This is a genomic window from Selenomonas sp. FOBRC9 (assembly GCF_000287655.1).
Classification (GTDB): domain Bacteria; phylum Bacillota; class Negativicutes; order Selenomonadales; family Selenomonadaceae; genus Centipeda; species Centipeda artemidis.
The window spans coordinates 115,344-230,686 of sequence record NZ_ALJR01000003.1 but is presented as its reverse complement, the minus strand read 5'-3'; the positions used below and the strand labels follow the sequence as shown (position 1 = coordinate 230,686).

88 protein-coding genes and 3 riboswitches (1 of these 91 only partly in view) are annotated in these 115,343 nt (G+C 59.0%); of the genes, 70 read left to right on the top strand and 18 right to left on the bottom strand.

Annotated elements, in window-relative coordinates; translation table 11 throughout:
* Nucleotides 1-70 precede the first annotated feature (70 nt).
* The 9 genes from rpmJ to HMPREF1147_RS01460 all read left to right on the top strand — a co-directional run bounded on the left by rpmJ (nucleotide 71) and on the right by HMPREF1147_RS01460 (nucleotide 6,962).
* On the top strand, nucleotides 71-184 hold the full coding sequence (rpmJ, locus tag HMPREF1147_RS11515) for a 50S ribosomal protein L36 (protein ID WP_006307538.1): 114 nt from the start codon (nucleotides 71-73) through the stop codon (nucleotides 182-184).
* Between the two features lie 14 nt (nucleotides 185-198).
* The gene (rpsM, locus tag HMPREF1147_RS01495) at nucleotides 199-567 is read left to right on the top strand and encodes a 30S ribosomal protein S13 (RefSeq protein ID WP_009349637.1); all 369 of its coding nucleotides are present in this window, start codon (nucleotides 199-201) and stop codon (nucleotides 565-567) included.
* Between the two features lie 15 nt (nucleotides 568-582).
* Complete coding sequence (rpsK, locus tag HMPREF1147_RS01490; RefSeq protein ID WP_009349638.1) at nucleotides 583-975, top strand: 30S ribosomal protein S11; 393 nt, start codon at nucleotides 583-585, stop codon at nucleotides 973-975.
* Between the two features lie 19 nt (nucleotides 976-994).
* Nucleotides 995-1,588 carry a 30S ribosomal protein S4 gene (gene rpsD / locus HMPREF1147_RS01485; RefSeq protein ID WP_009349639.1) on the top strand — a complete coding sequence of 198 codons (594 nt, stop codon included), beginning with the start codon at nucleotides 995-997 and terminating at the stop codon, nucleotides 1,586-1,588.
* A gap of 50 nt (nucleotides 1,589-1,638) precedes the next feature.
* Nucleotides 1,639-2,598, top strand: coding sequence for a DNA-directed RNA polymerase subunit alpha (locus tag HMPREF1147_RS01480; protein WP_009349640.1), 960 nt, complete (start codon nucleotides 1,639-1,641; stop codon nucleotides 2,596-2,598).
* A 20-nt stretch (nucleotides 2,599-2,618) separates the two neighbouring features.
* The gene (gene rplQ, locus HMPREF1147_RS01475; RefSeq protein WP_009349641.1) at nucleotides 2,619-2,951 is read left to right on the top strand and encodes a 50S ribosomal protein L17; all 333 of its coding nucleotides are present in this window, start codon (nucleotides 2,619-2,621) and stop codon (nucleotides 2,949-2,951) included.
* A 278-nt stretch (nucleotides 2,952-3,229) separates the two neighbouring features.
* Complete coding sequence (locus HMPREF1147_RS01470) at nucleotides 3,230-4,552, top strand: MFS transporter (protein ID WP_009657381.1); 1,323 nt, start codon at nucleotides 3,230-3,232, stop codon at nucleotides 4,550-4,552.
* A 34-nt stretch (nucleotides 4,553-4,586) separates the two neighbouring features.
* Nucleotides 4,587-5,999 carry an NADP-dependent phosphogluconate dehydrogenase gene (gndA, locus tag HMPREF1147_RS01465; protein ID WP_009657348.1) on the top strand — a complete coding sequence of 471 codons (1,413 nt, stop codon included), beginning with the start codon at nucleotides 4,587-4,589 and terminating at the stop codon, nucleotides 5,997-5,999.
* Nucleotides 6,000-6,107: 108 nt separating this feature from the next.
* Complete coding sequence (locus HMPREF1147_RS01460) at nucleotides 6,108-6,962, top strand: MurR/RpiR family transcriptional regulator (protein ID WP_009657267.1); 855 nt, start codon at nucleotides 6,108-6,110, stop codon at nucleotides 6,960-6,962.
* Between the two features lie 5 nt (nucleotides 6,963-6,967).
* On the opposite strand, the gene HMPREF1147_RS01455 is transcribed toward HMPREF1147_RS01460, so the two are convergent.
* Entirely contained in the window at nucleotides 6,968-8,722 is a 1,755-nt protein-coding gene (locus tag HMPREF1147_RS01455) for an NFACT family protein (protein ID WP_009657343.1), read from the bottom strand.
* Nucleotides 8,723-8,860: 138 nt separating this feature from the next.
* Between HMPREF1147_RS01455 and dapF the strand changes: the two genes are divergently transcribed.
* From dapF to HMPREF1147_RS01410, 9 genes are all read left to right on the top strand, one after another.
* A complete protein-coding gene (gene dapF, locus HMPREF1147_RS01450; protein ID WP_009657296.1) occupies nucleotides 8,861-9,700 on the top strand; it encodes a diaminopimelate epimerase in 840 nt (279 codons plus the stop codon).
* Nucleotides 9,682-10,581, top strand: a complete 900-nt coding sequence (locus HMPREF1147_RS01445) for a YicC/YloC family endoribonuclease (protein ID WP_232208030.1) — start codon at nucleotides 9,682-9,684, stop codon at nucleotides 10,579-10,581. The genes dapF and HMPREF1147_RS01445 overlap by 19 nt, the downstream gene beginning before the upstream one ends.
* Before the next feature lie 4 nt (nucleotides 10,582-10,585).
* Nucleotides 10,586-10,840, top strand: a complete 255-nt coding sequence (locus HMPREF1147_RS01440) for a DUF370 domain-containing protein (RefSeq protein ID WP_009657248.1) — start codon at nucleotides 10,586-10,588, stop codon at nucleotides 10,838-10,840.
* Nucleotides 10,837-11,436 carry a guanylate kinase gene (gmk, locus tag HMPREF1147_RS01435; protein ID WP_009657361.1) on the top strand — a complete coding sequence of 200 codons (600 nt, stop codon included), beginning with the start codon at nucleotides 10,837-10,839 and terminating at the stop codon, nucleotides 11,434-11,436. The genes HMPREF1147_RS01440 and gmk overlap by 4 nt, the downstream gene beginning before the upstream one ends.
* Before the next feature lie 17 nt (nucleotides 11,437-11,453).
* Nucleotides 11,454-11,684, top strand: coding sequence for a DNA-directed RNA polymerase subunit omega (gene rpoZ, locus HMPREF1147_RS01430; RefSeq protein ID WP_009349650.1), 231 nt, complete (start codon nucleotides 11,454-11,456; stop codon nucleotides 11,682-11,684).
* A 2-nt stretch (nucleotides 11,685-11,686) separates the two neighbouring features.
* Nucleotides 11,687-12,901 carry a bifunctional phosphopantothenoylcysteine decarboxylase/phosphopantothenate--cysteine ligase CoaBC gene (gene coaBC, locus HMPREF1147_RS01425; protein ID WP_009657354.1) on the top strand — a complete coding sequence of 405 codons (1,215 nt, stop codon included), beginning with the start codon at nucleotides 11,687-11,689 and terminating at the stop codon, nucleotides 12,899-12,901.
* A 45-nt stretch (nucleotides 12,902-12,946) separates the two neighbouring features.
* Entirely contained in the window at nucleotides 12,947-13,585 is a 639-nt protein-coding gene (locus tag HMPREF1147_RS01420) for a hypothetical protein (RefSeq protein WP_232208029.1), read from the top strand.
* A 254-nt stretch (nucleotides 13,586-13,839) separates the two neighbouring features.
* Nucleotides 13,840-14,376, top strand: a complete 537-nt coding sequence (locus tag HMPREF1147_RS01415; protein ID WP_009657341.1) for a methylated-DNA--[protein]-cysteine S-methyltransferase — start codon at nucleotides 13,840-13,842, stop codon at nucleotides 14,374-14,376.
* Nucleotides 14,377-14,378: 2 nt separating this feature from the next.
* Entirely contained in the window at nucleotides 14,379-14,912 is a 534-nt protein-coding gene (locus HMPREF1147_RS01410) for a GNAT family N-acetyltransferase (protein ID WP_009657245.1), read from the top strand.
* Nucleotides 14,913-14,941: 29 nt separating this feature from the next.
* Here HMPREF1147_RS01410 and HMPREF1147_RS01405 read toward each other — a convergent pair whose 3' ends face one another.
* Both HMPREF1147_RS01405 and HMPREF1147_RS01400 read right to left on the bottom strand, forming a co-directional pair.
* Nucleotides 14,942-15,283 carry a type II toxin-antitoxin system RelE/ParE family toxin gene (locus HMPREF1147_RS01405; protein WP_009657371.1) on the bottom strand — a complete coding sequence of 114 codons (342 nt, stop codon included), beginning with the start codon at nucleotides 15,281-15,283 and terminating at the stop codon, nucleotides 14,942-14,944.
* Nucleotides 15,280-15,579, bottom strand: a complete 300-nt coding sequence (locus HMPREF1147_RS01400) for a type II toxin-antitoxin system RelB/DinJ family antitoxin (protein WP_009657264.1) — start codon at nucleotides 15,577-15,579, stop codon at nucleotides 15,280-15,282. The genes HMPREF1147_RS01405 and HMPREF1147_RS01400 overlap by 4 nt, the downstream gene beginning before the upstream one ends.
* A gap of 205 nt (nucleotides 15,580-15,784) precedes the next feature.
* On the opposite strand from HMPREF1147_RS01400, the gene HMPREF1147_RS01395 reads away from it, so the two are divergent.
* The 3 genes from HMPREF1147_RS01395 (at nucleotide 15,785) to HMPREF1147_RS01385 (ending at nucleotide 19,716) form a co-directional block, all read left to right on the top strand.
* Nucleotides 15,785-17,002: a hypothetical protein gene (locus tag HMPREF1147_RS01395; protein ID WP_156791289.1), complete on the top strand. Its 1,218-nt coding sequence runs from the start codon at nucleotides 15,785-15,787 to the stop codon at nucleotides 17,000-17,002.
* Between the two features lie 88 nt (nucleotides 17,003-17,090).
* A riboswitch (SAM riboswitch) is annotated at nucleotides 17,091-17,197 on the top strand.
* A gap of 97 nt (nucleotides 17,198-17,294) precedes the next feature.
* Nucleotides 17,295-18,479: a methionine adenosyltransferase gene (gene metK / locus HMPREF1147_RS01390; RefSeq protein WP_037350976.1), complete on the top strand. Its 1,185-nt coding sequence runs from the start codon at nucleotides 17,295-17,297 to the stop codon at nucleotides 18,477-18,479.
* 82 nt (nucleotides 18,480-18,561) lie between these two features.
* Complete coding sequence (locus HMPREF1147_RS01385; RefSeq protein ID WP_009657269.1) at nucleotides 18,562-19,716, top strand: amidohydrolase; 1,155 nt, start codon at nucleotides 18,562-18,564, stop codon at nucleotides 19,714-19,716.
* A gap of 305 nt (nucleotides 19,717-20,021) precedes the next feature.
* On the opposite strand, the gene HMPREF1147_RS01380 is transcribed toward HMPREF1147_RS01385, so the two are convergent.
* The 3 genes from HMPREF1147_RS01380 to HMPREF1147_RS01370 are packed head-to-tail and all read right to left on the bottom strand — an operon-like array spanning nucleotide 20,022 to nucleotide 22,247.
* The gene (locus HMPREF1147_RS01380) at nucleotides 20,022-21,158 is read right to left on the bottom strand and encodes an acyltransferase (protein WP_009657304.1); all 1,137 of its coding nucleotides are present in this window, start codon (nucleotides 21,156-21,158) and stop codon (nucleotides 20,022-20,024) included.
* The gene (locus HMPREF1147_RS01375; protein ID WP_009657350.1) at nucleotides 21,145-21,912 is read right to left on the bottom strand and encodes an SIMPL domain-containing protein; all 768 of its coding nucleotides are present in this window, start codon (nucleotides 21,910-21,912) and stop codon (nucleotides 21,145-21,147) included. Before HMPREF1147_RS01375 ends, HMPREF1147_RS01380 begins: the two co-directional genes overlap by 14 nt.
* A 38-nt stretch (nucleotides 21,913-21,950) precedes the next feature.
* Nucleotides 21,951-22,247, bottom strand: coding sequence for a hypothetical protein (locus tag HMPREF1147_RS01370; RefSeq protein ID WP_009657282.1), 297 nt, complete (start codon nucleotides 22,245-22,247; stop codon nucleotides 21,951-21,953).
* A 237-nt stretch (nucleotides 22,248-22,484) separates the two neighbouring features.
* On the opposite strand from HMPREF1147_RS01370, the gene htpG reads away from it, so the two are divergent.
* The 13 genes from htpG (at nucleotide 22,485) to eno (ending at nucleotide 35,554) form a co-directional block, all read left to right on the top strand.
* Nucleotides 22,485-24,434, top strand: a complete 1,950-nt coding sequence (htpG, locus tag HMPREF1147_RS01365; protein ID WP_009657251.1) for a molecular chaperone HtpG — start codon at nucleotides 22,485-22,487, stop codon at nucleotides 24,432-24,434.
* Nucleotides 24,435-24,444: 10 nt separating this feature from the next.
* Entirely contained in the window at nucleotides 24,445-25,110 is a 666-nt protein-coding gene (locus tag HMPREF1147_RS01360) for a TerC family protein (RefSeq protein WP_009349665.1), read from the top strand.
* Between the two features lies 1 nt (nucleotide 25,111).
* Entirely contained in the window at nucleotides 25,112-25,498 is a 387-nt protein-coding gene (gene dhaM, locus HMPREF1147_RS01355; RefSeq protein WP_009657283.1) for a dihydroxyacetone kinase phosphoryl donor subunit DhaM, read from the top strand.
* Nucleotides 25,499-25,533: 35 nt separating this feature from the next.
* A riboswitch (FMN riboswitch) is annotated at nucleotides 25,534-25,689 on the top strand.
* A 67-nt stretch (nucleotides 25,690-25,756) separates the two neighbouring features.
* A complete protein-coding gene (gene ribD, locus HMPREF1147_RS01350) occupies nucleotides 25,757-26,866 on the top strand; it encodes a bifunctional diaminohydroxyphosphoribosylaminopyrimidine deaminase/5-amino-6-(5-phosphoribosylamino)uracil reductase RibD (protein ID WP_037350973.1) in 1,110 nt (369 codons plus the stop codon).
* 4 nt (nucleotides 26,867-26,870) lie between these two features.
* Nucleotides 26,871-27,503, top strand: coding sequence for a riboflavin synthase (locus HMPREF1147_RS01345; protein ID WP_009657295.1), 633 nt, complete (start codon nucleotides 26,871-26,873; stop codon nucleotides 27,501-27,503).
* Nucleotides 27,504-27,514: 11 nt separating this feature from the next.
* Nucleotides 27,515-28,729: a bifunctional 3,4-dihydroxy-2-butanone-4-phosphate synthase/GTP cyclohydrolase II gene (locus HMPREF1147_RS01340; RefSeq protein ID WP_009657398.1), complete on the top strand. Its 1,215-nt coding sequence runs from the start codon at nucleotides 27,515-27,517 to the stop codon at nucleotides 28,727-28,729.
* 1 nt (nucleotide 28,730) lies between these two features.
* Nucleotides 28,731-29,195, top strand: a complete 465-nt coding sequence (gene ribE / locus HMPREF1147_RS01335; RefSeq protein ID WP_009657358.1) for a 6,7-dimethyl-8-ribityllumazine synthase — start codon at nucleotides 28,731-28,733, stop codon at nucleotides 29,193-29,195.
* A 70-nt stretch (nucleotides 29,196-29,265) separates the two neighbouring features.
* Nucleotides 29,266-30,171: an Hsp33 family molecular chaperone HslO gene (gene hslO / locus HMPREF1147_RS01330; RefSeq protein WP_009657403.1), complete on the top strand. Its 906-nt coding sequence runs from the start codon at nucleotides 29,266-29,268 to the stop codon at nucleotides 30,169-30,171.
* A complete protein-coding gene (locus HMPREF1147_RS01325) occupies nucleotides 30,168-30,908 on the top strand; it encodes a M48 family metallopeptidase (RefSeq protein ID WP_037350963.1) in 741 nt (246 codons plus the stop codon). Before hslO ends, HMPREF1147_RS01325 begins: the two co-directional genes overlap by 4 nt.
* 174 nt (nucleotides 30,909-31,082) lie before the next feature.
* Entirely contained in the window at nucleotides 31,083-31,673 is a 591-nt protein-coding gene (locus HMPREF1147_RS01320; protein WP_009657312.1) for a transcriptional initiation protein Tat, read from the top strand.
* A 10-nt stretch (nucleotides 31,674-31,683) separates the two neighbouring features.
* A complete protein-coding gene (locus HMPREF1147_RS01315; protein ID WP_009657427.1) occupies nucleotides 31,684-32,964 on the top strand; it encodes a type II secretion system protein GspD in 1,281 nt (426 codons plus the stop codon).
* 34 nt (nucleotides 32,965-32,998) lie between these two features.
* Nucleotides 32,999-33,670 carry a response regulator transcription factor gene (locus HMPREF1147_RS01310; RefSeq protein ID WP_009349676.1) on the top strand — a complete coding sequence of 224 codons (672 nt, stop codon included), beginning with the start codon at nucleotides 32,999-33,001 and terminating at the stop codon, nucleotides 33,668-33,670.
* 579 nt (nucleotides 33,671-34,249) lie between these two features.
* Complete coding sequence (gene eno, locus HMPREF1147_RS01305) at nucleotides 34,250-35,554, top strand: phosphopyruvate hydratase (RefSeq protein WP_009438286.1); 1,305 nt, start codon at nucleotides 34,250-34,252, stop codon at nucleotides 35,552-35,554.
* A 67-nt stretch (nucleotides 35,555-35,621) separates the two neighbouring features.
* On the opposite strand, the gene HMPREF1147_RS01300 is transcribed toward eno, so the two are convergent.
* Nucleotides 35,622-36,134: a nitroreductase family protein gene (locus HMPREF1147_RS01300; protein WP_009657404.1), complete on the bottom strand. Its 513-nt coding sequence runs from the start codon at nucleotides 36,132-36,134 to the stop codon at nucleotides 35,622-35,624.
* Between the two features lie 121 nt (nucleotides 36,135-36,255).
* Here HMPREF1147_RS01300 and HMPREF1147_RS01295 point away from each other — a divergent pair, with 121 nt between their 5' ends.
* From HMPREF1147_RS01295 to pepT, 3 genes are all read left to right on the top strand, one after another.
* The gene (locus HMPREF1147_RS01295; protein ID WP_009657331.1) at nucleotides 36,256-38,064 is read left to right on the top strand and encodes a M48 family metallopeptidase; all 1,809 of its coding nucleotides are present in this window, start codon (nucleotides 36,256-36,258) and stop codon (nucleotides 38,062-38,064) included.
* A 288-nt stretch (nucleotides 38,065-38,352) separates the two neighbouring features.
* A complete protein-coding gene (locus HMPREF1147_RS01290) occupies nucleotides 38,353-39,918 on the top strand; it encodes an AbgT family transporter (RefSeq protein ID WP_009657387.1) in 1,566 nt (521 codons plus the stop codon).
* Nucleotides 39,919-39,940: 22 nt separating this feature from the next.
* Nucleotides 39,941-41,206: a peptidase T gene (gene pepT, locus HMPREF1147_RS01285; RefSeq protein ID WP_009657325.1), complete on the top strand. Its 1,266-nt coding sequence runs from the start codon at nucleotides 39,941-39,943 to the stop codon at nucleotides 41,204-41,206.
* A gap of 85 nt (nucleotides 41,207-41,291) precedes the next feature.
* On the opposite strand, the gene HMPREF1147_RS01280 is transcribed toward pepT, so the two are convergent.
* Complete coding sequence (locus HMPREF1147_RS01280; RefSeq protein WP_009657378.1) at nucleotides 41,292-42,455, bottom strand: MFS transporter; 1,164 nt, start codon at nucleotides 42,453-42,455, stop codon at nucleotides 41,292-41,294.
* 267 nt (nucleotides 42,456-42,722) lie between these two features.
* Here HMPREF1147_RS01280 and HMPREF1147_RS01275 point away from each other — a divergent pair, with 267 nt between their 5' ends.
* From HMPREF1147_RS01275 to HMPREF1147_RS01265, 3 genes are all read left to right on the top strand, one after another.
* A complete protein-coding gene (locus HMPREF1147_RS01275; RefSeq protein ID WP_037350958.1) occupies nucleotides 42,723-44,357 on the top strand; it encodes a ShlB/FhaC/HecB family hemolysin secretion/activation protein in 1,635 nt (544 codons plus the stop codon).
* 128 nt (nucleotides 44,358-44,485) lie between these two features.
* Nucleotides 44,486-55,609: an MBG domain-containing protein gene (locus HMPREF1147_RS01270; protein WP_009657244.1), complete on the top strand. Its 11,124-nt coding sequence runs from the start codon at nucleotides 44,486-44,488 to the stop codon at nucleotides 55,607-55,609.
* Between the two features lie 242 nt (nucleotides 55,610-55,851).
* Nucleotides 55,852-56,997, top strand: a complete 1,146-nt coding sequence (locus HMPREF1147_RS01265) for an MFS transporter (protein WP_009657313.1) — start codon at nucleotides 55,852-55,854, stop codon at nucleotides 56,995-56,997.
* A gap of 138 nt (nucleotides 56,998-57,135) precedes the next feature.
* On the opposite strand, the gene rpsT is transcribed toward HMPREF1147_RS01265, so the two are convergent.
* Nucleotides 57,136-57,402 carry a 30S ribosomal protein S20 gene (gene rpsT / locus HMPREF1147_RS01260; protein ID WP_009657256.1) on the bottom strand — a complete coding sequence of 89 codons (267 nt, stop codon included), beginning with the start codon at nucleotides 57,400-57,402 and terminating at the stop codon, nucleotides 57,136-57,138.
* 423 nt (nucleotides 57,403-57,825) lie between these two features.
* On the opposite strand from rpsT, the gene HMPREF1147_RS01255 reads away from it, so the two are divergent.
* From HMPREF1147_RS01255 to HMPREF1147_RS01225, 7 genes are all read left to right on the top strand, one after another.
* A complete protein-coding gene (locus HMPREF1147_RS01255; protein ID WP_009657367.1) occupies nucleotides 57,826-58,980 on the top strand; it encodes a glucose-1-phosphate adenylyltransferase in 1,155 nt (384 codons plus the stop codon).
* Nucleotides 58,981-59,008: 28 nt separating this feature from the next.
* A complete protein-coding gene (gene glgD / locus HMPREF1147_RS01250; protein WP_009657311.1) occupies nucleotides 59,009-60,115 on the top strand; it encodes a glucose-1-phosphate adenylyltransferase subunit GlgD in 1,107 nt (368 codons plus the stop codon).
* A 90-nt stretch (nucleotides 60,116-60,205) separates the two neighbouring features.
* The gene (locus HMPREF1147_RS01245) at nucleotides 60,206-62,734 is read left to right on the top strand and encodes a glycogen/starch/alpha-glucan phosphorylase (protein ID WP_009657415.1); all 2,529 of its coding nucleotides are present in this window, start codon (nucleotides 60,206-60,208) and stop codon (nucleotides 62,732-62,734) included.
* Nucleotides 62,735-62,767: 33 nt separating this feature from the next.
* Nucleotides 62,768-65,131: a 1,4-alpha-glucan branching protein GlgB gene (gene glgB, locus HMPREF1147_RS01240; RefSeq protein ID WP_009657323.1), complete on the top strand. Its 2,364-nt coding sequence runs from the start codon at nucleotides 62,768-62,770 to the stop codon at nucleotides 65,129-65,131.
* Nucleotides 65,132-65,248: 117 nt separating this feature from the next.
* Nucleotides 65,249-66,694, top strand: a complete 1,446-nt coding sequence (gene glgA / locus HMPREF1147_RS01235; RefSeq protein WP_009657278.1) for a glycogen synthase GlgA — start codon at nucleotides 65,249-65,251, stop codon at nucleotides 66,692-66,694.
* A 153-nt stretch (nucleotides 66,695-66,847) separates the two neighbouring features.
* On the top strand, nucleotides 66,848-70,297 hold the full coding sequence (malQ, locus tag HMPREF1147_RS01230; protein ID WP_009657370.1) for a 4-alpha-glucanotransferase: 3,450 nt from the start codon (nucleotides 66,848-66,850) through the stop codon (nucleotides 70,295-70,297).
* 184 nt (nucleotides 70,298-70,481) lie between these two features.
* The gene (locus HMPREF1147_RS01225; RefSeq protein ID WP_009657368.1) at nucleotides 70,482-70,961 is read left to right on the top strand and encodes a hypothetical protein; all 480 of its coding nucleotides are present in this window, start codon (nucleotides 70,482-70,484) and stop codon (nucleotides 70,959-70,961) included.
* Between the two features lie 75 nt (nucleotides 70,962-71,036).
* On the opposite strand, the gene HMPREF1147_RS01220 is transcribed toward HMPREF1147_RS01225, so the two are convergent.
* The 6 genes from HMPREF1147_RS01220 to HMPREF1147_RS01195 form a co-directional block, all read right to left on the bottom strand.
* Nucleotides 71,037-71,753, bottom strand: coding sequence for a hypothetical protein (locus HMPREF1147_RS01220; RefSeq protein WP_009657336.1), 717 nt, complete (start codon nucleotides 71,751-71,753; stop codon nucleotides 71,037-71,039).
* A complete protein-coding gene (gene cydC / locus HMPREF1147_RS01215) occupies nucleotides 71,750-73,399 on the bottom strand; it encodes a thiol reductant ABC exporter subunit CydC (protein ID WP_009657389.1) in 1,650 nt (549 codons plus the stop codon). Before cydC ends, HMPREF1147_RS01220 begins: the two co-directional genes overlap by 4 nt.
* Nucleotides 73,396-75,033, bottom strand: coding sequence for a thiol reductant ABC exporter subunit CydD (gene cydD / locus HMPREF1147_RS01210; protein WP_009657413.1), 1,638 nt, complete (start codon nucleotides 75,031-75,033; stop codon nucleotides 73,396-73,398). The genes cydC and cydD overlap by 4 nt, the downstream gene beginning before the upstream one ends.
* A gap of 12 nt (nucleotides 75,034-75,045) precedes the next feature.
* Nucleotides 75,046-76,062 (bottom strand): cytochrome d ubiquinol oxidase subunit II, encoded by a 1,017-nt coding sequence (gene cydB / locus HMPREF1147_RS01205; protein ID WP_009657250.1) that lies wholly within the window; start codon nucleotides 76,060-76,062, stop codon nucleotides 75,046-75,048.
* On the bottom strand, nucleotides 76,062-77,435 hold the full coding sequence (locus HMPREF1147_RS01200; RefSeq protein WP_009657420.1) for a cytochrome ubiquinol oxidase subunit I: 1,374 nt from the start codon (nucleotides 77,433-77,435) through the stop codon (nucleotides 76,062-76,064). Before HMPREF1147_RS01200 ends, cydB begins: the two co-directional genes overlap by 1 nt.
* Before the next feature lie 176 nt (nucleotides 77,436-77,611).
* Nucleotides 77,612-78,964: an HAD-IC family P-type ATPase gene (locus HMPREF1147_RS01195; protein WP_009657396.1), complete on the bottom strand. Its 1,353-nt coding sequence runs from the start codon at nucleotides 78,962-78,964 to the stop codon at nucleotides 77,612-77,614.
* A 223-nt stretch (nucleotides 78,965-79,187) separates the two neighbouring features.
* Between HMPREF1147_RS01195 and HMPREF1147_RS01190 the strand changes: the two genes are divergently transcribed.
* Nucleotides 79,188-81,092 carry a fructose-bisphosphatase class III gene (locus HMPREF1147_RS01190; RefSeq protein ID WP_009657337.1) on the top strand — a complete coding sequence of 635 codons (1,905 nt, stop codon included), beginning with the start codon at nucleotides 79,188-79,190 and terminating at the stop codon, nucleotides 81,090-81,092.
* A 77-nt stretch (nucleotides 81,093-81,169) separates the two neighbouring features.
* On the opposite strand, the gene HMPREF1147_RS01185 is transcribed toward HMPREF1147_RS01190, so the two are convergent.
* Nucleotides 81,170-81,520: a hypothetical protein gene (locus HMPREF1147_RS01185; protein WP_232208028.1), complete on the bottom strand. Its 351-nt coding sequence runs from the start codon at nucleotides 81,518-81,520 to the stop codon at nucleotides 81,170-81,172.
* A 173-nt stretch (nucleotides 81,521-81,693) separates the two neighbouring features.
* Complete coding sequence (locus HMPREF1147_RS01180; protein ID WP_009657307.1) at nucleotides 81,694-82,056, bottom strand: PTS glucitol/sorbitol transporter subunit IIA; 363 nt, start codon at nucleotides 82,054-82,056, stop codon at nucleotides 81,694-81,696.
* Between the two features lie 192 nt (nucleotides 82,057-82,248).
* On the opposite strand from HMPREF1147_RS01180, the gene HMPREF1147_RS01175 reads away from it, so the two are divergent.
* Together HMPREF1147_RS01175 and HMPREF1147_RS01170 are read left to right on the top strand one after the other, a co-directional pair.
* Complete coding sequence (locus HMPREF1147_RS01175; RefSeq protein WP_009657379.1) at nucleotides 82,249-84,126, top strand: glucose PTS transporter subunit IIA; 1,878 nt, start codon at nucleotides 82,249-82,251, stop codon at nucleotides 84,124-84,126.
* 5 nt (nucleotides 84,127-84,131) lie between these two features.
* Nucleotides 84,132-85,589 (top strand): sucrose-6-phosphate hydrolase, encoded by a 1,458-nt coding sequence (locus tag HMPREF1147_RS01170; RefSeq protein WP_009657253.1) that lies wholly within the window; start codon nucleotides 84,132-84,134, stop codon nucleotides 85,587-85,589.
* Between the two features lie 230 nt (nucleotides 85,590-85,819).
* On the opposite strand, the gene HMPREF1147_RS01165 is transcribed toward HMPREF1147_RS01170, so the two are convergent.
* Nucleotides 85,820-86,593 (bottom strand): enoyl-CoA hydratase/isomerase family protein, encoded by a 774-nt coding sequence (locus HMPREF1147_RS01165; protein WP_009657289.1) that lies wholly within the window; start codon nucleotides 86,591-86,593, stop codon nucleotides 85,820-85,822.
* Between the two features lie 224 nt (nucleotides 86,594-86,817).
* Here HMPREF1147_RS01165 and HMPREF1147_RS01160 point away from each other — a divergent pair, with 224 nt between their 5' ends.
* From HMPREF1147_RS01160 to HMPREF1147_RS01060, 20 genes are all read left to right on the top strand, one after another.
* A complete protein-coding gene (locus HMPREF1147_RS01160; protein WP_198002965.1) occupies nucleotides 86,818-88,368 on the top strand; it encodes a TolC family protein in 1,551 nt (516 codons plus the stop codon).
* 34 nt (nucleotides 88,369-88,402) lie between these two features.
* On the top strand, nucleotides 88,403-92,740 hold the full coding sequence (locus HMPREF1147_RS01155) for a translocation/assembly module TamB domain-containing protein (protein ID WP_009657293.1): 4,338 nt from the start codon (nucleotides 88,403-88,405) through the stop codon (nucleotides 92,738-92,740).
* Nucleotides 92,741-92,768: 28 nt separating this feature from the next.
* Nucleotides 92,769-93,395, top strand: a complete 627-nt coding sequence (locus tag HMPREF1147_RS01150; RefSeq protein ID WP_009657382.1) for a sigma-70 family RNA polymerase sigma factor — start codon at nucleotides 92,769-92,771, stop codon at nucleotides 93,393-93,395.
* Between the two features lie 64 nt (nucleotides 93,396-93,459).
* Entirely contained in the window at nucleotides 93,460-94,011 is a 552-nt protein-coding gene (locus HMPREF1147_RS01145; protein ID WP_009657276.1) for a hypothetical protein, read from the top strand.
* Nucleotides 94,012-94,030: 19 nt separating this feature from the next.
* Entirely contained in the window at nucleotides 94,031-95,953 is a 1,923-nt protein-coding gene (locus HMPREF1147_RS01140; protein ID WP_009657352.1) for an outer membrane protein assembly factor, read from the top strand.
* A complete protein-coding gene (locus tag HMPREF1147_RS01135; RefSeq protein WP_369791730.1) occupies nucleotides 95,953-97,266 on the top strand; it encodes an acylphosphatase in 1,314 nt (437 codons plus the stop codon). Before HMPREF1147_RS01140 ends, HMPREF1147_RS01135 begins: the two co-directional genes overlap by 1 nt.
* A gap of 44 nt (nucleotides 97,267-97,310) precedes the next feature.
* Nucleotides 97,311-98,258 carry a glycosyltransferase family 2 protein gene (locus HMPREF1147_RS01130; RefSeq protein ID WP_009657345.1) on the top strand — a complete coding sequence of 316 codons (948 nt, stop codon included), beginning with the start codon at nucleotides 97,311-97,313 and terminating at the stop codon, nucleotides 98,256-98,258.
* Nucleotides 98,255-99,712, top strand: a complete 1,458-nt coding sequence (locus HMPREF1147_RS01125) for a glycosyltransferase family 39 protein (RefSeq protein WP_009657406.1) — start codon at nucleotides 98,255-98,257, stop codon at nucleotides 99,710-99,712. Before HMPREF1147_RS01130 ends, HMPREF1147_RS01125 begins: the two co-directional genes overlap by 4 nt.
* Before the next feature lie 121 nt (nucleotides 99,713-99,833).
* Entirely contained in the window at nucleotides 99,834-100,472 is a 639-nt protein-coding gene (locus tag HMPREF1147_RS01120) for a hypothetical protein (protein WP_009657340.1), read from the top strand.
* An 85-nt stretch (nucleotides 100,473-100,557) separates the two neighbouring features.
* Nucleotides 100,558-101,022, top strand: coding sequence for an OmpH family outer membrane protein (locus HMPREF1147_RS01115; protein ID WP_009349717.1), 465 nt, complete (start codon nucleotides 100,558-100,560; stop codon nucleotides 101,020-101,022).
* 91 nt (nucleotides 101,023-101,113) lie between these two features.
* The gene (locus HMPREF1147_RS01110) at nucleotides 101,114-102,160 is read left to right on the top strand and encodes a hypothetical protein (protein ID WP_009657375.1); all 1,047 of its coding nucleotides are present in this window, start codon (nucleotides 101,114-101,116) and stop codon (nucleotides 102,158-102,160) included.
* A gap of 14 nt (nucleotides 102,161-102,174) precedes the next feature.
* Complete coding sequence (locus tag HMPREF1147_RS01105; protein WP_009657385.1) at nucleotides 102,175-102,606, top strand: OmpH family outer membrane protein; 432 nt, start codon at nucleotides 102,175-102,177, stop codon at nucleotides 102,604-102,606.
* 14 nt (nucleotides 102,607-102,620) lie between these two features.
* Complete coding sequence (gene lpxD / locus HMPREF1147_RS01100) at nucleotides 102,621-103,640, top strand: UDP-3-O-(3-hydroxymyristoyl)glucosamine N-acyltransferase (RefSeq protein ID WP_009657261.1); 1,020 nt, start codon at nucleotides 102,621-102,623, stop codon at nucleotides 103,638-103,640.
* A gap of 1 nt (nucleotide 103,641) precedes the next feature.
* Complete coding sequence (locus HMPREF1147_RS01095; protein ID WP_009657262.1) at nucleotides 103,642-104,517, top strand: lysophospholipid acyltransferase family protein; 876 nt, start codon at nucleotides 103,642-103,644, stop codon at nucleotides 104,515-104,517.
* A gap of 79 nt (nucleotides 104,518-104,596) precedes the next feature.
* Nucleotides 104,597-104,825: riboswitch (cobalamin riboswitch) on the top strand.
* Nucleotides 104,826-104,965: 140 nt separating this feature from the next.
* Nucleotides 104,966-108,649 carry a cobaltochelatase subunit CobN gene (gene cobN / locus HMPREF1147_RS01085; protein WP_009657426.1) on the top strand — a complete coding sequence of 1,228 codons (3,684 nt, stop codon included), beginning with the start codon at nucleotides 104,966-104,968 and terminating at the stop codon, nucleotides 108,647-108,649.
* Nucleotides 108,636-109,637 (top strand): ABC transporter substrate-binding protein, encoded by a 1,002-nt coding sequence (locus HMPREF1147_RS01080; protein ID WP_009657290.1) that lies wholly within the window; start codon nucleotides 108,636-108,638, stop codon nucleotides 109,635-109,637. Before cobN ends, HMPREF1147_RS01080 begins: the two co-directional genes overlap by 14 nt.
* Nucleotides 109,634-110,623 (top strand): ABC transporter substrate-binding protein, encoded by a 990-nt coding sequence (locus HMPREF1147_RS01075; RefSeq protein ID WP_009657397.1) that lies wholly within the window; start codon nucleotides 109,634-109,636, stop codon nucleotides 110,621-110,623. The genes HMPREF1147_RS01080 and HMPREF1147_RS01075 overlap by 4 nt, the downstream gene beginning before the upstream one ends.
* An 84-nt stretch (nucleotides 110,624-110,707) precedes the next feature.
* Nucleotides 110,708-112,609 (top strand): TonB-dependent siderophore receptor, encoded by a 1,902-nt coding sequence (locus tag HMPREF1147_RS01070; RefSeq protein ID WP_009657321.1) that lies wholly within the window; start codon nucleotides 110,708-110,710, stop codon nucleotides 112,607-112,609.
* 18 nt (nucleotides 112,610-112,627) lie between these two features.
* Nucleotides 112,628-113,647 carry an ATP-binding protein gene (locus HMPREF1147_RS01065; RefSeq protein WP_009657400.1) on the top strand — a complete coding sequence of 340 codons (1,020 nt, stop codon included), beginning with the start codon at nucleotides 112,628-112,630 and terminating at the stop codon, nucleotides 113,645-113,647.
* A 49-nt stretch (nucleotides 113,648-113,696) separates the two neighbouring features.
* Nucleotides 113,697-115,343, top strand: the 5' portion of a protein-coding gene (locus tag HMPREF1147_RS01060; protein ID WP_009657299.1) for a VWA domain-containing protein. 273 nt of this gene lie beyond the right edge of the window; 1,647 of the gene's 1,920 nt are visible here — the first part of the coding sequence; it begins with the start codon at nucleotides 113,697-113,699; the stop codon falls past the right edge of the window.

Genomic DNA, 115,343 nt, shown 5'->3' with positions numbered 1-115,343 from the left:
ATCAAAGAAATTTTGTGCTAAAATAGGAAAGATCGACTTGAACGCAGGCAGGACGGAAGGAGGAAGCGTCGTGAAAGTAAGACCGTCTGTCAAGAAAATCTGTGAAAAATGCAAGATTATCAAGCGCAAGGGCCGTGTTATGGTCATTTGCGAGAATCCCAAGCATAAACAAAGACAAGGATAAAAGGAGGTGTAATTATGGCACGTATTGCCGGTGTAGATTTGCCCCGTGACAAGAGAATTGAAATCGCCCTGACGTACATCTATGGAATCGGTCTCACGACTTCGAAGAAGCTGCTCGCGATTGCAGACGTGAACCCCGATGCCCGTACGCGAGATCTCACGGAGGATGAAGTCGTCAGACTTCGCGATGCCATCGACAAGAACGCCGTGGTCGAAGGAGATCTTCGCCGCGAGGTTCAGATGAACATCAAGCGTCTCGTTGATATCGGCTGCTACCGTGGCCGCCGCCACCGTCTCGGCCTGCCTGTCCGCGGACAGAATACGAAGAACAACGCGCGCACGCGCAAAGGCCCGAAAAAGGCCGTTGCAGGCAAGAAAAAGTAAAGGAGGCTCGTAGAGGTGGCTGTTAAGAAAACAACACGTTCCAAGAAAAAAGTTCGCAAGAACATAGAGTCGGGCGTTGCACACATCAGCTCGACGTTCAATAATACGATCGTTACGCTCACGGATAAGAGCGGCAATGCACTCTCTTGGGCGAGCGCCGGCGGCCTTGGCTTCCGCGGCTCCCGCAAGAGCACCCCGTTCGCGGCACAGATGGCTGCGGAGACGGCGGCAAAAGCTGCAATGGAACATGGACTCAAGTCCGTCGAGGTCTTTGTCAAAGGCCCCGGCGCCGGACGCGAGGCGGCAATCCGCTCGCTGCAGGCAACAGGACTTGAAGTCAACATGATCAAAGACGTGACGCCCATCCCGCACAACGGATGCCGTCCGCCGAAGCGTCGCCGCGTCTAACAGGAGGTGTATGTAAAGCATGGCAATAGATAGAGTACCGGTCTTAAAGCGCTGCCGCGCCCTCGGCCTCGAGCCCGCCACACTCGGCCGCTCCCGCCAGTCCACGCGCCAGCTCCGCCGTACGAACCGCAAGGTTTCCGAGTACGGCCTCCAGCTTAAGGAAAAGCAGAAGGCAAAATTCATCTACGGCGTCCTTGAGCGTCAGTTCCGCGGCTACTACGAGAAGGCAAAGAAGATGTCCGGCGTCACCGGCGAGAACCTCCTCAGCCTCCTCGAACGCCGCATCGACAATGTTGTGTTCCGCCTCGGCCTTGCCAACACGCGCCGTCAGGCGCGCCAGCTCGTCCGCCACGGTCATTTCACCGTGAACGGTAAGCGCGTTGACATCCCTTCCGCACTCGTACACGAGGGCGATGTGATCGAGGTTGCCGAGAAGAGCCGCGCAAGCGCATTTTTCAAGGAACTCAAAGAGAGCAGCAATGCACTTTCCGCTCCCGCATGGCTGACTGCCGATCAGGCAAACCTCACCGGCACGGTGACACGTTTCCCGCATCGTGAGGAGATTGACGTTCCTGTCAACGAGCAGGCCATCGTCGAGCTTTACTCCAAATAATGAATGTGAATGTGTCTGCATTACGCGTTTATTATGGAGGAGGCACATAGATGACAGATATCGAGAAACCGAAAATCGAGATCACGGAGATCAGCGAGGACGGACGCTACGGGCGTTTCGTCTGCGAACCGCTCGAGCCTGGATACGGTACGACGTTCGGCAACAGCCTGCGCCGTATGCTCCTCTCCTCGCTCGAAGGGGCGGCCGTGACATCCATTCAGATTGACGGCGTGCTTCATGAGTTTTCCACCATTCCGGGCGTACGCGACGATGTCACGAGCATTGTGCTCAACATCAAGCAGCTCTGCCTCAAAATGCAGGGCAGCGATCCGCATACCATCCGTATTGACGTGGCGGGAGAGCGTGAAGTCACGGCGGCCGACATCGAGTGCGGCAGCGACATTGAGATCCTCAATCCGGAGCTGCACATCGCGACGCTGAACGCGACGGGCAAACTCAAGATCGAAATGACCGTCGAACGCGGCAGAGGCTATGTCCCTGCCGATAAGAATAAAAAGCCGGATGACTCCATCGGCGTCATTCCCATCGACTCCATCTTCTCGCCTGTCCATCGCGTCAATTACACGGTGGAGGACACGCGTGTCGGCAACGTCACGGACTATGACCGCCTGATCCTCGATGTGTGGACGAACGGCTCCATCCGTCCGGAGGAAGCCGTGAGCAAGGCGGCCGCCATTCTCGTCATGCACCTGCGCCTGTTCCAGAACATGGACGGCAACGTGGTCGAGGAGGAGGAGGAAGTTGCGAACTTCCCACCCGAAGAAGTGGACGACAGCGCAAAAGTGCTCGAGATGACCATTGACGATTTGGATCTTTCCGTTCGTTCCTTCAACTGTCTCAAGCGTGCGGGGATTAACTCCGTCGCCGATCTGACGCAAAAGACCGAAGAGGACATGATGAAGGTACGCAATCTCGGGCGCAAATCCCTGGATGAAGTGAAGAAAAAACTTGAGGAGCTTGGACTCTCCTTGAGACAGGAAAACGAATAACGATAGGAGTGGGAACACACATGAGAAAGCTCGGACGCAATTCTGCGGCCCGTAAGGCACTCCTGAAGAGCATCCTCACATCCTTCTTCAAGTACGGACGCATTGAGACGACTGAGGCAAAGGCAAAGGAGCTGCGCTCCCTTGCGGACGGCCTCATCACGCTCGCAAAACGCGGTGATCTCAGCGCGCGCCGTCAGGCCATCGCAGCACTGGCAGAGGAAGATGTTGTGCGTAAACTCTTCGGCGAAATCGCAGAGAAGTACACTGACCGCAAGAGCGGATACACTCGCATCTTGAAGCTCGGTCCCCGCCGCGGCGATGCCGCCCCGATGGCGATCATCGAGTTGGTCTGACAAAAGGATACGGTAATAAAGAGCCGTTGTATCGAAAGATACGACGGCTCTTTTGCTGTATTCAGAAGAAAATTCATTTATCTATGGAAACAAAAAGTTATTATCTCAATAAATGATAGGAATATATCAAAATATAAAATATAAAATGAAATAATTCTTGCATAAATATATACAAGGTGATATACTTTCATCAAGGTTATCCGGAAACCAAAATTTCTGAGCGGTATAGGGCATCGATCTAAATTTGGCGATGCAGACAGCAGAGAAAGGAGAGAAACATGGACGAGCAAAAGGATTATACTGAGCTCATGAAGAAGTTCAATCGGTATAAGATGGAATCGCTCGTAGGTATTTTTGTGGGCTATGCGGCGTATTATATCGTACGCAATAACTTCATCTTTTCCACACCGTACCTCAAAGAAGAACTTCAGCTCAGCACAACGGAAATCGGGCTCTTGAGCAGCTGTATGCTCATCACGTACGGTCTGAGCAAAGGCTTTATGAGCGTGCTGGCGGATAAGTCTAATCCCAAATACTTCATGGCGCTTGGCTTAGTACTCTGTATTTTAGTCAATATCCTGATGGGATTCAGCACGAGTTTTTATATTTTCGTGGCGCTGGTCATTCTCTTGGGGCTTTGTCAAGGAATGGGCGTCGGGCCATCTATCATTACGGTCGGTCATTGGTTCTCTCGGTCACAGCGGGGGCGTGCGAGCACGACATGGAATATTTCGCACAATCTTGGCGGCGGTCTGGTGTCGCCGATTGTCGGTGCGGCACTGGCATGGCTTGGGACGGAGCATTGGCGGATTGCGGCCTATATCGTTCCTGCGGTCATTGCCCTGCTGTGCACAGGTGTAGTGTTAAAGCTCGTCAAGCGGCGTCCGGTCGAGGAGGGATTTCCGCCCGTTGAGGAACTGACGCATGAGGATTCAGTCACGGAAAAACTCCTCAAGAATGCCCAGGAAAAGCCGAAGGACATGTCGGCGTGGCAGATTTTCTATAACTATGTGTTCAAAAATGACAACTCATGGTACCTTGTGCTTATCGACGTCTTTACCTACATGGTTCGCTTCGGGATGATCACATGGATTCCGCTCTATCTGCTGACGGTCAAAGGGCTGTCGCGCGAGGAGATGGGAGTCTCGTTCATGCTCTTTGAATGGGCGGCGATTCCGTCGACTTTAGTGGCAGGATGGCTCGTTGATAAGTATTTCAAAGGGAAGGTCATGCTCCTCCCGCTTGCATGTCTTATTGTTGTATTCCTCTGTGTATTCGGCTATATGCAGTCGTCCTCTGTCTTTGCAATCACGATCTTTGCGACGATCACGGGGTGTCTCATCTACATTCCGCAGTCCATGGTAGCGGTACAGGCGATGGAGGTCATACCGAGTTTTGCGCTCGGGTCGGCGGTCGGTCTGCGCGGCTTTATGAGCTATCTTGTCGGCAGCTCGATGGGAACTACGCTCTTCGGTTTTGTGGTCGACCGCTTCGGCTGGGACAGCGGCTTTTACCTCATCATGTGCGGCGCTGTGCTCTGCATGACGTTCTGTTACCTGTCGCATCGCGGTGTACAAAAGATTTATGGAACGCAGAAGTAAAATTCCTTAGAATGGGTCGGAAAGGAAGTGTGATGTGGCAAACATCGGTGTTTACGGGATGGGCGTCATGGGCAGCAATCTTGCGCTCAATTTTGCAGATCACGGCTTTTCTGTCGCTGTCTGCAATGTTACGCCGGATCTCACGGATAAAGTACTCCGAGAGCACCCGCATGAACAGATCAAGGGCTATTATGACCTGAAGGCGTTCGTAGGAGCGTTGGAGCGTCCGCGCCGGGTCATTATGATGATCCTTGCAGGGAAGCCCGTGGACGATGTGATTGACGAGCTGCTCACGGTGATGGAGCCGGGCGACATGATTTTGGACACCGGCAATTCGTACTTTGAGGATACGGTGCGCCGCGCGGCATATGTCGAGTCAAAGGGGCTGTTCTATTTCGGCGTCGGCGTTTCCGGCGGAGAACGCGGCGCGCGCTTTGGCCCCGCCGTTATGCCCGGGGGAGATGCTGATGCCTATGCGTATGTCGCACCGTTTTTTGAGGCGATCGCAGCACGTGCGGCGGACGGCGTTCCCTGCTGTGCCTATATGGGTACGGACGGTGCGGGTCACTATGTCAAGATGGTGCACAACGGCATCGAATATGCGGATATGCAGCTCATTGCAGAAGCGTATCTCCTGCTCAAATATGCGGGCGGCTGTGACAATGCGCAGATGTCCGATATATTTGAGGAGTGGAATACAGGCGAGCTGAGGAGCTTCCTCGTCGGCATTACGTCCAAGATCCTGCGTGAACCGGATGATCTCGGGAGCGGTATGCTCATTGACCGGATTATTGATCGTGCGGGACAAAAGGGGACAGGGCGCTGGACGAGCATCGAGGCACTGCGCGAGGGGGTTGACCTGTCCTTGATTACGGCGGCGTGCAATGCTCGTGTTCTGTCCAACTGTACGGCAGAGCGTGCGGCTGCCGCTGCAGGGTTCGGGACGGAGCCGCGCGCGGATGTCCCGGCGAATTTCGTCGAGACGGTGCGGCGGAGCCTCTACATAGGCAAGATTATTGCCTACACGCAGGGCTTTGCGCTTTATCGTGCGGCGGCACGCACGCATGGATGGCATCTCGACTATGCCGGGATCGCACGCATTTTCCGTTCCGGCTGTATCATTCAGGCAGAGCTTCTGGGGCATATCGCGGCGGCATACGAGAAGGATCCGGAGCTGCCGCTGCTGCTCCTGGATGAGTTTTTCCTTACACGGATTCGCTCGTATCTGCCTGATCTGCGCAGTACCGGCGCATATGCCGCGGTACACGGTATCCCGGTGCCGGCACTGCTGAGCGCCGTAAGTTATCTTGACATGCTCTGCGCTCCGCAGATGGGGGCGAATCTCATACAGGGACAGCGTGATTATTTCGGGGCACATACCTATGAGCGCACGGATCGTCCCGGTAGTTTTCATCATCAATGGGATCATGTGATTCAATCGTATTGATGAAAAAGCCTTTTGCGATAAACAGCCCGCACATCATGTACGGGCTGTTTTGCTATGGGAAAAAATGAAGTTGTGCTATAATAAATTATCGGAGAAAGGGGGAGCCGAATGGCGACAGAGCAGATGGATCGATTTCCGCGCATTCGAACGGCATACGGGAGTCTCACTAAGGCGGAAAAGCGTATTGCCGATTATATTGTGCAGCATATGGGGCATCTGGTAGAGTGTACGATCTCGGAGGTTGCCGAGGATACGGGGACATCTGAGATTACCGTGTCGCGCTTTTGCAAAAAACTCGGATGCAGCGGATGGCAGAGTCTCAAGATCGCCGTCGCAGTCGAACAGTCCGCCGAGGGCGGCGCGGAGAGCACGGATATACACGCCGACGATTCGTTTGAGAGCATTACGGCAAAGATTTTTCGTAATATCACGGACGGTTTGCAGGATACGCTGAAACTGCTCGACTATGCGGCAGTAGAGCGAGCGGTGGAAACGCTCATCGGAGCAAAGCGCATCGCAGTCTACGGCGTCGGCAACTCGGCAAATGTATGCCGCGACATCGAGACCCGTTTTCTGCGGTTCGACATGGCGATACGGGCATATTCGGATACCCATATGCAGATCACATCCGCAGCGCTGCTCGGTGCGGGCGATGTTGTAATTGCGGTATCGCATACGGGCGATACGGTTGAAATCCTTGAGAGTGTAAAACTGGCGCAGAGCCGCGGGGCAGCGATCATCGCCGTCACGAGCCATGCGCGTTCCCGCCTCGCGCGGGTGGCGGAGATCGTCTTGGTCGGTATGGGGCGCGAAGTACACTACCGATCCGAAGCCGTTGCTTCACGACTTGTCCATCTTGCAATTGTCGATGTGCTTTATGCGGGCATTGCGCGGCAGATTCCCGAGCAGTACCGCGAGAATCTGCGGAACATGCGCAAGGTGATCGCAGAGCATCGATTGTGAGCGGATTACAATGCCGAATCCTGCGCGAGAATGTCCTTCAGACGCTCTTCGTCCTCGGTGACGAAGAGCGTTTTTTCGTTGACGAAGCGGACGAATCCGGGCACGGCACCGGCAGGTTTCTTGACGAAGCGGATACCGGTGTAGTCGACGGGGACGTTCGAGGAGCCGCGCGCCTTGCTGAAATGTGCGGCGAGCTGCGCGGCGAGGTGGAGCGTCTCGTCGGCGACGGGTGCGCCGCCCGTGCGCAGGACGACGTGCGAGCCGGGGATGTCCCGCACATGCAGCCAAATGTCATTGGGGGCGGCAGTCTTAAAGGTCAGTGCGTCGTTCTGCGTGTTGTTCTTGCCGACAAGGATGCGCATCCCGTCGGGCGCGGTGAAGGTAAAGGGCTGTGCGCGGCGGTCTTTGCTGCGCTTCGGCAGTTTTTCATGGAGATAGCCCGCCGTGATGAGCTCTTCGCGGATCTCTGCGATCTCGGCGAGCCGCGCGGAGACCTCGAGCGACGCCTCGATACTCTCAAGGTGGCGGATGCTCGCGGCGCAGCGTTCCTGCTGGACGGCGAGGAGGGTGCGGGCGCGTTTGAGCTTGTCGTATTTTTTGTAATATGCCTGCATATTTTGGATGATCGTGTGCCGCCGGTCGAGCGGGATGGTGAGCTCTTCGCCGCTCTCGCTGTAAATGTTCGCGACGGTGATTTCGGCATCCGCATGGTCGCTGTATTGATATTGGTAGGTCATGAGATTGTCGGCGTAAATTTTTTGCTCTTCGGCGTTCTCGGCGGCGGCGATCTCCTCGTCGAGCTTGCCGTATTTTTCGCGTGCGCGGGCGAGCTCTGTGCGTACGAGACGGCGGAACCGTTCGCGGTCGGGGATGACGTAGCTGCCGAGCCTGCGGTCGGCGTCGATCATGAGTGCGCTGACGGTCGGGTAGGAGAGCCGCCGCGTGCCGGGCATCTCGCTGAGCGGGAATGCCGCCATCGCGGTGACCTTGCCGTTTTCATCGAGGCGCAGGGAGGGGGCGGGCTGCTCCATGAGCGCGCGGAGCTCGTCGAGCGCAGCGGAGAGCGTTACAAAATCTGCCTCGTCGAGTGTGGAGACGGAGATATTCGGCGCGAGTCCCGCCATAAAGCAGACTTCCTTCGCGGAGACGGGACCGAATCCGAGACATGTTCCGATGAGCGCTTGAAAGAGCTTTGCTTCGCTTTCCGACTGTACGCGTGTGATGATGTCGTTGATATTTGCCGAGAGCAAATCCATTTTATCCTGCGCGGGCGGGAGTGTATACGGCAGTCCCTTCAGGACGGTGCGGACGCGGCTCGAGTTCTCGCCGATGCGGCGCAGGGCTTCGACGATTGTGCCGTCCTCGGTGAGGATGATGTTGCTGTATTTGCCGATGAGCTCGAGGGTGAGCGTGCGCGTGACGATGCGTCCGCCGCCCGCGATGACGTCGATGTCGAGGTGCAGGATGCGGTCGCGCCCCTCCTGACGGACGGCGGCGATGCGTCCCGTCTCGAGCTGCTTGCGCAGCACCATGCAGAACGTCGCCGGTTCGGGCGGGTTCTCGGGCGCGGTCTCGATGATGTATGCCGCGGGATTGCCCGCGTTCGTGTTGATGTAGAGGAGGATGTTTTTTCCCGGTTGACGGACGGAGAAAACAACGGACTGTTTGTTGGGCTGCGTGATCTTGTCGATGCGCCCGCCTGTGAGGGCGTCCGCGAGCTCCGCGGCAAGCGCGGACATGGAGAATCCGTCAAGGCTCATAGCAGTATCCTTCTTTCGTAAATCGTATCGGGGAAAATTATAGCACCCGCGGGGCGGAATGCGCAAGCGTGCCTTGCGCCGAAGGGAAAATCATCGTATAATACAGCAAGAATAAATGAACGGAAGGCAAGGAAAACGATGGAATTTACCAAATGGCAGGGCTGCGGCAACGATTTTGTGGTCGTGGACTTCCTTGAGAGAGAACCCGTGGACTTCGCGGCGCTCGCCGTGCGCATGTGCGACCGGCATTTTGGCATCGGCGCGGACGGACTGATGGTCGTCTGCCCCTCGGACACGGCGGACATCCGGATGCGCGAGTTCAACCCCGACGGGACGGAGCCCGAGATGTGCGGCAACGGCATCCGCTGCTTTGCGCGCTGTCTCTATGAATACGGGCGCATCAAGAAGGAGCAGTTCACGATCGAGACGCTTGCGGGCATCATGACGCCGCGCATCATCCGGGGCGGCGGCAAGGTGACGGCTGTCGAGGTTGACATGGGCGTGCCCGTGCTCGCAGGAGACGACATTCCCGTGCGCGGCTTCGGCACGGAGCGCGTTATCGCGGCGCCAATCACGGTTGCAGGTGAGGAGTACAAAATGACCTGCGTCTCGATGGGAAATCCGCATGCGGTCATCTTCGTGGACGACGCGGAGCATTTTCCTCTCGCGGAGCTCGGCGCGCAGTTTGAAAACCATGAGCTCTTCCCGCGCAAAATCAACACGGAATTCGTCGAGATCAAGGATCGCAGTCACGCGCGGATGCGTGTTTGGGAGCGTGGTGCGGGCATCACGCTCGCCTGCGGGACGGGAACGTGCGCAACGCTGACGGCGGGCGTCTTGAACGACCTGCTTGACCGCGCGGCGGACATCGAGGTCGACGGCGGCGTGATTCGGGTCGAGTGGCGGGCGGACGGTCATATCTTTATGACAGGACCCGCAGAGCCGGTCTTTACGGGCGTATGGCAGGGAACGGTATGAGCGAGACGCAGCGCAGGAGCATGACGGGGTACGGGGCGGCGACGGTGGAAACGCCGGAGTATTGCATGACCGTCGAGATCAAAGCCGTGAATCAGCGGTTCCTTGAGATTGCGCCGCGGATACCGCGCGCGTTCGGGGCGTGGGAGAGCGAGTTGCGCGAGACGATCCGCACGCATGTGGCACGCGGGAAACTCGATATCTTTGTCAATTTCGAAGACCGCAGTGAAAAAGAGTACGACGTCCGCGTCAACGAAAGCCTCGCGCGTGCGTACTATGCGGCGCTCGTCAAGGTCGCGCATGCCGTGGATGCCCCGCTGAATGATGGCGTACGCATTGTTTCAGAGCGAGACGGCGTGATCGAGGTGAGCGAACGTGCGGATATCGGCGGCGCGCGAGAGGTGTTCATGGATGCCGTGCGCGGGGCGCTCGATGCGCTCGACCGGATGCGCTTAACGGAGGGCGCACATATCGCACGCGACCTCATGATGCGCGTGGCACGGCTTGAGGAGCAGCGCGCGCAGCTTGCGGCGATCGCGCCGCAGATCGTGGCGGAGTACCGTGCGCACTTGAATGAAGTACTCGCGGAGTTCAAGGACGTCACACCCGACGAGACGCGCATCGTGCAGGAGGCGGCGCTCTATGCCGACCGCGTGAACTTTACGGAGGAGCTCGTGCGGCTCGCGAGCCATTTTGCGCAGTTCCGCGCGATTCTCGCCGAGGACGAGCCCGTCGGACGGCGGCTCGATTTCCTCCTGCAGGAGATCAACCGCGAGGTGAATACAATCGGGTCAAAGGCAAACAATGCCGATGCACAGCAGATCGTCGTTGCGATGAAGAATGAGGTCGAAAAACTGCGCGAGCAGGTACAGAATTTGGAGTGAGAGCATGGAGATCAGACCGATTAATATCGGTTTTGGAGACATCGTATTCGCCGGGCGCATCGTCGCCATCGTCGCCCCGATGTCCGCATCCGCCAAGCGCATGGTGCAGGATGCGCGCGACGCGGGACGGCTCGTCGACGCGACGTACAAGCGGCGGACGCGCGCCGTCATCGTCACGGACAGCGGCCATATCGTGCTCTCGGCACTCCAGCCGGAGACGCTCGCGAACCGCGTGGGCGGAAAGGAGGATGCGGAATGAAAAAAGGACTGCTGATTGTCATCTCCGGCGCCTCGGGCACGGGCAAGGGGACGGTCTGTAAGGAGCTCCTCGTCCGCGAGCGGGGGATTGCCTACTCCGTCTCTGCGACCTCGCGCGCCCCGCGGGACGGCGAGGCGGAGGGGCGCGAGTATTATTTCCGCACGCGCACGGAGTTCGAGGCGATGATCGCCGCGGGCGCGTTCCTCGAGTATGCGGACGTCTACGGCAACTACTACGGCACGCCGCTCGCCCCGATCGAAGCGCGGCGCGCCGCGGGCGAGGACATCCTGCTCGAGATCGACACGCAAGGTGCGCGCAGCGTGATGGAGCGGTGTCCGGACGGGACGTTCATCTTCCTCCTGCCGCCCTCCTTTGAGGAGCTGCGCCGCCGCATCACGGAGCGCGGGACGGAGACTGAGGAGAACCTCTCGCGGCGTCTGAGCGCGGCGCAGGACGAGATCCGTCTCGGCAGGAAATACCGCTACGCGGTCGTCAACGATACCGTAAAAGCTGCGGTGAAGCGCATCCAAACGATTCTCGCGGCGGAGCGGTTTCGCGCGGATATGAACCCGGCGCAGTTTGAGATAGAGAACTAAGGAACGAGGTACGAATAATGAAAACGAATGCGGAAATCGGCATGGTCAACCCCTCCACAGACGAGCTGCTGACGAAGGTGGACAGCCGCTACGGCATGGTTGTGCTCGCGGCGAAGCGTGCACGGCAGCTCCTCGAGGGCGACCCGGTCAAGTCGGAACTCGCGCGCTCGACAAAGAACGTCACGAACGCGTTTGAAGAGATCGCCGAGGGCAAGATCAGCTACGATCTTTACAAGGAGAGCATCTGACCATGGGAACTCTTGCGGGGCGCAGCATCGTACTCGGCGTGACGGGCGGCATCGCCGCGTATAAGGCGGTCGAGATCGCAAGCAGACTGAAAAAGGCGGGCGCCGAAGTCCGCGTTGTCATGACGCGGGCGGCGGCGTCCTTTGTTGCACCTCTGACCTTTCGCGAGATCACTGGGCAGGCGGTCGCGACCAGCATGTGGACGGAGATTCCCGCGCATCACGTCGAGCACATCGCACTCGCGGAGCTTGCCGATCTTGTCCTCGTCGCGCCCGCAACGGCGAATTTCATCGCAAAGGCGGCGGCGGGCATCGCCGACGACCTCCTCACGACGACCGTGCTTGCCACGCGCGCACCGCTCTACATCGCGCCCGCGATGAATACGGGCATGTGGGAGAACCCCGTCACGCAGGAGAACGTCATGCGCCTGCGTGATCGCGGCGTGCAGGTGATCCCTCCTGCAGAGGGGCTGCTCGCGTGCGGTACGACGGGTGCGGGACGCCTGCCTGAGCCGGAGGAGATCGTCGCCGCTGTCGAGCGTCACTTCGCTGCGGCGGAGAGCCTTGCAGGGCAGCGCATCATCGTCACCGCAGGCGGAACTGAGGAGGCGCTCGACCCCGTGCGCTACCTCAGCAACCGTTCCACCGGGCGCATGGGCTATGCCGTCGCGGCGGAGGCGGCGCGGCGCGGCGCGGAGGTCATTCTCGTCTCCGCTCCCACGCATCTTGACACGCCGGCGGGCGTGCGCCGCGTCAACGTGCGGAGCGCGCGGGAGATGTACGCGGCGGTCATGGCGGAGTATGAAAACGCCGACGCCGTCGTCAAGGCGGCGGCAGTCGCCGACTACCGCCCCGCAGAGATCGCCCCGCAAAAGATAAAGAAGTCCGACGGCCAGCTCACCATTACCCTCGAGCGCAACCCCGACATCCTCATGGAACTCGGCCGGAAAAAGACCCGCCAAGTGCTCGTCGGATTCGCCGCCGAGACCGAGAACGTCGAGACGTACGCACAGGGCAAGCTCGCGAAGAAGAACCTCGACTTCATCGTCGCCAACAACGTCGCCGAGAAGGACGCGGGCTTTTCCGTCGGCACGAACCGCGTCAAAATCTTTTTCAAAGACGGCAGAGCAGAAGAACATCCCCTCATGGCGAAATCTGAGCTCGCAGGCATCATCCTCGACCGATTGGCGGATGAGTTGGAGCGGAGAAACCGGGGATAGGGGGAGAACACCGCCGAGAATACGCTTTGTAAGGAGGAGATGTTCATGTGGAAATCTTGTAGATTACTCGTCCTGCTCTGCACTGTTCTTTGCGCCTGTATGAGCGCAAGTACCGCCGCCGCGAAGGATTGGGCGGAGGTGGGGCGGTATACGCATTCCTATTGGAATGCCGAGGAGGTCGGCGTTGATGCGATGTATATCGCAACGATTGACATGGACAGTATTGAGTGTCATTCGGACGCACGTTATACTTACTACAGCGTAGACGGTCTGCGCCGCACGGTTGACGAAAATGCCGGCATCTATGGGGAGGTAGACCTGTACGCGTATCGGTTCCGCCACGATAAGAAAACGGGCGAGTGGCGCTGCCTCCAGTACTATGTTCCCGCGTTCGATAGAACCTATGACAAGGACACAGACTTTGAGCCGTTCGGGGCTCTCCTCGAGGCAGGCGACATCACCGCGGACGGGGGCGTATTCCTCACCGCGCCCGACAGAACCCCGGGATATATTGCCCGCCATGTCAGGGGCGGAGGAGTCGGCGGCGTTATCAGACAAGAACAACTGCGGCAGGGCGAGGCTGCCTATGTCCTGCGCGCCGTGCTCGCCCGGCAAAAGGGAGAGAAAATCACGAGCCTCGACGAAGGAAAAATTACGCGGGACGGCGGCTATCCGATCTTTTAAGCGATGAACTAAATCACGAATGGCGGTCATACCGCCGCAGCACTGGCTGCCGTATGGAGAACACATGCAGCGGCTTTTTTTGTGGAAAGATTCTCAGGGGATGGATGGCGTTGGTATTCCGGGAGGATGGAGGAATACGGCGATTTGTGCTATACTAAGCGGCAGAATGAACGCCGTATGTTATGCTCGCTTTGCGTTCTATCGCGGGGCTGAACAGTGCCGGTACGCAAAAATATGCCTTGGGAGGAGATTGAATGATTTATACTGCGCATTATGTATCGCCGCTCGGGGACATCCTGCTTGCAGAGCGCGAAGGGGCGCTCGTCGGCCTCTGGATCGCGGGGCAGGACTACATGTCCGATCTGCACGGGAAGAGCGTAGAGGAGCGCGAGACGCCGCTCCTCGTACGGACAAAGGCGTGGCTCTCGCGGTACTTCGCGGGAGAGCACCCCGCAATTGCAGAACTCCCCCTCGCCCCGCGCGGGAGCGCGTTCCGTCGCGCTGTATGGAATCTGCTCTGCGGCATCCCCTACGGCGCGACGACTACCTACGGTGCGCTCGCGCGCGAGATTGCCGCTCTGACCGGCAAGTCCCGCATGTCCGCGCAGGCCGTCGGCGGCGCCGTCGGGCACAACCCCATCTCCATCATCATCCCCTGTCATCGCGTTGTCGGAACGAACGGCAGCCTCACCGGATACGGCGGCGGACTCTCGATGAAGATTGCCCTACTCGAACACGAGGGCGTCGATATGAGCGCGTTCTTTGTGCCAAAGCACGGGACGAAACTGTGACAATGATGAAAAAGGAATATGTCAGAATGAATGATGATATTGTGATTCGCACATACCAACCGGGCGATCCTAGTAGAGTATGTTACTTTCAATATAAGCTCTATGAGGAACAGTATCACTTCAACGGACTATATGAAAAAGAAATGCTCAGCGGAATGGCGGAACTCTACGACGAGCCGGAGGGAAGTCAGATGTGGATCGCCGAACGAGACGGGCAGATCGTCGGAGACATCGCTGTGATCAAACGAGCGGACGATAAGGCGCAGATGCGCTGGTTCGGCGTTGCTCTGGATCTTCAGGGAAAAGGTTTGGGCAGTCAATTATTAAAGATCGCTATGCAGTTTTGTGTGGAAAAGGGATATAGACACATTACACTAGGGACCCTTGATATTCTGAAGCCGGCACACCACCTTTATGAGAAATATGGGTTCCGTAAAACGGAGAGCGAGCCGTATAACGATTGGGATGAAAGCCGGGACATGTACCGTGAGACATGGGAATATGACATTTCCAAGGAGAAACTTTCATTACTGTGACAATCAATTTATCAGAAAAGCACGCCCCATCATTTTGGGAGCGTGCTTTTTATCGTCTCAAGTTGTTTTAGTTGGTCACGTTTGCTGTAGATGATGCTTACGACATATACACAGCAGTCGTCTTTGGAAATCAAGTAATATGCGTAGAAATTCTTGATGAGGATTCGCCGGATGCTCTTTGAGTGCCACGGTTCACTCTCAATAGGTCGAATACGTTCCGGCATCTGAGAGAGGGTATTAAGCTCTGTTTGCAGGGCATTTATATATGCAAATGCCGTCTCAGGAGAGCACAGCACGCCCGCAATATAATCATGCAGTTCCGTGAAGTCGGCGGCAGCTCGCGGTGTTATGATGATTTCGTAACTTATCATGAGATATATCTCTTTTTCAAGGATTCAAAGAACTCGTCGCATGGGATGCCTCTTCCTGCAAGCGCTTCCTCATATCCTTGGCGCAGATGGATATTCAGCTCTTCATCACTCATAGTGTCAAGTGTGCGCGGTACTTTCGGGAGCGTCAGAGAGAAGGGAATGCCGTTGCGCTCGATGATTTGACGGTACAGGGCATTGATGACGACGGATACGGGAACGCCAAGACTGCGGAGAATATCCTCCGCCTCCTTTTTCACATTGTACTCGACGCGTGCGCTGACTGTTGCGTCTTTCATGAGACCACCGCCTTTCACTGTGATTGTACTATGACGTCATGCGGATTGCAAGACTATATCATATACAATGGACTTGTGGTAAAATGATATACGGACAGAAGGGAGATAATAGTTTGGACATGCGGGCGTTGGAGAAAATGCGGGCGTCACCTCGTCTCATGAACGAGCTTGAAAAATGAAGAGGCCGATTGGATTTGAGAGGCGTATGGTGAGAGAAGAGATTGTTGCTGAAGGGAGTCCTATGATTATGATATCAATGCGCATCTTTTTTATGCTGTTCGCCGTGTGTATGTCGCTTTTTACTGTGCAGAAATGTGATGCTGCACAAAGGTTCTCGGGCAGCATTTTTTTGCAGGATCATTCGCGGCCCAGTTTTGTAGTTATCAATCCGAACCGTGTCACCGATGAGGTGAAGATCGATCTGTCACAGGCAATACCGCGTGGATACCGGATAGGGAGTTCCGTTCTTACAGAATCCGGGATATATTTCCTCGTAGAGTTGGATTATAATTGCTGTCTCGCAAAGTCGAAAGCCGAGATAGAAAAGGTGAGGCCGCATCTTTTTCATTTGACGGAGGAGGGGGTCGCAGAAATTCCTATTGATTGGCCGGACCAGGAACTTGAGTTATACCCGTGGGATCTTTATGAATTTGATGATAAATTCTACATTACGTTCGTTGGGAATGAGATTCCTCTTGTCCCAAAGGATCGGTGGCCTTCCGATCGTATTTATATGATCCCTAAAAGCGGCGGCAAAGCAAGAGAACTTTATACAAAATGCAGGCTTAAGAATTTTGGAGAACCGTCGCAGCGTGACAGTCAGCCGATCGAGTATGGCGACGGTGTGATATGTGTGCGCAGTGAGGATTTGTCTGTCGTGTTCGTTCATGATGAGGAAGAAGAAAGACTATTTTCCCTGCCCGTCGGGACGGCATATTTGCTGAAAGGATGGTATGAAGAGGGGAAGAGTCTGCTGCTGTGGAGTGAGTCGCCAAACGTCAGCCTCGTTGTCGATCTGCAAGGGAACGTCCTGCAGGAATGGCACCATGGTTACGGCAGTACGTGCTGTTGGAATATATATGGAAACATGGAAGGCGGCATATTGTTTCGCCGGTCGTCAACCTCTACGCTCCAAGAGGATGATCGGCGGCCGAAGTTTGGAAATCATGATGCCTTTTGTACGGAGCGTATAAAGCAGAATAAATTTGGGATCTATGACATACGGACGGGAGATGTTATTCCGTTGAATGGTCATAAGGGAGATGAACCTTATTCTGGTTGTTGGTCTAAAATAAGTTATAGAAAAGTACAATTTGAGCGCCTTGCGGTGGCGGCATGGGAGAGCAAGGAATTGTCACTGCCATTGACAGAATGTGCTATCAGTGCGGCCGGTTTTGCCGGTTCTTTCGATGATGATTCATGAGTAACGTCAAAGCGTTAAAAAAATCTCCCGACCGCCCCTTGACAATATCCCGCACTTTCGTTACAATGCGACGTATAGAAGAGAATATACCTCATCCAGAGCAGTGGAGGGACGGGCCCTATGAAGCTGCGGCAACCATGACGTTTTGGTCAACGGTGCCAATTCCTTTAGGCGGAGCAGCCTATGAGATGAGAGCGGTCATAAGCCTCCCATCTGATAGGGAGGCTTTTCTTGTGGGGATGAGGATGTCTTTTTGGTAAAATATTTTTCGACACCTGGGGGAGGTTTTTGTATGAAAAAAATGTTGTTTACATCCGAGTCCGTGACCGAGGGGCATCCCGATAAACTCGCCGATCAGATTTCCGACAGCATCCTCGATGCGATTCTCGCGCAGGATCCGCAGGGGCGCGTTGCCTGCGAGACGCTCGTGACGACGGGGCAGGCTCATGTGGTCGGGGAGATTTCGACGTCGTGTTATGTGGACATTCCGAAGATCATCCGTCAGACGGTGCGCGAGATCGGCTATACGAACGCGAGCTACGGGTTCGACGCCGACACCTGCGGCATTCTCGTCTCGCTCGACGAGCAGTCGCCCGACATCGCGCAGGGCGTCAACGAGGCGATCGAGTCCCGCGAAGGCAAGATGGACGCGGCGGATGCGATCGGCGCGGGCGATCAGGGCATGATGTTCGGTTACGCGACGAACGAGACGCCCGAGTACATGCCGCTGACGACAGTGCTCGCGCATAAACTCGCACGCCGCCTGACGGACGCGCGCAAGAGCGGTGAGCTCTCCTATCTGCGCCCGGACGGCAAGACGCAAGTGACGGTCGCCTATGAGGACGGGAAGCCCGTCTATGTCGATACGGTTGTCATCTCGACGCAGCACGACGAGGCGGTTGACCTTGCGACCATCCGCAAGGATATGATTGAAAAAATCATCAAGGAAATCATTCCCGCAGAACTCCTGCGCGCGGAGACGAAATACTTCGTCAACCCGACGGGAAAATTCGTCATCGGCGGCCCGCACGGCGACTCGGGACTGACGGGGCGCAAGATTATCGTCGATACCTACGGCGGCTGGGCGCGGCACGGCGGCGGCGCGTTCTCGGGCAAAGACCCCACGAAGGTCGACCGCAGCGCGGCGTATGCGGCGCGCTATGTGGCGAAGAACATCGTCGCGGCAGGGCTTGCCGACCGCGTTGAGATCCAGCTTGCATATGCCATCGGCGTGGCGCATCCCGTGTCCATCATGGTGGATACGTTCGGCACTGGCAAGATCGACGAGGAGAAAATCGTCGGTTTGGTACAGAAAAACTTTGACCTGCGCCCCGCGGGCATCATCAAGATGCTTGACCTCCGCCGTCCGATCTATCGTCAAACAGCGGCGTACGGGCATTTCGGCCGCACGGACGTCGATCTGCCGTGGGAAAAGACGGACAAAGCCGCCGTGCTGAAACAGGATGTAGGGCTCTAATCCGTATTGTGTAATATAAAACAGTCTTGCGCGTCTCTCTTTTGCCGGGGTGCATAAGACTGTTTTCCTATATGGGGGTGAAATGATGACGGAGCAGGAAATCATGGAGTTTGCGCGCGCCGAGTTTTACTGGCTGCACGCGCATCCGGAACTTTCCTATGAGGAGTTTGAAACGACGGCGCGCCTGCGGGCAGCGTTTGAACGCTTTGGCATACGTGTGCTCGATGTGCCTCTCGAGACGGGGCTTGTGGCGGCGATCGGATCGGGGGAAAAACCCATTGTTGCGCTGCGGACGGATATCGACGCGCTGCCGGTGACCGAGGCGACCGATCTGCCGTATCGTTCTTTAACGGAAGGGAAGATGCACGCCTGCGGGCATGATTTTCACATGGCGGCGGTGCTTGCGGCGGCGCTCCTGCTGAAAGAGCGGGAAGCGGCACTCGAAGGGACGGTCTATATCGTCTGTCAGCCGGCGGAGGAGGCACCCGGCGGGGCGCGTTGTGTGCTCGATACGGGAGTCCTTGACGGTGTGACTGCGATATTCGGCATTCATACGCGTCCCCTTTATCCGGTGGGGACATTTGGGCTGTGCACAGGCGGCATGATGGCGTCCACGGATAAGTTCGAGATCGCGTTCACGGGCGTGGGAACGCATGCGGCGCAGCCCGACCGCGGATGCGATCCCATCGTGATGGCAGCGCAGTTCGTGACGGCGGCACAGACGATCGCCGCACGCAACGTGAACCCGCTGCACGCCGCCGTTGTAAGCATCGCGCACATTGAGGGCGGGACGACGTGGAACGTGCTGCCGGAGCGGGTATGGATGGAAGGAACGATTCGGCTCTTCGATGCGGACGACCGTGTGCTGGTGAAGAAACGGATGGAGGAACTCGCCGCGGGGATCGCCGCAGGGCTCGGCGGGCATGTGGAGATCTCTTGGAAGTCGGGCGCGCCCGCCGTGGTGAATACGCCGCGTTGGAATGAACTCGCGGCGGACGTGGCAAAGCGGGAGGGATTTACCGTTGTGGATGCCGTACCGTGGATGGCGGGAGAGGACTTCGCGTATTATCAGGAGACGATGGAGAGCTGCTTTGCATTCGTCGGGACGGGGCTGGGACCGGAGAATCATCATCCGCAGTTCACGGTCGATCCGGCGGGGATTCCGCAGACGGCGCGATATTTGGCTCGTCTAGCTGAAACATCTCTACGCTGCGTGACGCGCGATTTTGGCGCATAGCTGTGTCATTCGATCAGACACGTCGGTTGACGTAGCTTTTTACTACGCCTGCCCTTGTGTCCTCCTCATTCCTTGCTCTGCATCGAAACTTCCGCTTCTCCTAGATCGTGAATGGGTTTTCGCGCCTAGCTGTGTCGCAAAATGTTTCTGCACCGTTCGGGTATCTGCCTTGCCAAAAAAGCATGGCTTAAAAATGGCTGCGGCAGATACCGCTCACGGCACGGTGGTTCATTCGCACTGATTATCGAGAAAATTCTGCATCAAAAAAGATAAGGACGAGGCGTTTATCCTTATCTTTTTTGTTTCTATTTCTTTTTTTGTATCCCAATGGTCAGTGCGTTGACGATCGGCACACGGTCGCCGATGCGTCGCACGATGATGGCGGAGCAGAGGGTGAGGAGAAGGGTGGCGGTGTAGAGCCCAAGGGCGATGGGGGCGGTGAGGACGTATCCGTGCGCGTGGATCAGCATCAGCAGGTAGGTGATCGCGACGGGATGCGCGAGGTAGATGAAGTAGGAGTGTTTTCCGAGCGTTTGAAAGGCGCGCCCGAGCGGGTTCTGCGTGCCGAGACGCGTGAAGAACGCAAAGAGGGCGAGCGATGCTCCGATGGTATAGAGAATGCCGAGCGGCGAGAGCTGATGCGCGGTGTAGATCGCCTCGAGCGGGGTGTACCCGTCGATGAGAATCAGCTTGTAGTACCACGCGAGGAGCAGTCCGAGGCTGAGAAGTCCAAATGCATAAAGGCTTCGCGCCCGTCGCTCCATCAGCGTGCGGAACGCGTCAAAATGCAGGGCGAGATACCCGCCGAGCAGGAAGATAAAGACGTAGTGCATGACCCAATAGTTCAGGCGATAAAAGAGCAGCGCGCGCAGGAGTGTTCCCTCGGGCAGGCTGTAAACATAGAGGTTGAACGCACTGTCAAAGCTCGACCAGTAGTCGAACGCGACCTGCGCGGCGAGCAGAACGCCGAGGCGCGGGAGCGTCATATGCCGCAGCAGGACGCGCCAGAGCGGCATGAGGAGGTAGAACCAGATGAGGATGACCATGAAGTAGAGCTGATATTTCGCATTCCCAAAGAAGAGTATCCCCGGAATGGAGAGCAGCGGCGGTATGCCCATACCGTAATGCCACGCATCGTGGAGGATGTAAAAGAGCGACCACACGAGATAGGGCAGGGCGACCGCGTGCCACCGCCGCCGGAGAAATGCACGGTAGGAAAACGGTACGGCGGGATTTTGCCCATAGAACAGCCCGAATGCAGAGATGAAGAAAAAAATCGGCACGCTAAAGCGCGTGCCGATGTCAAAAAGCGCTGTGAGATGAAGATTTGGCGAGGGGTTTGCAAGGTACTCTGCGCCGATGTGGATGCCGATCACACCCATCATGGAGATGCCGCGGATCGCCTCGACCGCAGAGAGCCGCGGCGGCTTATTCGATGACATAGGTGACGTTCACAAGCCCTTCGACAGAGAGACGACCTGCCGCAATCGGCGTTTCGCCAAAGTCGGCTGCGGCCTCTTTTACCATTGCCGAATAGCGCACGCTGTTGTACGGCTGCGCGTGGACATCCGTAAAGGAGATCGTTGCAATACGGACAATGCGGACACCAGCCGCAGCGGCGAGCGCATCCGCCTTTGCACGCGCGTCTCTCATCGCTGCCTCGAGCGCTGTTTTTTTCGCAGCCGTGAGATCGCTTGCGCTGAACTCGAGCGAATCGATGCGGTTTGCCCCTGCGGCGAGTGCCGCGTCAATGACGCGACCGACCTTTGAAAGGTCATGCACGGTGATGGCGATCATATTCTGCGCGGTGTAGCCGACGAGTTCCGTTTTTCCGTCATCGCGCGTGTCCCAGCGCTGCGAGAAATCATAATGCGTTGTCTGAATGTCTGCGTTTGCGATGCCGAGTTCTTTCATCGCCTTGTGGACGCGCGCCGTCAGCACGGCGTTGTCCGCGTGTGTCTTTGCTGCGTCCTTTGCGTCCGTGACGACGCCGACCGTGATCGCGGCGGTGTCCGGGGTGACATAGGTGACGCTTGTGCCGCTCGTGCTGAGCGTCGCGGGATATTCCTCCGCCGCCGCGTGTCCCGCAGGCAGAAGGAGGGCTGCGGCGAGTGCAGCGACGCAGGTGAGTGCGCCGAATGAGGTGCGTTTCATCATATCCTCCGTTTCATGCACATTGTAAATATCTGTGCTCATGATAACACGACCGTACGGATATTATCATGAAAGACAGTTTATCCCTGCTGCGCGCCCGAGAGCAGATTCTCGTTGTATTTCACCGCAGCCTTATACGCCCAGAAGGCGCCGATGGGGAAGGTTATGATTAATCCGATCCCGACCGTGAAGAGACCGACGATGAGATTCACGATGAGCATGACGACGGCGCCCTTAATCGTCGAGTAGAGCATACCGAGGGGACCGAAGAAGAGCGCGAGCCCGGCGGCGAGACCGGCATTTTTCGTCGACTGTACGATGAGAGCCTTGGGGGCGGCGTTCTGCGTGCCCGGCTGTGTGTTCTGTTCGTTGTCCATGATAAAATCTCCTTTTCCCTATACAGATGATAAACAATATCCAAAGATGAGTATAATGCAAAATGCTGTGAATTGCAAACGCTGTGAATGAAAATCCTGCCGGGCACATTATTTAGGAAAAAGGAGGAAATGACATTTGATTTTTTGCCGTTTTTTGTGTAATATAGAGCATAGAAATCGAGTCGTATAAGACGAAACGATATACAAAAATAGCTACACGTAAGGGAGCGCGATATTATGGCAAAGGAAACGCATGAGTTTCAAGCCGAGACAAAACAATTACTGGATCTGATGATCCATTCCATTTACACGAACCGCGAGATCTTTTTGCGCGAGCTGATTTCGAACGCGTCGGACGCAATCGACAAGCTCCACTTTGAGAGCCTGACAAACCGCGACATCCTCGAGGGAAACGACGCGTATGAGATTTTCCTGATACCGGACGCGGAGAGTAAAACGCTGACGATCTCCGACAACGGCATCGGCATGACGCGCGCCGAGGTTGTCGATAACATCGGCACGATCGCAAAATCCGGGACGAAGGCGTTCATGGAACAGCTCGCAAAGGCGAAGGAGGAGAGCGGCGGTGCGCCGGACAAGGATCTCATCGGGCAGTTCGGCGTCGGCTTCTACTCCGCGTTCATGGTCGCCGAATCCGTGACCATTGTCACGCGCCGTGCGGGCGAGACGCAGGCGACGCGCTGGGAGTCGACGGGCGACGGCAGCTATACGGTCGAGGACGCGGAGAAGGAATCGCGCGGCACGACCATCACGATCCGCCTTGCGCAGGAGTTCACCGAGGGCGAGACGGACTACACGGACACCTACACGCTCGAACGTCTTGTGAAGAAATACTCGGACTATGTGCGCTACCCGATCAAGATGAACGTCACGACGGAGGAGCTTCCGCGCGACGCCGAGGGGAAAATCGTCGAGGGCGCGGAGCCGGTCAAAAAGACGGAGCTGCGCACGCTGAACTCGATGCAGCCGCTCTGGACGCGCGCAAAATCGGAGATCAAGGAAGAGGAGTACAACGACTTTTTCAAGAACCAATTTCACGAGTGGGAAGCGCCGATGGAGGTCTTTCACACGAAGGCGGAGGGCACGGTCGAGTACACGGCGCTCCTCGAGATCCCCGCGCGCGCGCCGTTCAACCTCTACCAGTCCGACTACGAGCCGGGCATTCAGCTCTATTCGCGCCATGTGTTCATCATGGACAAATGCAAGGATCTTCTGCCGGACTATCTGCGCTTTATGAAGGGGCTCGTCGACTCGCCCGACCTGTCGCTCAACATCTCGCGCGAACTCCTCCAGCAGAGCCGCGAGCTCAAGACCATCGGGCGCGCCCTTGAGAAAAACATCCTCAAGACGCTCGGGAAAAAACTTGAAAAAGACCGTGAGGGCTACGAAAAGTTCTGGAACGAATACGGCCGCTCGCTCAAGATCGGCATCTACAACAGCATGTATTCCGGGCGTGAGACCGTGGACAAGCTGAAGGATCTCATTCTCTTCACGAGCTCGCAGGAGGGCAAACTCGTCTCGCTGAAGGAATACGTCGCGCGGATGCCGGAGAGCCAAAAGAGCATTTTCTACGCGACGGCGAAGGACAAGGCGACGATCGAGCAGCTCCCGCAGATGGAGCAGCTGCGCGAACGCGGGCTTGAGGTGCTCTTCCTGCTCGATCCCGTGGACGAGTTCGCGATCGAGACCGTGCACGAGTACGAGGGCAAGCCGTTTCACTCCATCAGCCGCGGCGATCTCGACCTCGGCGATGCGGAGAGCGAGGAGACGAAGAAGGAGACCGAGGAGATCGCAAAGACGAACGACGATCTCATCAAGGACGTGAAGGAAGTACTCGGGGATAAGATCGCCGAGGTCAAGATCTCGCAGCGTCTGCGCTCAAGCGCGGTCTGTCTCGTGGCGGATGAGGCAGGTCCCTCGCTCTCGATGGAGCAGACCTTTGCCGAGATGAACAATCCGATGTTCAAGGCGCGTCGCATCCTCGAGATCAACCCGCATCACGATCTCTTTGAAAAGCTCCGGCGCGTCCACGCGGCGGGCAAGGAGAGCGAGGAGTTCAAGGACTACTGCGACCTCCTCTACACGCAGGCGCTGCTCATCGAGGGCATCCTGCCGGAGAATCCCGTCGCCTTTGCGCAGAAACTCGCAAAGCTGATGGCGAAATAAGGAGATATTTGTGGAAATCGAACTCTTTTCGTCACAGTTCTTTGTGGCGCTCTTTTCGATCATCGTTCTCGACCTCGTGCTCGCGGGGGACAATGCGGTCGTCATCGCGATGGCGTCGAACCGTCTGCCGGCGCAGCTGCGGACGCGGGCGATCTACGTCGGCACGGCGGGCGCGGTGCTCGTGCGTCTCATCATGACGTTCTTTGCTGTGGAGATGCTGACCGTGCCGTATTTGCAGGCGCTCGGCGGGCTCGTTCTCCTGCCGATCGCGGTGAAACTCATGCGCCCGTCGAAGGAGGCGCATGTCAAAGCGGCGGATACGTTCGCGGGCGCGGTTAAGACGATCATCGTTGCGGACGCCGCGATGGGGCTGGACAATGTGCTCGCGATTGCGGGCGCGTCGCAGGGGCATTTCCTGCTCGTCGTGATCGGGCTCATCATCAGCATTCCGATCGTGGTCGGCGGCAGTCAGCTCATCGCTCGTCTGATGGATCGGTACCCCGTGCTCATCGTGATCGGGGCGGCGATTCTCGGCTGGACGGCGGGCACGATGATCGCGCACGATCACTCGGTGGGACCGATGATTTTGAATATCCTGCCGAACGCCGGGACGCTGCTTCCCGCCGCGTGCGCAGGTCTCGTGTGCGCCATTGGCGGACGGAATCGGAGTGCATAATATGGTCGGCCTTGTGATTGTAACGCACAGCCCCGCGCTCGCCAAGGGGGTCGTGGAGACCTGCCGCATGATGGCGAAGGATGCCCGCATCGCGACCGCGGGCGGCATGGAAAACGGCGCGTTCGGGACGAGCTATGCGCGCATCATGCATGCGATCGATGCGGTGTACGGCGCGGACGGCGTGGTCATCCTTGTGGATGCGGGCAGTTCGATCCTGACCGTGGAAACGATCCTTGACGAGCGCAAGGACACGCTCTTGCGCATGGCGGATTGTCCCGTCGTGGAGGGCAGTCTGGTCGCCGCTGTTGCCGCCGTCTGCGGTGCGCCCCTCGACGAGGTGGTGCGCCGTGCGGAGGAGACGCGGCGCGCGGTAAAGATTGACGATTGACAGCGTAAATATTGGGTGTTACAATATACGAAGCGATGCTCTTTGAGGCGGGGTGAAAATCCCCACCGGCGGTATAGCCCGCAAGCCCGTGACGGAGGGCACAGATGCCGCTCCGCGGGGCACGATTCGGTGAGATTCCGAAGCCGACGGTGAAGGAGGCAACTCCGCAGTCCGGATGGGAAAAGGCGCGTCTTTTATGGACGATTTGTGTGCCGCCGAGAGAGATTCTCGGCGGTATTTTTATTTGGGTGGATAACGATGGACGAACAACGAGCGCGTGACGAGCATTTTATGTGGGAGGCGCTGCACCTTGCAGAGTTCGCGCGCGGGCGCACGTCTCCAAATCCGTTGGTGGGCGCGGTGATCGTGCGGGACGGCATCGTCGTCGGGAGCGGTTGGCACCGCGCGGCGGGCGAGCCTCATGCGGAGATTCATGCGCTGCGCATGGCGGGGGAACTCGCGCGCGGGGCGACGCTCTATGTAACGCTCGAGCCGTGTTCCCACCACGGGCGTACGGGACCCTGCGCGGAAGCGGTGATCGCGGCGGGCATTGCGCACGTCGTAACGGCGCTCAGTGATCCGAATCCCGTCGTCGCGGGGCATGGCATCGAGCGGCTGCGCGCGGCGGGCATCGAGGTCACGACGGGCGTTCTCTCGGAAGAGGCGCGCCGGCAGAACGAGGTGTTCCTCAAATGGGTGGTGACGAAGCGTCCCTTCGTGACGCTCAAGACCGCCATGACGCTCGACGGCAAGACCGCGAGCCGGACGGGCGCGTCGCAGTGGATCACGGGCGCGGAGGCACGCACGCGCGTGCACGAGTGGCGCGACGCGCACGATGCGATCCTCGTCGGGATCGGCACGGTGCTTGCGGACGATCCGAGTCTCACGGTGCGCCTGCCGCACCGCACGGGGAAAAATCCCGTGCGCGTTGTGCTCGACAGCACGGCGCGGACGCCGCACGATGCGAAGCTCCTCACGGACGGGGCGGCGCGGACGATCATTGCCGTCAGCGAGCGCGCCGCGCCGAAGCGAACGGCTCTGTTGCAGGCGTGCGGCGCGGAGGTCGTGACCTTTGGGCGGGAGCGGGTGGACATTCCCGCGCTCATGGATTTTCTCGGGAGAGAGGAATTGACCTCGGTCTTTGTCGAGGGGGGCGCGTCGGTGCATTGGTCGTTTCTCTCGGCGGGGCTTGTGGACAAGGTGCGCGCTTTCATCGCGCCGATGCTCATGGGCGGGGCGGATGCCCCAACGGCGGTCGGCGGTGCGGGCTTTGAAAGTCCGCAGGCGGCGCTCCGTCTCACGGATACGACGGTGGAGCGGGTCGGCGCGGACATCCTCATGACGGGCTATCCGCAGTACGGGGGGTGAGCGGTTGTTTACGGGCATCATCGAGGAGGTCGGCTCCTTCGAGGGCTTCACAGGCGGCGCAATCTCCGTCGGCGCGCATCTCGTCGTATCGGACGCGCACATCGGCGACAGCATTGCCGTCAACGGCATCTGTCTTACGGTCACGCATTTTGATGCGCACGGCTTTCGTGCGGACGTCATGCCGGAGACCGTGCGGCGCACGTCGCTCGCGGGGCTTGTGCGCGGCGCGCAGCTCAACCTCGAGCGGGCGCTCCTGCCGACGACGCGCATGGGCGGACATTTCGTCAGCGGGCACATCGACGGCTTGGGGCGGATCACGCGCATTCGAGAGGAGGGCAATGCGATCCTTATGACCGTCACGGCGGACGCGGAGCTCCTGCGCGGCATCGTGGAAAAAGGCTCCGTCGCCCTCGACGGCATCAGTCTCACGGTCGCGCGCGTCGGCACGGCGGATTTTACCGTCAGTCTCATCCCGCACACGCGCACGGTGACGAACCTCGGCACGAAGCAGACGGGCAGTCCCATCAATATCGAGACGGATATTTTAGGAAAATACGCGCTGAAGCTGCTCGGCGGGAACGCGCCGGGGCAGGGGGGCGGATTGACGCAGGAGCTTCTTCTGCGCAGCGGATTTTAGGAGAGATACGCATGGATTTTGCAACGATTGAACAGGCAATCGAGGATATTAAAAACGGAAAGATGCTCGTCGTCGTAGACGATGAGGATCGCGAGAACGAGGGCGACATCATCGTTGCCGCCGAGAAGCTGACGCCGGAGCATATGAATTTTATGGCGACGTATGCGAAGGGGCTCATCTGCACGCCGATCATCGGCAGCCGTCTCGACGAGCTGCAGATCGGTCAGATGGTGGAGAACAACACGGACAATCACGAGACGGCGTTCACCGTCTCCGTCGACGCCTACGACACGACGACGGGCATCTCCGCGTTTGAGCGCTGCCGCACGGTGAAGCTGCTCATCGATCCCGCGGCAAAGCCGGGGCAGTTCCGCCGCCCGGGGCATGTGTTCCCACTGCGCACGGTGGAGGGCGGCGTCCTGCGCCGCGCGGGGCATACCGAGGCGACGACCGACCTTGCGCGGCTCGCAGGGCTTTATCCGGCGGGGCTTTGCTGTGAGGTCATGGCGGACGACGGGCATATGATGCGCACGCCGCAGCTCAAGGAGTTTGCGAAAAAACACGGACTGAACATCATCACGATCAAATCGCTCATCGAGTACCGCACGCGCACGGAGAACTTCGTGCATCAGGTGGCGGACGTTGATTTCCCGAGCAAATACGGGCATTTCCGCCTTATTTCCTACGAGAACAGCCTGAACGGACGCTGCGATCTCGCCGTCGTCAAGGGCAATGTGCGCGGCAAGGAGAACGTGCTCGTGCGCGTGCATTCCGAGTGCCTGACGGGCGACGCGCTCGGCTCGATGCGCTGTGACTGCGGCGATCAGCTCGGCACCGCGCTCCGCACGATCGAGGCGGAGGGCGAGGGAGTTCTGCTCTACCTGCGGCAGGAGGGACGCGGCATTGGGCTCGCGAACAAGATGCGCGCGTATGCCTTGCAGGATCAGGGGCGCGACACGGTGGAGGCGAACGTCGAGCTCGGCTTTGCGCCTGACCTGCGCGACTACGGCATCGGCGCACAGATTCTCGCCGATCTCGGGCTTTCGACCATCCGCCTGCTGACGAATAATCCTGCCAAGCGGGCGGGGCTCGAGGGCTACGGGCTGACGATCGTCGAGCGCGTGCCGATCGTCATGCACACGCACGAGTTTGACCGCCGCTATATGACGGTGAAAAAGGAAAAGATGGGGCATCTATTGACAGATGAGGAACTGGGAGGAAAATAAGATGGCAAACATGCTTGAAGGATATATCAGCGGCAAGGGACTCAAAATCGGCATTGTCGCCGCGCGGTTCAACGAGTTCATCACGAGCCGGCTTCTCAGCGGCGCGCTCGACGCGCTCCACCGTCACGAGACGGCGGACGGCGACATCGACGTCGCGTGGGTGCCGGGCGCGTTTGAGATCCCCATCGCGGCGAAGCGTATGGCGGTGAGCGGACGCTACGACGCCGTGATCTGTCTCGGCGCGGTGATCCGCGGCTCGACGACGCATTATGATTATGTGTGCAGCGAGGTCTCAAAGGGGGTCGCGCAGGTCGGGCTTGCGAGCGGCGTGCCGACGATCTTCGGCGTCGTGACGACGGAGAACATCGAGCAGGCAATCGAGCGCGCGGGGACAAAGGCGGGCAACAAAGGTGCGGACTCCGCCGTCGCCGCGATGGAGATGGCGAATCTCTTTCGGAAGATGTGACGGCGCAATTTAATTTTTTGGATAGGATAAACGGTGTGATATTTCATCTCGCCCCGGATTGGTAAGAACAATGGATCAACTGGTAAAGGCAATTGCGGCGGGCGGCGCATTGCGCGCCTATGCGGCGGTAACGACGGACGCGGTCGCGGAAGCGATGCGCCGGCACGACTGTTACCCCGTCGCGGCGGCGGCGCTTGGGCGCACGATGACGGGAGCGCTGCTCCTCGCCGCGAATCTCAAGAATAAGGAATCTGTCACGATAAAGTTCAAGGGCGACGGCGCGCTCGGCACGGTCACGGCGGACGCAACGGCGGAGGGCTCGGTGCGCGGCTATGTGGATCACCCGCATACGCATCTGCCGCTGAACCCGCGCGGCAAGATCGATGTCGGCGGCGGCATCGGGCGCGGCATCCTCACGGTGACGCGCTTTACGGGGCTGAAGGAACCCGTCACGGGCAGCGTCGACATCACGACGGGCGAGGTCGCGGACGACCTCATCAATTACCTCTACACCTCGGAGCAGACGGCGTCCTCCATCGGGCTCGGCGTGCTCGTCAGCCCCGAGCTCGAATGTCTCGGCGCGGGCGGCTTCTTCGTTCAGCCCATGCCGGGCGCATCGGACGATGTGATCGATAAACTCGAGAACAATCTGCGGCTCATCTCCTCCGTCTCCCATATGGTGGAGCAGGGGATGGACGCGCGCGGCATCATCGGCGTCCTGCTCGGCAATTTTGACGACGTGAAGATTCTCGCGTCAACCGATCTCGCGTTCCGGTGCAACTGCTCGAAGAACTACATCACGGATCGCCTTATTACGCTCGGCGCGGACGACCTCGATAGTCTCGTCGCGGACGGGCAGGCGGAGGTGAAATGTCACTTTTGCGGCGCGGCGTATCAATTTGACAAAGAAGAACTCACCGCGATCCGCAGCGTCGCCATCAAGATGCGCGCCATGCACGCGCGCAGCGCGAAGTGAAGCGGCGTACGAGACTCTTGCGCGAGGAGCGCGGCACGATGGGCGGATACGACGTTCACATCCGCTATAAAAATATCAAGAACCTCTACCTCCGCGTTCAACCGCCGGGCGTCGTGGAGGTGAGCGCACCGCAGGGCATGACGGGCGCGGACATCGAGGGATTTATCAGCCGCAGACGTACGTGGATCGACGAACGCCTGCGGCCGATTTCTGCGGCTGCTGAGGCGCAGGAGCGTCGCCGCTACGAGATGGGAGAGACGATCCTCCTGTGGGGCGTGCAGTGTCCGCTCGAAGTGCGCCCCGTTACGCGCGGCAAAGCGTACGCGGAATATGCGGACGGGCGGATTCTCCTCTATGCATCGCCCGATGCGGACGTGGAGGAACGCGCCGCAGCGATTCGCGCCCTTTATCGTGCGGAACTCGCCGCGGCGATCGAGCACGCCGTGCCGGAATGTGAGCACATTGTAGGCAAACACGCCGCCGCGTGGCGCATCCGCGCGATGAAAACGCGGTGGGGGAGCTGCAGCACGCGCACCGCGTCCATCACGCTGAACCTCGCCCTCGCGCGCTATGAGCGCCGCGCCCTCGTCTACGTCATCCTACATGAGCTCACGCATCTGTGGGTGCGCGGACACGGCGCCGTCTTCCACGCGCGCATGGATCGGTACCTTCCGGATTGGAGGGACGTGCGCCGCGCACTCAACGCACAGGCGCGAGAGGACGAGGAGGGGCGGTGAACGTCGGTGCGTGGACGAATATAGGTCGTCTAAAATGCGGGGAAATCGCATTTTAGACGAAAAAATTTTCCATGCCGGTAATTTCGTGGAATAAAAAGTTGCAGAATCGCGCAAATTATATTACAATAAAACAAAATAAGAAGACACTCATGCACAAGGGGGCGGAGGAACGGAATGACGATAGAAATGCTGCGCAGCCGTTTCGCCGCCCTTTCGCGCCGTGATATGCACATGGGCGCAGCCTTGCTCGTTGCCGCGGCGGCGCTTCTCTATCTCGTGCAGACGCCCGCCTCGTCCGCAGTGATTGAGCCGCCTATGCAGATGCGCGCGCAGGAAGAGGACGAGACGCGGGAGATCGTCGGACTGGACGTGGCGGCACGTCGTCCCGAGCTGCGCAATCCCTTTACCTACGCACACGAGACACGCGGCGAAGCGGCGCATACGCCGGGAGTGTCACCGCCTCCGGATGAGAAGCGGGCGGGCGCGGCGGAGAATTCCGCGCCGCTGATGCTCGCAGACCGCATGTCCACGACTGCGCCCGCTTTGCCGGACGGCACGGCACAGCCCGCCAAAGAGCTGCGCCCGATCCTGCGCGGCACGGTGACGGGGGCGGACGGCAGATGCATTGCCATCCTTGCGATGGGGGAGGAGAGCGCCGCCGTTGCAGCGGGTGATACATGGCGGGACTATGCGGTTATGGATGTCGATGATGCCGGCGTGACACTGCGGCGCGGAGCTGAGACACTGACGCTGCGGCGGGAATAGGAGCGAACATATGAAGCGTTTCGTCATCATGGGGCTCGCTTGTCTTGCCCTCCTCGTTCCTGCACGGCTCTATGCCGCGCCCGTGACCATCGACGTGACGGGCGGCGATGTCCGCACCGTTCTGCTCGCTGTCGCGCGCATGGGCAACGTGCCGCTCATCGTGGACGACGGCGTGACGGGCGCGGTGACGGCGCATCTGACGGGCGAGCCGGAGGAGCTGCTGCATCTCATTGCGGCGGCGCGCGGCATTCACATTGAGCGGCGCGGCGACGTATTCCTCGCGCTCGGTACGGAGGCACGCACGGAGAATCGCCGCGTACACATCTATCCCGTACGTTTTGCCGACCCCGAGGAGCTGGCATATGCCGCAAATTTATCCCTTAGTGGTGAAGGAAAACGCGGAAACATGTCGAAAACTAACGATGAGAGTGGAAATGAGGTCTCAGCGTCCGATACCGGGCGGCGTGTGCTCGTCGATACCGCGACGAACACCCTCCTCTTTTACGGTACGGAAGCTGAGGCGTTTGCTGTGCGCGAAATTATTTCCGCGCTCGACGTGAAACCGCGGCAGGTATCGCTCGAGGCACGCGTCGTCTCCGTCTCGAAGGCGGCGGCAAAGCAGCTCGGGGTCGACTGGACGTGGTCGGCGCTCCCACAGTATCCAAGCGTCGATGCCGGCGGACGCGTCACCGGGCGCAGCACCGGCGGCGGCAGAACGGGGACGAGCGCACCGGGCATCATACGGTTCGGCAGAGGTCCTGCGGGCGTCCCGTATGAATTTTATTATTCGGCGGCGATCAGTGCGCTCATCACGGACGGCAAGGCAAAGATGCTCGCCCGTCCGAACGTGACCACGGTGCAGGGGCGCGAAGCCCTCATCAACATCGGCGCCGAGGTGCCCGTCCCGCGCACAACGATGTCCGATCATGTGACGACCAGCGCGATCGACTACCGCGAAGCGGGGATCATCCTGCGCTACACGCCGCGCGTAACGGCGGACGGCACGATCACAGCGCGCGTCCACACGGAAGTCAGCACCCCCGTCTATGTCGAGGAGCTCAAAGCGTATCGCTTTCAAAAGCGGAGTGCGGATACGACAGTGCGCCTGCGCGATGGCGAGACGATGGTGATCGGCGGGCTCATCGACAGCGACGAGTCGCGTTCGCTCTCAAAGATTCCGTTTCTCGGCGATCTGCCCGTCCTCGGTGCATTTTTCCGCAGCGTGCGCACGAACAAAACGGAGTCCGAGCTGATGATATTCCTCACCGCCCGAGTTTTAGATGAGAATTGATATTTGCAGGAAGCAAAGAAAAGAGGAGATGTAAGTGGCGATTAGAATACTTCTTGCGGACGATCATGCGCTGCTCCGCCAGGGGATCAAGCGCGTGCTGAATTTTGAGGACGACCTCGAGGTCGTCGGCGAGGCGGAGGACGGACAGGAAGCCCTCGCGCGGACACTTATGCTGAAGCCCGACATCCTCCTGCTCGACATCAACATGCCGGGGCTGACGGGACTCGAGGTCACGAAGCAGCTCAAACAGGCGCGCTCGCGGACGAAGATCATAGCCCTCACCATCCATGACAGCGACAACTACGTCCTCGAACTTCTCAAGAACGGCGCGCTCGGCTACCTCCTCAAGGATGTCGAGCCAAATGTGCTCATCAAGGCGATCCATATGGTCAACGAGGGCAATCCCTTCGTCTATCCCAAACTTGCCGAACGGCTCTTCGGCAGTACGGCGGTCTACGGTGATGTGAGCCGCATGGCGAAGGAGATCTGGGATGAGAGCCGCGGCGAGCGGCTGACCCCGCGCGAGATGGATGTGCTTGGCTGTATCGCAAAGGGACTGTCGAACCAGGACATCGGCAAGGCACTAGGACTCAGCGAAAAGACGGTGAAAAACCACCTCACGAGTATCTTCCATAAGCTCAAGGTCAATGACCGCACACAGGCGCTGGTATACGTTCTTAAAAATAAAATAGTCACTTTGGAATAAAAAGAAGCGGTTCACATGAAATTGATGTGAACCGCTCATTTTATATTGTTTTCTGAAAAAAGAATAAAGAAAAAGAGCCGCCGGCAATCCACTGCTCGGGCGTGCTCTTCTTCTTGGAAAGGGATGCTCGCAGGTCGGGAAAACCTGCGGCTTGAGAAATGGGATGTAAGGACTTTGCCTTACAAGAGGAACGCAGGGAGACGTTCCTTTAGAGGGATGATCAACAGGGTGAAGATGTCGGGGAGGACGTTTCGTATCCCTGTTGACATTTGTATCATACCATATTGAGTTTGAAAAATTTTGTGACTAAAGTCACGCAAAAACAAAATAATTCGATTAAAAATCGATTCATATAATAATGGCTTACGTTAAAATAGTGGGGCAGCAGAAAGCCGGAGAATTGAAACAATTCTATGTAAGAACCGGCACATCCTCTCTAAAATATAACACCCGATTGCGTTGCTTTTTGTGTGAAAGAATCGTATAATGTGAGATAAGGGTTATCAAGTGGAGACGCACCCGGAAAGAGCGTTTCCCGGAGGGAGGCATCCCTTCTTTGGTGATGGAGGAGGAATATTCATGAATGATTACTTAAGAATCGCTCAGGTCATCGGACGTGAGATCATTGATTCGCGCGGCAATCCGACGGTCGAGGCGGAAGTCGTTCTCGTCGACGGTACGATCGGACGCGGCGCGTCTCCCTCCGGTGCGTCCACGGGCGAGTTCGAAGCGCTCGAACTGCGCGACGGCGACAAGTCGAAATACGGCGGCAAGGGCGTTTCCAAAGCCGTCGAGAACGTCAACGAAAAGATCGGCCCCGCCCTTGAGGGACTTGAGGCGGCGGACATCTACGCCGTGGATCAGGCGATGTTCGACGTGGACGGCACGAAAGATAAATCGAATCTTGGCGCGAATGCAATCCTCGCGGTCTCCATTGCGGCATCCGATGCGGCGGCGAAGTCCGAGGGCATTCCTCTCTATCGCTTTTTCGGCGGACTTCAGGCGAATGTCCTGCCCGTGCCGATGATGAACATCCTCAACGGCGGCGCACATGCGACGAACTCCGTGGACACGCAGGAATTCATGATCATGCCCGCAGGCGCGCCCACGTTCCGCGAGGCGCTCCGCTGGTCGACCGAGGTGTTCCACGCGCTCCAGTCCCTCCTCAAGAAGGAAGGCAAGACCACGGCGGTCGGCGACGAGGGCGGCTTTGCGCCCGATCTTGACTCCGACGAGGATACGATCGAGCACATCCTCAAGGCGATCGAGGCGGCAGGATATAAACCGGGCGAGGACTTCGTGCTCGCGATGGATGCGGCATCCTCCGAGTGGAAGGACAAGGAAAAGGGCAAGGGCTTCTATCATCAGCCGAAATCCGGCAAGAAGTTCACGTCCGACGAGCTCATCAAGCATTGGGAATCGCTCGTCAACCAGTTCCCGATCTACTCCATCGAGGACGGGCTCGACGAAGAGGACTGGGACGGCTGGAAGGCGATGACGAAGGCGCTCGGCCACAAAGTTCAGCTCGTCGGCGACGATCTCTTCGTCACGAACACGGAGCGTCTGAAGAAGGGCATCGAGATCGGCGCGGCAAACTCTATCCTCATCAAGCTCAATCAGATCGGCTCCGTCTCCGAAACGCTCGAAGCGATCAAGATGGCGCACAAAGCGGGCTATACCGCCGTCACCTCCCATCGCTCGGGCGAAACCGAGGACACGACGATCGCGGATCTCGCCGTTGCACTCAACACGGCACAGATCAAGACGGGCGCACCGTCGCGTTCCGAGCGCGTCGCGAAGTACAACCAGCTCCTGCGGATCGAGGAAGAACTCGGCGCAAGCGCGGTCTATCCCGGCAAACGCGCATTCAGCTTCATGAAATAAAAGGCTTTTAGGGCAACAGAAAAAAACCACCGCTGCGGCGGTGGTTTTTCTTGTAGAGCGCGCATATTCAGAGGACTGTTACAATCTCCGCTAGTCCCTTACGCACCTCATGCCGCGGCGAGGGTACTCCCTTTTCGGTCGGATAGCCGACGGGGAAGACAGCGATGAGGTCGTAGTCCGCCATTTCGGGGAAGAACTCCTTGAGTTTCGGCGCATCGAAATGACCGACCCATGTCGAGCCGAGCCCCTCGTTGTGAATGGCGAGCATGATCTGCGTAGCGACGATCGCGGCGTCCACGTCGGCGAAATTGCGCTCGTCGTACTGCCGCACCCATGCCTCGTCCGGCTTGCCGCCGACCACGAGGAAGAGCCCCGCCCCAAAGGTGAATTTCGTCGTCTCCGCGAGTTTTGCACGCGCCTCCGGGCTTTGCAGCGCCCATACCTTGAACGGCTGCTTATTGACTGCCGTCGGCGCAAGCCGTGCCGCCTCGAAGATGCGCCCCATTACGTTGTGCGGGATCTCCTTGTCCGAAAGCGCGCGGCAGGAGAACCGCTCTTTGATGAGTTCGCTGTATTCCATATGATGACCTCCTCGATTACCGGATACATTCATTATACCACAGGACGAAAATCTTTTTCAGCAGAAAATAAGAAAAGGATGCTATTCTGCACATATCATCACATGGGGAATGAGGTGCAATATGCGGAAGAAACTCTCTGCGGTGCTCGCAGCCGCCGTCCTTGCGGCAGGGATACTCCTCCCGATGCCGCGCGCGCAGGCAATCGACGCATGGGCAATCGCGGCGCAGGCGCTCGGCGTGTTCGGTGCGTATAAATCGTCGCTCGCCGCCGTGCTTGCGATGGGCAACGACGTTCAGGCGCAAGTGGCGAGCAAACGGCAGGATCTCGAGGAGCAGGGGCGTGCCAAGAACGAGAATGACATCCGTCTCGTGGACAGCATCATGGAGCGGCTGGTCAAGGACGGCGACTATGTGCTGCGCGCGAACTCCCTGCCCTTTACATGGGCGCTGACAGACAGTCCGGTCTTTAATGCGGCGTGCTATCCGACCGACTACGTGACCATCAACCGTGGACTCGTTCATGGGCTGAACGGGAACGTGGACGAGCTCGCCGCCGTTCTCGGGCATGAGATGACGCACGGGCTCCGACAGCACAGCGCGCATAACTATGCAAAGGCGGCGGCACAGTACTACGGCATGGCGTTCCTCAACATGAACACGGGACTCATGGACTGGGGAAAGATGAATGCACTTGTCAACTATTCGATTGCCAAGAATGTTACGCTCCCTACGGAGTACGAGGCGGACGAGGGGGGCTTCCGCATCATGACGAGCGCGGGGTTCAATCCCGGCGGCGGCGCGGCGGCAATGGCACGTATGGGCTATTATCTCACCTACGAGACGCAGGAGCTGCAGGAGTACCAAGATCCGACGCAGAAAAATCTGCCGCAGGATGATTTCTCTGATCATCCCGCGACGGAAAAGCGCGAAAACCGTCTCGCGCAGTATATGACCGACTACAGTGCGGGGCACGTTACGGTCAAAGACCGCAAAACGGTCTGCATCGACGGGACGCCGCTCTTTACCGTAACGTGGACGGACGAGAACTACGACAACAGCCCCGAGAACGCATACCTTGCCGCAGGAGCGCTCGCGCGTGCCTTTCATGACTTCGATGCGGCGGAGGATTGGGGGCTCGCCCTCACGCGGGACGGCGGCGCGACGCTGCGCGGCGACGCGCGTGTGAACGAGCTGCTTTACTATTTTTTGAAGACGTCGCATACGGGCGGACAGCTGCGTGACCTCGTGCAGGCAGCGTATGCGGGCGAGGCGGCGAGCGGTGCACGGGAGAAGCTGCGTGCCGAGGAACAGTCGCGTGCAGATGCCCGGGCGAAGGAACGAGCAGCGGTGGAGGCGGCGGATGCCAAGGCGATCGAAAAGATGCGCGAGAACAGCGACGCGTACAGCGACTACGGCGACACGGCGCGCGCCCTCGCCCTCATGGAGCGCGTCTTTGCCTCCCCCAATGACAAGGATCGCGCGCTCAGCTATGTGATTCGTGCGCGTGCCTATGCCGCGCGCGGCGATGCTGCCGCTGCGCTCCAAGATGCCGATCGGGGCGTCGCCGAGGGCGGGAAGAACGTCCTCACATGGGTGAACCGCGCGGATGTGCGCCGCACGCTCGGCGACCGCGAGGGCGCGCTCGCCGACTGCATGAAGGCAATGGAAGTGGACGCGAAGAGCCCGTATGCCTACCTCATAGCGGGGGAACTTTATGACGAGATGGAGGATACCGCGCAGGCACAGACGTATTTCAAGAAACTCTACGAGGTCGAGCCGCGTGCCGTTGCGCGTATTCCGGACACATACTTGAAGGACATTGACAAGAAAGCATACGATAAACGCATAAAGGAGCAGAAACAAGCGCGCGAAGAACGGGAAAAGGCGCTGCGGGAGAAAAATAAAAAGGAAAGCAAAATAAAATCCTGAGCATTCGAAAAGGGCTGCTGCACGCGCATATGAAACGCCGTGCAGCAGCTTTTTTATCGGATGATGTCTGCACAGAGCTGCAGAGCTGTCGCACCTCATTATCGGTACACCTCGTATGGGAGCTCTGTGCTGCGCGGTTATATATTCCGGCATATAAAATACATATACAATAAAAGGTTTTTTGCAAAATATATCGAAATAATAAAATTATTGTGCATTCATTGTAACCATACGACTTCTTTGTTGTCTTACACAATAAGATGAAGTCCGCAGTCAGGAGGAATCGTTATGACAAAAGAACTGCCGAAATCCCCGCCGCCAAAACAAGAGGTCGGCGGCATCCTTGGATGGATCGAGCGCATGGGCAACCGCATCCCCGACATCACAATGCTGTTCATCTGCGCCTTCGTCATCACCTGTATTTTATCCGCAATCCTATCGCAGATGCATTTCGACTACATCCATCCCTCGACGCACGAACCGATTGCGGTCAATAATATGCTGGACCCCGCCGCGCTCGTCACGTTGCTCACGAAGATGGTGACGAACTACACGGGATTCCCGCCGCTCGGCATGGTCATCGTGGCGACGCTCGGCATCGGCATCGCGGACGGCTCCGGCTACATCAATACGGGGCTCAAGAAAATCCTCGCCGTCACGCCGAAACGCCTCATCACGCCCATCGTCATCCTCGTCGGCATGGCGAGCCACCTCGCGCCGGACTCGGGCTATATGATTATCATCCCCATCGCCGCGTACATGTTCTATGCTTCGGGCAAGCATCCGCTCGCGGGCATCGGCGCCTCCTTCGCGGGCATCGCGGGCGCCTTCGCCGCCAACTACACGCCGTCGGCGATTGACCCCGTCATTCAAGGGTTCACGCAGATGGCGGCGCAGATCATCGACCCGACCTATGAGGTCAACGTCCTGTGCAACTACTTCTACGCGCTCGGCTCGACGTTCATCGTCATCGCGGGCTGCTGGTGGGTCACGGAAAAAGTCGTCGAACCGTGGTGCCGCAAGGCCTGCCCCGTGGACGCGGACATCGACGTCCCCGCGCAGAACCTCTCCGTCACGCCGCGCGAGAACCGCGCGTTCTATATCGCGAGCGCGTTCCTCGTGCTGCTCCTCGTCGGGCTCGTCCTCGCCCTCCTGCCCGAGGATTCCATCCTGCGCGACCCGGCGGGCAATATCGCGAGCTTTAAGGCGCCCGTCATGCAGTCCATCGTCGCCATCATCTTCCTGCTCGCGGCGGCGGTCGGCGTCGTCTACGGCATCATCAGCGGCAATTTCCGCAGTTCCAAGGATTTCACGCATTCGATGGAGGAGATTACGAAGACGCTCATTCAGCTCATCGTGTTCTACTTCTTCGCCGCACAGTTCATGTATGTGTTCGGCGCGTCCGGCATCGGCGCGCTGATTGCCATCGCGGGCGCGGAGTTCCTGAAGTCGCTCGCACTGCCGCCGCAGGTCACAATCTTCGGCATCATCCTCTTCGTCGGTATGCTGAACCTCATCATCACCTCGGCGTCGGCGAAGTGGGCCATTCTCGCGCCTATCTTCGTGCCGATGCTCATGGCCGTCGGCATCGCGCCGGAACTGACGCAGGCGGCGTTCCGCGTCAGCGACTCCGCCGTCAACGTCTGCACGCCGATGTTCGCGTTCTACCCGCTCATCATCGTCTACTGTCAGAAATACTATAAGGCGACGGGCGTCGGCACGCTCAGCTCGCTCATGCTGCCGTACACGGCGACCCTCCTCGTCACGCTGACGATTATGCTCTACCTCTTCTGGTGGCTGAACATCCCGCTCGGGTTCCAAGCCGACTATGTCTATCCGCGCGTCATGTTTTAACGCAGATTGAAAGGAGATTCCGATGACCGACCATGAAACAGAAGAAGAACTCGTCAAACGCTTTCTCCGCTACGTCAAGGTGCCGTCGCAGAGCGAGGCCAACGGCGGCGTAAAGGTGCCGAGCACCGAGAGCCAATGGGATATGGCACATCTCCTCCAAGAGGAACTGAATGCGCTCGGCATGGCGGATGTCTCGCTGAGCGATAAATGCGTCCTCACGGGATATCTCCCCGCGAATCTGCCCACAGGCGCGCCGCACGTTCCCGCCGTCGGGTTCTGCGCGCATATGGATACGGTCGACGTCTCGCTCAGCCCCGTCGTAAAGCCGCGCCGCGTGCGCTACGAGGGCGGCGATATTGTACTGAACGAGAAAGAAAACATCGTCATGCGCGCGGCGGAGCATCCGGAGCTCGCGCCGTACGTTGGGCAGGAGCTCATCGTCACCGACGGCACGAGCGTCCTCGGCGCCGACAACAAGGCGGCCGTCGCGAACGTCATGACCGCGCTCGCAACGCTTGCGTGCGATGCGTCCATCCCGCACGGCGACATCTACGTCTCCTTCGTCCCCGACGAGGAATGCGGCCTCTGGGGCTCGAAGAATATGGACTTCACGAAGTTCCCCGTCGCCTACGCCTATACGATCGACTGCTGCGCCCTCGGCGAGGTCGTCTATGAGACGTTCAACGCCGGCAGTGCGGCCGTGACCATCCAGGGCGTGAGCGCGCATCCGATGAGCGCAAAGGGCGTGCTCGTCAACCCGACCCTGCTCGCCGTTGATTTCGTCAATCTCTTCGACCGCAGTGAGACGCCCGAATGCACCGAGGGGACGGAGGGCTATATCTGGTGTCAGACCATCCGCTCCAATCCGAGCACGGCGGTCGTCGAGCTCAACATCCGCGACCACGACAAGGCACGCTACGAGGGGCGCAAGCGACTCATCCTCGAAAATATCGAAAAGCTGCAAAAGCGCGAACCGCGCGCGCGCGTGACCTACACGATGGAGGACACCTACGGGAATATCGCGGACGCGGTGACGGACGCGAACCGCAGCGCCATCGACAACCTGTACGAGGCGATGAACCGGCTCGACATCACACCCAAGACCATCGCGATGCGCGGCGGCACGGACGGGTCTTTCATCTCGACGAAGGGCATTCTGACGCCGAATTATTTCACGGGCGCGCTGAACTTTCACTCGAACTGCGAGTTCCTGCCGATCCCCTCGCTGCGCAAATCGTATGAGGTGACGATGGAGCTGATTGCACTGGCGTGCGAAAAGGCAAAATAGTCGGCGAAGCGAAAGAACTCCTGATATTGTAAAAAGGCTGCTGCATGAATGCATTTTAGCACGCGTGCAGCAGCCTTTTTTTCAATCAGCCGCGCCGCCACCATGCATAGCACAGAGCCGCACACGCGACGACGGCGACGTCGACGACGCCGTAGGTGAAGGGAAAACCGCAGTTGACGGCGACAATGCCGAGCCCTGCCGCGACGAGTCCGACGCTGATGTCGAGTGACCAAAAATAGGTCGCCGTTGCAACGCCTGCGCGTGCGGGCGGCGCGCTGCGCACCGCGAGCGTCTGGAATGCGGGCGTCGCCGCGCCGAACCCCATGCCGAGGAGCACTGCCGCCCCGAGCAGAGACAGTATGTCCGATGCATGTCCGAGACAGAAGAGACCGATCGCAAAGAGCAGCAGCCCCGGATAGACCACATAGTCCGCACCCTTGCGGTCAAAGATGCGCCCCACGAAGGGGCGCGTCACGACGATCGCGCCCGCATAGCACGCGTAAAAGAGACTTGTCTCCTCCGCGAGCCCGAGCGAGCGCGCATAGAGCGGGATGAAGGTGAGCACGCTTCCGTAGGCGAAGAACGTAATGCCCGCGACGGCGGCGGGTGCAAGGGCTTTTCGTTCGATGAATGTTTCGACAGAGAGCTTCCGCATTTGCCCCTGCGGCAGGATGATTTCATCCGGCAGACGGAATGAACTCGCCGCGATCGCACAGGCGGCGAGCGCGGCGAGCAGGGCAAAGAGCGTCGCATCGGAAAAATACGCGAGCAGCAGCAGACCTACGAGCGGCCCCACGACCATGGCGAGATTCGTCGAGAGGGCGAAATAACCGATGCCCTCGCCCTTGCGCACCGCCGGGAGCATCATTGCCGCGAGCGTCGCCGCCGTTGTCGTCGACACAGCGAAGATCACGCCGTGCAGCAGCCGCAGCCCGTAGATTGCCGACAGCGATGCGGCAAAGACAAACGCCGCCATTACGAAGAAGAACGCGAGGAGTACGGTGTGCATGAGTTTTCGCTTGTTCACCGCGTCGATGATGAGTCCCGCGAACGGCCGCGTGCTGATCGTGCCGATTTGGAAGAATGTCATCGCAAGCCCCGCCTCCACTTCGCCGCCGCCATACTCGGTCATGATGACGATGGGCAGTGCCGCGATCATCGCGTACTGCGCGATGTAGAGGAGGAAATTGCTCAGACTGATCCCGAGAAATTCCTTCGTCCATAATGGTTCACGCGGTTGTGTATTCATATGTATGTCTCCCCCCGTTCCGATTCCCGATCTCCAATATACTACGACTGCAGGTGTCTGTAAAGCCGCACATAAAAATGTCCGGATAATTCTTCGTATGAGATGATATTCTCATGAAAATAAAAGAAAAATTTTATTAAATACAAGCAACAAAACGCCGTTGATCTTATCATTGAGGGATACAGTGAAGATAAACGGTATTTTTTCGATAATGATTTATGGGAAATAAGTCCGGGGGAACTTATCCAAACAGGGAGGAATACGCCGATGTGTTACATGGGGAGCGGCGGAATGAAGATACGGAAATACTTGTGTGCGGCGCTCGCTGCAGGATGCGGTCTGTCCGCCTTGTGGGGAACAGCCGCCGCCGCGGCGGCGGAACCGCTCGCAGAGACGGCAAGCCCGCAGAAGTCCGGCATTTGGGTGAGCCGCTATACATTTATCGGCGAGAATCCTGTACCGGAGGAAGAGCTGCAAAAAATCCTCGTCATGCATCGGCATCGCTGCATGACGCCGGAAGAGCTCGACGGCACGGCGCAGGAAGTGACGAAATACCTGCGCTCGAAGGGGAGCTTCGTCGCGTTCGCCTATGTGCCGCCGCAGCGCTTTGAACGCGGCGTCGTGGAGATGCGCATCGTTCCGGGGCACTACGATACCATTATCATTAATAATACTTCTTACTTAACAGATCACGCAATTCGCCGCGAGATGGGCGTCACGACCGGCGATGCGGTGAAAAAAGAACCGCTGAACCGCGGCGTGTGGCTGACGAGCGACCTCTCGCGCGTTGAGGCGCGCACACAGCTGAAGGCGGGGAGCAAGCAGGGGACGACCGATCTTGTCGTAAATGTGAAGCCCAAGGGCAACCGTATGTGGGGGTACGTCGGTATCGACAACGGCGGGTACCGCTACACGGGGCGTTACCAGTACAGCGCATTCTTCAACTATGCGAGCCCGTTCCGGCAGGGCGACCTCTTCTCCATCGGCGGCGTCCGGAGCAACGGCGACATGTGGTCGGGCTCGGTTTCCTATGTAACGCCCGTTGCAAAGCAGGGGGAGAAGCTCGGCATCAGCTACGCGCGCTCGCATTACACGCTCGGCGGCGCGTTCACCGCGCTCGGATATATCGGCTCTGCCGAGACCCTCAGCGTTTGGTGGCAGCACAATTTCCGCCGCAGCCGCAATTTCAACCTCTACGGAACCGTGCGGCACGATTGGAAGGATCTGGACGAGAGTGCGTCGAGCATGTTCTACAAGAACCCGAAAAAGGCAAGCAACTGGGTCTTCGGCATCAACGGCGACAGCATCGACAGTTTTTGGACGGGCGGGCGCAGTACCTTCGCTCTGAACTACACGCACGGCGATATTCGATTTGACGATGAGATGCAGCGCCTCGCCGACCGCATGACTGCGCGGACGGGCGGGCATTTCGGCAAGTACAATCTCTCGCTTACGCGCCTGCAGAACGTGCGCGATCGGCTTGCGCTCTACCTCAGCTACAGCCGCCAATGGGCGGAGAAGAACCTCGACGCATCGGAGAAAATGTCACTTGGCGGTCCCTACGGCGTGCGTGCCTATCCGCTCGGCGAAGCGTCGGGCGACGACGGTTGGATGTGGACGTCCGAGCTGCGTTGGAACCTGCCTACGGGCGAGGGGGATAAAAATATCTGGCAGCTCATTGCCTTCGTCGACGGTGGTCATGTGATGAGCGTCCACAGCGGCGCGCCCGCGGGACAGCCGAACGGACGGAGTTTATATGGGGCGGGCATCGGCGTGAACTGGAGCAATGAGGCGAACTGGGTGGCGCACCTGCACTACGCGCGGCGCATCGGCGGCGCGCGTGCACTCTCTGAGCGCGACATCGGCGGACGGTTCTGGTTCCAACTCTATAAATTTTATTGATTCGTAATATCATATCGTGGGGAAATATGCGGCGTCCGGGGGGATATCCGCAGCTTGGCATCAATGGGGGAAATGTTATGCGTATCCAAAGAACACGCCGTCGGGCTGAAAAACGAAATACTTTTTTGGTGACACTACAGGATCGGATTCGCCGGCACCTCGGCGGCGGCATCGGTGCGGTCACGGCGGGAGCATTTATGCTCGTGGGAAGCGGACACGCCCTTGCACTGCCCCAGGGCGGTGAGGTCGCTGCGGGCGCCGCAGAGATTGCGCAGCACGCCGCGGAGATGGCGATCACGCAGGCGACGCAGAATGCCGTCATCAACTGGAACTCGTTTAACATCGGCGCGGGTGAGCGCGTCAATATCCTTCAGCCGAACGCACAGGCGGCGCTGCTCAACCGCGTCCTCGGCGGCAGCCCGTCCGAGATCTTCGGCACATTGCAGGCGAACGGGCGCGTGTTCCTCGTCAACCCCGCGGGCGTCCTCTTTGCCCCGGGCGCGCATGTCGACGTCGGATCGCTCGCCGCGACCACGATGAACATCACGAACGCCGACTTTATGGCGGGACGCTACGCCTTCCTCGGCACATCGGACGGCAAGGTCATCAACCGCGGCTCCCTCATCGCGCAGAATGAAGGAACGATCGCCCTCCTCGGACAAGACGTCCGCAACGAGGGCGTCATTGTCGCACGCAAGGGGACGGTCGCGCTCGCTGCGGGGGAAGCGGTGACGCTCGACTTCAACGGCGACGGCAAGGTCGGCGTGATACCGGGGAAAGCCGCGCTCGCACAGGTCGTCGAGAACAAGGGGCTCGTCGAGGCGGACGGCGGACTCGTCTTTATGTCCGCGGCGGCAGGCGATGCGCTCACAAGCTCCGTCATCAATCAGGACGGCATCGTGCGTGCGGGCAGTGTGGACGGCAGGACGGGCACGATCCGCATGACTGCGGGAGAGGTGCGTCTTGGCGCGGGAAGCCGTACGGACGCGGGCGGCGCATCGGGCGGACAGATTGAGATTGGCGGGGGCTGGCAGGGCTCGGGCGACCTCGCACACGCACGGAATGTGAACATCGTGCAGGGCGCAGAGGTGCATGCCGACGCGCAGGCGGACGGCGGCACGGGCGGCACCGTCGCCGTATGGTCAGACGGGCGCACGGACTTCCGCGGCGCGATCTCTGCGCGTGGGAAAGGCACAGGCGCGGGCGGAAAAATCGAGACCTCGGGGAAGAGCGTCTACATCACGGGCGCGGTCAACGTTGCGTCCGAGCAGGGGAAGAACGGCACCTGGCTGATCGATCCTGGCAACGTTACGATCAAGCATCTTACCGGGAGCGAAACGCCGTCCGATACGCTCATCGACGTGAATTCGGTCAGCACGAGCCTCGACAACGGCGGCGCGATTACTTTCAAAACGGCAGAAGGGGACAACGAGTATAGCCTGACCGTACAGGATGCGATCACAAAGACGAGTGCGGCGGAATCTACGCTAAATCTCAAGGCAACGGGGAATATCGATATTCAGGCAAGCATCACCTCGACGGGGGGCAAGTTGAACGTCGATCTCCTCTCTGATGCAAACGGGAAAAATGCGGGCAGCGTCAATATCGCAGACGGCGCGAACATCACAACGCGGGGGGGCAGTCTTACCATCCACGGTGGCCTGAATCAGGACGGCGCCGCGCTTGCAAACGCGGCGGATGCGGGAAAAGCGGGTATTACGATCGGCAACGGTACGATTGATACGCGCGGTACATCGGGAGACGGCAATGTCTCGCTTTCCGGCAGCGCTGTCGGCTTGAATGCACACGGTATCGCACTGAATGGGACGACCGTCGAAGCGGGAACGGGCACAACGACGCTCATCGGAAAATCTGCGAGCGGCAAAGGCATTTCTCTCCCTTCAAGCACGCATATCAATACGCGCAGCGCTGTGCTCCGCGCGGATTCCATGGATATCTCGGGGCGCGTCACGGGCGACGATCACGGGACGGCACAGATTCAGCGGCTCACGGCCGGAAAACTCTACTTTGGCACGAGCGGCACGGACGGCCTTGCGCTTGCGGGGAATATATTCGATACTGCGGGAAACGTGACGCATTTCGAGAAGAACATCGTCGGCGCCGCCGGGCAGGATACGAACGTCATCGCGGGCGGCGTGACCGCAGGGACAGACCTTGAACTCTACACGGGCAACAGCAAACTGGAGTTGATCGGCAATCTGAACGTCGGAACGAAAGAACTCACCCTTCATACGACAGGCGGCGCGGAGGGCGGCGGCGCGATCACTGCGGCGGCGCTTCATTTTGATGCCAAAGACGCGGCGGCGGAGTTGACGGGCGTGCAGGCGCTCGATAAAATCGACGGTAAGGGCAAAAAACTTGCGCTGAAAAACGGCCGGACTCTTACCGTCGCGGGAGATGCGGAGCTCACGGTCGGCATCGGCGGCGCGACGATTGAAACGACGGCAGGCGATCTGACCGTCGGCGCGCACGGCGTCAAGAATACGGGCGCGGGCGCGCTGAACTTTAAGACGGGGGCGTTGAACAAGATCACGCTTGCGCCGGGGGCGGTCGTCGCATCGGCGGGGAAGGCGGACACGACGCTCTCCACCGGGAAAATAGAATTTGGATCAAACGCGTCGAAGATTTCGACCAAGGGCGGCGCGGTCACGCTCAAGACGGATGCGCTGGATGTCGCCTCGGCAGCGGCGGGCGCGGTTGCAAGCGAGAACGGCATGGTGACGGTCGCGCCGCTGACGGCGGGAAAAACGATGTCGCTGGGCAGCAGCACCGCTGCGGATGTCGCTTTGCCGAATACCGACTTTATCGCGTCCGGTACGGGCGCGGTGAAGATCGGCGACGCGCAGACGGGCGACGTCCATGTCGGCGCGGCGACGCTCACCGCGCCGCTCTCCGTGGAGTCCGGCACGAAGGTCGACTTCACGGGCGGAATGCTGAAGAATACGGGCGTGCATGCAACGTCGTTTAAGGCGCCGACGATTGATTTTTCAGCGACACAGACGCTCGACACGGGCGCGGGAACGCTGAACCTTACGGCGGATACGATTTCGAACTGGAATAACGTCACCTTTGCCCCCACCGCCGGCGCGGGGACGCTTGCGGTGCAAAAATATGCGCCCGGCAACTTTGCCGTCGGCGGCACAAGCGCATTTGTCTCCGACGCGGGCTTTGCAAAAATCGCAGTGGGCGCGTTCCGCAACGCGGCGATCGGCAGCGCGGATAACGCGGGCACGGCGACGATCGATACGATCACGACGCTGCCCTCCTATACGAGTATTCTCACGAACGGCGCGCTCAGCGTCACGGGGACGGTGAACGGCACGGTGAGCGATACGCTCGTCCTGCGCGGGAACGGTCTTACGCAGAGCGCCCCCGTCAAGGCGGGGAATCTCCTTCTCCTCGGTCAGGGGGCGATGGATTTCAGTACGCAGCCGAACGAGTTCACGACCATCGCAGCGGATATGTCGGGCGGTTCGCTGAGCCTGCGCAACGCTCATGCGATGAAGGTTGCAAAGGTCGTGAACCGCAACGATGCGGATAAAGAGGTTGAAGGGCTGAAAACGCAGTCGACGAAGCTCAAGGTCGACGGCGGCAAGCTGGATCTGTCGGGCGGCATTCAGTCGGCAAACGATACCGAGATCACGGCGGACGATATGGATCTCGGCGACAAGCTCAGCGTCGGCGGCATCCTGAAGCTCAAAAAGAATACGAAATCGCAGGCCATCGACATCGGCGCGGGCAGCGGGAAGTGGAATGTCAACAAGGCAAACTACGGCAGCATTGAAATCGGCGGCGCCGACCAGGTCGGCGATGTCAACATCGACGGCACCCAGTTCAAGAAGCCTGTTAAAATCGAAACGCAGAACAAGGTCAAACTGACGGGCGAGACGAACGTCGGCGCAGGCGGCACGTCCGATATGACCATCAAGGCGAAGTCGGCGGAGCTGCCAAGCGCAAGCGATACGCTTGCCGTTAAGGATCTGACGCTCGATCTGTCGGGGGGGTTGGATCTCGGCAACGGAAAGGTCAAGGGCGCGGCGAACGGAAACCTCACCGTCAAAGGTGCAAGCGCCTCGCAGTACATCTATGTGTCCGACGATGCCGCGCACGTTCCGGCGGCAGATTACCGCATTTCCTACAACACACTCAATAATACGCTCACGGGCTTTCAAGGATTCGGCGTCGCAGGGGAACAGCACGTCTATTTCGACGCGGGCACAGTCACGAAATCCGTGAATGTCTCGGGCAAACAGGGCGTTGTGCTGCGCGATAACGTAACCCTCAGCGGCGACCAAACGAAGATTAAAATCGCAAGCGCACAGGGCGGATTCTCCATCGAGAACGGGAAGCAGCTCACCGTCGGCGGCAACAAAGCCGAGATTTCCATCGAGGCGCATAATGATTTCCATATCAAGGACAATGCCGGCATTGTCGTAAACGGCAACGATGCCGATATCAAGCTCATATCGACGCATGGCGACGCAAAGCTCGGCACAGGGGCGAAGGTCGAGATCGCGGGAACGGGCGCGAAGGTATTTGTCAACGGCAACGACTTTTCGCTCGGCGCAGACGCGCAGGTCGATCTTGGCACGGATACCAAAGGCAGCTTTACACTGCACGCCGACACCGTCACCGATACCGCGGACAGCAAGACGAACATCACGGGCAAAGGCGTGCTGACTCTTGCGACCAAAACCGCGGGGCATGCGCTGACCATCAACAACGCGCCGGCGGGGGTAGGGCTTCATCTGACGAGCGATCAACTAAACGGCGGTCTCTTCGGCAGCGAATTCTCCACGCTGACCATCGGCGACGCGCATACGGGCGCCGTGACGATCGACGGCGTGACGGCGAACAACAACGTCAGGATCGAGAATGCCGGCGGAACGAATGCGCTGACCATCGGCGACGGCGGCTTTACGGTCGGCGCCGGAAAGAGCGTCACCCTGCGCGCGGGACATATTGCGAACAGCACCCTAGGTGAGATGAACGTTGGCGCGGGCAGCACGCTCAACCTCTATACGGACGACCTCTCGGGACTCCATCAGGTGAGCGGTCACAGCTCCGTCAACGGCACGGGAACGCTCGGCGTCGCCTCCTACGACGGGAGCAAGGCGATCGGTCTCGGCGATACGGCTGCGGGCGCGCTCGCACTGCCGAACAACCTCTTTACGGACGTATTCGGCAGCGGCTTTTCGCATTACAGCATCGGCAGCGGCGCGCAGGATACGATCAACGTCGCGGGGACAACCCTCGGCAAGAACGTGACGCTCACGGCAAAGCATGTGAACTTCACGGGCAATATGACGATGGCGGATCCGGGCAGCATTCTCACCGTCAACAGCACGACGGATACGACGCAGACGGGCGGTATCATCGACGCGAAGAACGTTGCCGTCCTCGGCGGGAATGCGTCGCTGACAAAGCTCAATAAGATCGAAAAATTCGCCGCTTCGGCGGGTTCCGTTGACGTGCGCGCGGAGGCTCTGCACGTCGGCACCATCACGACACCCGCGGGCGCGCCCACAGCGTCCGGGACGCTGAACGGCATCGCCGCGTCGGCGGGCAACATTACGCTCTCTGCGGATGCGATGACCTTTGATGCCGGCACGAAAGTCCGGGGAACGAAGAGCCTCGTTGTGCAGCAGGCAAATACGGGGACGAATCTGAACGTCGGCACGGCGGGCACGGGGCTGAACCTCGGCACGGAGCTCTTCGGCGGCAATGTGTTTGCGGACGGCTTCGAGCACGTTTATCTCGGTCGTGCGGACGGTACGGGCGCGACGAATGTCGGCGGCAATCTGAATTTCGTCGACCCGACGACGATCCGTTCGAGCGCGACATCCGGAACGATGACCGCTAAGAGCGACGCGCGCATCGCGACGAACGGGAATCCGCTCGAATTTAATGCGAAGGATTTCAAGGACGAAGCGGGCAGTGAGATCGATACCGATACGGGCGCGTTTACGCTCAAGGCGGACAGCGTAGATCTCAAGGGAAAAATCCGCGGCAAGGGCGAGCTAAACCTCCTGCCGCTCTCGAACAATCGCGATATACGCCTCGGCGCGGATACGGGAAACAGCCTGAACCTGCCGGAGACGTATTTCAGCGGCGGCAGCCGGGTGTTCTGGGGCTATGAGACGTACAACATCGGCGATGCGGGCGGTACGGGTAAGCTCTATCAGAGCGGCACGATTGAGATTCCCGGGAAAGTCAATATCCGGCAGTCCATCAACACGTCGACCGGCGGCGTCAATATTGGCGGCATAATCAAGACGAACGGCAAAGACTATTCCATCGGCAGCCGTGAGGTGAACCTCAACGGCGCGACTATTTCCGCCGACAATCCGGACGGCGTGCATCACGGCAACGTCTCCATACAGGCAGACCGTCTGACGCATACGAACAGCAAGATCACGGGACACGGCAAGGTTTCCTTTGACACCTATACGGCGAACCAGGTGATCAAATTCGGAACGCCGGGCACGGGCGGCAGTCCGTCGGGGCTTGATCTCGGTGCGGATCTTTTCAGCGGGACGGGGTTGCTCCAAAAGAACGACGACGGTACGGGCTTCTCGGAGATCCATATCGGCGGCGCGAACGCGGGCAAGGTCGAGCTTGGTGATGTGACCATCGGAGAGGGGCTTGTGGATAAGGTTTCGATCGAGACAAACAAAGAGGTTGTTACGACAGGCGGCACGGCGATGAAGGGCGTCAAGACGCTTGACGTCAAGGCGAAAAAGGTCGCGCTCACGGGCGAGAACGAGATCGCGAATATCGGCGACATCACCTCCGAACAGGGCGTTGAGATCACGACCAAGGGCGGCGTGAACATCGCGGGCACGATCAGGGCAAAGGACGATGTGAAGCTCGTCAATAAGCACGGCGGGAACATGTCGATCGCACCGACGGGAAAGATCATCGGTACGGATTCCGCAAACGTCTATCTTACGGCGGAGGACGGCGCGTTTAAGAATAAGGGCGGTGCGCAGGCAATCACGCCCGCGCCTGGAAAACGCTATGTCGTCTATACGAAGGATTCTCTTGAAAACGAGATCGGCGGGCTGCATTTTGATTTTGAGCGCTACGGTACGCCGTACGGCAACACGGGGGATCTCTCCGGCAACTATAGCGGCAGCGGGTTTGCCTACAATGTCCGGCCGAAGATCACGATGTACAGCACGCGCGTCTACGGCGATGCGAACGGAACGTTCTTTAACGACGGCTCTGGGTTTAAGATCACGCTCGAGAACGATCCGAACGGGCGGCGCGCTGCGCGCGATCATGCGGGCATTGAGAAGATCCGGAGTGCGAAGAGCAACTCCGGCAACTTTGCCTACGAGACGAACGAGCATACGGCGGTCAATGCGGATCTTGCGAGCGGCGGCGCGCCGGGCGAAGTGCCGACCGATCTGCGCCCGGGTATGATAGGTTATGGTACGGGACAGGCGGCGAGCAGCGGAAAGAGAATCGAATTCAGAAATGCGAACCTTAATCCGCTGAACTATGAAATCGATATCGACTTCCGCGTCGTGCCGCGCACCGTTACGGTGAAAGGCATCACCGATGCGAAGCCCTATGACGGCACCGCTAAGACGTATACGGGCTATACGGGTGCCGGTTCCGGCGTGACGTTCAGCAACTTTGCCCCGAACGAAACGGTGGCAACGGCGGGGATCACGGGCGGTGTGACATACACGCCGAACGTCGACCCGAGCCGGACGAGCGGATACGCGCAGGGGGCGCTTCACGCGGGCAACTACACGCTCGGCGTGACGGGCAATCTCAGTGCAAGCAACTATAATTTCAAATACGAACCGGGGACGCTTGCAATCACAAAGCGCATTATCAATATTACCGCGCCGAACGGCGAGCGCATCTACGGAGCGGGCAACGATACCGTGACGCTGACAGGCAGTCCCACGATGTCGGGGACGCTTGCCGCGGGCGATACGCTTGCGTCTTACAGCGTCCGGGCGATGGACGGCACAAATCGCGTAACGGAGCGCACGAATGCCGGCAGCGGCTATACGATGACGATTGACGGCATCAAGCTCGCTTCGGGCAGCAGGGGCTATGCAAGCGACTACAATATCACATCGACGTCCGGCACGCTGACGATCAAGAAGCGCGACCTCACGATCACGGCGGGCGACAAGAGTCGCGTCTACGGCGATGCGAACACGACGGCACGCTATGTCAACAACACGCGGAAGGTCAACGTCGCCGCCACGACCGCGACAACGGGGCTTGTGAACGGCGATGCGATCGACGACGTGACGGAGACGATTGACCCGTCATTGAATGCGACCACAAACGCCGGAACGGCGGGGCTTTGGACAAAGGCGAGTGGGGCGCATTTCTCCTCCGGGACAGATGCGAACTACAACATCACCTATATCAACGGGCATTTCAATATCGAAAAGCGCAAGCTCACGCTCATCGCGGGCGATAAGAGCCGCATCTATGGAACGGCGAATGCGACCGCGAACTATGTGAACGGGACGAATCTCTTCCGCGTCAAGGCGGGGACGAATCTCGTGAACGGGGATACGATTTCAACCGTCACGGAGACGCTCGATCCTGCGGCGACCGTAACGACCGACGCGGGCACGGCGGGGCTCAAGACGAAGATCAAGGACGCCGTATTCGGTACGGGGCTGGCGAGCAACTACGATATTTCCTACGAGGACGGCAGTCTTGCCATCACGCCGCGTGCGCTCACGCTCCGTGCGGGCGATAAGACGCGTGTCTACGGCGCGGAGAACAGCACTGCGACCTATACGGGCGGCACGACGAAGTTCCGCGCCGACGCGGCGACCGCGACAACGGGGCTCGTCGGCACAGATACCGCCGCCGACGTCACGGAGTCGACGAATGCCGCGGTTCGGACGAACGCGGGCACGGCGGGACTGCGGACGAACATCACGAATGCGCGCTTCGGCACAGGAAAAGCGAGCAATTACAGCATCACCTATGTCGACGGCGGCTTTACCATCACGCCGCGCGATCTCACGATCCGCGCGGGCAATAAAGAGCGCGTCTACGGCGATGCGAACAGTACCGCGCACTATGTGGACGGCACGCAGCGCATCAACGTCGATGCCGCGACGGCGACGACGGGACTTGTGAACGGCGATGCGATTGGCAGTGTGACGGAGACGATTGACCCGTCATTGAATGCGACCACAAACGCCGGAACGGCGGGGCTTTGGACGCGCGTTCGCGGAGAGACATTCTCCAAGGGGCTCGCCTCGAACTATAATGTTCATTACGCGGACGGCGTTTTCCGCATCACGAAGCGTCCCGTCACGGTCACGGGCGTCACGGTGTCGCGTACTTACGACGGCACGGCACAGCATTTCACGGGCTATAACGGCGTCACCTTCGACGGCTTTGCGAATGGGCAGAGCGAGACGAGTGCGGGCGTCATTTCGGGCGGCAATATCGTCTATCAACCGATTGCAAACGCGGGAGATACCACGGGCTACGCGCAGGGCGCGATCCATGCGGGAACGTACGACGTCGGGCTTTCGGGCAGCAATCTGATGGCAAACAACTATACGTTTACCTATGCGCCCGGCACGCTCACCATCACGCCGCGCGCCCTGAACCTCAAGGCAGGCGACAAGACGCGCATCTACGGCACGGAGAATGCGACCGCCGTCTATACGGGCGACACGCAGAAGTTCCGGGATGTTTCGACCGGGGCGAATGCGGGGCTCGTCGGCACGGATACCGTCGGCGACGTCACAGAGACCCTTGACGGCACGGTGCGGACGAACGCGGGCACGCCGGAGCTGAAGACGCATATCGGCGCCGCGCAGTTCTCGCACGGAAAGGCATCCGACTATGCCGTTACCTACACGGACGGCACGCTCGCAATTACGCCGCGCGCGCTGACGCTCCGCGCGGGGAATAAGGAACGCGCCTACGGTGCGGAGAACGGGACTGCCGTCTATACGGACGGCACGAAGCTCTTCCGCGCGGACGATATGACGGCAACGACGGGACTTGTAAACGGCGATACGATCGGCACGGTCGCCGAGACGATCGATCCGAATGCCGGACTTTCCGCAGATGCGGGAACGCCGGGGCTTTGGACGCGGATCGGCGGCGCGCAGTTCGCGCGCGGCACGGCGTCGAACTATACGATCACCTATGTGGACGGCGGGTTCCGCATCGTGCCGCGCGTCGTTCGGATCGCGGCGGGCAGCGTCACGCGCTACATGGGCGAGCCGAATCCCGCGGCGCCCTATACGATCGAGCGCGGCACGTCCGTGACGCGCACGGGGCTCCTGCCGGGCGACGAGATCACGGGCATCACGCCCGTCTATGCGCCGTCGATCACACCGAACATGACGTTCGGTACCTACGAGGGCGTCATTACCGTCACGCCGGGGGCGTGGACGTATACGGGCGGGACGACGCCGAATATGGCGAACTACCGATTTGAATATACGGCGGGGAATCTCACCATAAGGCCGCGCGGCTTCGACAGCAATACACCGGGCGGAAGGGTGGTCATCTCAGGTATCGCCGTCAACACGCCGCGCAGCGCTGCAGACGGCGGCAGCGCATCTGCGGGCGGAAATGCGCCGGGCGTCCGCGTGCCGGATGTGCGTGTGACCGTGGAGGATGGCGCCGGAACGGTGACGATTCCTTCGGGCGAGCTGCAAAACCCCGTCGGATCGTGGGGGAACCGTGTCGTCTCCGGCAGCAAAACGATCGAAGCGCATGAGCTGGTTACAGGTTCGGACGATTCGTTTGGCTACGACCTTGCGCGCGACCGCGGGCGTATCGGCATTCCCGACGAGCGTATCCCGGGCGGTACGGCGGAAGCAGTTCCGGTTCTCTTCACGGACGGCGGGACGCGCGATCTTGACGGCATTTATGCCATCAACTATAATCCCAATAAACTTTCGATTCAGCCTGCCTCAAAGAAAGTTGATATTCCGGATCCGAGCGAGATTCGCAGCGACTCGATCGAGCCGATGCAGTTCCTCTATCGCAACCAAGGCGGTGAATTCAAGGTACTCTTCGGCAACGGCATCGTGACGCTTCGCCCGCAGAACGACAAGGCGCTTTCCATCGTGAAGGATAAGGACAAGGCGGCGGAGCGTGCCGTCCTTGCATCGGGGCTTTTGGCTGCAATTGAGGATCTTGGGGTAACGCCGGTTGAGATTCGGGCGGTGTATATCTTTAACGTTCTCGAGGAGGATGAGGAGTGACGGGAGGATTTTTGCGCGCTGTGTCATATCATTGACAACCTGATATGGCGCCGCGCCCGGCGGTGATTTATATACGGGTTACGATATGAACGACGCATCTCCTTCTATTTGATTGACGGGTTCCATATAAAACAACAAAAACTGCCGCATTGACACTGTTTTACGTCGGTGCGGCAGTTTTGCGTTGCAAAATCTTTTTTCCGTGATAGAATAGCAGGAGTTTTTTGGAAAGGGGCGGGACTATGGGGGAATACAAAAATATCGGTAACGCACAGGTACACGCGGTGCGCGCTTTTTTCTTTATCGGGGGATTCGGGTCGGCATCGTGGGCGCCGCTTGTGCCGCTCCTGCGGGAATGGCTCGCCATCGGCGACGATGTGCTCGGTATGTTGCTGCTCTGCGTTGGGATTGGATCGCTCGTGACAATGCCGCTGGCGGGGGCGCTCTCCACGCGGCTTGGATGCCGCAAAGTGCTGACGGTGACGGCAGTCGTTTATGCGGCGGTACTCGTTGCAATCTGCGCGGTCGATTCTCTTTTGCTCGCCGTTCCGGTGATTCTGCTCTTCGGGGCGCTGATGGGCTGCGTGGATGTCGTCATCAATGTTGCGGCGGTCATTGTCGAGCAGGGCATTGGGCGGCGCATTATGAGCGGGATGCACGCCTTTTGGAGCATCGGCGGATTTGTCGGGGCGGGGCTGTACGGCGTGTGGGTCGGCGCTCTGGGACTCTCGCCGATGCAATCGACGGCAATCGCGGCGGGCATCATTCTGCTCTTTACGGGGCTGTTCGGAAGGAATCTGATCCCATACGGCGGCGGGGGTGGGAAATTAATCGCCTTGCCGCGCGGCATCATTGTATTCGTCGGCATCGCGGCGTTCATCGCGTTCCTCAGCGAGGGCGCTGTGATGGATTGGAGCGGTGTCTATCTGACGACGGTGCGGGGCTATGATCTCGCGCTCGCGGGCATGGGGTTCTCGGTGTTCTCCGCGGCGATGTTCCTCATGCGTCTCTTTGGAGATGCCGTCGTGCAGCGGCTTGGACAGCGTCCGGTCGCTGTGGGCGGCGCGCTGCTCGCCTGCGCCGGGATCCTGCTCGTCATGTTCGCGCCTGTCGATGCGCTCCTCTATGCGGGGTTCTTTGCGATCGGTATCGGGGCGGCGAATATTGTTCCGGTCTTTTTCTCTCTCATGGGGAAACAGAACGTTATGCCGATCGGCGCGGCGGTTTCTGCCGTGAGTACGATGGGCTACCTCGGTATCCTCGCAGGTCCCGCAGCAATCGGCCTTGTCTCGCATCTGGTGAATTTGCAGGCTGCATTTGGGATTTTGGCGGCGCTGTGTTTACTTCAAGCTTGTGTCGGTATGCATGTTTTCCGACGCATCTCCTAGTGTGACGAGGGGGGACGCCAAAATCCCGCGTCAGGTACGCCCTTATGCCGTAACCCTAGTGATGCGCCAAAATCCCTCATCACGTCCGGCGCAACAAAAAACACCGTTCCGATGATTCGAAACGGTGTTTTTCTATGATTACTGTGCCAGCGCGTTGACCTTTTTGGCGAGACGCGACTTCTTGCGAGCTGCGGCATTCTTATGATAGACGTTGTTGGCAGCCGCCTGATCGATGGACTTGTATGCTGCGACGAGGAGGTTCTTCGCCTCGTCCGCATTGCCGGCAGCAACGGCGTCGTTGACACTGCGGATGGCGCGGCGAACGCGCGTCTTCTCCGCGACGTTGCGCGCATGACGCTTAGCATCAGACTTTACACTCAGGATAGAAGCTTTGATATTCGGCAATTCGTTCACCCCCTCAACGAAAAATGTACTCGGCTATTCTATCATACGGGTATGGAAATTGCAATCTTTTTTTCCACAGGTGTAATTTTCACATTCCAATAAACAAAAATAATGCACATATAAATAAAAATATATCCGTTTAGGACGATTTTACCGCCCTCAATTATAAATTGAAAAAAACGGTGAAAGTACGACAAAGCCTTGCAGGAAATCGGACGTATTTATCGAATTTAGTTATCAAGATATATAATAAATAAGGTAGGAAGGAGGATATGCAAACTGCAACTCAAAATGAAGAGAACGATTGTAAATGAGCTAGAAACACGGCGTATCGGACGGATGTACGTCGAGTCCGACCGGTTTGCCATAGCATATATCATGGGGATACCGCCCGGTCGGTATCCGTGAGGGGAGAAATACCTTATGAAAAAAACAGAGTGCTTGGCAATGATTCTTGCAGGCGGTCAAGGCAGCCGCCTTGGCGCGCTGACAAAGCGCGTCGCAAAGCCCGCGGTACCGTTCGGGGGGAAGTACCGCATCATTGATTTCCCGCTGAGCAACTGCGTCAATTCGGGGATCGAAAAGGTCGGCGTTCTCACGCAGTACCGGCCGCTCGAACTGAACCAGTATCTTGGATCGGGCAGCGCGTGGGATCTCGACAAACGCGACGGCGGGCTTTTCGTCCTGCCTCCCTATGCGCGCGAAAAGGGGGCGGAGTGGTATCGCGGTACGGCTGATGCGATTTACCAGAACCTCAATTTCATCGATATGGCGGATCCCGACTACGTGCTCATTCTGTCGGGCGACCACATCTACACGATGGACTATGCGTGGATGCTCGAGCATCACAAGAAATGCAAGGCACAGGCGACGATCGGCGTGTTCGAAGTGCCGTGGGACGAGGCGCCGCGTTTCGGCATTATGAATACGGACGAGAGCGGACGGATTGTCGCGTTTGAGGAGAAACCGGCAAAGCCGAAGAGCAACCTCGCCTCGATGGGTATTTATATCTTCAACCGCGACTATCTTGCGAAGTATCTGACGGAGGATGCAAAGAGCGAGACGTCGAGCCACGACTTCGGCAAGGACATCATCCCGAAGATGCTCGCCGATGAGGGGCGGCTGTATTCTTACGCCTTCAACGGTTATTGGAAGGACGTCGGGACGATTGAGAGCCTGTGGCAGGCAAATATGGATCTCCTGCAGGACGAGCCGCCGTTTGAGCTGTCGGGCAAGTGGCGCATCTACTCGTTCAATCCCTCCATGCCGCCGCAGTTTGTCGGAAGAGACGCAAAGATCACGCGCTCGATGATCAGCGAGGGGACGATGATTCTCGGCACGGTCGAGAACTCGGTGATTTTCCCGGGCGTGCGCGTCGGTAAAGGTGCTGTGGTACGCAACTCCGTGCTCCTGCCGGGAGCAGTCGTTGCGGATGGGGCGCTTGTCGACTACACGATCCTTGCGCAGAACGCTCTGATCGAGTCCGGCGCGCAGGTCGTTGGTGAAGAGACGCAGATCACCGTGATCCCCGAGGGTGAGACGGTGCTTTCGGAGGCATCTCAGCAGCGCGTCGGCTGACGGTTCGGAAGAGAATGGAGTGAAAGCAATGAACAGTATCATGGGTCTCATCAACCTGCAGGAGGACGGCAGCCTCATTCGAGAGCTTGCCGATCGCCGCGCCGTTGAGTCCATTCCCTTCGCCGGACGCTATCGTCTGATCGATTTTGCCCTCTCAAGCATGGTCAACTCCGGCATCAACAAGGTTGGTATTATGCTGCCCGACGAGCCGCGTTCTGTGCTCGATCATCTGCGTTCGGGAAAGGATTGGGATCTGGCACGCCGCCACGACGGCCTGTTCTACCTTCCTGCCTCGCAGGAGGACGCGATGCGGCGCAAAGGAGATCTCAAGAATTTTTATCACAATCTTGACTTCATTGAACACTCGTCAGCGCGCTATATTTTGCTGACAAACGGCAGCTTTGTCTATAATATAGACTTTGACAAGATACTGCGGTTTCATCAGAATACAGGCGCGGACATTACGCTCGTCTCGCATACGACGATCGATGAGAATACGGGCAACAACATTGTCATTGAGACGGCGGAAAACGGGCTCGTGCGCGATATTGCAGAAAAGCCCGTCGCTTATCAAGGAATGAAGGTGTCGATGGGCATCTATCTCATGGATAAGCGCTCCTTTGTCGACATTGTACGCTATGCTTACGAGCACGGCGGGCAGGACTTTGTCCTCGACGGCATCATTCGCCGGGCGGCAGACTATACGATGTTTGCGCACGAGCACGACGGCTACATGGCGCATGTGGATTCGATGTCCACCTACTACCGTGCGAACATGGAGATTCTCGATCCGGAGGTGTGGGAGAGCCTCTTCATGGGAGATCGCCCCATCTACACGAAGATCAAGGACGGTGTGCCGGTGCAGTACAAGGAGACGGCGAAGGTGACGAACTCGCTCATTGCGAACGGCTGCGTCGTGCGCGGTGAAGTGGAGAACAGCATCCTGTTCCGCGGGGTTAAGGTGGGCAAGGATGTGAAGATCAAAAATTCCATCATTATGCAGAAATGCGATATCCGCGACGGCGCGCTCGTCGAGAACGTCGTCTGCGACAAGAATGTCGTCATCACGGCGGAAAAATGGCTCAAGGGGGCACAGGAGTATCCCCTTGTCATCAAGAAGAATATCACGATTTAACACAGCATGTTTTGCCGTTAGAGTCATTTCTCACCCGCCTGCAGGGGGCGGGAAGGTGCTTTAGCGGCTTCTTGTTTCCCGGGGACTCTCATGGGGATGCCGCATGTGCGGCGAGGGATAGGGGACGACGCTTTTGGAAAAGGAGTGGACGATTTGGCACAAAAGGATCATGTTACAAGCCCTAAGGGGAAAGCGCTTGACACAATGAAGAAAATCTTGAAGAGCAGGTTCATCACGACGGCACACGTTATGTTCGGGCGTGATGTGGATCAGCTGACGGAGATCGAAATCTACAAGACGGTCGCCGCGACTGCCAAGCAGTCCATTTCGGACAACTGGGTCAAGACGAATAAGCAGTACTCCGAGCGCAGGGAAAAGCAGATTTACTACTTCTCGATCGAGTTCCTGCTGGGGCGCCTGCTCAAGGCAAACCTCATCAATCTCGGCATTGAGGAAGCGCTCAAAGAAGTGCTTGAGGATTTTCACCTCAAGCTCAGCGACGCCTACGAGGCAGAGCCTGACGCGGGGCTTGGCAACGGCGGCCTCGGACGTCTCGCTGCCTGCTTCATCGACTCGCTCGCGGCGCATCGCCTCCCGGGACACGGGTGCAGCATCCGCTATCAGTACGGGCTCTTCGAGCAGAAGATCGTCGGCGGCAACCAGGTCGAGATCCCGGACAACTGGCTGCGCGACGGCTTTGCGTGGGAGTACCGCAAGCCGGATAAATCCGTCGATGTCAAATTCGGCGGCAATGCGTACATGCGTGATGCCGGCGGCGGTAAACTAGAGCTCGTGCACGAGGATCCCATGATTGTCATGGCGGTGCCGTACGATATGCCGATCGTCGGCTACCACAATGCGACAGTCAACACGCTCCGGCTGTGGAACGCGGAGGTCAACCGCGATTTCTCCGACTACGGGATGCTGACGCAGGAGCAGATCCAGCAGCGCAACGACTACCGCAGTTTCGTCGAGGCGATCACGCGCTACCTCTACCCCGACGACAGCACATACGAAGGGCGCCGCATGCGCCTCATTCAGGAATACTTCTTCGTCTCTGCGGGCGTACAGAGCATTGTGCGTCACTACAAGAAGACGGGGATGAGCATCTACGATTTCGGCAAGAAGATCGGCATACACATCAACGATACGCATCCGGCACTCTGCGTGGCGGAGCTGATGCGCATTCTCGTGGACGAGGAACAGCTGACCTGGGAGGATGCGTGGGCGATCACGCGCGACACGATCGCATACACGAACCACACGATTATGCCGGAGGCGCTTGAGACATGGAGCATCGATATGTTCCGCCCCCTGCTCCCGCGCATCTACATGATCATCGACGAGATCAACCGCCGCCACCTCGAGGAGGTACGACGCCGCTACCCCGGCAACGAGGAAAAGGTACGTGCGCTCTCCATCATACAGGACGGCGTCGTGCATATGGCACGTCTCTCCATCGTCGGCGGGCACAGTGTCAACGGCGTGGCAAAGATACACACGGGCATCCTGAAATCCACGACGCTCAAGGATTTTTATGACTACACGCCGCGCAAGTTCAACAACAAGACGAACGGCATCACACATCGGCGCTGGCTCATGGGGGCGAATCCGGAGCTGTCGGCACTCATCGACGAGGTGCTCGGCAGTCATTCGTGGCACCGCCACCCGGAGCAGATGCGCGGGCTGCACGACTATGTGGACGACAAGTCGTTCCGCGACCGTTTGATGAAAATCAAGCATCTGCGCCGCGAGGGGCTTGCCCGCTACATTGAGCAGCACAACGGGATAAAGCTGAACCCGGATTCGATGTTTGACATTCAGGTGAAGCGTATCCACTCCTACAAGCGGCAGCTCATGAACATCCTGCACATCATGTACCGCTACCACCGCGCGCAGAGCGATCCTGCGTTCCTCTCACAGCCCGTCACCTATTTCTTTGGAGGCAAGGCGGCGCCCGGTTACTACATCGCGAAAGAGACCATCCGCCTCATCAATGCGGTTGCGGAGAAAATCAATAAGGATCCGCAGGTCTCAAAGTTCATGAAGGTCATCTTCATTGAGAACTTCGGTGTCTCCATCGGCGAGCTGGTCTATCCTGCCGCCGACGTCAGCGAGCAGATCTCAACGGCATCGAAGGAAGCGTCCGGCACGGGCAATATGAAGTTCATGATGAACGGCGCCATCACGCTCGGCACGCTCGACGGCGCGAACGTCGAGATCCGCGAGGCGGTTGGAAACGATCACTGCGTGATCTTCGGGCTGCGTGCCGAGGAGGTCATGAACTACTATGCGGGCGGCACTTACTCCGCGTGGGATGAGTACCATGCGAACGAGAAGGTACGCACGGTGATGAACCAGCTTGTGGACGGCACCTACGGGGATTTCCGCTCCATCTACGACTATCTCCTGCACGCGAACGACGAGTTCTTCATACTCAAGGATTTCAACGCGTACGACGACGCACGCCTGGAGGTGATGCGCCGGTTCAAGGACAAGGACGGCTGGGCGCGCACGGCGGCAATGAATGTCGCGCACTCGGGCGGGTTCTCATCCGACCGTACGATTGATGAATATGCGCGGGATATTTGGGACATCCACCCCGTCATCATTTCGTAACAGACGCTTTTAGACCATATAGGAGGGGACTTTGTGAAAACATCAGCGTTAAGTGAGTTTGATCTTTACCTCTTTCACCAGGGGACAAATTATCATGCACAGGAGATGCTGGGTGCGCATTTCCTCGAGCGGAACGGAAAACGCGGCGTGCGCTTTACGGTGTGGGCGCCGAACGCGAAAGCCGTCAGTGTTGTCGGCGTGTTCAATGATTGGAATGCCCTTTTGAACCCGATGAACCGTATTGCCGACGGCGAGATCTGGGAGACCTTTGTCGAGGGACTCGGCGAGGGCGAGATCTATAAATACGCCATCGAGCCGCAGTGGGGCGGACCGCGCATCATGAAGGCGGATCCCTACGGGTTCTATGCGGAGAAAAAACCGCAGACGGCGTCGCGCACGTACGACATGACGAAATACGAATGGCAGGACGGCGCGTGGCAGGAGCAAAAGGCGCGCGAAACGTCGTACGAGCGTCCGATGCTCACCTACGAAGTCCATGCCGGTTCATGGCGGCGCACGCTCGAGGGCGAATACCTCTCCTATCGTGAGATGGCGGATCAATTGATCGGCTATGTCAAGGATATGAACTACACACACATCGAATTCATGCCGCTCTGCGAGCATCCATACGACGGCTCGTGGGGCTATCAGGCGACGGGCTATTTCGCCGTGACGAGCCGCTACGGCACGCCTGACGATTTCCGCTATCTCGTCGACACTGCGCATCAAAACGGCATCGCCATCATCATGGACTGGGTGCCGGGGCATTTTTGCAAGGACGAGCAGGGGCTTCGCCGGTTTGACGGTAAGAACCTCTACGAATCCGACAACGAGACGCGCGCGGAGAACCGCGAGTGGGGTACGACGAATTTTGACTACGGGCGGACGGAGGTGCAGAGCTTCCTCATCTCGAACGCACTCTTTTGGCTCGAGGAGTTCCACATCGACGGACTGCGCATCGACGCGGTCGCGAACATGCTGTACCTCAACTATGGGCGCAGGGACGGCGAGTGGCAGCCGAACAAATACGGCGACACGGGCAACCTCGAGGCGATGGATTTCCTCAAAAAGCTCAACGAGACGATCTTCAAGTATCATCCGCATGCGCTGATGATCGCCGAGGAGTCGACCTCGTGGCCGCTCATCTCGAAGCCCGTCTACATGGGCGGCATGGGCTTCAACTACAAGTGGAACATGGGCTGGATGAACGATATGCTCGACTATGTGAGCCTCGATCCCATCTACCGCAAGTGGAACCAGGACAAGATCACATTCTCCCTCATGTATGCGTTCTCCGAGAATTTCGTCCTTCCGCTCTCGCACGACGAGGTCGTGCACGGCAAACGCTCGCTTATTGAAAAGATGCCGGGCGACTACTGGCAGAAGTTCGCAGGACTGCGCGGGTTTTTTGGCTACTGGATCGCGCATCCGGGGAAAAAGCTGCTCTTTATGGGCGGTGAGTTCGGTCATTTCATTGAGTGGAACTTTGACGACAGCATGGACTGGCATCTGGTGGAGCAGTACCCGATGCATACGAAGATGCTTGCGTATTCCAAGGCGCTCAATAAGTTTTACGTCGAAAATACATGCTTTTGGCAGGTGGATTTCGACTGGAGCGGGTTCCAGTGGATCGACTGCAATGACAATGAGAACAGCATCATCGCGCTCATGCGCCGCGCGGACGATCCGAGCGACTTCCTAGTCTGTGTGCATAACTTCACACCCGAGGTGCATCAGGGCTACCGCATCGGCGTGCCGACGAAGGGCACATACGTCGAGGTGTTCAACTCGGACGAGGAGGCGTACGGCGGCAGCGGCGTCGTCAATGCGGGGGATCTTGTGAGCGAGGACTATGCGTATCACGGGCGCGAGCAGTCCATCGTCATCACCGTCCCGCCGCTCGCATCTACATTCTACCGGCTGAAACGGCAGAGCGGGGCGGGTACGCCCGTCAGCAAGCTGCCCGAGATCGCCGATGCCGTTGCAAAAAAAAAAGTAACGTCCGCTCAGCCAAAAGCGGCGGCCGCCCGCAAGAAGAGTACCGCAGCGGACGAGGGGGCTAAGCCCGCCCCGAAGAAGAAGGGGGCGGTGAAGGCAAAGGCAGAGACCGCGGCAGAGGAAAAGCCCGCGCCGAAAAAACGCACGGCGGCGAAAAGATCCGCCGCAGCGGATACCGACTCCGTGCCTGCGCCGAAGAAACGTGAGAGCGCGAAGAAGAGCACTGCAGAAAGTGATGCCGACGCAAAGCCCGCGCCGAAGAAGCGCGCGGCGGCGAAAAAGCCCGCCGCAGAGAAAGTAGGCGCACAGGGCATGACCGCAGTCAAGAAAAAGACCGTCCGCAAGACGGCGCAGGGTGCGGAAGACGCGCCCCAAAAAGCAAGAAGCACGAAGGGATAGACAGATACATCCCCCGCGTGCGGGAATAGGAGAGAAAGAAGCCACGAAACAGATATAAACGGCGCGCGGAGCGGATGATTACGGCATCGCCCGCGCGGATCAAAGGAGGATATAGGGATGAAGGTTCTATATGTTGCATCGGAAGCAGTTCCATTCGCTAAGACGGGCGGACTCGCGGATGTGGCGGGGGCACTCCCGCCTGCGCTCGTCCGGGACGGCGTAGACTGCCGCGTCATTTTGCCGAAATACGGCACGATTGCCGAGGAGATCCGCAGCTCCATGGAACACGTCTACGACGGCGTACTGAACGTCGCGTGGCGCGATAAATTCGTCGGCATCGACAAGTATGTATTGGACGGCGTGACCTATTATTTCGTCGACAATGAGGAGTATTATAACCGAGAGGGATTCTACGGTTACCCCGACGACGCGGAGCGGTTCTCGTTCTTCTGCCGCGCCGTGCTGAACTTCCTCCCTGCGCTCGATTTTTGGCCGGACATCATCCATGCCAACGACTGGCACGCGGCGCTCGTCCCCGTCTTCCTGCGCCTTGAGCACATGGACGATCCGCGCTACACGGGCATCAAGACGCTCTTTACCATCCACAACCTCAAGTACCAGGGCATCTTCCCGAAGGACGTCATGGCCGACGTCCTCGGCCTTGACTGGCAGTATTACAACAACGGCGATTTTGAATTCTTTGATGCCGTGAACTTCATGAAGGCGGGCATCATCTACGCCGACTATGTCTCAACCGTCAGCAAGACCTATGCCGAGGAGATCCAGTACGAATACTACGGCGAACATCTGGACGGGCTGCTGCGCAGCCGCCGTGCGGATCTGTCCGGCATCGTCAACGGCATCGACTACGGCGTCTACAACCCGGAGACGGATGCGAGCCTCTACGTCAACTACGGCGTGAAAAATGCTGTCGAGGGCAAGAGCGACAACAAGGTGCGTCTCCAGCGCGACCTTGGTCTGCCGGAAAACCGCCGTACGCCGATGATCGCAATGGTCACACGGCTCGTGGAGAACAAGGGGCTCGACCTCGTCGTTCGCGTGCTCGACGAAATCCTCATGCATGAGAATGTGCAGTTCGTGCTGCTTGGCACAGGCGACCGCGGCTATGAGGACTGGTTCAAGGAGCTCGCGTGGCGGTTCCCGAACAAGGCATCCATCAACATCCGATTCTCGAACGAGCTCGCACAGCGCATCTACGCCGCGTCCGACATCTTCCTCATGCCGTCCATGTTCGAGCCGTGCGGGCTCGGGCAGATCATCGCCATGCGCTACGGCTCGATCCCCGTTGTGCGCGAGACGGGCGGGCTGAAGGACACTGTCGTGCAGTTCGACCGCGCGGACGTCGACAAGGGGAACGGCTTCCTCTTCTACGAATACAACGCGCATGAGATGATGTACGCCTTGAAGCGTGCTCTCGCCGCCTATGCCAACCTGCGCGAGTGGCGTCAGCTCATCTATACCGCGATGCACAGCGACTTTAGCTGGACGCGCGCGGCAAAGGAATATGAGAAACTTTACGATCGCGTCATGATCGGAGAATAAGGGGACTCCGGTGCAGGTGCCGACTGCGTGCAGCGCATGGGGATACTTGTTGCGACGCGAAATTCAGGAAACCGCCGATGAATACACTCGAATGATAATATTCGATTCGTCGGTGGTTTCTGTGCGTTTATTTTCAGGGAAAGGAGAGGCGCTATGCTCGAACAATATCAAGTGGAACACAACTCACAGGACATCTATTACCGTTCCATCGTCGGGGCGGCGGAGGCGGGCGCGCGGCTGCGGCTCGGCATCCGCATCCGCACCTATGAACCGATCAGGCAGGTGCTCGTGCGCCTGTGGCAGGATCGGACGGGGGAGCGTCTTGTTCCGCTTGAGACGAAGGACACGGAGGGGGAGCAGTATTTTTATACCTGTTGGGTAAATCTGCCGGATCACGGCTGTCTCCTATGGTACTATTTCATCATCACGGCGGAAAGCGGCACCTATTTCTACGGCAACAACGAAGAGATGCTCGGCGGCGTCGGCACGCTCAGCCGCACCGCGCCCGCTTCGTATCAGGTGACGATCTACAACAAGGGCGCGCACACGCCCGATTGGTTCAAGAACGCCGTCATGTATCAGATCTTCCCGGATCGGTTCGCGCGCGCGGGGGACGAGATCGTCCGCAAGAAAGGCGCGGTCATTCGGACGGACTGGACGGACGATCCCATGTATCTCAAAGACCCGGATACGAAGGAGATCATCGCCTACGACTTTTTCGGCGGAAACCTCAAGGGGATCGTCGGCAAGCTCGACTACCTCGCCGATCTTGGCATCTCGTGCATCTACTTTAACCCCGTCTTTGAGTCCGAGAGCAACCATCATTACGATACGGGGGACTATCATAAGATCGACCCCATGCTCGGCGACATCGAGGATTTTCGCACGCTCGTAAAGGAAGCGCGTGCGCGCGGCATTCGCATCATCCTCGACGGCGTGTTCAGTCACACGGGCAGCAACAGCATCTACTTCAACCGGCGCGCGCAGTACGGCTCGCTCGGGGCGTACCAGTCCGAGGAGTCGCCGTATTACTCGTGGTATCACTTTAGAAATTACCCGAACGAATACGACTGCTGGTGGAACTTTGACACGCTGCCGAACGTCAATGAGACCGATCCCGCTTACATGGACTTCATCATTACGAGCGAGAACAGCGTCCTGCATCATTGGATGAACGAGGGAATCGCGGGCTGGCGTCTTGATGTCATCGACGAGCTGCCGCCGGCGTTCTCCAAGACATTTTTTTCAGAGCTGAAAAAGCACGACCCCGACGCCGTTATGATCGGCGAGGTGTGGGAGGACGCTTCGAACAAGGTCGCGTACGGAACGCCGCGCGAATACCTCTCGGGCAATGAGATGGATTCGGCGATGAACTATCCGCTGCGCACGATCCTCTTCGACTTTCTCACCGGGAGTGCGGACGGCACGCTGACGGCACGGCGGCTCGCGAGTCAGATCGAGAACTATCCGAAGGAAAATCTCTATGCGATGATGAACCTCATCGGCAGTCACGACGTACAGCGTGCCGTCACCGTGCTCGCGGGCGTGCCGTACTATGAGGGGATGCCCGCGATCGAGCAGTCGCGCGTGCGCATGACGCCCGAGCAGTTTGACCTCGGATCGCGCCGGCTCCTCATGGCAACGCTGTGGCAGATGACCTATCCCGGCGTGCCGAGCGTTTACTACGGCGACGAGATCGGGATGCAGGGCTTCAAAGACCCGTTCAACCGCCGCCCCTACGACTGGGCACACGGCAATAAGGAGATCCGCGGCTGGGTGGAGCGGTTCATCGAGATGCGCAACAAGAACGATGCCCTGCGCACGGGCGACATCCTGCCGCTTTACGGGGCGGGCGACGCCCTCGCCTACGCGCGCACGATCCGCTCCGGCTACGACGTGTTCAACCGGGAGAAGGAGGACGGCGTATTTATCGCCGCGTTCAACCGCAATACCGAGGAGAGCATTACGATCGAGCTGGACGTCAGTGACTTTGCCTGCGGCACGTTCGAGGACTGCTTCAAGCCCTCGCGCACCTACGAGGTCGAGCGCGGCCGCCTGCGGATCAAGATCCCGCCACTTTACGGGCTCCTCCTGCGCGAACGCAAAGAACCGCGCCGCTACGAGCGCAAGGCGGGCGTGCTCCTCCATCCGACGTCGCTGCCGTCGAAATACGGCGTGGGAGATTTTGGCAGAGAGGCGTATCGTTTCGTCGATTTCCTCGCCGCGGCCGGGCAAAAGGTCTGGCAGATTCTCCCGCTCAGTCCCGTCGGATACGGATACTCGCCCTATCAGTCGATCTCCGCGTTTGCGGGCAATATCATGATGATCGATCCGGAACAGCTCGTGGAGGCGGGTTGGCTGAAGGAACAGGACCTCTTCCTGCCCTACCAGGCGAATACGGCGTTCGTCGACTGCGACCGCGTCAAGCAGTTTAAGAAAAAACTGCTCGAGAAGGCGTTCGCGGCGTTTCGGGAGGAGAGCGAGGGCAATGAGGACTATCGGCTCTTCTGCTCGATGGAGGCTTACTGGCTGAACGACTACGCGCTCTTTCACGCGGCGAAAAAGGAATACGACCGCGCCCCGTGGACGGAGTGGCCGGAGAAGATTCGCCGCCGCGATCCCGCCGCGCTCAAAGAACTCGCTGAAAAACAGGGGGATGAGATCGAGCTCGACCGGTTCAAGCAGTACATCTTCCACACGCAGTGGAACCGCCTGCACGACTACGCAAAGAAAAAGGGAATCGAGATTCTCGGCGACATGCCCATCTTCATCGCGCGGGACAGCGCGGACGTATGGGCGCACGCACATCTCTTTGACCTGAACGAGGACGGCACGCCGCACACCGTTGCGGGCGTACCGCCCGACTACTTTGCCGCGAACGGGCAGCTCTGGGGCAATCCCCAGTATGACTGGGACGCCATGGCGAAGGAGCAGTACGCATGGTGGAAGGATCGCTTCCGTAAACTCAGTCAGCAGGTCGACATCATCCGCATCGACCATTTCCGCGGATTTGAATCCTATTGGTCGATCGACGGCAAGGCGGAGACCGCAATCAACGGGCGCTGGATCAAGGGACCCGGCAAGGTGTTCTTTGACGAGATCGAAAAAGAACTCGGCACGCTCGACATCGTCGCCGAGGATCTCGGCATCATCACGAGCGAGGTAGATCGACTGCGCGAGGACTGCGGATTCCCGGGCATGAAGGTTATCCAGTTCATGCTCGCGCCGAACGAGGCGGGGCGCGTTGGCTTCGCCGTGCCGGAGAACACGATCATCTACACCGGCACGCACGACAACAACACAACCGTCGGCTGGTACATGCACGACATCGACGAGGTGATGCGCGAGACCCTCGCGAACATGGTCGGCACAACATCCGACCGCCCGCAGACCATCTGCAAGCGCCTCATCAAGACGGCGTACGCATCACACGCGCGCATGGCGATTATCCCGATGCAGGATCTCCTTGCCCTCGACGAGCGCGCGCGTATGAATACCCCCGGCACCGTCGGCATCAACTGGCGCTGGAGTCTCAAAAAAGACTACCTCCTCCAACTCGACCCGCAAAAACTCAGGGCGCTCTGCATCCAATATCACCGGTAGCATATCGGCCGCATATATGGAGTCGCCGTACCCGTATTGCAGGGCGGCTCCGTTATGCGGCGGCATATTGTCGCGGATTATTATTTGCATCGGTAACCCATGCATTGTGGTCATGAGAGGATTTTAAGGCATCATGTCGAAATATCCCGCATATGGAATTTTATGATGAAGGAGGGAGTTTATCATGAAACGGCTTGCGGCAATTCTTGCTTTTACTTTTACATTTGGTCTCATGTCCTTCTGTGCAGCTTCAATTTCTCTTGATGATTGTGTGTTGGGCGGAATTACAATAAGAAGCAATGCAGAGTATGTGAAAAGCGTTTATGGTGAGCCGACACGGATAACTCGATCGCTCATGCATGATTTACCGATGTATGAGTATGGTGATTCATTTTATATTGTCTTTAGCGATGATATGAACTTTGTTCAGGTGATGGGGACAACCGCGAATAACGGCATTGCGACGCCTAAGGGCATCTCCGTAGGCATGAAACGCATGGATGTGCTGGGAGCCTACGGTACACCGACGAAGACGGGGTATGATAATAAGCGGCGCGTTACTTCATGTTTTTACGATGCGGGATACAGTTATTTTGGCATCGTATTCAAAATCAATCCGGAAACGGATCAGGTAACGGATATCTTCGTTGGGATGCTTGATTGATTTGGAAAAACGATAAATGCACATAGAAAAAGCCTTTTGTTCACGGCACTGCCGATGGCAAAAGGCTTTCTTATTCTATATATCCCAGTGCAGCGTCTCCGGATTCGGCGTTGCGCGGTCGATTTCGCGCAGAATCCATGCGGCATTTTCGTGCGCGGCTGCAAAGGCGTCCGCGAGGGGCTGTTCGCAGGCGGGCGGAATCTCCATCGCGTGAATCGCCATGTGCATATAGTCCTTGGCGACGAGGGGGACGCCGCGCTCGGCGGCGAGGTGCGCCTTGAATCGATAGCCGTAGTAGAGATAGCTGTTGTGCGGCACGTCGGCGTCCAGCCCGTCAAAGGCGGCGATGCGCTCGTCCGCTTCCTGCTCGGCTTCCGCGGTCATCTGCATCTTGTGCATGAGGTTCCACCGATCCGCCCACAGCTCGCCGCGCAGGATGTACTTGTAGAGAAAATCGGTGGATTCGGCGCACTCGATCGCCAGATTGATATGTTCGAGCGCCGCGTCGCGCAGCTCCGGGTTCTCGGACTCTGCGGCGGAAAGGGCTTGGAGCGCGTAGACCTTCTCCTCGACATCCTGCGCGAGATCTTCGTTGACCTCCGCGTCGGCAGTACTTTGGAGGAGCGCGATGCCGTCGGCACGGTGCTCGGGCATCTGTAAAAGGAAGTGGGCGAGCCGCGCGCGCGAATGCCAATCGTCCACGCCGCCCGCAAAGAGATCGTGGGGCGGCGCGGACGCACCGAGACGATCGAGAACGACGTGGACGAGGCGGTGAAATGTTTCTTGATTCATAGTTTTATTACCTGTTTCATATGATCCAGCAAGGGCAGATCATGTGTGATGACAATGAGCGTGCGCCCTTCGGCGCTGAGCTCCGTGAGGATGGCGCGGATGAGCCGTGCGCCGAGTTCCGCGTTTAGTCCCGCCGTCGGTTCGTCGAGCAGGAGCACCGGGGCGTCCGAAGTTAGTGCGAGCGCGGTGAGGAGACGACTGCGCTGTCCGCCCGAGAGCCGCGCCGCGTCCTCGCCGAGCGGTTCGTCCAATCCTGCGGGCAGAGCACGCACGACATCGGCGAGCTGCGCCGTCTCAAGTGCGCGGAGGATGCGCTCCTCACTAATTCCCTCGTGCAGGCGCGTGAAATTATCGCGGATCGACGTGCTGAAGAGATAGCTGCCTTGGAGAGCCCCCCCGAAGAGGGCGCGCGTCTCTGCAAGCGAAAGCGCGTGTGCCGGAACGCCGCGATAGCGGATTATCCCGCCGTCGCACTCCCATAGGCGGAGCAGGAGACTTGCGAGCGTCGTTTTGCCCGCGCCGCTCTCTCCAATGATCGCGGTATGTTCGCCGCTGTTGACGGCAAAGGAGAGACCCTGCAGAACGGGAAGCGCGGGATCATAGCCGAAGGAAAGAGATTGTACTTCGATGAGCGGGGCATCCGAGCGCGCGGCGGGGGAAGACGGGGCGGCGGAGTCCGAGCGGGGGGCGGAGGCTTTCGTATGGTTTGGGACATCGCCTTTCGACAAAATCGTCTCTGCCGCGCGCCGTGCCTCGGGCATGCCAAGCGCTGCGGCGGGCAGGGGACGATACTCGGCGAGTACCGCTTCGAGTACGAGCACCCATACGGCGAACGTCACACCGCTGAGAGATCCCCCGGCGACATGCGGGATCAGCAGGACGATGAGCGCGATCCAAAGTCCCGTGCGCAGTACGTCGAGCGCACAGAAGAGACGGTCGCGCGACATGCCGCGTCGCTGCGTGCGATTTTGGAATGCGGATGCCGTGCGGGCGAGGTGTTCCTCCGCGTGCGGGAGCGCGCCCGCCGCGATCAGCTCGTCCCGTCCTGCCGTGAGATCGAGCAGGACGCCGCGGTAGGCGGCGCTCTCTTCGCGCATACTGCGCTCGCGCAGAATGACCTGCGGGAGGATGAGATGGAGCAGATAGACGGCGGCAAGACCCGCCGCGCCGAGCGTCGTGAGCGGCAGGAGCGCGGCGCAGGTCAGCGCCGTCAGAATCCCCGCGATGACGGGCTGCGGCACAGTGCGCAGGTAGAAATCGCGCAGTGTCTCACATCCCGTGAGCAGGTCGTGCAGGAACGCGCCCTCGCGCACGGTCCCCGTACGCAGGGGAATGCTCTCCGCGGCACGCGCGTAGGTCTCCCGCTGGAGTTTTTCATAGCAGTCAAAGGCGAGGACGTGAGAGAACCAGCGGTCGAGGTAGCGGAACAACGCGCGCCCGATGCCGCAGGCGCGCACGAGCGTAATGGCAAGCGCGAGTGCGGAGAGGGGCGGGCGGAGCGCGGCGCTCGCGATGATCCACGCGGCAGTGCCGATGAGCCCAACGGCTGAGAGGACGGCAAGCGTTCCCGCGAGGAGGGCGGGCAGGGCTTTCGCCGGCTCAGCAAAGGAAAGCAGACGGCCCAGGACAAAAACGCTCTGCATCATGTCTCACCTCCCAGTGTAATCGTATGATCCGCCCACGCCATGACTGCAGGGCGATGGGAGGATACAATGAGCGTGCGCCGATGTGCGAACTCCGTCAGCGTCCGGAGAACGTGCTCCTCCGTCTCTGCGTCAAGCCCTGCCGTCGGTTCGTCAAGGAGTACGATGGGGCGAGCGGCACAGAGCGCACGAGCGATGCCGAGGCGGTGCCGCTGACCCGCTGAGAGCGGATGCCCGCCCGCGCCGAGCAGGGTATCGAGCCCCTGCGGCAGGGCGCGTAGAAAATCGCCGAGTGCGGCGCCCTCGAGTGCGGCGGCGGCGTCCTCCGGACTGCGGTTATCCTGCCATAGCGTGACGTTTTCCGCGAGCGTCGCGGAAAAAATGTGTGGCTCCTGCGGCACATAGCTGATGAGGGCACACTTCGTTTTCTCCGAGAGCGTTGCCAAATCAAAGGCATGATCTGCACCTGCACCGTCCGAAATCTGCACACTGCCCTCTGTCGGCGCGGCAAGCCCCGCGAGCAGCGTGAGCAGCGTCGTTTTCCCCGTGCCGCTTGCCCCCGCGAGCGCCGTCCGCTTGCCCGCAGGGAAGGTGAGAGAGAGACGCGTCAGTACGGATTCCTCCGTTAGCGGATAGCGATAGGTGAGGTTTGCCGCAGCGAGTGCGGGCGGCGAGAGAACGCGGCTTTGCGCGCCGTCCGGGGGCACGGTGCGGCTGAGATAGGGGCGCAGCGCTTCTTCGGCGGTCTTTGCCTCCATCGCCGCGTGGAACGCGATGCCGCCCTCGCGCAGCGGCTGATAGAAGAGCGGCGCGAGGATGAGGACGAAGAACGCCGTCCAAAAATCCATCATGCCCTCGACGAGCCGCAGACCGATCGATACGGCGATGAGCGCGATGGAGAGCGTCGTGATCAGCTCCAGCGCGAAGGAGGAGATGAACGCAAGGCGCAGGACGCGCAGAGACGCATCGGAAAAGGAGCGGCTCATCCGCGCGAGATGCGCGCCCTCCGCATCTGTGCGGTGAAAGATCTTCAGCGTCATCGCCGCACGGATCAACTCGCCAAATCCCGATGTGAGCCGTGACATCTCGTCCCACTGCCGCTCGCTCGCGCGCCGCGTTGCCCGTCCGATGAGGTAGAGCAGGAACGGTGCGATGGGCAGGGTCGCGAGGAAGAGCAGGGCGGAGAGCGGATCGAGGATTGCCGATATGATGAGAATCAGCGGCACGAGCACGGCGAACGAGACTGCCGTCGGCAGCACCGTGCGAAAATATTGATCGAGCGCATCGACCCGCTCAAGTGCGAGTGTGAGGAGCCCCGATACATCGTGCCGCTCCGAGAGCAGCGCCGTGTGGAGGCTCTTGCGGCAGGATAGGCGCGCCGCATCGGAGAGCCGCCGCTCCAGTCGCGCCTTTGGGATACGCAGGAGCGCCATGACGAGGAGGCACAAAAACAGCACCGTGAGTTCCGGTGCTGTTTTCGCGCTGCCGCGCCCCTCTATGAACACGAGGTTCACGACGGACGCGGTTTTCCATGCGGCGGCGACGACGAGCAGAGAACTTGCCAGCTCGGCGCCGATGCGCGCATAGAGAATATGTTTTTGTGCCTTTAACGTATCAAATAGAATGCGCTTGTTCATATCCGTTCGGGATCAATAGTCCGTATGTGCCGCGCTCTCAGGCGTGATGCGCTTGCGGAAGATGTAATATGTCCAAATCTGATAGATGAGGACGATCGGCACAAGGATCACCGCCGCGACCGTCATGATCGAGAGCGTGTACTCCGTGGACGACGCGTTGCGGATCGTCAGACTCCAGCCCGGATTGAGGCTCGAAACCATGAGACGCGGGAAGAGCCCCGCGAAGAACCCGACCGTCGTGCCGACGATGGCGAGACCGCCGAGGATGAACGCCGGCTTTTGTGCGCGCATATACATCGCGCCGAGTCCCGCGACAAAGAGCACCGCCGAGACGAAGAGCGCCGCGCCCGCGACCGTGCTGTCATAGAGATCCGTCTCCGTATAGGTGAGGATCATGCAGAGCACATAGAAGACCGCCGCTGCCGCGCCGAATTTCAGCGCGAGCGTGCGCGCCCGATCGAGCAGGTAGGTGTTCGTCAGGCGGAGCGAGAGGAACGCCGCGCCGTGGAACGCGAACACGCAGAGGAAGGTCACGCCGCCGACGACGGTATAGGGGGTGAGGAGGTCAAAGAACCCGCCTTGATAGACCATATTCGCGCCGATGGGGAGTCCCGCGATGAGGTTCGTGACGGCGACGCCCCACAGGAACGCGGGGATCACGCTGCCGAACGTCAGGGCGCACGACCAGCGGCGCTTCCACGCATCATCGTCGCGGTGATGGCGGAACTCGAACGCCACGCCCCGCAGGATGAGCGCGACGAGCATGAGGAAGAGCGCGATGTAAAACGTGCTGAACATCGTCGCATAGACATGTGGGAACGCCGCGAACATCGCGCCGCCCGCCGTGATCATCCACACCTCATTGCCGTCCCAAACGGGACCGATGGTCTGAATGATCTGCGTGCGATCCTTTTCATCCTTTGAAAGGAAGGGGATCAGCGTGCCGACGCCGTAGTCAAAGCCCTCGAGAAAGAAGAACCCCGTAAAGAGCACGGCGATGAGGACAAACCAAAGAATATTGTAATCCATTATTGTGCGCCTCCTTCCGGTGCCGCCGTGATCTGCGTGCGGCGGATGAAGCGGAACGCGATATAAAGAGCCGTAATGATGAGAAGGAGATAGAGTACGGTAAAGCCGAGCATCGTGAACCAAATCTCAGGAGAGGTGAGGTTCGGCGACACACCGTCCACTGTCTTTTGCAGTCCGACAACAAGCCACGGCTGACGGCCCATCTCCGCGACAATCCATCCTGCGGAGTTCGCGATAAAGGGGATCACGACGAGCCACGGCAACGCAAAGAGGAGTTTCTGCATCGACTCAAGTTTGTTCTTCTTTGCGAAGTAGTATACGAGGAAGGAGACGAGCACCATGAAGAACCCGGCGCCGACCATCGCGCGGAACGCGTAGAAGAGGATTGTAACGTGCGGGCGGTAGTCGCCTGCACCGTACTTCTCGACCGCCTCCTTTTGCAGGTCGTTGATGCCGCGCACCTCGCCCGAGGGCTTATCGTGTACCATGAACGAGAACATGTAGGGAATCGTGATCTCAAAATCGTTCTTGCCCTGTTCCATATTGGGGTAGGCGAGAACAGCAAAGGGTGCGGGATCTTCCGTGTCCCACAGCGCCTCCATCGCGGCAAGCTTCATCGGGCTTGCCTGCGCCAGATACTGCGTGTGGAAATGACCGCTCGCGATGACGCCGACGACGCCGACCATCGTGTAGATCGCGCCCGCCTTGATCGCCTGCGTAAAGGCATAGCGGGATGCGCTGTCATTGAGGAGCTTCCACGCGGAGACTGCCATGACGACAAAGCCCGCTGTCGTGATGCCCGCGAAGAGCGTATGTGACTGCTCGCCGAGGATGTAATGGTTCGTTATGAGCTCGCCAAAGCTCGCCATCTCCGCGCGACCGTTGGCAAGCGTGTAGCCGACGGGATGCTGCATGAACGAGTTTGCGACGAGAATCCAGAACGCGGAGAGGTTGCTGCCGATGGCGACCAGCCAAATGCAGGCGCAGTGCGCCTTCTCCGAGAGCTTGTCCCAGCCGAACATCCAAATGCCGAGGAACGTGGACTCGAGGAAGAACGCCGTCAGCGCCTCAAGCGCGAGCGGCGCGCCGAAAATATCGCCCATGAAGCGCGCGTACTCCGACCAGTTCATGCCGAACTGGAACTCCTGCACGAGTCCGGTGACGACGCCCATGGCGAAGTTGATGAGAAAGAGCGTGCCGAAGAACTTCAGCAGCTTGCGGCAGGTTTTCTTCCACTCCGGATTCTTCGTCCGCACATAGCACGTCTCAAGCAGGGCGACGAAAATCGCCATGCCGAGCGTGAGCGGAACGAAGAGAAAGTGGTAGATCGTCGTGATGGCGAATTGCCATCGCGACAGCAGCACTTCTTCCATTTCCAAAACCCTCCTAAAAAGATAAAATAAAATGACCTGTAATATAATACCCCGGGCTTTCGTCTATATATTTAAGACGAAAGCCCTGAATTGGATGAATTATATCATAGGTCAAAATGAAATACAAGTTAAGTTGATATATTTTACTATATAAGAATAATTTTTTATTATAGCCGCTATCTTAGGGCATTTACCGCGAGCAAAACAAGCATTATAACGAGCGAACCAACGACGAAAACGAAAGGAAGCGCGACGCCTCCGAAGAAGGCGGGGGCACCTGCCGCAAGCACGGTGAAGAAGAGGAGGAAGAGGAATGCCAGCCCGCTGTTTTGTTTGGCACGGGAACGAGCGGCATCTCCGGCATCGAGCAGCGCCGCGAGTCCCGGCAGCCCCTGTACATCGAGCATGATGTCGGGGGTATAGTTCTCCGTGCGGCCCTGGCTGCGCAGCGCCTGAGCCTCGAAGTATGCCGCATCCTCAGCCGGCATCAGAGGCTCGACGGGCTGCGCCGCGGGGGCGTGGGCATCAAGAGAACTGCGCAGAAGTTCTTCGTGCAGCGGATCTTTTTCTTCTGTTTCCGCATGCGGGCGAATGAACGAGGAGGGGCAGCCGATGCTGATGTCGGCGGCGCGCAGTGCGGGCTGATCCGCCTCCGGGTCTCCGACCATCGCGACGACTGCGCCGCGCGATTGGAGCAGTCGGATCTCGCGCGCCTTATCCGCGGCGGTGAGGTCACCGCGCACCTCCGCGATGTGGAGCTCCTTGCCCGTAGCGTTCGCAAGGCGCTTTGTCTCGCCCGTCAGCAGCATGAGAGTAAGGCCGCGGCGCCGCAGTTCGCCGAGCGTGCGCCTGACATCGGCGCGTACATCGTCGCGTACGGCGATGATGCCGCGCGCGTATTTGCTTGAGCTGACGAAGAGCGGCGTCTGTCCGCTGGTCGCGAGCTGATCGGCACGGGTGAGGAGTGCGGCGCTGATCTCTACATCCTCATCCTGTAAAAATTCCTTCTTGCCGACACGTACGGGCGTACGTGCAATCAGTGCCTCCACGCCGAAGCTCTCGGTTTCGCGTGCGGCGGAGTGCCGCTGCAGGTGCAGACCGCGCTGCACAGCCGTATCGTAGATTGCATGTGCATACGGGTGCGACGCTTCACGCTCGGCGCTTGCGGCGAGGGAGAGCAGAGAGCCTTGCGTCATGCCCTCGGGGACGAGTCCTGAGATAAACACACTGCCCTCCGTCAGCGTGCCGCTGCGGTTGAACGCAACGGTATCGACACGCATCAGCTCCGTGAGAGCGGCGGTTCTGCCGCACGTCACGGCGGATGCCTTGAGGCAGCGCTTGATGCGCAGCGCGATGAGCCGGCGTGATAGGATGAAGGGAAGCGGCGACGAGGCGAGGAACACGCCCACGAATACCTCGGACGCCGTTTCGAGCGCCATATCGCCCGCGACATACCAATAGCCGGCGACCACCGACGCGAGGATGACACTCCCGATGAAGTGGAAAAAACTCGAGAAATATTTTTTCAAGGACACTCGGCTCCTTTTTGAACGACAATTTTTCGAGAAAATTATACCATAGGCGAGGGAAAGAGACAAATTTATCTCACACGCCGGTGATATGGTAAATCATACAACCGGAAGCTTTCGTACTATGTCGCTTTTGCATCAGGAAACAGATTATTCATTTGAAATCAATTCGGTTCAATGTTAGAATACAGAAGAGTAGAAAAATTTTGTAGGAGGAAGCGGCATGAACACGCATCATGAAGAGGCAAATCGGGAGAAGGTGCTCCGCCTTATGGCGGAGAAATATCCGACCAAGGAGATTGTCTACGAAAAGATCGTCTATCTCCGCTCGCAGCTCATGCTTCCGAAAGGAACGGAGCATTTCATGAGCGACCTGCACGGCGCGTACGATTCGTTCTTTCACATCCTCAACAACTGTTCCGGCGTCATCAAGGAAAAGGTGGACTACTGCTTCGGCGAGCGCATGACGGAGGAGGATAAGGCGGAGTTCTGCACGCTCATCTACTATCCGCGCGAAAAAGTTGAGCAGCTTGCGGCAGAGGGGAAGAATACCGCGATTTGGTACCAGCAGAACCTCGCGAACCTCCTCGAGCTGACGAAGCTCATGAGCTGGAAATTCCCTGCGTCAAAGGTATACAGCTACATTCCGAAACGCTATGAGTCCGTTATCGTCGAGCTGATGAACACGCGTCCCGAGCAGGATGAGGCGCAGCTCTTTTACTATAAGCAGCTCATCGAGACCATCGTTGAGATCGGTGGAGGTACGGATTATATCGAGGCGTTCAGTGTCCTCATCAAGCGGCTTGCCGTCGAGCGCATCCACATCGTCGGTGACTTCTTTGACCGCGGTGACCGCCCTGACGGCATTTTGGATCTCCTCATGGAGCACCCCTCCGTCGATATTCAGTGGGGCAACCACGACGTCCTATGGATGGGCGCGGCGCTCGGCAGCGAGGTCTGCATCGCGGGCGTGATCCGCAACTCTCTCCGCTACCGCAATACCGACGTCCTCGAACGCGGCTACGGCATCAGCCTGCGTCCGCTCTCTACATTTGCCTCGCGCATCTATCCGGACGAAAACCCGATCAAGGCGGCGGAGCGTGCCATAACGATGATGATGTTCAAGCTCGAAGGTGCGCTCATCCGCCGCAATCCGGATTTCCGCATGGAGGATCGTCTGCTCCTTGATAAGATTGACTTCCGCTCGTCCTATGTCACGCTTGTAAACGGGCGGCGCGTTGAGCTCGAGAGCGCATATTTCCCGACCATTGACGACGGTACGGACTGCTACGAGCTGACCGAGGAGGAACGGCACATCATCGAGGATCTGCGCTCGTACTTTCTCGAGAGCAAAGTGCTTCAGCGCCATGTGGACTATCTCTATCAGCGCGGCAGCATGTATACGCGCTATAACGGCAACCTGCTCTTCCACGCCTGTGTCCTCCTCGACGAAGAGGGCGAGTTTCGCACCGTCACATATAAAGGAAAAGAATATCGCGGGCGCGCATGGATGGATTTCTGCGAGGAAAAGGCGCGCGAGGCGTGGAACGCGCACACGCAGGAAGGGCTTGACTTCATGTATTTCCTGTGGTGCGGACTGCTCGCGCCGACGTCGGGGCGCTCGTTCACGACCTTTGAACGCTCGTTCATCGCCGACGAGAGCACATGGGAAGAGCCGTCCGATCCGTATTTCCGCCTGATCAAGGACGAGCGCATCTGCGAGAAAATATTGGAGGAATTTGACCTCGACCCGAAGCGCGGGCACATCATCAATGGGCATGTCCCTGTCAAGGTGAAAAAAGGGGAGAGCCCCCTGCGCGCGGGCGGTCGCGCGCTCGTCATCGACGGTGGATTCGCCGCTGCCTTCCGCGCCAAGACGGGCATCTCCGGCTATACGCTGATCTACAACTCACGCGGGCTGCGCCTCCTGCAGCATCAGCAGATCGCGAGCGTCAGAGACGCGCTCAAGGAGAACCAAGACATCGAGTCCGTCTCGCAGACCGTCGAACTCCAATCGCGGCAGACCATCGTGCGGGACACTGACCGCGGCGCCGTGATCGCCGCCGAGATCGCCGACCTGCATGAATTGCTGCGTGCGTATCAGAGCGGGCATATCAAGCCGGAGTGAAAGAGAAGATTACGTCTGATAAGAAAAAGAGACTACTGCACGAACCTTTCTCGTGCAGTAGTCTCTTTCTGATTGTGTTACAGGCTGCCGGCTTTGATGACGTCTTCTAAATGGGCTTTATTGCTCTCGACAGCGGCCGCAAAATCATGATAGCTGCGATAGGCGCGCATCAGATTAATGGGGGCGATGAGCAGCGCTGTGAACCAGTGAAAAAGAGCCAGATTCCCGGCGGCGGAAAACGACGTGGGGACATATGGGTCGGGGGCGCCTCTCATCATGTAGAGTGAAATGGGGAACGACAGTATCCAAAGAGCAAGCAGCAGGAGCTCGGTCAAGTCTGAGAAGCTGCCAATGCCGCGTACATAGGGAAGTACAAAGAGTACGACCAAGACAATCCCTACAATGAAGCGGCGGCGCAGCGATCTCATATGTTTTTCCTGCAAAGCAATGAAGTTGGAGAAACATGCCGGGCAGAGGATGAATGACTGGAGATCAATGGCACAAATGCGGCATAGGTGCTTATGACACTCCTCACAGAATGCAACGGAAGGTGCACCGGCATGGTTAAAACATTCCATGAAAGTCTCCCAAAACGATGCGATTATTTTCCTGTAAAAGAAAAAGTGAGTCCCTGCATGAGTGAGGGGACGCTGCCGCCCTCGACTTCGATCTGCCCGGGCATCGAGCCGGTTGTGTTAAAGAGCAGAGTGCAGTGTCCGTTCTCGCGGATGGTATCATTGGCGTTCTCGCCGACCCGTGTGACCTTGTATTTTTGCTTCCCGACAGTGAGCGTGTCGCCGACGGTAATGTCCTCCTTCAGCTCGCCCGGGGTATGCTCGACCACCATCTCGGCGAGGTTGGGATGCGTGCCGTCGTCGAGCAGGATCACGCTGCTGTTCGTTTCAAGGAATTTACGCGCCAGCTTGCCGATGGCGGTAGATGTGATTTCGTATTTTACGCTCATTCGTATGACCTCCCTGAATGATGACCCGAAATTCATATGAATCTCATTGTACCACAACGGGTTCTCCTTGTAAATTCTTTCACTGCGCCTTTATTGACAAGTGAAAGGGAACTTAGTACACTTGACTTCAATAGAAGGAATCATAAATTATCCGGGGGATTTCAAGGAAAAATTTTATAGGGGGGATTTGATATGCAGGACGTTCGTATTGACAGCCCGCTGCGCGGGCGGCTCATTCCTCTTTCGGAGGTATCGGATCCGGCATTTGCGAGCGGTGCGATGGGGCGCGGCGCTGCGATTGCCGATCCCGAGGGGCGCGTCGTTTCGCCGGTGGACGGCGAGGTGACGGTGCTCTTCGATACGAAGCACGCCATCGGGATTCATTCTTCAGACGGGATGGATCTCTTGATCCACGTCGGCGTGGATACCGTGAAGCTTGCGGGAGAGCATTTTACGGCGCATGTCGCACAGGGCGATACGGTAAAGCGCGGACAGCTCCTGCTCGAGTTCGATCCTGCGGGCATCAAGGCGGCGGGCTACGAGACAACGACGCCCGTCCTCGTGACGAATGCGGCGGACTATGGGAAGATCACGCTCACGCTGGACGGAGCGGAGATTTCCTCGGGCGGCGATGACGCTGCGGAAGAGCCGGCAGGCTCTGCGGAACGGGCATCCGTCATGGCAGCAGCGGAGACCAACATCGACCCTAATCTGCCGAAGGAGGAGCGCGTCGCAAAGCTCATTTGGAAATACGTCGGCGGTGTGGGCAATGTGCGCTCTGCGGAGCACTGTGCAACGCGTCTGCGTCTCATTGTGAACGATAAATCGATCATCGACGAGAAGGCGATTGAGAACATCGACGGGGTGAAGGGGCAGTTCTTTGCCGCCGCACAGTATCAGATCATCCTCGGCACGGGCTTTGTGGATAAGGTATACGAGGCGTTCGTCGCGGGGACGAATCTCGCGGGTGCATCCAATAGCAAGCAGGAGGCGTACGATCAGATGACGCCGCTGCAAAAGATTTCGCGCACGCTCGGCGATGTCTTTGTTCCGGTCATTCCGGTGCTTGTTGCGACAGGCCTTTTCATGGGACTGCGCGGGATGGTGCAGAGTCTCGGCATCGAGATGAACGAGAATCTCCTGCGTATGAGCCAGATCCTCACGGATACGGCGTTTGCATTCCTCCCCGCGCTCGTCTGCTGGTCGACGATGAATCGATTCGGCGGGACGCCGGTCATCGGCATCGTGCTCGGGCTGATGCTCGTTGCACCGCAGCTCCCGAACGCCTACGCAATTGCATCGGGCGACGCCGTACCGCTCAGCATGGAGCTCTTCGGCATTCCGATCCCCGTGGTCGGCTACCAAGGCTCGGTGCTCCCCGCACTTGTGCTCGGCATCTTTGCGGCACGTCTGCAAAAGTGGTTCAAGACCTTTGTGCCGGACATCATCGATCTCATCGTCACGCCGTTCCTGACGCTGCTCGTCTCGATGCTGCTCGGTCTGCTCGTGATCGGTCCCATCATGCACACGCTCGAGATCGGGATCTTCGGCGCGGTGCGCGCGTTCCTTGAACTGCCGTACGGCATCGGCGGCTTTATCGTCGGCGGTGTGCATCAAGTGATCGTCGTCTTTGGCGTGCATCATGTGTTCAACGCGCTCGAGGTACAGCTCCTCGCGACGACGGGCGTGGATCCGTTCAACGCCATCATCACGGGCGCGATCGTGGCGCAGGGCGGCGCGGCGGTCGCGGTGGCTGCGCGCACGCACGACGCGAAAAAGCGTGCGCTTTACATCTCCTCGGCGGTGCCGGCGTTCCTCGGTATCACGGAGCCTGCGATCTTCGGCATCAATCTGCGGTTCATGAAGCCGTTCCTCTACGGACTCGCGGGCGGCGCGTGCGCCGGCGCTGTGGCGGGATTCCTGCATCTGGCGGGGACGGGCATGGGCATCACGGTGCTGCCCGGCACGCTGCTCTATCTGGATCATCTCGCCGAATACATCCTCGTCAACGCGGTCGGCTTTGTCGTCGCCTTCGGTCTGACCTTCACATTCTTCCGTCCCGAGGAGTGAGCGCAGTGGAGCATTTTGACAAAGTGGAGATCGATGCGCGGATCGCGGCGGGATTTCCGCCGGTGCATCATCTGCACAATCGGCTGCACATCGAGATGCCGTTCGGTCTCATCAACGACCCGAACGGGCTCGTGTATCATGACGGTGCGTACCATATCTTCTATCAGTGGAATCCCTTTGGCTGCGCACATAAAAATAAGTCGTGGGCGCATACGTCTACACGCGATTTCTGCACCTACACGATGCCGACGCTTGCGCTCTGGCCGAGCGACGCGCACGATAAGGACGGCTGTTATTCCGGCTGCGGCACGGTGGAGGACGGGCGGCTGCGCGTCCTCTATACCTGCAACGCAAAGGACGAGACGGGCGTCCGCAGCTCTGCACAGCGGTTCGGTACGCTCGTGCGGGGCGCGATTCGAAAGGAAGAGATCATCATCAAAGGGCCGCCCGCAGGATTTACGGCGCATTTTCGCGATCCCTATCTCTTTGACCGGGAGGGAACGCGGCATCTCGTCATTGGCGCGCAGACAACGGATGAGCGCGGCTGTGTGCTCATCTACCGGGAGCAGCCCTATGGATGGGAGTGCCTCGGCGAGCTCAAGACGCAGCTGAAGGACTTCGGTTATATGTGGGAATGTCCGAACCTGCTCTCATTCGGCGACTATGATGTGCTCGTGTTCTGCCCGCAGGGCGTACCCGCGCGCGATTATGACCGGCAAAATATCTATCAGGCGGGCTACATCGCGGGGCACGCGTCGATCGATGCGATGGAGATGCTGATGCACGGGCGGTTCAAGGAGCTTGATCACGGATTTGATTTCTACGCGCCGCAGGTCATGACGCATGAGGGGCGGCACATCCTCATCGGCTGGATGGGAATGCCCGACCGCGAGGCGGACTACCCTTCGCGCGAGGAAGGCTGGATGCACAGTCTCACGCTGCCGCGTGTCCTGACGCTGCGGCAGGGGCATATCTTCTCCGAACCTGTGCGCGAGCTCAAGGCGCTGCGCCACCGCGAGACGGAGCGCGCGCTGGAGGCGGCGGGGGAGAGCGAGTTCAGCACAACGCTCTACGATCTGACGGAAATCCTTTTGGATCTGACGCTCGGCGATGCGTACAGCGTCTCGGTGGAGCTGCTCTTTGGTCTTGAAAAACTCGTGCTGCGGTACGATCGTCTCGCTCAGGTCATGCGCATCGACCGCACGGGCATGAAGCGCGGCGGGCGCGGCGAGCGGAAATTCAAGCTCTATGCCGAGCAGACGCTCTCCCTGCGGATGTACGTCGATCGCGGCGCGGTGGAGGTGTTCTTCCAGCACGGTGAGGAGGCGGCGACGATCGCGCTCTTCCCTGAGAAGAACATCCGCCCAACGATGCGGATCTTCTCCGACGTCGATATGGAGCAGATTTCGGGCGTCCTGTGGGAACTCGAGCCGCTGCATTTCGAGGGAGAAAGAAACGGGTAGGCGTCTGACGCCGGGAAACACCTCAAAAACAATTTGAAATCAAAAGGGGCTGTAACGAAATGCCCACAACAAAACAGGTATCACATTCAGATACCTGTTTTGTTGCGTTTAGTATTTGGTAAATACACTACATATTGTGTTTCTTACGTCATATAGAAAAAGGAGCTGCAACGAAATTGTGTAAAAACACTATTTCGTTACAGCCCCCCCTTTCTATATACGGAATCCACTCATCCTTGATTGAACTTCGGTTTGCGTCCTTCGAGGAAGGCTGTGACTGCTTCGCGATGGTCGGCGGATGCGCCCGCCTTGGCGAGATTTTCCGCCTCGAGGCGGCTGTAGTTCATGTATTCACGGTAGAAGATTTCATAGTAGAGCTGCTTCTGCATGGCGATCGCGCCGAGAGGGCGGCGCAGGAGTTTTTCTGTGAAAGTCTGCGTCTCTTCGAGGAGCGACCCTTCAGCCGCGAGACGCGTGGCGAGTCCGAGGTAGAGCGCTTCCTCGCCGTAGACGGGGGCGCTGAATGCCATGAGTTCCGCGGTCTTTGCGAGTCCGACGATCTGATGGAGGTGGTAGATGCAGCCCGTGTCGCCCGGGAGCGCGACGTTCGAGAATGCAGTGAGGAGGTAACTCGACTCGCTCATGATGCGGAAGTCCGCGCCGAGAGCAATGCCGCAGCCGCCGCCCGCCGCCGCGCCGTTGATCATGGCGATGACCGGCTTCGAGCACTTCTTGAGTGCGAGCGAGGCTTCGCCGGTGAGCATGGAGAGCTCGTAACTGATGAACTCGAACGTCGCCATTTCGTTGATGTCGCCGCCGGCAGAGAAGTTCTTGCCCGCGCCCGTGACGATGATGATTTTGACCGCGCTGTCTGCGTCGCAGCACTCGACGGTCGCAATGAAGTCGCGGAACATCTGCGTGTTGAGGGCGTTGTTTGCCTTTTGGCGGTCAATGGTGATCGTTGCGACGCCGTCCTCGACGGCGAGCTTGATATGTTCGTACATGAGAGCCTCCTTTTTGGCACAGCCTTGTTCAAAAATCTATGAACATTATAAAATATTTTAGGGCATTTGGTCAATGACGGCATGGAATGCGATATTTTGGCGGTTAATCCATAATTTAATTGAAAAAAAATGCGTCAACTGCTACAATGAGGTATCCTATCAATAGATTTTCGTTGTGTTGACACAGTTTTTGGAGCAGTCCGCCACTCGGGTGCATCCTGCTTATGGACGAGGAGGAAAGGGTTTTGAACAAAGGGAAAAAATTTGCGAAGCGTCTTGCACGGGCACTCGCACTGACTGCGGCGATCGGACTTTTTACGGGGACGGTCTCGGCGGAGACGGTAAAGGTGAGTCTCTCCGACAGCGTCCAGATGGCGCTTGAGAATAATCGCACGATTAAAGAATCCCTGACGGATGTGGACAGCGCACACTGGGCGCTCTCGAAGGCGAATCGGTCGATGGGACCGACGCTCACCTGGGAGTCGACGGCGAACCGTATCGGCGGCGAGGCGTATGAGCAGGTGCGATTGACCGGCATTAAATATGATTATAACTACGGCAATACGGGTACGGTCTCGATGCCCGTCTATAATGCGACACTGAATGCACAGCGGAAAGCGGCACGTTACGGACTGAACTCTGCAGATCTTACACTCGAGCAGACGAAACAGTCGATTCGCCTGACGGCGACGACGGATTATTTCAACATCCTGCAGGCGCGCAATCTCGTGAAGGTGCGTGAGGACGCTGTGGCGACAATGACGACGCATCTCTCGGACGTCAACGCGCAGCTGCGCGTCGGCACGGTCGCGCGCGCCGATGTGCTTGCCTCCGAGGTCGATCTTGCAAATGCAAAGCAGGCGCTCACGACGGCACAGAACAACTATCAGGTGGCGGTTGCGACCCTCAACAATGTCATCGGTCTGCCGACGGATACGGAACTGCAAATTGATGATGAGCTGCGCTATACGAAATACGATCTCGCACTTGAAGACTGCACGGACTACGGACTTCTCTACCGTGCGGATGCAGCGGCAGCACATTATGCGGTAAAACAGGCAGAGGCGAGCGTACGTGCGGCAGAGGCGGGCTATCATCCGACGGTCAGTGCAGCGGCAACACGCTCAATTGCGGGCGAGAATGCCTTTAAGGACGATCATACGAGCAGTAATCAGTGGGCTGCGGGGCTGAGTCTGTCGTGGAATCTCTTCGACAACGGCGTGACCGCAGCGCAGGTACGTTCTGCAAAGGCGTCGCTGCGCAAGGCGGAAGAGGCGCGTGCCGCGACAGAGGAGCAGGTTCGTCTCGATATACGTACGGCATATTTGAATCTGCGTGCAGCGGAGCAGAACATCGCGACGACGGAGACAGCAGTTGCGCAGGCAGAGGAAAATTATAAAATTGCACGTGTACGCTATAATGCAGGCGTAGGGACGAATCTTGAGGTCATGCGTGCATCGGACGATTTGACGACGGCGCGCATGAACTACTATACGGCGCTCTATTCCTACAATACGGGAAAGGCGACCCTCGATAGTGCGATGGGCGTTCCCGTCGATCTTGATGCCATGCAGTACCGCGCGGCGGAGGAAGAAGGCAAGCGTGCCAAAGGAGCACGTGAGGCGGCGCGGCTGCATGATGACGCGCTCTTTGAGACCCCGAAGGGGGATACCGTACGTGAGACGCCCGGCGTTCCTACATCTGCGTCAGCAGCGCAGGCAGTACAGCATGTAAATGCAGCGCACGACGCCTATGATAAGAGTATGAGCAAATAATAGGAGCGAATGATGCTCCCCGCAGAGGAGACCTATGAGACGGAAAGCGTATGTCGGGATTGCGATACTCGCCGCAATCCTTGTCTGCGCGGCAGCCGGCATCCACATCGTGCGCGCACAGGCGTTCATGACGCAGATCGGGGCGATGGCGGAGAGTCTCGCGGCGCAGACGCTCGGAACGGATGTGCACATCGGTGCGGTGCGGATTCTCTCGCTGCATGAAGTGTCGATCGACGATATTGTGATTTACGATAAGCAGGCGGAGGCTGTCCTGCGCGCCGATGAGGCGCGGGTGACGCTGCGCCTGCTTTCGTTGCTTTCGTCGCCCGAAGCATCTGTTGACGAGATTCGTCTTATAGGGGCACATGCGCATATTGTGCATCGTGCGGATGGGTCTTGGAATTATGCCGATTTGGTTCCGGAAACGACGGAGCCGAGTACCTTCACGGGGCGCATCCGTCTTGCGGATGCGGAGGCGGACATCACGGCCGACGGTCGTGCGGCGTCGGCAACAGGCATTACGGGGACAGTGGATATTGATCGCGGTGAAGCTGCATGGGATCTCGCCGGGGATCTCTCAGGCATAACGCTTCGGGTGCGGGGAGAGACGGCAGGGGGGACGCAGAAGCTCCTCTGTACGGCAGATGGTGCGGATCTCCTGCCCGTACTTGATCTGCTCCCGCAGGGAACACTTCCTGCAGAAATCACAATTCACACGCTCCGTGCTTCTCACATTGAGGGGCTGATGACGCGCACGGACGGCGTACTTGCGTTAGATGGACGCGCGGACGGGCTGGAAGGGACGGCGCTGCTCTATGGGACGGAAACAACGCTCCGGAGCGCAGCACTGCACTTTAACGAGCGAGAACTCTACATCGCGGCGACAGCGGAGGCAGAGGGGGAAACTGCGCGCATCGACGGAACGATCCGCTTTGACACGGAAGAGCCGTATCTCGATCTCAATGTGCGGGCACAGGATTTTGCCGTGGGGAAAATTCTCAAAAATGCGCCGTACGAAGGCGATGTTACGGCGGATGTCCGGCTGACCGGAACCGTGGGCGATTTTGCGGTCGCAGGCAAACTCACAGCGGCGCAGGGAACCGCTTACGGCGTACCGTTTACGGATGCATCGGCGGATGTCTCCTATGACGCCGGCGTCCTTTCGTTTCATGACCTCTCGGCATCGGCATTTGGCGGCACGATTGCGGGCGAGGGAAGGCTTGATACATCCGACCTTTCTTATATCGCGCATCTGACGACGAAGGGCGTGCAGCTCGCGCGGCTCTCTGCGGACGTCGATGCTGCTCTGCCGGTCGGCATTGAGGGAGCTCTTGATGCCGATCTCGGTATTGTCGGGCACGGCACGGATCGGACGGCGCTGTCCCTATCCGGCAGTGCCAACGTGATGAACGGCATGTACCGCAATATTCCTGTGGAACGTGCGAGCGCATCCTTTGCGATGCAGGGCGGGGACATCACGATCGATTTCCTCAGTCTCAATCTGCCGAATGATACGGATCTTGGCATCGAGGGGCAGATTATAGGCGGGTCTGCGCTTGATCTGCGCTTTTACGGCGGTCACGTCGATCTCTCTTTGCTGAATCGACTTGACGACCGCATCAATTGTTCCGGATTCTCGGATTTCAGCGGGACGGTGCGCGGCGATATCCATGACCCTCAGGTCACACTGCAGGTGTCGGCAACGCGCGGCACATTGATGTATCAGCCGTTTGACAGCTTAATCTTCCGCGCAGAGGGCTCTCTCTCCGGGGTTGGTATCCATGATTTTTCAATGGAACGAAATGGGCGCGTGGTCTGGCTTGTGAACGGTACGGTCGGTTTTACAGGCGCACGCAATATTGATCTGCAAATCGACACCATCGGCGCGCGTATGGAGGACGTCGCGGCTCTTGTGGCACCGGATCAGCCGATCACGGGCAACATCGATAATATCATCAAATTCACAGGAACCCTCGATAACCCCCATGCCGTCGGCTATGTGCATTTCTACCGCGGCAGCTACGGCGGTGTCCTCCTCTCAGGGGTGGACGGCGACTATTTCATGGAGAACGGCATCATTCGTCTGCAGGTGTTCCATATCTTCTCACCGATGGTCGATATGGTGCTGAACGGAACCGTTACGTCACAAGGGATTCTTGACCTTGATGCCGAGGTGCGTGATCTTGACATGAAGCGGTTCCAACACAAACTCCCCTATGAGGTGGAGGGACACGGCACGTTTGACGGTAAGATTGTGGGCTCTATCTCTCATCCCATTTTCCGCGGAGATCTCAAAGCGGACCGCATCGTGATGAACGGCACCGAGCTGACGGAGATTCGGAGCATCGTTCATTATGAAAACGGTATCGTCGAGATGGATCATATCGGATTCCGTCAGGGCGAGTCCGGCAGTGTGACGGCAAATCTGCGTTACGATACGCAGACGGAAGCCCTGCACGGGACGATGGATATGGAAAACTTTGATGTGGGAGCACTCCTCGCGCTTGCAGATCAAAAAGAGGATCGCATCGCGGGTAAAATTACCAGCCGTGCATCCTTTGGCGGAACCCGGGACAACCCGTCCGCCGTGCTGACGGGGACAATTTCAGAGGGGACGGTCGCGGGCTATCCCGTGACCGACGTCGCAGTGGATATTTCATATGTCAACCATGTATTGACGATCAAGACGCTCGCGGGGAAACAGGGAAGCGGAACGTTCTCCGCTGCGGGAACGGCTGATTTTTACGGCACGTCGAACGTGAACATCACAGCGTCGGATATTGCGCTTGGCATGTTCACCGGTCTCGCAGGCATCCCCGACGAGGTGACGGGAACGGCATCGGCCGCAGTGCATATCGGGGGCAATACGCAGAGTCCCGAGGTGGATATGAATCTCACGGCAGTGAACGGCGGCATTCGCGGTTCCGCCTTTGACGAGCTGACGGGAGCGGCACAGCTGCGCGGCTCCGTCATTGAACTCAGCAGCCTTACGGTGAAAAAAACGATCGACGGTGTTGTCTATACGGCAAGTGCCCATGGAAAACTGCCCGTGCGCGCCCTGACGGCGGAGCGCGGAGAAACGCTCAGCTCCTACGAGCAGATCGATCTCACGCTGTCGCTCGACAACGCCGATCTCTCGCTGCTGCCTGTGTTCTCCAATAGTGTGGAATGGGCGCTCGGAAAGACGGAGGGCGGCCTGCATGTGCAGGGATCGCTCGCGGCACCGCGCATTGAAGGTTCTCTGCGCGTTGTGGGCGGTGCCGTTAAAATTAAGGGCGTAGAAATTCCTATAACAGAAATGCAGGTGCAGATTGATGCACTCGGGGATTCCATTGCCGTGCGCACCTGCACGGGACGGATGGGATCGGGCGGCTATATGCTGACGGGACAAACAAAGCTGAGCGGCGTCCGTCCGACTGCCTACGATTTCACACTTGTCATGAACGCACTTGAGCTCAAAACATCGTTCTACGACGGACCTTTTACCGGGACGCTGCATCTCACGAAGGATACCTATTGGGGAGAGACGCTGCCGAAGATTTCGGGCACGATCGATATTGGCCGCGCGCTCATCTCCATTCCATCACTTCCGGATACGGAAGATACGCTGCCGAATATCATCCTGGATGTGGATCTTTCGGTCGATCGCCATGTGCATTTCTTTAGTCCAAATCTCTACGATATGCATCCCTCGGGGCATGTGCATTTTGGCGGGACGACCCGGCATCCGCGCACGACGGGACAGATCAGTGTGCGGCGCGGCGATACGGTCAGCTATCTGCGCACAGTGTTCAAGATTCGCGAGGGTACGGCGACGTTTAATCAGATGGAGTCGTTCCTCCCGGAGATCGATTTCTATGCGCAGGCGCAGCTCTCCCGCACGCGGGTATACCTCTCTGCACACGGACCGCTCGATCATATGGATTTCAAGTTGGGGTCATCGCCGGAGATGTCCGAAGAGGAGATTATTCGGATGCTCACATTGCGCAGTGCCTATAACAATGGAGAGAGCGGCATCACGGCGGCAGATCTGTTGTCGATCGGGCTTCAGATGAGCATCCTTTCAGAGGTGGAGGATACGGTGAAGAACTTCCTCCGGCTCGATGTGCTCCGCATTTCGAGCGGCAGCGGTGCGCTGTTTGAAACCAAGGATGATGAGGCGATCAAAAAACATGAGGACGAGTATAACATCGAGATGGGTAAATATCTTGGCGACCGCGTGCTTGTCCGCTATGTACAGGGACTTGGCGGCGCGGCAAATAAGCATCGCTATGGCGTTCAGTATGATTTCAATGATAAATTCGGCATATCCTACGATCGCGACGAAAGCGGGAAGCATCTGCTCGGCGTAGAGGCGCGGATTCGGTTCTAGAATATGCTTCAGGAAAAGGGGTGAGACCATGTTTGCAGATTATGTGAAAAAACTCTCCGCCGTCGAGAAACTGCGCCCCGACGAGGAGCGTGCGCTCTGGCGCGCCTATAAGGAGAAGGGAGACGAGGGGGCGCGGCGGCGCATCATCGAGGCATATCAGCCGCTCGTCTTTCGGGAGGTGATGCCGTATCGTGCACTGCCTGCCGTCATGGATGCGGTACAGGAGGGAACCATCGGTCTCATTGAGGCGGTCGAGCGCTATGACCCGGCGCGCGGTGTTGCCTTCAGCCTCTATGCGGTACACCGGGTGCGCGGATGCATTCTTGATTTCCTGCGGCGTGAGGGAACGGTGGATCTCCCCTGTCTCGAGGCATCGGATGAAATGCATGAGACAGCAAAGGAACTGATCGCCGCCGTGCAGCCCTCCGTCCCCGAGCTCGCAGAGCATCATGCGCTCGTCGGTGTGCTTGGTGATGCGATGGCACGTCTGCCGCTGCAGGAGCGCCGCGTCTTGGAGGGCGTTACCATCGGCGGAACCGGGGCGCAGACGATGGCGCAGATGCTCGATGTGACCCCCGCGCATATCTATCGGCTGCAGCAGAGCGGCATTCGCCGCATACGCGGAATGCTCTCGCGTTTTATGCAGTATTGGTAAGACTTGAATCTATTACCCTGCTTGTAGTATAATCTAAGATATCTGTGCAAAAGGAGGTGCGGCGATGGATGCGGATCGCCAAGAACGGCAGAAGTCTATCTGTGCTGCCCGTGACTGGCTCTCGGGTGCGGCGGATGCCATTGCGGGTGAGGACGACCTCGCAGGTGATCTGAAGGTCATGCTCGCGCATGCGGAGCTCTCTCGTCTCGCCGCAGCGCGCAGAAAACGAGTGCGCCGCGTCCTGCGGTGGCTCGTTCCGCCCCTTGCGGCAGCGGCCGTATGGGCGGTGGTGTCGTGGAGCGGAGCACCGCCCGCAGAGCGGGCGCAGGCAGTACCGCCCCCACCCGCTGCTCCGCCGCAGGAGCAGCGCATTGAGACACGTGCACCTGTGACGGTACCTGTGCAGACGGAACAGGCGGCACATACCGCCGCGGAAACCGAGGGAGCAGCGCAAACGGCAGCAGCCCCCTCCGCACCGCAGGAGGAGCGTGTGCCAAACGCCGCTCAGCCGCAAGAGACGCAGGCGCCGGCGCCGCAGACAGGTTCCCATGAGACGATTCCCACCCGCGACATGCAGCGTCTGATGCAGGTCGGCGGTAAGATTTTAAGAGAATAGCCGAGTAGGAGGTTTCCCTTTGAACAGTAAAAGATATCAAAGACTTGCATGTGCCGTAGCTCTTGGACTTGGTGTGTCCGCATCCGGACTCCCGCATGGATTTGCGGCAGAGGAGACACAGGACGCTGGTGCGGCAAGCGCCGCCGCAGAGATGGCAGGAACGCCTGTGCCCGCGGCAGCGGAGACTGCCCCCGCACAAGCTGAGCCATTGACCACCGGCGATACCGTTGTATCAACGGATGGGCGTGCAGCGGCATGGGCGGAGAAACGTCCCGCTGAGGAAGCGATCGAGAGCAGCATGATGTCCGTTGTTGGAAAAACCATTGTGGAGATCAACTTCAAGGGTGCAGCCGAGGCGACCGAGTCGGCGGCACGCGGCGCATTGACACTGCACGTTGGAGATACGGTGACGGAGGAGGGACTGACGAAAGACCGCGATGCGATCTATGCTACGGGCTATTTTTACGACCTCTATCCCGTATTTGAATCCGTGCCGGAAGGGATTGTACTCACCTACTATGTCCTCGAGAACCCGCTGCTCAAGGAAGTGAAGATTGAGGGCAATACCGCCGAGTCTACGGAGACCCTGATGGGGCTTATCACGGTGAAGCAGGGGGAGCTGCTGAACTCGCGTACCTTACAGGAAAACGTGCAGGCGATTCAGGAGAAATACCGCGCAGACGGTTATATTCTCGCAAAGATCACGGATCTCAACATCGCACAGGACGGCACGCTCACCATTAAAATCAGCGAGGGCAATCTTGAGGGGTACAAGGTCAAGGGGAATAAAAAGACAAAGGATCGTGTGATCCTGCGTGAGATGCGTCAAAAACCTGGCGAGCCGTTCAATGCGAACATGGCGCGCCGCAGTATGCAGCGTGTCTACAATCTTGGCTACTTCGAGGATGTCAATGTTAAGATGAACCCCGGTATTGAGCCGAATGCGGTCATCATGGAGATTGACGTTAAGGAGAAGCGCACGGGATCGTTCGGTATCGGTGCAGGGTACTCGAGTCAGGACGGCATGGTCGGTATGATCAGCATCAGCGACACGAACTTCCGCGGCGTGGGCGATACCATCAGCATCAGCTACGAGATGAGCGGCGACGATACGGATGCACGCGGCTATACGTTCATGTACCGCCGTCCGTGGCTCGATAAAAAGGAGACTGCGGGGACCCTGCGTCTCTACAACCGCACCTACGAATATGACGACTATGATGCGAACGGCAATCACAAGGAGTCGTTCATGCGCAAGTATGCGGGCGGAGAGTTCACGCTCAGCCGTCCGATGAGCGAGTATTCGACCAACTTTATCACCCTGCGCAACCGTAAGGACGAATATGTCAAACATACGGAGACGGGCAATGCGGGCGATCGCAGCGGCGATATGGTTTGGCGCAAGAAGAACTTTGGAACGACGCGCAGCATTACGCTCGAACATGTGACGGATACGCGCGACAATGTCTATGAGCCTACGATGGGCGCACGTGCCTCGATCTCGGCGGAGTTTGCAGGTTTTGGCGGTGACTTCAGCTTCCGGAAATACACGATCAGCGACACGCATTATTTCAAGGTGGGACACGCGCAGGTCTTTGCTGTGCGGGGACAGTACGGCATCGGCAGCGGGTCGATCTCGGAGTACAACCAGTACCGTGTCGGCGGACAGGATACGATTCGCGGCTACCGTGAGGATCAGTTCCGCGGCGACCGCATGGCGCTTGCCTCGATTGAATACCGCTTCCCGATCGTCTCGAAGGTGACGGGCGCACTCTTCACTGATTTTGGCGGTGCGTGGGACAGCGGCTTTAAGCCGTCCAATATGCACGGCAGCGTCGGCATCGGGCTCGGGCTCAATACGCCGATCGGTCCGCTGCGCCTTGACTATGGGCGCGGCTCGCAGGGCGGACGCGTACACTTCCGCGTCGGCGGCACGTTCTAATGCGTGGGGGGCATCCCCCGGCGGTACTTCCGGGGTGGGTGCGTGCATTCGTATGCCTGCTCGTTCTCTTCTGCGCATCGCCCGTCTTTGCGGGAGAGCTGCGGGTGGATGGGGCGACGGCAGTTGTGACGGGAGCGCAGCCTATCCCACCGCTCGTACGTGCGCGCATGGAGCGCACGGTCGCGGCAATCGCGGCGGAACGCATGGAAGGACGGCGGATCTCTGAGATTGCTCCTGCAGAGGAGGAGCAAATCATCGGTGCGGTCTTTGACCGCCTGCTCGTCGGCTATACCGTCACCGGAGTGCATGTCCGACCGGATGTATCCGCTGTTGTTGAGATCACGCTTGCCCCGTGGGCGGACACGATTACGTCGGTCACGGTCACGGCAGAGGTGGAGGGAATGCCTCCCGCGGTGGAGGCGCTCGTGCGAGAGGATTTGACCGGCGCGGGGCAGGTCTTTTCCGATGCGCTCATTGGCCTGCCTGTTGCGGCGACGGACTGGGCGTCAGGCGCGTTAAAGCGCCGATTGACAGATTATATGGAAGAACACCTGCCGTCGTTTCGTGCGGATTATGATATCGATGTGGATCGGACGGCACATGTGCATCTGACGGTTTATCCGCGGCTGCCCGTTGTGCGGACGGTCGATCTTTCGATGCGCTCCGACACCATACCGAACGTAATGCTGCTCACGCGGCGCTCTGTCCTGGAGGCGGAGGTCAACCGCCTGGTGGGTGTGCCGGTTGCCTTTATCGAGCAGCACCGCACGGATTTTGAGCGGCAGCTTTCCGGTGTGATTGACAGCGGGAGTGACTTTCGACGGCTGCATCTGGTTTCGCATGTTGAGATCACGCCGGGCGAGCGCATGAGCGTTATGTGCCGTACGGATACGACGCGCTATCGGCTGCGCCTTACTGGGTGGCTTGATATTGGGCGTTCGGCGCAGGGGAACGACCACACACGGCGCAATCTGAACGTGCGTCTGCACGCAGGGCAGATGCTCAGTGCTCGCGAGGAACTCTATGTGGAGGCGGATGTTGCTCCGGAGGATGTTCGCTTTGACGGGCGGATCGGCTATGCCCGCACACTCCTGCCGCATTTAACGGGAGAACTGCGCTGCGACCTGCGTGGGGGGGAACTCTCTGTGGCGGGTTTGTATGCATTTCATCCGCGCTGGCTGCTTCGCTATGAGCACTTCACGGAGAGCGGCACAGGGGAATTCGAACTGCGCTATAAGCTGCACGACTTCCTTAGCCTTGCGGGGTTCGTTGACCGACACGATGCATGGCTCCGATTGATTGGCAACTTCTAGGGAAAACTGCCGTACAATAGGGGAGAGGAGGCGCAGACTGCATAGTGAAACGAATTTCCATTGTTGTTCCCGTTTATAACGAGGAGGGGAACATTGCGCATTTTGCGCACAGCATCGCCGTCGTAATGGCAGCGCTCCCCTATGATTACGAACTCCTCTTTGTGGACGACGGCTCCCGCGACGGCAGCAGGGAGATCCTCCTGGAACTCGGCGCGGCGGATCGACACGTGCAGTCGATCTTCCTTGCGCGTAATGCGGGGCACCAGATCGCGCTGACCTGCGGCATCGACCATGCGGACGGTGACGCCGTGATCACGATGGACGGCGACATGCAGCATCCCCCCGAACTTTTGCCCAAACTCATCAAAAAATGGGAAGAGGGCTTTGAGATTGTACAGACCGTACGTCTGACGACCGAGGGCGTGTCCATCCTCAAACGTCTGACGTCAAAATATTACTATCGTCTTCTCAACGCACTTTCGGATGTAGAGATTCAAGAGGGCGGGTCGGATTTCCGTCTGATGGACAGGAAAGCCGTCCTTGCACTGCGCCGTTACCGCGAACATGCACGGTTCATCCGCGGTATCGTCGGCTCGATGGGATTTCGTAAGACAATTGTGGAGTTTGTGGCACACGAGCGATTCGCCGGGCAGTCGAAGTTCTCCCTGCATAAGATGATTTCGTTTGCACTCGACGGTATCCTTGCGTATTCGGTGCAGCCGCTGCGCGCCGCGTTCTACGTTGGAATGCTCTCGGCGCTCTTTTCCGTACTGCTCTTCCTGCATGTTCTCTTTGAGACCATGCGCGGTGAGACGGTGCCGGGATGGTCGACTATCGTCGTCTGCTGTGCTTTTTTCGGCGGGATGCAGATGATGATGCTCGGCATCTGCGGAGAATATATCGCGCGCATCCTGCAGGAGGTCAAAAACCGCCCGCTCTACCTCATCGCGCAGGATAACCGGCAGGGGGCGGCGAAAGAGGAGGAGGTATGAACGACAGTCTGAAATACGGCGGCACGCTCTTTCTGCTCGCCGTCCTCTATTTTTGGGGCAACGCTGCCCTGCCCGTTACGGCACCTGTCGAGGTGAACTATGCCGAGACCGCGAAGGAAATGCTCGCTGCGGGGGATTATCTCTCGCCGCAGATCTATGGCAATTATTGGTATGATAAGCCCATCTTCTTTTACTGGGAGCTGATCGCGGCGTTTTCTGCGTTCGGTGTGACAGATTTTGCCGCGCGGTTTTTCCCCGCCCTCTTCGGTGTTTTCGGGCTTCTCTTGACTTACGCCTTTGCGCGGCGCCTCTATGACGAGCGGACAGCCTTTTGGTCGACGCTGGTCCTCGGCTCCTGTGTGCTCTATGCCGTGCTTGCGAAGCTCATTCTTACGGATATGAGCCTTTTTGTCTTTTTTGGGGGGACGCTTGCGGCGTTTTTCCTCGGCTACGAAACGGGCGGGCGAGGATATTTCTACGCCGCGTATGCCTGTGCGGGATTGGCGACATTGACTAAAGGACCCATCGGGATTCTCCTGCCCGGTCTGGTTATCTTCGTATTTCTCGTACTGCGGCGGGACTTTGGTGCACTCGTGCGCATTCGGATTCTGACGGGGCTCGCGGTCTACCTCGCGGTCTGCGCACCGTGGTACTGTTATATGTATCTGACGCACGGCGCAGATTTCGTGAATACGTTCCTGGGAATTCACAATGTCCTGCGCGCGACGGTCTCCGAGCATGCACAGTGGAACGTGTGGTATTTCTATCTCGGTATCTATTTCCTCGGTATGTTTCCGTGGAGCTTTGCGCTGCCGCTCGCACTCTTTCGCGCGTGGCGCGTGAGCACTGCGATCGATGTGCGCGCGCAGTTCCTGCTCGTTTGGGCGATTGTTGTGCCGCTGTTCTTTCAGTGCATGGCGACGAAGTACCCGACATACAGCTTCCCCGCTTTTTTGCCGACGGCGATTCTCACGGCGCGTCTGTTGCTGCAAAATCCTCGCGTCCTGCGTGCTGCGGGGACGGTGGGCGTCGGGATGTACCTCGCCGTGGTGCTCCTCGTGACGAACTACGCGATGCACGACGGGCATTTCAGCGGGAAGGAAGCGGCGGCGCTCATCCGCCCGCAGATGCAAGCCGACGATCTGCTCGTTTGTTACGGCGACTATACGGCGACCGTTCCGTACTATACGGGGCACACGATGTATGAGCTCGCGGCGCGCGAGGAGATTGCGGTGCGTGCACCAAAGGAGATGAGCTGGAACAGCAAGAACGTTATGCCGTTCCTTCCGCTCGACGAGCTGCCGCGTGACCGCACGGTCTATCTTGTGGTGGAGCGGCACGCCTTCGACGCTTTTACCGAGAATTTTGCGGCGGAGGAGTGGGAGCTGCTTGGCGAGATGCCTGCGCAGAAGACGAAGCTGCGCATCTACCGGCGTGCGGCACAGAAGGAGTAAGCGGTTTTATGTGTTTATCTTGCGGAATTACGCCGTATGGTGTATGATTGAGACATAACTATTCTGCGGGGAATTTTTAGGAGAGTTGTGCCCGCAAGGGCACGGAGAAAGAGGGGAAGCCATGGTGAACATTAAAAAGCAAGGTCTTGCAGCCGCCGTCTTTGTTGTCTCGTCCATGCTGATCATGGGCTGCGGAGGAAAGTCCGCGGAGCGTGTGCCGGGATCGGGGGCTCTTCAGGGAGAGCGCGACCCGCAGCAGGTGATTACCGCCGAGAATTTTGCTTCTATCGAACCGGGGATGACGCGCGGCGATGTCGAGGCAATGTACGGAAAGGGACGCCACGTTGGCAAGAGTATCGAGAGCGGCGTCTACACGGATACCTATGAGTGGCAGGACGGTCCCTATAAAGTGGTCACATGCACGTTCCTGCATGAGAATTGGCTCAACAATCCGCTCTCTTATCCGCGGCTCGTCAGCAAGGAGCTCCGTGCAACGGATGAGATTGCCGAGACGGTGAACGGTTCCGTGACCAAGGCAAAATACGATACGCTCACCTACGGGATGAACCTTGTGGGCGTACGCTATGCGCTTGGTGCGGACGGAACAAAGCTCGGCGAGAGCGTCGTCCCGGGAGCCGAGACAGAGATCTACGGGTGGGCGGTACCCAACGGACGCGTAGCCCGCGTGACCTTTCAAGACGATAAGCTGATCGCGATGAATCTTGAAAACGCGCTTTCCTCTTATCGCAAAGTAAAATGATATTGAATTGCGGCGCACTCTTTGTTATAATGAGTGCATTCGGCATTCGTGCCGGAGTTTCTTAATAGGAAAAGGAGATTTTTTCATGATCAAACTTGAGAAGAAGCAGGTTAAATTCATCAGCATCCTCATCGCCGTCGTCTTCGTCGGCTCGGTGGTCGCGCTCGCGCTCACGCAGAGCGGCTCGGGCATTGCGTCGGCGGCGTCGTCCGCGGTCGGTGTTGTGGACTACCGTCAGGTCGGCAGCCAGCATCCGCAGCTCGCGGCGGCCAGTGCAGAGATGCAGAAGGCTGCGCAGGAGGCACAGGCGGATTTTGAGTCGAAGTCGGCAAACATGAATGATCAGGAGAAATCCGATTACTATCAGCAGACGAGTCAGCGCCTTCAGCAGAAGAATGAAGAGCTGATGGAGCCGATTGAGAAGAGCATTCAGGACGCTGTGAAGAGCGTCGCGGAGAAGAAGGGACTCTCCGTCGTCATCGATAAGGGCGCTGTGGTCTATGGCGGACAGGACATCACGCAGGATGTCATCAAGCAGCTCAGCAAGTAATCCACATCCTACGATATTGACATGCGCATATGTACCGGGCAGAGCGCTGCTCGGTACATTTTTATAGGAAAGCGCGGGAGGAGACGGGCGTATGCGCGAACTTTGGCACACAAGGCGCGGGCAGATTCTTGCGGGGGGAGCGGCGCTGCTGCTGATTCTCCTGCTCCTCATGTTCCTCACTCCCAAAAAAGAGCATGCTTCCGAAGAGAGCGATATTGCTTTTCTTCGAATCACGGAGGTACTCGCGGCACACCCCGCCTATGAACGTCTCGTGCAGCTTCGCGCCGAGGAACGCATGCTTTCGCTGCGCATAGAGGATATGCCGACCGCACAGGAGGTTACTCCGCCTGATGCAGATCCCGCGCCATTTGATGACTCCGTGTGGCAAAAGAACGCGCAGACTGTCATCGGGGCGCGCGTCGCACTTGAACGCGAACGCAAACGCCTGATGGAGGTCTATGCAAAGGAAACGGAGGCGGACTACAAGGCGCGCAGCAAGGCGATCGACGACGAGTATCTGAACGCGATCCTCAACCTCAACCTCAAGATCGACAATCAGCGCGCCATGCACGGGCTGCGCGTCTCCGAGGAGGAGCTCGCCCGCGAGCGTGCGGGCTGGGAGCAGCAGCTAGATGCACTTAAGACCGAGCGCGGGGCTCGTCAAATTGCGCTCTACAATGCGTGGCGGGACGAGATTGCGGCACGTGTCGCGGCGCGCATCGAGCCGCAGGAGGCGGCATGGACGGCGCGCGCGGGGGAGACCGTCGCCGCACAGAAAGCGGAGGCGGATCGTCTGCGCGCCGCAGCGGAGGAACGCGGCGCGCAGATGATGAAGCGTGCGCAGGAGGCACAGGAAGCGCGCAGTGCGGCGGCGCAGCGCGCCCTGCGCTTGGCGCAGGTACGCAGCAGTGCGGATGCCCTTGAGGAGCAGATTTTACGCGACGTGCGCAGCCGCGCGGCAAAGCTCGCGCTCATGCACAAGTTCTCCCTCGTCCTCGCCGCGCCCGAGGAGCGCGCCGCGGCACATCTGCCGGGGGCAGATACATTTGCTCCCGTGCGGCGAACTCCGCTTGTCTCCGTGACGGCGCGTGATATCACCGCGGAGATGGTGCAGGAAATGCAGAGCATCAAAGAATGAAAGGAACTTTATCCATGAAATATTTCAGCGCAGCCCCTGCGGCTGTCCTTCTTGCGGCAAGTATCTTTACGGCAGGCTGCGGCCAGGTGCATGTCGGCACGGTCGATCGTGAGCGTGTGCAGAATGAAGCACCGCAGCTGCAATCTCTCGTTGCGGAAGCCAATACGAAGCTCGCCGAGGCACAGGCGGAGGCACAGCAGCGGTTCCAGGCGAACCCCAATATGACGCCGGAGGAAGCACAGCAGGTACAGATGGACGCCCAACGCAAGATGGCGGGGCTGAACCAAGTCTACAGCGTTCAGCTCGAACAGAAGATGAACGTTGCGATCCAAGAGATCGTGAAAGATAAGAAACTCGACGTCGTGATGGACAGCTCAAAGAAGTACCCGACCGTCATCTCCGGCGGCACAGATCTGACCGATGAAGTCATTCAAAAACTTCAATAAAAGGGGAATCATGCATGGAAAAGACAGTCAGTGAGATTGCTGTACTGGTTGGCGGCAGAGCGGGCGGCGACACCGGACGCATCATAAAAAGCCTTGCCGCTCTCGATGAGGCGGGCGTGAACGATCTCGCCTTTGCCGTGCCCCCGCATATTGATGAGGCACGCGCCTGCGAAGGGCGCGTGGGTGCCCTCCTTCTGCCCGGCGGCACGGAGGGCTTTTCGTGTGCGGTGATCTATGTGGACGATCCCAAGGCTGCGTTTGCAAAGCTGCTCGCGATCTTTACCCCTGCGATCGACCACCCGGTCGGTGTGAGCGACGAGGCCTACATCGGCGCAGGCGTCCGCATCGGCGCGGGCGCGACCGTCCTGCCCTTTGCCTATGTGGACGACAACGCTGTGATCGGCGCAGGCGTGACGCTCTATCCGCATACCTACGTCGGGCAGTACAGCGAGATCGGCGACGGGACGACGCTCTACCCGAACGCCGTTGTGCGCGAGCACTGCCGCGTCGGGGCGCGCTGCACGATTCACAGCTGTGCGGTCATCGGCGCGGATGGCTTCGGCTTTACGACGGAGCGGGGCGTACATACAAAGGTGCCGCAGGTCGGCGGCGTCGTCATCGAGGACGACGTTGAGATCGGTGCCCATGTCGGCATCGACCGTGCGACACTCGGCGCAACTGTCATCGGCAAGGGGACGAAGATCGACAACCTCGTCCACATCGGGCACAACTGCAATATCGGGGCGAACTGCCTTATCGTCGCGCAGACAGGCATCTCCGGCTCGACGAAGGTTGGGCACAACGTCACGTTCGGCGGGCAGGTCGGCACGGTCGGACACATCAACATCGGCGCGAATTCGGTCTATGCCGCGCGCTCGGGCATCATCGGCGACATGCCGGAGGGAACGTTCGGTGCGGGCTTCCCCGTGCAGTCCCACGCGGAGTGGCTGCGCGTACAGGCGGCGATCCGCCGTTTGCCGGAAATGGCGAAAAAGCTGAAGGCGCTCGAAAAGAAGCTCTCCGGGGACGCCTGAGATGCTTTCCTACTATGCGGTAAAACTCCTCAGCCGTCTCATCTGTCTGCTGCCCCATACCGCGGCGATGCTGCTCGGCGAGGCGCTCGCAAAAATCGCATGGATCTTCGTCCCTGCAAAACGCAAGCGGCTCGCGCGCGAACAGATCATGCGCTGCCTGCATACGGACGCGGCGGAGGCGGATCGCATCGCGCGTGCGAGCAGCCTGCGATTTGGCACGATGCTCATGGAAGTGCTGCGTTTCCCGGTGATGAAGGAGCACATGTCGGACTATGTGACGATCGTCGGCGCGGTGGACGAGCTGAACGCCGTCATGGCGGAGGGCAAGGGCGCGATCTTTGCAACCTCACACAGCGGGAACTGGGAGCTCATGGGCGGTGCGTTCGCCTGCGCCGGCTATCCGCTCGTCGGCGTTGCGAAGAAGCAGTCCTCGGCGGGTATGGATCGCTTCATCAATGAGTACCGCACACTCGTCGGGATGCACATTACCTACAGCAGCAGTGTGCGTGAGATGTTCCGTATGCTTGCGGAGGGCTGGATCATCGGGCTCATCAGCGATCAGGATCCGAGCCTGCGTGACGGCATCATCATCAATTTTTTCGGACAGGAGACGAACGCGTTCACGGGCGCAGCGTCCATCGGACGGTTCCGGAGCGTTCCGATCTTCCCCGTGTTCATGCATCGGGAACCGAACGGTCGGCATGTGCTCCTCGTCGAGCCCGCGATCCGCGCGCCCAAGACCGAGGATAAGGAAGCGGATATCCGCCAAACGACGCAGTACATCAACGATCGTATCGAGGCATGGGTGCGGAAATACCCGGAGGAATGGTTTTGGCTGCACGATCGATGGAAATCTATTCGTGAGCGCAGCACTTGACAAGAATGAAATCAATGTTATAATAAGCGCGAATAATATAGAATATGCAGAGGGCGGCGTGCTTTTCCGAGACATGCCGCCCGTACTGTACGGGTTGGGTATCCGCAAGGATTTAATAGAGAAGCCGGGGCATTTCCGGCGCGGTCACGCCACCGTATTGGGGAGCAAATTTGCAGAAAAGCGCGATGTTTTTGCCGAAAGGAGAAAATGCGCGACTTTCGATTGAACCACTGAAGCTGTTGCTTTGGGAAGGTGCAAAGGCGCTGTGAACCTGAGCCGGGAGAACTGCCCTACCGACAGTCACCGTTTGACCCACGAGCGATGGGGAGGGGATTTGCAGCGCCGGCAGAGCATTGACCGCATTCGTGCCGCAGGTCGGCGCGTAGAATCCACCAAAGGGTGGATTTTTTTATTGTTCGGAGCATTATAACAAGGAGTTATCGGCGTTATGCATATCGCCTTTTATACGAATGTATCGCGAGATTATTATATGGCGGGGCGGCTTGCGCTGCCGGAGGGCATCTCCTGTGCGGCGTACTATGTGCAGGGGGAGGACGACTGGTCGCCCGCGCATATGCGTGTCTCGGCGGCGGCGGACGCCGTGCTCTTCCTATGGATGGGAACGGGGCTTGACCGCCCCTTCCTCCGGCATGCCTCCGCCTATCTCCTGCGCGCGCAAAAATGCCATGCGTTCCTTGTCGAAAACAGCGGAGCGGAGCGTATTTCGCATGGGATGACGGACGACGATCTCATGGAACTGCGCCGCTATTTCCGGTTCGACGGAGAGGAGAATGTGCGCGGCGCGATGCTCTATCTCGCGGCTCGGTTCGGCGGCTATGAGGGAGATGTGCCCGCGCCGCAGGAACAGCCATGGCACGGCGTATGGCATCCCGATTATGACGGGGACTGTGCGGACATCGCGGCGTACTGCGCGGCGCATGTCGACCCCGCACGTCCGACGGCGGGCATCGTATTCTACCGCTCCGAGTGGATCATGGGCGATTTCACCTATCACACGGCGCTCGTGCGCGCTTTTGAAGCGGCGGGGCTGAACGTCATCCCTGTATTTACGAATACGCTTGCGAACGCAGAGCTCGGTTCGCCGCCGTTTGCGGAGACGCTGCACCGTTACTTTTACCGTGACGGGGAGCCGGCGGTCGACGTGGTCGTGAGCTGTTTGAAATTTTCCCTGCACGCGGCGGGGACGCCGATCGAAGAACTCGTACGGCTCGGTGTGCCGTGGCTGCAGGCGTATACGATACTCGCCGAGCGCGTGGAGTGGGAGGACTCCCTCATCGGGATGAACGCGATGGAGGTCTCCATCAGCGTGAGCCTGCCGGAGTTCGACGGCGCTATCCACGCCGTGCCGATCGCGGCGAAACAGCGCATGGAGGACGGGCTGTCCGTCTATGTCGCGCTCCCCGAGCGCATGGAGCTCCTCGCGCGGCGGGCGCATCGCTATGCCGTATTGCGGCGCAAAGAGAATGCCGAGAAGAAGATAGCGGTCATTTTCCACAACTACCCGCCGACGAACGCGAGCATCGGCAGCGCGGCGGGACTGGACTCGCCCGAGAGCGTCGTGCGTCTCCTACGCGCGATGAAGGAGGCGGGCTATCGTGTCGAGAACATCCCCGAGACGGCGCAGGCGCTCATGGACGAGATCACGGCGCAGGCGACGAACGACCGCCGCTATCTGACCGACGCGCAGATTCAAAATGCCTGCGGGCGTCTCCCGTCGGCGGATTACCGCGATTACTTTGAAACGCTCTCCGCACGCGTTCGGGAGCGCATGTGCGTCGACTGGGGCGAACCGCCGGGCGATGTGCTCGTCGCGGACGATGCCTTTATCCTGCCCGGCATCGAAAAGGGAAATATCCTCATCACGATACAGCCGCCGCGCGGATTCGGCGAAGATCCGGGGAAACTCCTCCACTCGCCCGACGCCGCGCCGACGCATCACTATCTTGCGTTCTATCACTGGCTGCGCACGGTACGCCGTGTGGACGCCGTTGTACACGTCGGGACGCACGGCTCGCTTGAATGGCTCCCGGGCAAGAACGCGGGACTCTCGCCCTCGTGCTACCCCGACATCTCCATCGGCGACCTGCCCGACATCTATCCCTACTGGATGACGATTGTCGGCGAGGGCATTCAGGCGAAACGGCGCGGCGCGGCGTGTCTCATCAGTCACCTCTCGCCGCCGATGAGCCTTGCGGGGGCGTGCGACGATATTGCGGAGCTCGAGCGGGCGCTCGACGAGTACGGGCATTTTGCCCGCACGCAGCCCGAATCGGCGGATGCCGCCGCAGAGCTTGTGCGCGAAGCGGCGCGCGCGGCGCATCTCGAGGACGAGGTGCCCGAGGAAGAGGACTTCGAATCGTATGCGCTGCGTCTGCACAACTACATCACCGACCTCAAGAATCTCCAGATTCGTACGGGGCTTCATGTGCTCGGACGGATGCCGCCCGAGGACGACCTTGTCGATTATGTGAAATCCCTCGTTCGCATGGACAACGGCGACATTCCCGCACTGACGCGCGTGCTCGCCGAAGGGCAGGGATATGACTACGACGCTCTGCTCGATGTGGGCGGGACACTGCTTCCCGACGGGACAACCTACGGGATGGCGCTTGACCGCCTTGAGCAGTTGGGAACACGGCTCGTCGCCGCATTGATGGCGCAGGATTTCGCGCCGGATGCCGTGGATGCGGTTATGGAAACGCTGAGAGAGGAGGAATGCAATGCGGAGATGCGGGCGCAGCTTCCGCGCGTCCTCTCCTATATCTGCACGGATATCGTGCAGAATTTGCGGCGCACGGACGAGGAGATCACGCATACGGTAACGGCGCTCTCGGGCGCATATATCGAGCCTGCGCCGGGCGGCGCGCCGTCGAGCGGCGGGGCAGATTTGCTCCCGACGGGGCGCAACTTCTTCGGCATCGACCCGCGCACACTCCCCTCGCCCGCGGCGTGGGAGCTGGGAAAGCAGCTCGGTGACGCCGTGATTGAGGACTATATTCGTGAGGAGGGGCATTATCCCGAGGCGGTCGGCATCGTTCTCTGGGCGGGCTCAAACATGCGCAGTCACGGACAATGCATCGCCGAGTTCCTCTACCTCATGGGCATACGCCCCGTATGGCAGCAGCCGAGCGGACGCGTGCGCGCCATCGAGGTCATCCCGCTCGCAGAGCTCGGGCGTCCGCGCATCGACGTTACGGGGCGCATCAGCGGACTGTTCCGCGATACCATGCCCGACGGCGCGCGCTGGCTCGACGAGGCGGCACGCATGGCGGGCGCGCTCGACGAATCCCGTGAGGAGAACTATATCCGCAAACATATGGAGGAGGACACCGCGGAGCTGATCGCCGCGGGCGAAAATGAAGCGACCGCATGGGAAAAGGCGTCCTACCGTATCTTTGGCGACCCGCCCGGCGCATACGGCGCGGGCATCGGCGCACTGCTCGAATCCAAGGAGTGGGAAACGCTTGACGATCTCGCCGCCGTCTATACGCGCTTTTCAGGACACGCCTACAGCGGCGGCGTCTGCGGCAATTACGAGCCGGAGATCTTTCGGCGGCGCATGGCGGGGCTTGCGGTCACAATCAAGAACGAGGACAACCGCGAGACGCATATGTTCAGCTCGGACGATTTCAACGCGTACCACGGCGGTATGATCGCGACCGTGCGCGCTCTCACGGGCAAAGCGCCGCGCTCCTACAGCGGCGACAGCTCCGACCGGCTGCGTACCTGCGTCCGCACGGTGCAGGCGGAGGCAAAGCGCATCTTCCGCGCCGAGGCGATGAATCCGAAATTCATCAACGGCATGAAAAAACACGGCTACAAGGGCGCCTCCGACCTCGCCTCCTATCTCGCGCACAGCTACCAATGGGATGCGACGAGCGCGGTCATGGAGGACTGGATGTACGAGAAATATGCCGAAAAATATGCGCTCGACGAGGACATGCGGGAATGGATGAACGAGGTGAACCCGTGGGCGCTGCACCGCATCGCGGAGACACTGCTCGAAGCGGCGCACCGCGGACTGTGGCAGGCGCAGGAGGAGACCCTCGCGCAGCTGCGGGAACTCTATCTGTCGATGGAAGGAGAGCTGGAGGAACGTGCGGACGGATAAACGACTAGGCGGCATTTTACTGCTCGTCCTATTTTTACTGACCATCATCGGCGCCGGATGCGGGAGCGATCAGGCGGCAAAGCCCGCGGAGAAGCATTTTGTCACCGACGCGCAGGGGACGAAGGTCGAGGTGCCGGCAAAGGCGCAGCGCATCATGACCTACTCCATGTCGATGGACGAGATCGTGCTCGGACTCGTCGAGCCGGAGCGCATGATCTCCGTCGACGAGCTGCACACCGATCCCATGCGCTCGAACGTAGCGGCGCTTGCGCAGCGCGTGCCGAACGCGATCCCGCGGATGCCCTCGGTGGAAAAGGCGGCGTCTATGAAGCCCGATCTCATCTTTACGGTTCCCTTCATGCCCGCCGAGCAGGTCGACGCCCTCCGCGCGCTCGGCATTCCCGTCGTCGCGTGCCGGCAGGTGCGCAACCTCGACGACGTGATCTACAACATCCGTCTTGCGGCGGATGCCGCGGGCGAGCCGGAGCGCGGGGCAAAACTCGTCGAAATGATGATGGCGGAGCTCGCGGCGCTCAAGGCACGCGTGGACGCCGTACCCGAGGAGGAGCGCGGCAAGAGCGTCGCCTTTATCTCCATCATGGCGGGCTACGGCGGCGCAGGGTGCAGCTTTGACGTCATGTGCGACTACGCGGGCGCGGTCAACGCGAAGGCGGCGGCGGGGAATAAGAGCGGGACGGTCATGACGAAGGAACAGCTCGTCGCGGCGAATCCCGACTACATCTTCCTCCCGTCCTATCGGATTCCAAGCTCGAACGAGGAGACCTACGGACGCGAGTACATGAGCGACCCGTCGCTCACGCAGATGACGGCGGTGCGCGAGGGGCATATCAAGCATCCGTGGGGTCATTATCTTTACAACGGCTCGCAGAACATCGTGTTCGGCGCGCAGGAGACGGCGGCGATGCTCTACGGCGACGCGTTTACACAGCCGACGAACCGGCATTTGACCGCCGTGGAGGGTGAATGATGAAAAAAATACGACTCTCGATTGCCGTCCTGCTCCTCTTCATGCTCGCGCTCGCGGGCTGCGGCAGGGACACGGCGCAGAATGTGCCGCAGGGCGGCTACGACGTCACCGATATACAGGGGCATGTCACGCATTTTGCAGAAAAACCGAAGCATATCGTGACGCTCTCCCTCAGCACCGACATCACCATGCTCGGACTGGTCGAGCCCGAGCGCATGGCGGCGATCAACGCACTCGCGGATGATCCCGTCAGCTCGAACATTGCGGGGATCGCGCAGAATATCCCCGAGAAAATCGGAATGCCGACGAGCGAGCAGCTCATGGCGCTGCATCCCGATCTCGTCGTCGCGCCCGACTGGGGAGACATCACGATCGTCGACAGCCTGCGCGATCTCGGTATCCCCGTCGTCGTCTGCAAGGGCGTGCGCAGCATCGACGAGATACGAGAGACCGTCACGCTCCTCGCCGTGGCGGCGGGAGAGGCGGCGCGCGGGGAAGACCTCGTGCGGCAAATGGATGAAAAACTCGCGGCGCTGAAGGAAGAGACAAGCAAGATCCCGACAGCGGAGCGCAAGACCGTTGTCCTCATCTCGCTCATGAGCTCGTACGGCGGCATCGGATCGACCTTTGACGACGCGTGCGGTTATGCGGGCGTGAAGAACGGCATGGCGGAGCTGGGGATACACACGGGGCAGGTCATGACGAAGGAACAGCTCGTCGCCATCGACCCCGACATTCTTTTCCTGCCGACCTACAACGCGCACGGCACGTATGATGTCGCCGCGTTCCGTGAGAAATACCTCGGTGATCCCGCGCTCGCAACACTGAAGGCAATCAAGACAGGCGCACTGCGCGAACCGCGCGAGGGCTACATCTACAACGGTTCGCAGGACATCGTATTCGGCGCGCAGGAAATTGCGTACATGGCGTACGGCGACGCGTTCGCGCAGCCCGACGGGCTGCACCTCACGGCGGTCAAGCGCTAGACAGTCGGATCATGCGCGTCCGTTCCTGTATGAGGAGGACGCAATGATATATATCCCGCTTTCAAACATATAGGAGGAACTGAAATGAACGCATGGAACACAAAGAATGCACATCGAAAACTCTCGGCTGCTGTTGCGGTTGCACTGCTGACGGGGGGGCATTGTACTAACGATGTGTATGCAAATGAGGTGCAAGATCGTGATACATATACACTGCCGGATGTCGTTGTGACGGCGGAGCGCGTGCCCACTCAGATTTCTCAGACGGCGGCGAACGTCGCGGTTGTGACCGCCGAGGAGATCGCGGAGAATCACTACCGCGACGTTGCGGAGGCAATCTCACATGTCAACGGCGTGGTTGTTTCGAACAATATGATGCAGGATGCCGTACGACTCAACGGCGACGAGCGCGTCCTCGTACTTGTGGATGGACGGCGCATCAATACCTCACAGGGCATGGCAATGAATCGCGCGACGGCATCGCTCAAGGAAGCCCCGCCCATGTCCATGATCGAGCGTATCGAGATCGTGAAGGGCGGTGGATCGGCACTCTACGGCAGTGATGCGGCGGGCGGCGTGATCAACATCATCACGAAGCGCGGTAAGGAGAATCGTACGACAATCGATGTGGCTGCGGGGGCGTGGAGCACGCAGGAGTATCGCGTCATGCACGAGGGCAGTGCGGGTTCTTGGAGTTGGACGGTCGGCGGCGGTCTCGAACGGCGCGGCTATATGCGGTTCAAATATGACGGAGAGACACGGCGGATGCCCACGAGCGACTACCGCAACAATAATTTGAATCTGCGTGTCGATAAAAAATTCGGCGCGGGGAATTCTCTGACGCTGTCCTTCGACCACCGGGGACTCACGGGGAACAGCTATTATTATGATAATTATGCAAAGAGCTTTGTCCCGTCCTATCATGCGACGCGGCTTTATAACGACTGGAGCGCCGCGTACAATTTTAAGGAAAATACCGAGACACCGGGCGTCCTGCGCGTTTTCAACAACCATAAATCGATGGAGTTCGGCGGAGCGTTCCAATCGAAAATGACGGGCATCGAGTATCAGAACGGCTGGCGGCTCGGTGCGCATCATCGCCTTGTCGCAGGTGTCGATTGGCATCACAGCAAATCGGCGAATGCGCAGAGCGGCTATGCGGGGCGCACATTGACGAATACGGCGGCGTATGTGCAGGATACGGCGGAGTTTGGAAAATGGTCGATCATCCCCGGCGTGCGCATGGATCGACACAGTACCTTCGGCACACATTATTCGCCCAAAATTGCCGTAAACTATGCGGCGAGCGATAAGACACAGGCATATGCGTCTTGGGGGCGGGTATTCAACGCTCCGAATGCGGACGATCTGTATTACCATGTCGAAGGTTTCGGTTGGGGACTGTATGGGGATCCCAATTTGAGACCGGAGAGCGGCTATACGGCGACCGTCGGTGTACGCCATGCGTTCGACGGGACGAAATCGATTGAGGTCAGCGCGTTCCGGAGCAAGATTCACGATGCGATAAATTGGAAAAGCAGGGGAGCGAATACCTATGCGGAAAATATCGAGCTGGAGAAGAAACGCGGCATCGAGCTGAACTATCGGCAGGAGCTGAGCAAGAAGTGGAGCTATGATCTCGGCTATTCCTATATTCGCAGAGAGCGTGACAGCTCCAATGGCAAAGGGCTTGTTTGGGAGAACAGGGATGCACAGCCGAACGGCTACCGTGCGGGGATTCGCTACAGCGCGGACGCGTGGACGGTCAATCTGCACGCGACGAGAGCTGCGGGGCTTGACAGCGAACAGTTCGGGCGGAAGAGCTATACGGTCGTCGACCTGAACGCGGATTATGCGATCGACACGCACACGAACGCCTATGTGAAGCTGCTCAACCTGACGAACGCCCAGTATTCGGTACTGACGGGCAAAAACTATCCCGGGCAGGGACGTTTCTTCGAAGCGGGACTGACCTATGAATTCTAACAACGACTGAGGTTTTTGATGAAACAGGAGTATATCTATCCATTTGCGGCTATCGTCGGGCAGGACGAGATGAAACTTGCGCTCATCCTGAACGTCATCGACCCGACGCTCGGCGGTGTGCTGCTGCGCGGGGAGAAGGGGACGGCGAAGTCGACGGCGGTGCGCGCGCTCGCGGCGCTCTTGCCGCCGCTGCGCACCGTGCGCGGGTGTCGCTACCGGTGCGCGCCGACGGGCGGAACGCTCTGCGCCGACTGCGCGGAGAAAGTTGCGGCAGGGGAACGGCTCGCCGAAGAGATGCGCCCCATGCGCGTCGTGGAGCTGCCCGTGAACGCGACGGAGGATCGCGTCGCTGGAACTCTCGACATCGAGGCGGCGATCCTCGAGGGGAAGAAGAAATTTGAACCGGGCATTCTCGCCGCGGCGAATCGGAACATTCTCTATGTGGACGAGGTAAATCTGCTCGAGGATCACATCGTCGACATCCTCCTCGACGCGGCGGCGATGGGCGTCAATACCGTGGAGCGCGAGGGCATCTCCTACGCGCATCCTGCGCGGTTTGTGCTCGTCGGGACGATGAACCCCGAGGAGGGCGAGCTGCGCCCGCAGCTGCTCGACCGATTCGCGCTGTCCGTGGAGATTCACGGCGAGCGCGACGCCGCGCAGCGCGCCGAGGTTGTGCGCCGCCGCCTTGCCTATGAGCGCGGCCCCGCGGTGTTCGCGGAGGAATATGCAGAGGCGCAGTCGGCGCTTGCCGCGCGCATCGCCCTCGCGCAGGAGCGGCTTGCATCGCTCGTTCCGGGTGATGAGAGCATCGATAAGGCGGCGCACATCTCACTCGAACTCGGCGTTGACGGACACCGCAGCGACATTGTGCTTATCAAGACGGCGCTCGCCCATGCCGCTTACGAAGGACGCGACGCCATCGCGGCGGACGACCTGCGCGCGGCGGCGCATCTCGCTCTTGCCCACCGCGTGCGCCGCCGTCCCTTTGAGGAGACGGTCGTCGACTGGGCGCGCGTGGAGGAGATTCTCGCATGAGGATACTTTTGCGCGCTCTGCCGTGCGGTATGTCGCGGCTCGATACGCTATGAAAAATACTGTTTATCCCCTGTCCGCGATTGTCGGACAGACGGCGGCAAAGCGTGCGCTCCTGATCGCCCTCGTCAATCCGCGCGCGGGAGGACTTCTCCTCTCGGGCGCGCAGGGAACGGCAAAGACCCTCCTTGCGCGTGCGGCGGGCGCGCTCCCGCAGGTGGGGAAACTCACGCAGCTCCCGCTCGGCGCAACCGACGATATGGTATTCGGCGGTGCGGACATCGAGCGCCTGCTCGCGGACGGCGTGCGCACAGCACAGCCGGGCATTCTCCGACGTGCGGCGGGCGGTCTGCTCCTCCTCGACGAGGCAAATCTCCTGCCGCGTCCCTTTCTTCACGCGGCGCTTGCCGCGGCGGCGGAGGACTCCTCCGTCATTCTCGTCGGGACGATGAATCCCGCTGAGGGCACACTGCCCGCCGCCGTGCTCGACGGATTCGGCATGTTCGTCTCGCTCTCGGGGGCGGACGATGCGGCGGAGCGGCGCGCTATTGTCCGCCGTGCCTGTTCCTACAGTCGTGCGCCCGAGTCATTTGCCGCATCGTATCGTGCGGCGGAGGAAGAACTTGGCGCGTCTATTGCGGCGGCGCGGGAGCGTCTTGCGGATGTTGCGGTGTCCTCCGCGATGCGCACCCTCGCGGCGGAGTTCGTCGTGCGGGCGCGCTGTGCGGGCAACCGCGCGGAGCTGTTTCTCACGGAGACGGCATGCGCGATCGCCGCTCTCGCGGGACGCGCCTATCTCCTGCCCTCCGATATGGAGGAGGCGGCGTTCTACGTCCTGCCGCACCGCATGAGCGCGCCGCCCGAGATGCCCGCGCCCCCGCAGACGTCGGAAGGCGACGATGGGGACGGAGACGCGCAGGATGCGGACGATACGAGCCGGGAGGAGCAGGGGCAGGAAGCACCGCAGGGTGAGCATCCCGATGCGGGAGATGCGGCGGGGGACGATTCCTACGCAGACGAATCTCCGACCGAGGAACGCGCGGAGGAAAGCACGGACGACGACGGCGGCGATGCCGACGATGCACAGCCGCCGCAGAGTCCCGTCGGGGGCGGATCGGATGCGGTCTTTGACGCCCTTGCGCGGATGACAATGCCGATCCTCGACTTTGCACGCGATCGACGTACAGTGGGCGTGGGCAGTGGGAAACGCCTCACGGCGGCGAGCACGGTGGGCGGGCGTATGGTGCGCGACGCCGCCGCGCGCGCGCGGGAGCATGATATTGCCCTTGCCGCGACACTGCGCGCCGCCGCGCCCTATCAGCGCCTGCGCCGCAGTGCGGCGGACGGGCGGCGCATCGTCATCGCGCGGAGCGATCTGAGGCGTGCGGTGCGCGAGCGAAAACGCGGTGCGAATATCCTCTTTGTCGTGGATGCGAGCGGGTCGATGGCGGCGCGCGCGCGGATGCGCGCGGTGAAGGGGGCGATGCTCGCCCTCCTGCGAGAGGCGTATGTGCGCCGTGACCGCGTGGGTCTCGTCGCGTTTCGCCGCGATCGTGCCGAGACACTGCTGCCGCTGACGCGCAGCGTGGAGCTGGCACAGCGGTTGCTGCGGGAACTGCCGACGGGAGGGCGCACGCCGCTAGCGGCAGGTCTGTCCGAAGCACTCCTGCATCTCGCGGGGGCGGCGCGGCGCGGGGAA

Coding starts and splice junctions, on each gene's coding strand:
- rpsM (WP_009349637.1), top strand. CDS start 199: ATGGCACGTATTGCCGGTGTAGATTTGCCCCGTGACAAGAGAATTGAA.
- rpsD (WP_009349639.1), top strand. CDS start 995: ATGGCAATAGATAGAGTACCGGTCTTAAAGCGCTGCCGCGCCCTCGGC.
- HMPREF1147_RS01480 (WP_009349640.1), top strand. CDS start 1,639: ATGACAGATATCGAGAAACCGAAAATCGAGATCACGGAGATCAGCGAG.
- rplQ (WP_009349641.1), top strand. CDS start 2,619: ATGAGAAAGCTCGGACGCAATTCTGCGGCCCGTAAGGCACTCCTGAAG.
- HMPREF1147_RS01470 (WP_009657381.1), top strand. CDS start 3,230: ATGGACGAGCAAAAGGATTATACTGAGCTCATGAAGAAGTTCAATCGG.
- HMPREF1147_RS01460 (WP_009657267.1), top strand. CDS start 6,108: ATGGCGACAGAGCAGATGGATCGATTTCCGCGCATTCGAACGGCATAC.
- HMPREF1147_RS01455 (WP_009657343.1), bottom strand. CDS start 8,722: ATGAGCCTTGACGGATTCTCCATGTCCGCGCTTGCCGCGGAGCTCGCG.
- dapF (WP_009657296.1), top strand. CDS start 8,861: ATGGAATTTACCAAATGGCAGGGCTGCGGCAACGATTTTGTGGTCGTG.
- HMPREF1147_RS01445 (WP_232208030.1), top strand. CDS start 9,682: ATGGCAGGGAACGGTATGAGCGAGACGCAGCGCAGGAGCATGACGGGG.
- HMPREF1147_RS01440 (WP_009657248.1), top strand. CDS start 10,586: ATGGAGATCAGACCGATTAATATCGGTTTTGGAGACATCGTATTCGCC.
- gmk (WP_009657361.1), top strand. CDS start 10,837: ATGAAAAAAGGACTGCTGATTGTCATCTCCGGCGCCTCGGGCACGGGC.
- rpoZ (WP_009349650.1), top strand. CDS start 11,454: ATGAAAACGAATGCGGAAATCGGCATGGTCAACCCCTCCACAGACGAG.
- coaBC (WP_009657354.1), top strand. CDS start 11,687: ATGGGAACTCTTGCGGGGCGCAGCATCGTACTCGGCGTGACGGGCGGC.
- HMPREF1147_RS01420 (WP_232208029.1), top strand. CDS start 12,947: ATGTGGAAATCTTGTAGATTACTCGTCCTGCTCTGCACTGTTCTTTGC.
- HMPREF1147_RS01415 (WP_009657341.1), top strand. CDS start 13,840: ATGATTTATACTGCGCATTATGTATCGCCGCTCGGGGACATCCTGCTT.
- HMPREF1147_RS01410 (WP_009657245.1), top strand. CDS start 14,379: ATGATGAAAAAGGAATATGTCAGAATGAATGATGATATTGTGATTCGC.
- HMPREF1147_RS01405 (WP_009657371.1), bottom strand. CDS start 15,283: ATGATAAGTTACGAAATCATCATAACACCGCGAGCTGCCGCCGACTTC.
- HMPREF1147_RS01400 (WP_009657264.1), bottom strand. CDS start 15,579: ATGAAAGACGCAACAGTCAGCGCACGCGTCGAGTACAATGTGAAAAAG.
- HMPREF1147_RS01395 (WP_156791289.1), top strand. CDS start 15,785: ATGGTGAGAGAAGAGATTGTTGCTGAAGGGAGTCCTATGATTATGATA.
- metK (WP_037350976.1), top strand. CDS start 17,295: ATGAAAAAAATGTTGTTTACATCCGAGTCCGTGACCGAGGGGCATCCC.
- HMPREF1147_RS01385 (WP_009657269.1), top strand. CDS start 18,562: ATGATGACGGAGCAGGAAATCATGGAGTTTGCGCGCGCCGAGTTTTAC.
- HMPREF1147_RS01380 (WP_009657304.1), bottom strand. CDS start 21,158: ATGTCATCGAATAAGCCGCCGCGGCTCTCTGCGGTCGAGGCGATCCGC.
- HMPREF1147_RS01375 (WP_009657350.1), bottom strand. CDS start 21,912: ATGAGCACAGATATTTACAATGTGCATGAAACGGAGGATATGATGAAA.
- HMPREF1147_RS01370 (WP_009657282.1), bottom strand. CDS start 22,247: ATGGACAACGAACAGAACACACAGCCGGGCACGCAGAACGCCGCCCCC.
- htpG (WP_009657251.1), top strand. CDS start 22,485: ATGGCAAAGGAAACGCATGAGTTTCAAGCCGAGACAAAACAATTACTG.
- dhaM (WP_009657283.1), top strand. CDS start 25,112: ATGGTCGGCCTTGTGATTGTAACGCACAGCCCCGCGCTCGCCAAGGGG.
- ribD (WP_037350973.1), top strand. CDS start 25,757: ATGGACGAACAACGAGCGCGTGACGAGCATTTTATGTGGGAGGCGCTG.
- HMPREF1147_RS01340 (WP_009657398.1), top strand. CDS start 27,515: ATGGATTTTGCAACGATTGAACAGGCAATCGAGGATATTAAAAACGGA.
- ribE (WP_009657358.1), top strand. CDS start 28,731: ATGGCAAACATGCTTGAAGGATATATCAGCGGCAAGGGACTCAAAATC.
- hslO (WP_009657403.1), top strand. CDS start 29,266: ATGGATCAACTGGTAAAGGCAATTGCGGCGGGCGGCGCATTGCGCGCC.
- HMPREF1147_RS01320 (WP_009657312.1), top strand. CDS start 31,083: ATGACGATAGAAATGCTGCGCAGCCGTTTCGCCGCCCTTTCGCGCCGT.
- HMPREF1147_RS01315 (WP_009657427.1), top strand. CDS start 31,684: ATGAAGCGTTTCGTCATCATGGGGCTCGCTTGTCTTGCCCTCCTCGTT.
- eno (WP_009438286.1), top strand. CDS start 34,250: ATGAATGATTACTTAAGAATCGCTCAGGTCATCGGACGTGAGATCATT.
- HMPREF1147_RS01300 (WP_009657404.1), bottom strand. CDS start 36,134: ATGGAATACAGCGAACTCATCAAAGAGCGGTTCTCCTGCCGCGCGCTT.
- HMPREF1147_RS01295 (WP_009657331.1), top strand. CDS start 36,256: ATGCGGAAGAAACTCTCTGCGGTGCTCGCAGCCGCCGTCCTTGCGGCA.
- HMPREF1147_RS01290 (WP_009657387.1), top strand. CDS start 38,353: ATGACAAAAGAACTGCCGAAATCCCCGCCGCCAAAACAAGAGGTCGGC.
- pepT (WP_009657325.1), top strand. CDS start 39,941: ATGACCGACCATGAAACAGAAGAAGAACTCGTCAAACGCTTTCTCCGC.
- HMPREF1147_RS01280 (WP_009657378.1), bottom strand. CDS start 42,455: ATGAATACACAACCGCGTGAACCATTATGGACGAAGGAATTTCTCGGG.
- HMPREF1147_RS01275 (WP_037350958.1), top strand. CDS start 42,723: ATGTGTTACATGGGGAGCGGCGGAATGAAGATACGGAAATACTTGTGT.
- HMPREF1147_RS01265 (WP_009657313.1), top strand. CDS start 55,852: ATGGGGGAATACAAAAATATCGGTAACGCACAGGTACACGCGGTGCGC.
- HMPREF1147_RS01255 (WP_009657367.1), top strand. CDS start 57,826: ATGAAAAAAACAGAGTGCTTGGCAATGATTCTTGCAGGCGGTCAAGGC.
- glgD (WP_009657311.1), top strand. CDS start 59,009: ATGAACAGTATCATGGGTCTCATCAACCTGCAGGAGGACGGCAGCCTC.
- HMPREF1147_RS01245 (WP_009657415.1), top strand. CDS start 60,206: ATGGGGATGCCGCATGTGCGGCGAGGGATAGGGGACGACGCTTTTGGA.
- glgA (WP_009657278.1), top strand. CDS start 65,249: ATGAAGGTTCTATATGTTGCATCGGAAGCAGTTCCATTCGCTAAGACG.
- malQ (WP_009657370.1), top strand. CDS start 66,848: ATGCTCGAACAATATCAAGTGGAACACAACTCACAGGACATCTATTAC.
- HMPREF1147_RS01225 (WP_009657368.1), top strand. CDS start 70,482: ATGAAACGGCTTGCGGCAATTCTTGCTTTTACTTTTACATTTGGTCTC.
- HMPREF1147_RS01220 (WP_009657336.1), bottom strand. CDS start 71,753: ATGAATCAAGAAACATTTCACCGCCTCGTCCACGTCGTTCTCGATCGT.
- cydC (WP_009657389.1), bottom strand. CDS start 73,399: ATGATGCAGAGCGTTTTTGTCCTGGGCCGTCTGCTTTCCTTTGCTGAG.
- cydD (WP_009657413.1), bottom strand. CDS start 75,033: ATGAACAAGCGCATTCTATTTGATACGTTAAAGGCACAAAAACATATT.
- cydB (WP_009657250.1), bottom strand. CDS start 76,062: ATGGATTACAATATTCTTTGGTTTGTCCTCATCGCCGTGCTCTTTACG.
- HMPREF1147_RS01200 (WP_009657420.1), bottom strand. CDS start 77,435: ATGGAAGAAGTGCTGCTGTCGCGATGGCAATTCGCCATCACGACGATC.
- HMPREF1147_RS01190 (WP_009657337.1), top strand. CDS start 79,188: ATGAACACGCATCATGAAGAGGCAAATCGGGAGAAGGTGCTCCGCCTT.
- HMPREF1147_RS01185 (WP_232208028.1), bottom strand. CDS start 81,520: ATGAGATCGCTGCGCCGCCGCTTCATTGTAGGGATTGTCTTGGTCGTA.
- HMPREF1147_RS01180 (WP_009657307.1), bottom strand. CDS start 82,056: ATGAGCGTAAAATACGAAATCACATCTACCGCCATCGGCAAGCTGGCG.
- HMPREF1147_RS01175 (WP_009657379.1), top strand. CDS start 82,249: ATGCAGGACGTTCGTATTGACAGCCCGCTGCGCGGGCGGCTCATTCCT.
- HMPREF1147_RS01165 (WP_009657289.1), bottom strand. CDS start 86,593: ATGTACGAACATATCAAGCTCGCCGTCGAGGACGGCGTCGCAACGATC.
- HMPREF1147_RS01160 (WP_198002965.1), top strand. CDS start 86,818: ATGGACGAGGAGGAAAGGGTTTTGAACAAAGGGAAAAAATTTGCGAAG.
- HMPREF1147_RS01155 (WP_009657293.1), top strand. CDS start 88,403: ATGAGACGGAAAGCGTATGTCGGGATTGCGATACTCGCCGCAATCCTT.
- HMPREF1147_RS01150 (WP_009657382.1), top strand. CDS start 92,769: ATGTTTGCAGATTATGTGAAAAAACTCTCCGCCGTCGAGAAACTGCGC.
- HMPREF1147_RS01145 (WP_009657276.1), top strand. CDS start 93,460: ATGGATGCGGATCGCCAAGAACGGCAGAAGTCTATCTGTGCTGCCCGT.
- HMPREF1147_RS01135 (WP_369791730.1), top strand. CDS start 95,953: ATGCGTGGGGGGCATCCCCCGGCGGTACTTCCGGGGTGGGTGCGTGCA.
- HMPREF1147_RS01125 (WP_009657406.1), top strand. CDS start 98,255: ATGAACGACAGTCTGAAATACGGCGGCACGCTCTTTCTGCTCGCCGTC.
- HMPREF1147_RS01120 (WP_009657340.1), top strand. CDS start 99,834: ATGGTGAACATTAAAAAGCAAGGTCTTGCAGCCGCCGTCTTTGTTGTC.
- HMPREF1147_RS01115 (WP_009349717.1), top strand. CDS start 100,558: ATGATCAAACTTGAGAAGAAGCAGGTTAAATTCATCAGCATCCTCATC.
- HMPREF1147_RS01110 (WP_009657375.1), top strand. CDS start 101,114: ATGCGCGAACTTTGGCACACAAGGCGCGGGCAGATTCTTGCGGGGGGA.
- HMPREF1147_RS01105 (WP_009657385.1), top strand. CDS start 102,175: ATGAAATATTTCAGCGCAGCCCCTGCGGCTGTCCTTCTTGCGGCAAGT.
- lpxD (WP_009657261.1), top strand. CDS start 102,621: ATGGAAAAGACAGTCAGTGAGATTGCTGTACTGGTTGGCGGCAGAGCG.
- HMPREF1147_RS01095 (WP_009657262.1), top strand. CDS start 103,642: ATGCTTTCCTACTATGCGGTAAAACTCCTCAGCCGTCTCATCTGTCTG.
- cobN (WP_009657426.1), top strand. CDS start 104,966: ATGCATATCGCCTTTTATACGAATGTATCGCGAGATTATTATATGGCG.
- HMPREF1147_RS01075 (WP_009657397.1), top strand. CDS start 109,634: ATGATGAAAAAAATACGACTCTCGATTGCCGTCCTGCTCCTCTTCATG.
- HMPREF1147_RS01070 (WP_009657321.1), top strand. CDS start 110,708: ATGAACGCATGGAACACAAAGAATGCACATCGAAAACTCTCGGCTGCT.
- HMPREF1147_RS01065 (WP_009657400.1), top strand. CDS start 112,628: ATGAAACAGGAGTATATCTATCCATTTGCGGCTATCGTCGGGCAGGAC.